Origin of the sequence: Corynebacterium sp. KPL1814 (assembly GCF_000478175.1) — a bacterium.
Classification (GTDB): domain Bacteria; phylum Actinomycetota; class Actinomycetes; order Mycobacteriales; family Mycobacteriaceae; genus Corynebacterium.
Map to the genome: position 1 here is coordinate 655,667 of NZ_KI515774.1, position 115,343 is coordinate 771,009.

105 protein-coding genes, 1 tRNA gene and 1 pseudogene (2 of these 107 running past the window's edge) are annotated in these 115,343 nt (G+C 58.8%); 75 read left to right on the forward strand and 32 right to left on the reverse strand.

What is annotated here, in order from left to right; translation table 11 throughout:
- The 4 genes from HMPREF1257_RS03075 to HMPREF1257_RS12175 form a co-directional block, all read right to left on the reverse strand.
- On the reverse strand, positions 1-259 hold the start of the coding sequence (locus HMPREF1257_RS03075; protein ID WP_023022522.1) for a YbjN domain-containing protein. It extends 263 nt beyond the left edge of the window; the window shows 259 of its 522 coding nt (coding positions 1-259); the start codon lies at positions 257-259; its stop codon lies off the left edge, out of view.
- Positions 252-743 carry a YbjN domain-containing protein gene (locus HMPREF1257_RS03080; protein ID WP_023022520.1) on the reverse strand — a complete coding sequence of 164 codons (492 nt, stop codon included), beginning with the start codon at positions 741-743 and terminating at the stop codon, positions 252-254. The genes HMPREF1257_RS03075 and HMPREF1257_RS03080 overlap by 8 nt, the downstream gene beginning before the upstream one ends.
- Before the next feature lie 693 nt (positions 744-1,436).
- Entirely contained in the window at positions 1,437-1,838 is a 402-nt protein-coding gene (locus HMPREF1257_RS12170) for a hypothetical protein (protein WP_023022516.1), read from the reverse strand.
- Positions 1,835-2,131, reverse strand: a complete 297-nt coding sequence (locus HMPREF1257_RS12175) for a hypothetical protein (RefSeq protein WP_023022514.1) — start codon at positions 2,129-2,131, stop codon at positions 1,835-1,837. The genes HMPREF1257_RS12170 and HMPREF1257_RS12175 overlap by 4 nt, the downstream gene beginning before the upstream one ends.
- 765 nt (positions 2,132-2,896) lie before the next feature.
- On the opposite strand from HMPREF1257_RS12175, the pseudogene HMPREF1257_RS03090 reads away from it, so the two are divergent.
- Positions 2,897-3,223 (forward strand): annotated as a pseudogene (locus HMPREF1257_RS03090) (transposase); the annotation flags it as partial.
- Positions 3,224-3,226: 3 nt separating this feature from the next.
- On the opposite strand, the gene HMPREF1257_RS11770 reads toward HMPREF1257_RS03090, so the two are convergent.
- The 3 genes from HMPREF1257_RS11770 to HMPREF1257_RS03110 all read right to left on the reverse strand — a co-directional run bounded on the left by HMPREF1257_RS11770 (position 3,227) and on the right by HMPREF1257_RS03110 (position 5,623).
- On the reverse strand, positions 3,227-3,613 hold the full coding sequence (locus tag HMPREF1257_RS11770; protein WP_198010482.1) for an IS3 family transposase: 387 nt from the start codon (positions 3,611-3,613) through the stop codon (positions 3,227-3,229).
- 161 nt (positions 3,614-3,774) lie between these two features.
- Positions 3,775-3,975: a transposase gene (locus tag HMPREF1257_RS03100; RefSeq protein WP_023022506.1), complete on the reverse strand. Its 201-nt coding sequence runs from the start codon at positions 3,973-3,975 to the stop codon at positions 3,775-3,777.
- Between the two features lie 434 nt (positions 3,976-4,409).
- Positions 4,410-5,623 (reverse strand): IS3 family transposase gene (locus tag HMPREF1257_RS03110; RefSeq protein WP_232208497.1). Its coding sequence is split into 2 segments (ribosomal slippage): positions 4,410-5,350 and positions 5,350-5,623, totalling 1,215 coding nucleotides; the frame shifts between segments, so codons are not numbered across the junction.
- Positions 5,624-6,051: 428 nt separating this feature from the next.
- Here HMPREF1257_RS03110 and HMPREF1257_RS03120 point away from each other — a divergent pair.
- Positions 6,052-6,549, forward strand: coding sequence for a 3'-5' exonuclease (locus HMPREF1257_RS03120; protein ID WP_023022500.1), 498 nt, complete (start codon positions 6,052-6,054; stop codon positions 6,547-6,549).
- Here HMPREF1257_RS03120 and HMPREF1257_RS03125 read toward each other — a convergent pair.
- Positions 6,505-7,932: a TIGR01777 family oxidoreductase gene (locus HMPREF1257_RS03125; RefSeq protein WP_023022498.1), complete on the reverse strand. Its 1,428-nt coding sequence runs from the start codon at positions 7,930-7,932 to the stop codon at positions 6,505-6,507. The two genes, HMPREF1257_RS03120 and HMPREF1257_RS03125, sit on opposite strands and share 45 nt — an antisense overlap.
- A gap of 145 nt (positions 7,933-8,077) precedes the next feature.
- Between HMPREF1257_RS03125 and pyrR the strand changes: the two genes are divergently transcribed.
- From pyrR to whiA, 25 genes are all read left to right on the forward strand, one after another.
- On the forward strand, positions 8,078-8,686 hold the full coding sequence (gene pyrR / locus HMPREF1257_RS03130; protein ID WP_023022496.1) for a bifunctional pyr operon transcriptional regulator/uracil phosphoribosyltransferase PyrR: 609 nt from the start codon (positions 8,078-8,080) through the stop codon (positions 8,684-8,686).
- Positions 8,683-9,639: an aspartate carbamoyltransferase catalytic subunit gene (locus HMPREF1257_RS03135; RefSeq protein WP_023022494.1), complete on the forward strand. Its 957-nt coding sequence runs from the start codon at positions 8,683-8,685 to the stop codon at positions 9,637-9,639. The genes pyrR and HMPREF1257_RS03135 overlap by 4 nt, the downstream gene beginning before the upstream one ends.
- A 37-nt stretch (positions 9,640-9,676) precedes the next feature.
- On the forward strand, positions 9,677-11,014 hold the full coding sequence (locus HMPREF1257_RS03140; protein ID WP_023022492.1) for a dihydroorotase: 1,338 nt from the start codon (positions 9,677-9,679) through the stop codon (positions 11,012-11,014).
- Between the two features lie 42 nt (positions 11,015-11,056).
- Positions 11,057-12,217, forward strand: a complete 1,161-nt coding sequence (gene carA, locus HMPREF1257_RS03145) for a glutamine-hydrolyzing carbamoyl-phosphate synthase small subunit (protein WP_023022490.1) — start codon at positions 11,057-11,059, stop codon at positions 12,215-12,217.
- A gap of 25 nt (positions 12,218-12,242) precedes the next feature.
- The gene (carB, locus tag HMPREF1257_RS03150; protein ID WP_023022488.1) at positions 12,243-15,584 is read left to right on the forward strand and encodes a carbamoyl-phosphate synthase large subunit; all 3,342 of its coding nucleotides are present in this window, start codon (positions 12,243-12,245) and stop codon (positions 15,582-15,584) included.
- Positions 15,568-16,407, forward strand: coding sequence for an orotidine-5'-phosphate decarboxylase (pyrF, locus tag HMPREF1257_RS03155; RefSeq protein WP_023022486.1), 840 nt, complete (start codon positions 15,568-15,570; stop codon positions 16,405-16,407). The genes carB and pyrF overlap by 17 nt, the downstream gene beginning before the upstream one ends.
- A gap of 259 nt (positions 16,408-16,666) precedes the next feature.
- On the forward strand, positions 16,667-16,990 hold the full coding sequence (mihF, locus tag HMPREF1257_RS03160) for an integration host factor, actinobacterial type (protein WP_023017443.1): 324 nt from the start codon (positions 16,667-16,669) through the stop codon (positions 16,988-16,990).
- Positions 16,991-16,998: 8 nt separating this feature from the next.
- Positions 16,999-17,568, forward strand: coding sequence for a guanylate kinase (gmk, locus tag HMPREF1257_RS03165; protein ID WP_023022483.1), 570 nt, complete (start codon positions 16,999-17,001; stop codon positions 17,566-17,568).
- Between the two features lie 40 nt (positions 17,569-17,608).
- Positions 17,609-17,911: a DNA-directed RNA polymerase subunit omega gene (gene rpoZ, locus HMPREF1257_RS03170; protein WP_005279075.1), complete on the forward strand. Its 303-nt coding sequence runs from the start codon at positions 17,609-17,611 to the stop codon at positions 17,909-17,911.
- Between the two features lie 138 nt (positions 17,912-18,049).
- Positions 18,050-19,303 (forward strand): bifunctional phosphopantothenoylcysteine decarboxylase/phosphopantothenate--cysteine ligase CoaBC, encoded by a 1,254-nt coding sequence (coaBC, locus tag HMPREF1257_RS03175; protein ID WP_034659147.1) that lies wholly within the window; start codon positions 18,050-18,052, stop codon positions 19,301-19,303.
- A 97-nt stretch (positions 19,304-19,400) separates the two neighbouring features.
- Positions 19,401-20,633: a methionine adenosyltransferase gene (gene metK / locus HMPREF1257_RS03180; protein WP_023022480.1), complete on the forward strand. Its 1,233-nt coding sequence runs from the start codon at positions 19,401-19,403 to the stop codon at positions 20,631-20,633.
- An 11-nt stretch (positions 20,634-20,644) separates the two neighbouring features.
- Positions 20,645-22,675, forward strand: coding sequence for a primosomal protein N' (locus HMPREF1257_RS03185; protein WP_023031200.1), 2,031 nt, complete (start codon positions 20,645-20,647; stop codon positions 22,673-22,675).
- 52 nt (positions 22,676-22,727) lie between these two features.
- Positions 22,728-23,243, forward strand: coding sequence for a peptide deformylase (def, locus tag HMPREF1257_RS03190; RefSeq protein ID WP_023022476.1), 516 nt, complete (start codon positions 22,728-22,730; stop codon positions 23,241-23,243).
- A 75-nt stretch (positions 23,244-23,318) separates the two neighbouring features.
- Positions 23,319-24,260 carry a methionyl-tRNA formyltransferase gene (fmt, locus tag HMPREF1257_RS03195; protein ID WP_023022474.1) on the forward strand — a complete coding sequence of 314 codons (942 nt, stop codon included), beginning with the start codon at positions 23,319-23,321 and terminating at the stop codon, positions 24,258-24,260.
- Positions 24,257-25,897: an RsmB/NOP family class I SAM-dependent RNA methyltransferase gene (locus HMPREF1257_RS03200; protein ID WP_023022472.1), complete on the forward strand. Its 1,641-nt coding sequence runs from the start codon at positions 24,257-24,259 to the stop codon at positions 25,895-25,897. The genes fmt and HMPREF1257_RS03200 overlap by 4 nt, the downstream gene beginning before the upstream one ends.
- Before the next feature lie 10 nt (positions 25,898-25,907).
- The gene (gene rpe / locus HMPREF1257_RS03205) at positions 25,908-26,576 is read left to right on the forward strand and encodes a ribulose-phosphate 3-epimerase (RefSeq protein WP_023022470.1); all 669 of its coding nucleotides are present in this window, start codon (positions 25,908-25,910) and stop codon (positions 26,574-26,576) included.
- The gene (gene ribD / locus HMPREF1257_RS03210; protein WP_023022468.1) at positions 26,576-27,610 is read left to right on the forward strand and encodes a bifunctional diaminohydroxyphosphoribosylaminopyrimidine deaminase/5-amino-6-(5-phosphoribosylamino)uracil reductase RibD; all 1,035 of its coding nucleotides are present in this window, start codon (positions 26,576-26,578) and stop codon (positions 27,608-27,610) included. The genes rpe and ribD overlap by 1 nt, the downstream gene beginning before the upstream one ends.
- 38 nt (positions 27,611-27,648) lie before the next feature.
- On the forward strand, positions 27,649-28,263 hold the full coding sequence (locus HMPREF1257_RS03215; protein WP_023022467.1) for a riboflavin synthase: 615 nt from the start codon (positions 27,649-27,651) through the stop codon (positions 28,261-28,263).
- An 11-nt stretch (positions 28,264-28,274) separates the two neighbouring features.
- The gene (locus tag HMPREF1257_RS03220) at positions 28,275-29,552 is read left to right on the forward strand and encodes a bifunctional 3,4-dihydroxy-2-butanone-4-phosphate synthase/GTP cyclohydrolase II (protein WP_023022465.1); all 1,278 of its coding nucleotides are present in this window, start codon (positions 28,275-28,277) and stop codon (positions 29,550-29,552) included.
- The gene (gene ribH, locus HMPREF1257_RS03225) at positions 29,549-30,025 is read left to right on the forward strand and encodes a 6,7-dimethyl-8-ribityllumazine synthase (protein ID WP_023022464.1); all 477 of its coding nucleotides are present in this window, start codon (positions 29,549-29,551) and stop codon (positions 30,023-30,025) included. The genes HMPREF1257_RS03220 and ribH overlap by 4 nt, the downstream gene beginning before the upstream one ends.
- 63 nt (positions 30,026-30,088) lie before the next feature.
- Positions 30,089-30,637, forward strand: a complete 549-nt coding sequence (locus tag HMPREF1257_RS03230) for a PH domain-containing protein (RefSeq protein WP_023022462.1) — start codon at positions 30,089-30,091, stop codon at positions 30,635-30,637.
- Between the two features lie 3 nt (positions 30,638-30,640).
- Positions 30,641-32,710, forward strand: coding sequence for an excinuclease ABC subunit UvrC (uvrC, locus tag HMPREF1257_RS03235; RefSeq protein ID WP_023022460.1), 2,070 nt, complete (start codon positions 30,641-30,643; stop codon positions 32,708-32,710).
- 44 nt (positions 32,711-32,754) lie between these two features.
- Positions 32,755-33,636, forward strand: a complete 882-nt coding sequence (gene rapZ / locus HMPREF1257_RS03240) for an RNase adapter RapZ (RefSeq protein ID WP_198010490.1) — start codon at positions 32,755-32,757, stop codon at positions 33,634-33,636.
- A gap of 23 nt (positions 33,637-33,659) precedes the next feature.
- Positions 33,660-34,637, forward strand: coding sequence for a uridine diphosphate-N-acetylglucosamine-binding protein YvcK (gene yvcK, locus HMPREF1257_RS03245; RefSeq protein WP_023022456.1), 978 nt, complete (start codon positions 33,660-33,662; stop codon positions 34,635-34,637).
- A gap of 143 nt (positions 34,638-34,780) precedes the next feature.
- Entirely contained in the window at positions 34,781-35,770 is a 990-nt protein-coding gene (gene whiA, locus HMPREF1257_RS03250) for a DNA-binding protein WhiA (RefSeq protein WP_023022454.1), read from the forward strand.
- Positions 35,771-35,897: 127 nt separating this feature from the next.
- On the opposite strand, the gene HMPREF1257_RS03255 is transcribed toward whiA, so the two are convergent.
- Positions 35,898-37,544: an L-lactate permease gene (locus HMPREF1257_RS03255; protein WP_023022452.1), complete on the reverse strand. Its 1,647-nt coding sequence runs from the start codon at positions 37,542-37,544 to the stop codon at positions 35,898-35,900.
- A 546-nt stretch (positions 37,545-38,090) separates the two neighbouring features.
- On the opposite strand from HMPREF1257_RS03255, the gene gap reads away from it, so the two are divergent.
- From gap to secG, 4 genes are all read left to right on the forward strand, one after another.
- A complete protein-coding gene (gene gap / locus HMPREF1257_RS03260) occupies positions 38,091-39,098 on the forward strand; it encodes a type I glyceraldehyde-3-phosphate dehydrogenase (protein ID WP_023022450.1) in 1,008 nt (335 codons plus the stop codon).
- A gap of 128 nt (positions 39,099-39,226) precedes the next feature.
- On the forward strand, positions 39,227-40,444 hold the full coding sequence (gene pgk / locus HMPREF1257_RS03265) for a phosphoglycerate kinase (protein WP_023022448.1): 1,218 nt from the start codon (positions 39,227-39,229) through the stop codon (positions 40,442-40,444).
- A 46-nt stretch (positions 40,445-40,490) separates the two neighbouring features.
- On the forward strand, positions 40,491-41,273 hold the full coding sequence (tpiA, locus tag HMPREF1257_RS03270) for a triose-phosphate isomerase (RefSeq protein WP_023022446.1): 783 nt from the start codon (positions 40,491-40,493) through the stop codon (positions 41,271-41,273).
- A 198-nt stretch (positions 41,274-41,471) separates the two neighbouring features.
- Positions 41,472-41,708 (forward strand): preprotein translocase subunit SecG, encoded by a 237-nt coding sequence (gene secG / locus HMPREF1257_RS03275; protein WP_023022444.1) that lies wholly within the window; start codon positions 41,472-41,474, stop codon positions 41,706-41,708.
- A 148-nt stretch (positions 41,709-41,856) separates the two neighbouring features.
- Here secG and pgl read toward each other — a convergent pair whose 3' ends face one another.
- The 5 genes from pgl to tkt all read right to left on the reverse strand — a co-directional run bounded on the left by pgl (position 41,857) and on the right by tkt (position 48,440).
- Positions 41,857-42,618 carry a 6-phosphogluconolactonase gene (pgl, locus tag HMPREF1257_RS03280; protein WP_023022441.1) on the reverse strand — a complete coding sequence of 254 codons (762 nt, stop codon included), beginning with the start codon at positions 42,616-42,618 and terminating at the stop codon, positions 41,857-41,859.
- A gap of 47 nt (positions 42,619-42,665) precedes the next feature.
- On the reverse strand, positions 42,666-43,601 hold the full coding sequence (locus HMPREF1257_RS03285; RefSeq protein ID WP_023022439.1) for a glucose-6-phosphate dehydrogenase assembly protein OpcA: 936 nt from the start codon (positions 43,599-43,601) through the stop codon (positions 42,666-42,668).
- Positions 43,602-43,615: 14 nt separating this feature from the next.
- Positions 43,616-45,148, reverse strand: a complete 1,533-nt coding sequence (gene zwf, locus HMPREF1257_RS03290; protein ID WP_023022437.1) for a glucose-6-phosphate dehydrogenase — start codon at positions 45,146-45,148, stop codon at positions 43,616-43,618.
- 99 nt (positions 45,149-45,247) lie between these two features.
- A complete protein-coding gene (gene tal / locus HMPREF1257_RS03295) occupies positions 45,248-46,336 on the reverse strand; it encodes a transaldolase (RefSeq protein ID WP_023022435.1) in 1,089 nt (362 codons plus the stop codon).
- Positions 46,337-46,367: 31 nt separating this feature from the next.
- On the reverse strand, positions 46,368-48,440 hold the full coding sequence (gene tkt, locus HMPREF1257_RS03300; RefSeq protein ID WP_198010492.1) for a transketolase: 2,073 nt from the start codon (positions 48,438-48,440) through the stop codon (positions 46,368-46,370).
- 364 nt (positions 48,441-48,804) lie between these two features.
- On the opposite strand from tkt, the gene HMPREF1257_RS03305 reads away from it, so the two are divergent.
- Positions 48,805-49,749: a heme o synthase gene (locus HMPREF1257_RS03305; RefSeq protein WP_005279123.1), complete on the forward strand. Its 945-nt coding sequence runs from the start codon at positions 48,805-48,807 to the stop codon at positions 49,747-49,749.
- A gap of 53 nt (positions 49,750-49,802) precedes the next feature.
- On the opposite strand, the gene HMPREF1257_RS03310 is transcribed toward HMPREF1257_RS03305, so the two are convergent.
- The 5 genes from HMPREF1257_RS03310 to mptB form a co-directional block, all read right to left on the reverse strand.
- Positions 49,803-50,771: a quinone oxidoreductase gene (locus HMPREF1257_RS03310; protein ID WP_023022432.1), complete on the reverse strand. Its 969-nt coding sequence runs from the start codon at positions 50,769-50,771 to the stop codon at positions 49,803-49,805.
- A 57-nt stretch (positions 50,772-50,828) separates the two neighbouring features.
- A complete protein-coding gene (locus HMPREF1257_RS03315; RefSeq protein ID WP_023022430.1) occupies positions 50,829-51,857 on the reverse strand; it encodes a heme A synthase in 1,029 nt (342 codons plus the stop codon).
- A gap of 70 nt (positions 51,858-51,927) precedes the next feature.
- Positions 51,928-52,692 carry an ABC transporter permease gene (locus tag HMPREF1257_RS03320; protein WP_023022428.1) on the reverse strand — a complete coding sequence of 255 codons (765 nt, stop codon included), beginning with the start codon at positions 52,690-52,692 and terminating at the stop codon, positions 51,928-51,930.
- An 85-nt stretch (positions 52,693-52,777) separates the two neighbouring features.
- The gene (locus tag HMPREF1257_RS03325) at positions 52,778-53,707 is read right to left on the reverse strand and encodes an ABC transporter ATP-binding protein (RefSeq protein ID WP_023022426.1); all 930 of its coding nucleotides are present in this window, start codon (positions 53,705-53,707) and stop codon (positions 52,778-52,780) included.
- Positions 53,708-53,713: 6 nt separating this feature from the next.
- Entirely contained in the window at positions 53,714-55,438 is a 1,725-nt protein-coding gene (gene mptB, locus HMPREF1257_RS03330; RefSeq protein WP_023022424.1) for a polyprenol phosphomannose-dependent alpha 1,6 mannosyltransferase MptB, read from the reverse strand.
- 215 nt (positions 55,439-55,653) lie between these two features.
- Here mptB and HMPREF1257_RS03335 point away from each other — a divergent pair, with 215 nt between their 5' ends.
- The 7 genes from HMPREF1257_RS03335 to HMPREF1257_RS03365 are packed head-to-tail and all read left to right on the forward strand — an operon-like array spanning position 55,654 to position 61,926.
- Positions 55,654-56,391, forward strand: coding sequence for a metalloregulator ArsR/SmtB family transcription factor (locus tag HMPREF1257_RS03335; RefSeq protein WP_023022422.1), 738 nt, complete (start codon positions 55,654-55,656; stop codon positions 56,389-56,391).
- Complete coding sequence (sufB, locus tag HMPREF1257_RS03340; protein WP_023022420.1) at positions 56,388-57,827, forward strand: Fe-S cluster assembly protein SufB; 1,440 nt, start codon at positions 56,388-56,390, stop codon at positions 57,825-57,827. The genes HMPREF1257_RS03335 and sufB overlap by 4 nt, the downstream gene beginning before the upstream one ends.
- Positions 57,828-57,831: 4 nt before the next feature.
- On the forward strand, positions 57,832-58,986 hold the full coding sequence (sufD, locus tag HMPREF1257_RS03345; RefSeq protein ID WP_023022419.1) for a Fe-S cluster assembly protein SufD: 1,155 nt from the start codon (positions 57,832-57,834) through the stop codon (positions 58,984-58,986).
- Between the two features lie 30 nt (positions 58,987-59,016).
- The gene (sufC, locus tag HMPREF1257_RS03350) at positions 59,017-59,775 is read left to right on the forward strand and encodes a Fe-S cluster assembly ATPase SufC (protein ID WP_005279139.1); all 759 of its coding nucleotides are present in this window, start codon (positions 59,017-59,019) and stop codon (positions 59,773-59,775) included.
- Positions 59,776-59,821: 46 nt separating this feature from the next.
- On the forward strand, positions 59,822-61,066 hold the full coding sequence (locus HMPREF1257_RS03355; protein ID WP_023022417.1) for a cysteine desulfurase: 1,245 nt from the start codon (positions 59,822-59,824) through the stop codon (positions 61,064-61,066).
- Positions 61,066-61,518, forward strand: a complete 453-nt coding sequence (gene sufU / locus HMPREF1257_RS03360) for a Fe-S cluster assembly sulfur transfer protein SufU (protein WP_005279143.1) — start codon at positions 61,066-61,068, stop codon at positions 61,516-61,518. Before HMPREF1257_RS03355 ends, sufU begins: the two co-directional genes overlap by 1 nt.
- Entirely contained in the window at positions 61,519-61,926 is a 408-nt protein-coding gene (locus tag HMPREF1257_RS03365) for a metal-sulfur cluster assembly factor (protein ID WP_005279145.1), read from the forward strand.
- Positions 61,927-62,028: 102 nt separating this feature from the next.
- Here HMPREF1257_RS03365 and HMPREF1257_RS03370 read toward each other — a convergent pair whose 3' ends face one another.
- The gene (locus tag HMPREF1257_RS03370; protein WP_034659221.1) at positions 62,029-63,219 is read right to left on the reverse strand and encodes an IS1249 family transposase; all 1,191 of its coding nucleotides are present in this window, start codon (positions 63,217-63,219) and stop codon (positions 62,029-62,031) included.
- Positions 63,220-63,437: 218 nt separating this feature from the next.
- Between HMPREF1257_RS03370 and HMPREF1257_RS03375 the strand changes: the two genes are divergently transcribed.
- Both HMPREF1257_RS03375 and HMPREF1257_RS03380 read left to right on the forward strand, forming a co-directional pair.
- Positions 63,438-65,069: an ABC-F family ATP-binding cassette domain-containing protein gene (locus HMPREF1257_RS03375; RefSeq protein ID WP_034659222.1), complete on the forward strand. Its 1,632-nt coding sequence runs from the start codon at positions 63,438-63,440 to the stop codon at positions 65,067-65,069.
- A gap of 5 nt (positions 65,070-65,074) precedes the next feature.
- On the forward strand, positions 65,075-66,403 hold the full coding sequence (locus HMPREF1257_RS03380) for a DUF2254 domain-containing protein (protein ID WP_023022411.1): 1,329 nt from the start codon (positions 65,075-65,077) through the stop codon (positions 66,401-66,403).
- 58 nt (positions 66,404-66,461) lie between these two features.
- Here the strand turns inward: HMPREF1257_RS03380 and HMPREF1257_RS03385 are convergent, their stop codons facing one another.
- The gene (locus HMPREF1257_RS03385) at positions 66,462-67,826 is read right to left on the reverse strand and encodes a PFL family protein (RefSeq protein ID WP_023022409.1); all 1,365 of its coding nucleotides are present in this window, start codon (positions 67,824-67,826) and stop codon (positions 66,462-66,464) included.
- A 1-nt stretch (position 67,827) separates the two neighbouring features.
- Entirely contained in the window at positions 67,828-68,097 is a 270-nt protein-coding gene (locus tag HMPREF1257_RS03390) for an ACT domain-containing protein (protein ID WP_023022407.1), read from the reverse strand.
- Positions 68,098-68,213: 116 nt separating this feature from the next.
- Here HMPREF1257_RS03390 and HMPREF1257_RS03395 point away from each other — a divergent pair, with 116 nt between their 5' ends.
- The 5 genes from HMPREF1257_RS03395 to HMPREF1257_RS03415 all read left to right on the forward strand — a co-directional run bounded on the left by HMPREF1257_RS03395 (position 68,214) and on the right by HMPREF1257_RS03415 (position 72,580).
- On the forward strand, positions 68,214-68,882 hold the full coding sequence (locus HMPREF1257_RS03395; RefSeq protein WP_023022405.1) for an NAD(P)H-binding protein: 669 nt from the start codon (positions 68,214-68,216) through the stop codon (positions 68,880-68,882).
- 13 nt (positions 68,883-68,895) lie between these two features.
- Positions 68,896-69,873, forward strand: a complete 978-nt coding sequence (locus HMPREF1257_RS03400; RefSeq protein ID WP_023022403.1) for a nucleoside hydrolase — start codon at positions 68,896-68,898, stop codon at positions 69,871-69,873.
- A gap of 123 nt (positions 69,874-69,996) precedes the next feature.
- Positions 69,997-70,743, forward strand: coding sequence for an ECF transporter S component (locus HMPREF1257_RS03405; protein ID WP_023022400.1), 747 nt, complete (start codon positions 69,997-69,999; stop codon positions 70,741-70,743).
- The gene (locus tag HMPREF1257_RS03410) at positions 70,743-71,435 is read left to right on the forward strand and encodes an energy-coupling factor transporter transmembrane protein EcfT (RefSeq protein WP_023022398.1); all 693 of its coding nucleotides are present in this window, start codon (positions 70,743-70,745) and stop codon (positions 71,433-71,435) included. Before HMPREF1257_RS03405 ends, HMPREF1257_RS03410 begins: the two co-directional genes overlap by 1 nt.
- Positions 71,426-72,580, forward strand: coding sequence for an ATP-binding cassette domain-containing protein (locus HMPREF1257_RS03415; protein WP_023022396.1), 1,155 nt, complete (start codon positions 71,426-71,428; stop codon positions 72,578-72,580). The genes HMPREF1257_RS03410 and HMPREF1257_RS03415 overlap by 10 nt, the downstream gene beginning before the upstream one ends.
- A 69-nt stretch (positions 72,581-72,649) precedes the next feature.
- Here HMPREF1257_RS03415 and HMPREF1257_RS03420 read toward each other — a convergent pair whose 3' ends face one another.
- Positions 72,650-73,225: a TetR/AcrR family transcriptional regulator gene (locus tag HMPREF1257_RS03420; protein ID WP_023022394.1), complete on the reverse strand. Its 576-nt coding sequence runs from the start codon at positions 73,223-73,225 to the stop codon at positions 72,650-72,652.
- Positions 73,226-73,419: 194 nt separating this feature from the next.
- A complete protein-coding gene (can, locus tag HMPREF1257_RS03425) occupies positions 73,420-76,236 on the reverse strand; it encodes an aconitate hydratase (protein WP_023022392.1) in 2,817 nt (938 codons plus the stop codon).
- A gap of 374 nt (positions 76,237-76,610) precedes the next feature.
- On the opposite strand from can, the gene HMPREF1257_RS03430 reads away from it, so the two are divergent.
- The 3 genes from HMPREF1257_RS03430 (at position 76,611) to HMPREF1257_RS03440 (ending at position 81,260) form a co-directional block, all read left to right on the forward strand.
- Positions 76,611-77,084, forward strand: a complete 474-nt coding sequence (locus HMPREF1257_RS03430) for a DUF6676 family protein (protein WP_023022390.1) — start codon at positions 76,611-76,613, stop codon at positions 77,082-77,084.
- A 1,687-nt stretch (positions 77,085-78,771) separates the two neighbouring features.
- Positions 78,772-80,154, forward strand: coding sequence for an NlpC/P60 family protein (locus HMPREF1257_RS03435; RefSeq protein ID WP_023022388.1), 1,383 nt, complete (start codon positions 78,772-78,774; stop codon positions 80,152-80,154).
- Positions 80,155-80,186: 32 nt separating this feature from the next.
- On the forward strand, positions 80,187-81,260 hold the full coding sequence (locus tag HMPREF1257_RS03440) for a ferrochelatase (protein ID WP_023022386.1): 1,074 nt from the start codon (positions 80,187-80,189) through the stop codon (positions 81,258-81,260).
- 22 nt (positions 81,261-81,282) lie between these two features.
- On the opposite strand, the gene HMPREF1257_RS03445 is transcribed toward HMPREF1257_RS03440, so the two are convergent.
- Positions 81,283-82,056 (reverse strand): hypothetical protein, encoded by a 774-nt coding sequence (locus HMPREF1257_RS03445; protein ID WP_023022384.1) that lies wholly within the window; start codon positions 82,054-82,056, stop codon positions 81,283-81,285.
- 33 nt (positions 82,057-82,089) lie between these two features.
- Here HMPREF1257_RS03445 and HMPREF1257_RS03450 point away from each other — a divergent pair, with 33 nt between their 5' ends.
- Positions 82,090-82,929: a DUF3097 domain-containing protein gene (locus tag HMPREF1257_RS03450; RefSeq protein WP_023022382.1), complete on the forward strand. Its 840-nt coding sequence runs from the start codon at positions 82,090-82,092 to the stop codon at positions 82,927-82,929.
- A 26-nt stretch (positions 82,930-82,955) separates the two neighbouring features.
- Here the strand turns inward: HMPREF1257_RS03450 and HMPREF1257_RS03455 are convergent, their stop codons facing one another.
- From HMPREF1257_RS03455 to HMPREF1257_RS03465, 3 genes are all read right to left on the reverse strand, one after another.
- A complete protein-coding gene (locus HMPREF1257_RS03455) occupies positions 82,956-83,528 on the reverse strand; it encodes a hypothetical protein (protein ID WP_023022380.1) in 573 nt (190 codons plus the stop codon).
- Positions 83,529-83,557: 29 nt separating this feature from the next.
- Entirely contained in the window at positions 83,558-84,298 is a 741-nt protein-coding gene (locus HMPREF1257_RS03460; RefSeq protein WP_023022378.1) for a TVP38/TMEM64 family protein, read from the reverse strand.
- Between the two features lie 102 nt (positions 84,299-84,400).
- Positions 84,401-84,486 (reverse strand) — tRNA-Leu (locus HMPREF1257_RS03465).
- 239 nt (positions 84,487-84,725) lie between these two features.
- On the opposite strand from HMPREF1257_RS03465, the gene HMPREF1257_RS03470 reads away from it, so the two are divergent.
- Both HMPREF1257_RS03470 and HMPREF1257_RS03475 read left to right on the forward strand, forming a co-directional pair.
- Positions 84,726-85,265: a YbhB/YbcL family Raf kinase inhibitor-like protein gene (locus HMPREF1257_RS03470; protein ID WP_023022376.1), complete on the forward strand. Its 540-nt coding sequence runs from the start codon at positions 84,726-84,728 to the stop codon at positions 85,263-85,265.
- Complete coding sequence (locus HMPREF1257_RS03475) at positions 85,265-85,657, forward strand: hypothetical protein (protein WP_023022374.1); 393 nt, start codon at positions 85,265-85,267, stop codon at positions 85,655-85,657. Before HMPREF1257_RS03470 ends, HMPREF1257_RS03475 begins: the two co-directional genes overlap by 1 nt.
- A 65-nt stretch (positions 85,658-85,722) precedes the next feature.
- Here the strand turns inward: HMPREF1257_RS03475 and HMPREF1257_RS03480 are convergent, their stop codons facing one another.
- Together HMPREF1257_RS03480 and HMPREF1257_RS03485 are read right to left on the reverse strand one after the other, a co-directional pair.
- Entirely contained in the window at positions 85,723-86,838 is a 1,116-nt protein-coding gene (locus tag HMPREF1257_RS03480; RefSeq protein ID WP_023022372.1) for a quinone-dependent dihydroorotate dehydrogenase, read from the reverse strand.
- Between the two features lie 3 nt (positions 86,839-86,841).
- A complete protein-coding gene (locus HMPREF1257_RS03485) occupies positions 86,842-87,894 on the reverse strand; it encodes a hypothetical protein (RefSeq protein ID WP_023022370.1) in 1,053 nt (350 codons plus the stop codon).
- A 66-nt stretch (positions 87,895-87,960) separates the two neighbouring features.
- On the opposite strand from HMPREF1257_RS03485, the gene HMPREF1257_RS03490 reads away from it, so the two are divergent.
- The 9 genes from HMPREF1257_RS03490 to HMPREF1257_RS03530 all read left to right on the forward strand — a co-directional run bounded on the left by HMPREF1257_RS03490 (position 87,961) and on the right by HMPREF1257_RS03530 (position 97,694).
- Positions 87,961-88,815: an undecaprenyl-diphosphate phosphatase gene (locus HMPREF1257_RS03490; protein ID WP_051138371.1), complete on the forward strand. Its 855-nt coding sequence runs from the start codon at positions 87,961-87,963 to the stop codon at positions 88,813-88,815.
- 33 nt (positions 88,816-88,848) lie between these two features.
- Complete coding sequence (gene mshC / locus HMPREF1257_RS03495) at positions 88,849-90,087, forward strand: cysteine--1-D-myo-inosityl 2-amino-2-deoxy-alpha-D-glucopyranoside ligase (protein ID WP_023022366.1); 1,239 nt, start codon at positions 88,849-88,851, stop codon at positions 90,085-90,087.
- A gap of 24 nt (positions 90,088-90,111) precedes the next feature.
- Positions 90,112-90,495 carry a hypothetical protein gene (locus HMPREF1257_RS03500; protein ID WP_023022364.1) on the forward strand — a complete coding sequence of 128 codons (384 nt, stop codon included), beginning with the start codon at positions 90,112-90,114 and terminating at the stop codon, positions 90,493-90,495.
- Positions 90,496-90,619: 124 nt separating this feature from the next.
- Entirely contained in the window at positions 90,620-91,342 is a 723-nt protein-coding gene (locus HMPREF1257_RS03505) for an HAD family phosphatase (protein ID WP_023022362.1), read from the forward strand.
- A gap of 43 nt (positions 91,343-91,385) precedes the next feature.
- Entirely contained in the window at positions 91,386-91,649 is a 264-nt protein-coding gene (locus HMPREF1257_RS03510; RefSeq protein ID WP_023022360.1) for a phosphoribosyl-ATP diphosphatase, read from the forward strand.
- Positions 91,650-91,692: 43 nt separating this feature from the next.
- On the forward strand, positions 91,693-92,538 hold the full coding sequence (hisG, locus tag HMPREF1257_RS03515) for an ATP phosphoribosyltransferase (protein WP_023022358.1): 846 nt from the start codon (positions 91,693-91,695) through the stop codon (positions 92,536-92,538).
- A gap of 111 nt (positions 92,539-92,649) precedes the next feature.
- Positions 92,650-94,209, forward strand: a complete 1,560-nt coding sequence (gene aspA, locus HMPREF1257_RS03520; RefSeq protein WP_023022356.1) for an aspartate ammonia-lyase — start codon at positions 92,650-92,652, stop codon at positions 94,207-94,209.
- Positions 94,210-94,569: 360 nt separating this feature from the next.
- Positions 94,570-95,877 (forward strand): anaerobic C4-dicarboxylate transporter, encoded by a 1,308-nt coding sequence (locus HMPREF1257_RS03525; protein WP_023022355.1) that lies wholly within the window; start codon positions 94,570-94,572, stop codon positions 95,875-95,877.
- A gap of 149 nt (positions 95,878-96,026) precedes the next feature.
- The gene (locus tag HMPREF1257_RS03530; RefSeq protein WP_023022353.1) at positions 96,027-97,694 is read left to right on the forward strand and encodes a formate--tetrahydrofolate ligase; all 1,668 of its coding nucleotides are present in this window, start codon (positions 96,027-96,029) and stop codon (positions 97,692-97,694) included.
- Positions 97,695-97,700: 6 nt separating this feature from the next.
- Here HMPREF1257_RS03530 and HMPREF1257_RS03535 read toward each other — a convergent pair whose 3' ends face one another.
- Positions 97,701-98,528, reverse strand: a complete 828-nt coding sequence (locus HMPREF1257_RS03535; RefSeq protein ID WP_023022351.1) for a RecB family exonuclease — start codon at positions 98,526-98,528, stop codon at positions 97,701-97,703.
- Positions 98,529-98,574: 46 nt separating this feature from the next.
- Between HMPREF1257_RS03535 and HMPREF1257_RS03540 the strand changes: the two genes are divergently transcribed.
- From HMPREF1257_RS03540 to HMPREF1257_RS03600, 13 genes are all read left to right on the forward strand, one after another.
- A complete protein-coding gene (locus tag HMPREF1257_RS03540) occupies positions 98,575-99,828 on the forward strand; it encodes a M18 family aminopeptidase (RefSeq protein WP_023022348.1) in 1,254 nt (417 codons plus the stop codon).
- A 28-nt stretch (positions 99,829-99,856) separates the two neighbouring features.
- Entirely contained in the window at positions 99,857-100,693 is an 837-nt protein-coding gene (locus HMPREF1257_RS03545) for a tRNA (adenine-N1)-methyltransferase (protein WP_023022346.1), read from the forward strand.
- A gap of 82 nt (positions 100,694-100,775) precedes the next feature.
- A complete protein-coding gene (gene arc, locus HMPREF1257_RS03550) occupies positions 100,776-102,356 on the forward strand; it encodes a proteasome ATPase (protein WP_023022344.1) in 1,581 nt (526 codons plus the stop codon).
- A complete protein-coding gene (gene dop, locus HMPREF1257_RS03555) occupies positions 102,341-103,885 on the forward strand; it encodes a depupylase/deamidase Dop (protein WP_023022342.1) in 1,545 nt (514 codons plus the stop codon). The genes arc and dop overlap by 16 nt, the downstream gene beginning before the upstream one ends.
- A 31-nt stretch (positions 103,886-103,916) precedes the next feature.
- Entirely contained in the window at positions 103,917-104,108 is a 192-nt protein-coding gene (locus HMPREF1257_RS03560) for a ubiquitin-like protein Pup (protein ID WP_005279201.1), read from the forward strand.
- Between the two features lie 38 nt (positions 104,109-104,146).
- A complete protein-coding gene (pafA, locus tag HMPREF1257_RS03565; RefSeq protein ID WP_051138375.1) occupies positions 104,147-105,526 on the forward strand; it encodes a Pup--protein ligase in 1,380 nt (459 codons plus the stop codon).
- A gap of 35 nt (positions 105,527-105,561) precedes the next feature.
- Positions 105,562-106,548 (forward strand): YafY family protein, encoded by a 987-nt coding sequence (locus tag HMPREF1257_RS03570; protein WP_023022336.1) that lies wholly within the window; start codon positions 105,562-105,564, stop codon positions 106,546-106,548.
- Between the two features lie 4 nt (positions 106,549-106,552).
- Positions 106,553-107,506, forward strand: a complete 954-nt coding sequence (locus tag HMPREF1257_RS03575) for a YafY family protein (RefSeq protein WP_023022334.1) — start codon at positions 106,553-106,555, stop codon at positions 107,504-107,506.
- Positions 107,507-107,620: 114 nt separating this feature from the next.
- On the forward strand, positions 107,621-107,890 hold the full coding sequence (tatA, locus tag HMPREF1257_RS03580) for a Sec-independent protein translocase subunit TatA (RefSeq protein WP_023022332.1): 270 nt from the start codon (positions 107,621-107,623) through the stop codon (positions 107,888-107,890).
- Positions 107,891-108,017: 127 nt separating this feature from the next.
- Entirely contained in the window at positions 108,018-109,127 is a 1,110-nt protein-coding gene (gene tatC, locus HMPREF1257_RS03585; protein ID WP_232208515.1) for a twin-arginine translocase subunit TatC, read from the forward strand.
- A gap of 21 nt (positions 109,128-109,148) precedes the next feature.
- Positions 109,149-111,965 (forward strand): RNA helicase, encoded by a 2,817-nt coding sequence (locus HMPREF1257_RS03590; RefSeq protein ID WP_023022327.1) that lies wholly within the window; start codon positions 109,149-109,151, stop codon positions 111,963-111,965.
- 35 nt (positions 111,966-112,000) lie between these two features.
- Complete coding sequence (locus HMPREF1257_RS03595; protein ID WP_023022325.1) at positions 112,001-113,122, forward strand: Xaa-Pro peptidase family protein; 1,122 nt, start codon at positions 112,001-112,003, stop codon at positions 113,120-113,122.
- A complete protein-coding gene (locus HMPREF1257_RS03600) occupies positions 113,123-113,869 on the forward strand; it encodes an SDR family oxidoreductase (RefSeq protein ID WP_023022323.1) in 747 nt (248 codons plus the stop codon).
- On the opposite strand, the gene HMPREF1257_RS03605 is transcribed toward HMPREF1257_RS03600, so the two are convergent.
- Positions 113,866-114,708, reverse strand: coding sequence for a hypothetical protein (locus tag HMPREF1257_RS03605; RefSeq protein WP_023022321.1), 843 nt, complete (start codon positions 114,706-114,708; stop codon positions 113,866-113,868). The genes HMPREF1257_RS03600 and HMPREF1257_RS03605 overlap by 4 nt on opposite strands.
- A gap of 87 nt (positions 114,709-114,795) precedes the next feature.
- Here HMPREF1257_RS03605 and HMPREF1257_RS03610 point away from each other — a divergent pair, with 87 nt between their 5' ends.
- Positions 114,796-115,343 carry the 5' portion of an FxsA family protein gene (locus HMPREF1257_RS03610; RefSeq protein ID WP_023022319.1) on the forward strand. It continues 52 nt past the right edge of the window, so the window shows 548 of its 600 coding nt (coding positions 1-548); the start codon lies at positions 114,796-114,798; its stop codon lies beyond the right edge, outside the window.

Genomic DNA, 115,343 nt, shown 5'->3' on the forward strand with positions numbered 1-115,343 from the left:
TGATCTGGTTGGCGGCGAGGAAGAGCCCGGCATCGGCCTTGGAAAATGAGGCATCGGTTGGCACATCGCAGCGCACGATGACAACGGAATCCAAGACCGCAAACATGGTGGGCAGGCCATTGAGGTTGGCGGTGGCGGCGTCGATTTCGCCTTCCACCTTGGTCAGCTCAATATCGAAGGTGCCCATGGCGGCAACGACGCGGTCCAGATCGACCTCGGGCAAGTTGTTTTCGGTGGATGCGGTGGATGCATTAGTCATGGTTATGCTCCTCCCAGGTGACAAGCTGTGGGTAGTGCTCTTCAACAAAAGCCATGGACTGCAGCATGGAGTCCAAGGTGGACATTACGAAGGCACCGATCTGGTTGCGGGACAGGCCATGGGAAATGTTGATTTCGCGCACGCCGGAGACGGCCAGATTATTTTCGGACGACTCAAAAAAGCGCAGGGTGGGCGCGAAGTGCTGTTGGTTCCACTTGTTGAGAACCATGAGCAGTTGTGGGCCCTCCGAGGCTGGGGCATTACCGCGCCAGACGGAGTCCGCCACGAGGACATCGTCACGCACCTGCAGGGTAATAGCGATATTGGAAAAGCCGGTGCGCAGGATCTTTACCGTTTCGCCTTCGCCGACGGTCTGTTCTTCTACGCGGTACTCGAGCTTTTCGGAGTCAAAAATCTCACCGATGCGCTCGAGGGTGACATCCTCAATGGGCGTATCGGGATACAGGGTTGGTTCTTCAGACACGTAAGTAGTCTCAATCCATGTACTAATCGGGGATAATGGTCAACCCTGCCTAGTTTACCTAACTACACCGGCGCTTTCTGGCAAGTGAGTATTGTGGCAGGTCTTATTCACCGTCCGGGCCACAGGCTGAAGTGCGGCCTGACCCCCGGAAAATGGACACGTCGGGGGTTAGGCCCCACCCGAATGTATGTGCGATCCGCGTATAGCTAGCACCGTCAAGGAACATCGCAAGGATCTGTTTGAAGTTAGCCACAACAATGGCCTCTTTCCAAGTAGAAGTTGATGCGACACCAACGAATCGTGGTGTCGCCAACATCAACTATGAAAGAAAAACCCTTGCAGTACCAGGTACCCGTAACCCTGGTACCAACCATGCGGACTCACGGTACCAACTACCCCAAATCCACACAGATACGCAGTGGGATCGATATGATGGGGGTTAGCGGCCATCGCGGTCATATTCCTTTCGAGGATAGGTTGAAGTTGATTCGAAAGGTACCCGTGATGGTCGCCTTGCTGTGCACCGGCACAAGGCTTACCGCGGGCTACAGATACACCACACTAAAGGACACAACCCATTAGGTCCGATAACCTCAACCAACTTGGACCTTGGTTGGGGTTATTTTATTGTCCCAGACCGACCGTGTACGCGACAATCAGACTGACTATACCTATCCTAGATATTCTTGAGCATTAGCAGGAAACAACTCCATCAAACCTTGCTCTGTGGTTGAACCAGCTGCCGAAGTGATGATCGTGCGTTGCGTGAGGTTCGAGATATACGCATTCAGAATCTTTGCCGAAAGCGATTAAGACTTTGATTCCCTGTTTCCCTGGGCAGTTATTTGTTACTTTTACGTTGTCAGCACTTGGCTGGACGTTAACGCAGGTAGCAACCGGGGACGAAGCGGAAAAGAAACTAATTCCGCCCTTAGTTGTGTCGGGGAGAAAACCGTCTGGGTCGACAGAGAGTGGCACGGTGTCCCCAGGTTGATACTGATTATTTTCAGATGCGTGGGCGGTGACGGGGGACACTGCAGTTAGTAAAGTGCAGCCCATTAAAATGAGACCCTTTTCCACGTCATTGACAATCATCCTTTCTGGATATATTCCATAGAATTTAATTTATTCTTTTCGGGAGTTGAGGTAAGGAACATCTCTACGAAACCAGAGCCCTGAAGTATTTCATCCCACTCGATAGATTCTTCATTTCTACTTAAATCAGGGAATCTTCCCCAAAGGCGAACGACGTTTCTTTCGTGAAGTCTAGGGTTAAAGAGGTCGAAGTGGTACCAGAGCTGATTTTCGGGGGAGCCGCTGTTTCTTCCCGCTTGGATGCCGACTCCGGCTAAAATTGTTTCCTCTGGAAGTATGGTGTCTTGAAACATTTGGGTTGATATATTTTTCAAAAACTTGATTTCATCAGTTGTGATAGAAACAAATTGATTGATGACTATTCTCCTAGCGGTAGAAAGCAGTGATTATTCCGACAGGTCGGCCGTCTCCGCTTGCGGGATCTACTCGTTCTGTGGCAACAACCGTCATAACCCTTCCATTGATTGGGTAAGAGCATGTTTTCTTGCCATTTCCTGCATTTAAGCCGCCTTTGCAGTCGGGGGCGTTATGTAAAACTGTGTCAATCTCTGTAGTGGCTGGAACGAAACCGTCGTGACTGTCTTTGATGTGAGAAAGCCCAAAACCAACACTGCCGAGTTCATCTCCTTATCCTACGCGGAGTGGAAGATCCTCGCCTTTCGGACCAATGATTGTTTGGCTGATGGTCCAGTCAATTGGCTAAGCGGCCACTGCAGTGGGGGAAACAAGTAATCCGATAAATGCCGCCAAAATTGGCGGATAAAAATTTCTTTACTTTCACGGGCAACGTCTTTCAAATGTATTTGGAAGATTTGCGACGGGAGAGAATGAAACCTTTGGTGCTGATGTTGGTGTCAAGTGAGGCATGAATCAAAAAGGAAACCCTGTCTCATTAATTATGATGGTCTAACTCTCCGTTTCCCGCAAGACCTTTTTGTGAATGCATAAATTAATTTATGCATTGCTTCAATCGGGCTGCTACTCCGAAAACACAGTAGAACTTATGCCATAGTCTATGGGACTATCGCGACAGCTTTACTGATCCGATTCGCCAGCTGCTGGTGTTTCACGCCGACCGTGGAACCCAATTCACCAGTGAGAAGCTCTGGGAGGTGTGCCGCAACCTAGGCATTGACCAGTCTGTGGGACGTACCGGAGTGTGTTTCGATAATGCGATGGCCGAGTCATTCTGGTCGACGCTTAAAACCGAGTTCTACGACCGTAAGCGCTGGGCAACCCGTGATGCCGCACGCAAGGCCGTTGCCTACTGGATTGAAGTCGTCTACAACCGTCGGCGCAGGCACTCCGCACTCGGGATGGTCAGCCCCGTCGATTTCGAAAATCACATCACCCAAACCAGAAACGAAGAAAAAATCGCTGCCTAACCGCTAGGTAGCTCCACTACGTGTCCACGATTTGCGGGCAACCCCAGACGCGCATGTGGTCTGCGAGCGCATAACCTGCAAGTTTCCGCGAGTAAGTGCCAATAACGGTGGCCAGGCTTGCGCCTGGTAGTGACACATCGGCGGCGCTTGGTAAAGCCTTTGAAATCCCATGGATTTCATGATGCGTGCGACCTTCTTGTGGTTGATCGGGGTAAACGCCGTGTCCTCGTTCAGGCTTGCGGCGATGCGTTTAGCACCATAAAGACCATGCTCATCATCAAAGATGGTTGCGATCCTCGCACCAATAAGACCATCGGAACACATCTTTAACCTGCGCTGTTCACGGGTTTGGACCCATTTATAAAACGAGGAACGATTCAGCTTCAACACCTGGCACATCCGTGTGAGCCGAGTATTCGGTTCGGTGGTCATAGACAAACTGGAAGCGGATCACCAGTGAGTCTCTTCGGCAAAATATTTAGCGGCCTTGCGCAGGATGTCGCGTTCTTCGCGCAGTTTAGAGAATTCCTTTTCCAACTGGCGGATGCGTCTCACGATTCATTTGCCGTTTGGGCTTTATCCTGCATGGCTTTTATGCGGGCACGTTTGCCGGTGCCGTACTTCTTGACCCATGAATGCAGCGAGGCTCGGTTGATGCCGAGCTCTGCTGATGCTGCGTTCAGTGAGAGGTCCTCATTGTTTTCGTAGAGGGCCACACCGTCGCGTTTGAACTGTTCGGAGTACCTGGACATGGTGGTAGATTACCTTTCTTGCCAGCCCGACTGGGCTGGATATCAGGTGTCCACCAAAAAGGGGTCAGGTCCGTCCTGCAAGCTTGCCGACATGGTCATTGGCATAACTCCGCTCAAGCTCGTGCGCGAAATACTTCGCTTGATGGTTGGAGAGGTGCAGTCCGAAGGAGATACCGGGGTTCTCATGGCGCGTGCTCTCCGGTACAGAATGGTCTGGGCTCTGAATCATAATTTTCCCGATGTAGTGAAACTGCTTGCATGTGTCAGCGTCATTCAACTTTAGCGGGCGGGGCGCGATGGGTGAAACGCTTCCAATAGATTTTGTTTCTATGCGGTGCCGTGTTGAACCCATTCAATTATCTATTCTAACGATCTAGAGTCAGCCTTGTGGGGTTGCCCGCAAATCGTGGACACGTAGTTAAGCTGCTTAGGGGTTAAGCAGCGGCCTTCTTATTACCATTTTGATCAGCGAGCTGGGCTTCGAAATCGACGGGGCTTACCATCCCGATGGACGAGTGGCGACGGCGCCGGTTGTAGACAATCTCAATCCAGCGAGCCACCGCCTTCCGGGCTTCGTTGCGGGTTCGCCATTCCTTCCGATCGTAAAATTCGGTCTTCAATGTCGACCAGAACGACTCGGCCATCGCGTTGTCAAAGCAGACACCAGTACGGCCGACCGATTGTGCAATCCCTAGTTCTTGACAGACCTGCCACAGCTGTTCGCTGGTGAACTGGGTACCACGATCGGCGTGGAAGACCACGCCGTCGGGTACTTCACCACGCAGGGTGTAAGCCATGCGCAGTGCACGTTCAACTAGGTAAGAATCCTGCACACTATCCATGGACCAGCCTAGGACTCGGCGGGAGTGTCCATCGCGGATAACGCATAGGTACAGCCAGCCCTCATTCGTGCGTAGATAGGTAATATCCGACATCCACACTCGATTAAGCTGCCCTTGATCAAATAGGCGTTTCACTAGGTCTGGAAGCGTTGACTTCCGCTTGGATTGAATCGTCGTTACGGGAACAAACGCCCTGGGTGAGATGCCTTCAATACCCATCATCCGCATGCGTTTGGCCACGGTTTTGCGATTCACATAGACCCCACCCTCGGCGAGTTCTGCAGTAATCCGTGGGGCACCGTAGACTTCGTCAGAATCTTCCCAGATGTCATGAATTTTCCTGTCTAACTGGTCGAGGAATCTCTGACGCTGATTTTCACCACGAAGCCGTACTGCTTGAGCCTTTTGCCATTTATAGTAGCCAGAACGAGAAACCTCTAATAACCTGCTCATTCGTTTGATGCTGTAGTTCGCCTTCTCCTGCTGCATTAGCTCAAATTTTTCCGATCGCGTTGCTTCGCAGCGAAGAAGGCGGTGGCTTTTGACAAGAACTCATTATCCATCTTGGCCTCAGCTAACTCACGACGCAGGCGAGCGTTTTCGGCTCGTATATCGGCATCACTGCGGCCATCTACCGAGCCTTGGCGTTCCCGCTCAAGTTTGACCCACCTGCCTAAAATTGTGGCTGATACGCTAATTTCCTTAGCCACATGAGCGATTGGGCGCCCAGACTCAATGACCAGTCTGGCGGCCTCCTGCCGGTACTCCGGGGTGTACTTCTTCCTTGACGAACTCACAATGAACATCCTCTCCTACGGACACAAGATCCGCACTAATCGGGTGTCCACTAAACGAGGGTAACCTCACTTGGGCCAGTCTTGCTACTCGACTTGTGAAGGTGGTTTGCTAGCGAGGAAGGGGGATTAGTACGTTTATTTGGTTGATAGGCGCTATCAGGATTGAGGGGAGGGTAGGGCTTGACCTCGGAAAGTAAACACACCGGGGTCAGGCCCGATCGGGGATGGATCGAATATGTATATAGCTTGAGTGTGGGGTTAGGTTTATAGGTATTTGTCGAAGCTGTCGGGGTAGGCCACGGCCATTTGGGTGATGGTTTGTTTCCAGCCGGAAACTCGGGCTCCTTCCATGAGTCTGCCGGCTGTCGCTGAGACTCGTTTGGACTGCTCTTTGCCGTCTGGGCTATGCCACCGCGATTCTGGAGGGCACAGAGTGGGTGGACTCCGAAGAGGACGTGGATGAACTCACCGGGTATCACTCGGTGCGCCAGGGCCCTGCGCCCATAGTGGTGCAGTCCTCCCCTAAGGCGGAGGAGGCCGCGGTGCTTGCCGCCCACATTAAGGAATGGACGCAGGGGGAGGAGGACGTCTCCATCGGCGTGCTCACCCGCACCAACCAGCGCGGGGAAGAGATTGCCCGACAGTTGGGCGAGCACGACGTTGCCGTTAGCGCCGGCCGCCGTACCTCGCAGGAGCGCCCGGTGGCCGTGATGACGATGCACAACGCTAAGGGGCTAGAATTTACCCACGTCATCCTGCTTGACGTCAACGCCGAGGCCCTCCCGCAGCGCTATCTGTTCAAGGGGCTGGCACCCGCCGAGGCCGACGAAGCGTTGCAGCGGGAGCGCGCACTGCTCTACGTTGCGGCGTCGCGTGCCCGCGACATGCTCCTAGTCAGCGTGGTCGGGGAGGCATCGGAGCTCTTGCCTGCGTAGGGGCGTTTCGGCCGCCAAGAGTATTGCAATGGCCTGGACTTGGAGCAGGCTTTCGCCGCCGAGTTCGTGCGCCAAGGCGCCGTCGATGGTGGGGTAGCGGAAGGTATGGCCTAGATCCTCCAGCACCTGTGGTTTCACGCGCTGGTCGGTCAAGGCGAGTTCTTGCGCGCCTTGCTTGCCCAAAAGCAGGGCGGGGCCGAATTGGGGGATTGGCAGGATGGTGGGGCGGTGCAATTCGGTTCCCAAGGCGGAGACGAAGTCCTTATTGAGCACCGGGTTTGGTGATACCCCATTGACCGGCCCCACAAGCTTCTCATCCACGATGGTGCGGATATAGACATCGGTGAGATCGTCTAAGGCGACCCAGCTGTACCAAAAGTTGCCGTCACCAAAGGCGCCGCCAAGCCCTGTGGAAAACAGTGCGCGCAAGAGCGGCAGCAGGCCGGAATTGCCGGACATCACGATGCCGGTGCGGATATTGACCACGCGTTTTCCGGACTCACGGGCGGGCGCGCAGGCTTTCTCCCAGTCCACTGCGACATCGGCAAGAAATCCTTCGCCGCGCTCGGCGTCCTCAGTTAGCAGCTCAGCGCCGCGCTCGGAACCGTAGAAGCCGATGGCAGAGGCGCACACCATCGCCTGCACGGAATCGGTGGCGGCGACTAGGCGGGCGAGGTTTTCGGTGGGGCCCACGCGGGAGTCGCGGATATCGGACTTGTGGCTGTCATTAAAGCGCCCAAAGATGGGCTCGCCCGCCAGGTGTACGAGCACGTCGACGCCCTCGAGGAGATCGGGCCGCGGGTGGTGCGGGCGCCACTCGCGCTGGCCTGCCTCCGCCGTGCCGCGCACGAGAGGGATCACGGTGTGGCCCAGGGTTTGTAGCTGCGCGGTCAGCGCGCTGCCCACGCTGCCGTGAGAGCCGGTCATGGCGATGGTCAAGGGCTTGTGGCCGAGCTGGCCTTCGCGCAGGCGGTTTTCAAAGGCAATATCCTGGATGAGCTGGTGCTGCCGGTAGGCGAATACCGAGGTGAGGGCCGCGGCGGGAATGCGGGTATCTACCTCGTCCGTAATCAGCGTCCCGTCTGGGTGATCGGCAAAACGGTGCGTATGGCGCCACTTGGCAAATTTGCGGATGGGGGCGTTGACGCACACATCGCTGAAGCTATAGCCGGCCTGGTAGCGCGCAAGGTCGTGCTGTGCCGTCCACTGCAAACCACCGGGCAGGGAAAGCAAGGAGGTGCCAATGCCCAGATCGGTGGCCTGCTGCACGGGCTTCATGAATGCGAACGGTGGGTTTAGGCGTGCCAAGGCCCCTGGCCGGGTATGCCATTGCCAGACGTGTTCGCGGGAGGCTGGGACTACGTGCTGCGCGGAGAAACTCACTGCGTGATGCACCTCTTTCGGCTAAGCCTCACCCACGGGGTGGGTAAGGTGCTAGAGTAATACGTGTCTATCAGCATAGACGTCTACAAGTTCATTGACAGGCATCCTTTAAGGACCGCACCGTGAGGCGGGGAAGGAGGTCACGATGAGTGGAACTGACGTGAACGCGAACGAATTGGAGCTTTTAAGCGCCGATGATGTCTCGCGTACCGTTGCACGCATCGCGCACCAGATTATTGAAAAGACGGCGCTCGATTCCGCGGAGGCCCCGCGGGTCATTTTGTTGGGCATTCCCTCAGGCGGAGTGCCCCTAGCGGAGCGCCTCGCGCAGAAGATACACGAGTTTTCCGGGGTCCCCGTTCCATGGGGCTCGCTCGACATCACGTTGTACAGGGACGATTTGCGCAATTTCCCGCACCGCGCCCTGCAACCGACCTCCATCCCAGACGGCGGCATCGATAATGCCACGGTCATCTTGGTCGATGATGTCCTTTACTCCGGCCGCACCATCCGCGCCGCGCTCGATGCGGTGGGCGATGTTGGCCGGCCTTCGATTATCCAGTTGGCCGTATTGGTCGACCGCGGGCACCGCGAAGTCCCCATCCGCGCCGATTATGTGGGCAAGAACCTGCCCACGGCGCGGGAAGAAGATGTCTCCGTATATATCCAAGACATCGATGGACGTGATGCCGTAGTCCTCACTCGCTCTACGTCCCCGGGCGATGCCGCGCAGATAAGGGGAACGCACTCATGAAACACCTCATCGATAGCGCGGAACTATCCCGCGCAGAGATCATTGGCCTGCTGGATGAGGCCGATCGCTTCCGCGAGGCGCTCGATGGCCGCGAGGTCAAAAAACTGCCTACGCTGCGCGGGCGCACGATTTATACGCTCTTTTATGAAAACTCCACGCGCACGCGCTCGTCCTTTGAAACTGCCGGCAAGTGGATGTCCGCTGACGTTATCAACCTCTCGGCATCGACCTCGTCCGTGAAAAAGGGCGAGTCCCTCAAAGATACGGGCCTGACCCTAGCGGCCATCGGTGCCGATGCCATCATCATGCGCCACCCCTCTTCCGGTGCGCCGCAACAGCTGGCCCAGTGGGTGGACCCGGATGGCAACGGCCCTGCAGTGATCAACGCCGGCGACGGTGCGCACCAGCACCCGACGCAGGCCTTGCTCGATGCCGTCACGATGCGCCAGCGCTTGGGCCTGCGCGGCGATCATGGCTTCGAGGGCCTGAAGGTCAAGATTGTGGGCGATTGCCTGCACTCGCGCGTGGTGCGCTCCAACGTGGATCTCCTGCACACCTTGGGTGCGGAGGTCACCCTCGTGGGGCCTGCGACCTTGATGCCGTGGGGCGTGGATAAGTGGCCGGTGCGCGTGTCCTATGACTTTGATGCAGAGCTTGCGGATGCCGATGTGGTGATGATGTTGCGCGTGCAGCAAGAGCGCATGGACGGCGGCTTCTTCCCGTCCCACCGCGAGTACGCGCAGCTCTTTGGGCTCTCGCAGCAGCGCGCCGCGGCGCTGCACAAGGACGCCATCGTCATGCACCCGGGTCCCATGTTGCGCGGCATGGAGATCAACTACGCCGTGGCCGATATGGATAAAACCACGGTATTGCAGCAGGTCAATAACGGTGTCCACATGCGCATGGCAGTGCTTTTTACGCTGCTGACCAATGGCGATAACGCCGGTATTTAAATCGGGCAGAGCATAAGCCACGTAAAAGGGAGAGAAAATGACCACGTACCCAGCTACCGGCCGGCTGTCCGCACCGGCCGAGAACCCACTACTGATTAAGAATATTCGCCCGTACGGGGAAGGCGAGCCTACCAACGTCCTCGTTCGCGGCGGCGTTATTGACGCCATCGGCCCCGAGGTGCAGGCAGACGGCGCCGAGACCATCGACGGCGGCGGCAACGTGCTGCTGCCAGGCCTGGTTGACATGCACGTTCATCTGCGCGAGCCAGGCCGCGAGGACACCGAGACCATCGAGTCCGGTTCCAAGGCCGCGGCCAAGGGCGGGTTTACCGCGGTGTTTACCATGGCTAATACCACGCCGGTCACGGATCAGCCCATCATCGCCGAATCTGTGTGGGCAAAGTCTCAGGCGCTGGGGCTATGCGATGTCCACCCGGTCGGCTCCATCACCAAGGGCCTAGAAGGCAAATCCTTGACGGAGTTCGGCATGATGGCGCGCAGCGACGCCAAGGTGCGCATGTTCTCTGATGACGGCAAGTGCGTGCAAAACCCACAGCTCATGCGCCGCGCGCTGGAATACGCCAAGGGCATGGACGTGCTACTGGCCCAGCACGCCGAGGATGACCGCATGACCGGTGGGTCTTCTGCCCACGAGGGCGAAAACGCCGCACGGTTGGGCCTGCGCGGCTGGCCGCGCGTTGCGGAGGAATCCATCGTTGCCCGCGACGCCCTGCTCGCCCGCGATTACGGTAACCGCGTACACATCTGCCACGCGTCCACGCAGGGCACGGTGGAGCTCCTGCAGTGGGCGAAAGAGCACGATATTCCGCTTACCGCAGAGGTCACCCCGCACCACCTTCTTATGACCGATGACAAGCTGCGCACCTATGACGGCCTCTTCCGCGTGAACCCGCCGCTGCGCGAACAGCGCGATACGCAGGCGCTGCGCCAGGCGCTTCTCGATGGCACCATTGACTGCGTCGCGACCGACCACGCGCCGCACGGCTCCGAAGACAAGTGCGTGGAATTCGAAAATGCGCGCCCCGGAATGCTGGGGTTGGAGTCCTCGCTGGCGGTCATCGCCAAGCTCTTTGTGGAAACTGGCCTGGCGGACTGGCGCTTTATTGCCCGCGTCATGTCCGAGCGCCCCGCCGAGATCACCCGCTTGCCGGGCCACGGTCGCCCCTTGGAAGTAGGGGAGCCAGCCAACTTAACCATCGTTGACCCGCAACACCACTGGGTATCCGATTCCGCGCAGCTCGCATCCAAGTCCCAGAACAACCCGTATGCGGGCGAGGAATTTGGTGCGCGAGTTACCCACACCATCTTGCGCGGCTCGGTAACGTTCGATCTGAACGCCGCAACCCATGACTAACCTTGCACACAGCACCCAATCAAGGCACAGAAAGGCCACGACGTGACTGATAAAACCCCGGCAATCCTCGTCCTTGCGGATGGGCGTACCTTCCGTGGCTACGGCTTCGGCGCTACCGGCACCACCCTCGGTGAGGCCGTATTTACCACCGCGATGACCGGTTACCAGGAAACGATGACGGATCCGTCCTACCACCGCCAGATCGTCGTTTCCGCAGCCCCGCACATTGGCAATACCGGCTGGAACGATGAGGACAACGAGTCCCACGGCAATAATATCTGGGTCGCAGGCCTGGTTATCCGCGATCTGTCCCGCCGCGTATCCAGCTGGCGCGCAGAGCGCAGCTTGAGCGAAGAAATGCGGGCGCAAGGCGTCATCGGCATTCGCGGCATCGATACCCGGACCCTGGTGCGCCACCTGCGCAATTACGGTTCCATCTCCGCGGGACTCTTCTCCGGTGAGGCCGCCACTCGGCCCGTCGAGGAACTCCTCGAGGAGGTAAAGAGCCAATCCTCCATGGAAGGCGCGGATCTTGCCGCCGAGGTATCCACCGATAAGCCCTATGTTGTTGAGGCCCAAGGAGAAAAGAAGCACACCATCGTCGCCTTTGACATGGGCGTGAAATCCGCAACGCCGCGTTACCTTTCCCAGCGCGGCATCGAGACCATCGTGGTACCGTCTACCACCACCTTTGCAGAAGTCCAGTCCTATAACCCGGATGGCGTCTTCGTCTCCAACGGCCCAGGTGACCCAGCTACCGCCGATGACACCGTTGCCACCATCAAAAAGGTGCTCGCGGCGGACATCCCGTTCTTTGGCATCTGCTTTGGCAACCAGCTGCTCGGGCGCGCGCTGGGCCTAGACACCTACAAGATGAAGTTCGGCCACCGCGGCATCAACGTCCCGGTACGCAACCTGCTCACCGGAAAGATCGATATCACCTCCCAAAACCACGGCTTCGCACTGAAAGCCCCAGATAACTACGACCTGACTGGTAAGGACGCCGAATTCGCCTCGGACTTCGGTCCGGCCCACATCACGCACATCTGCTTGAACGATGACACGGTCGAGGGCGTCGCCCTGCGCAATGGCATGGCCTTTTCGGTGCAGTACCACCCGGAATCCGCCGCCGGCCCGCACGATGCCAACCCGCTCTTTGATCAATTCTTAGAGCTCATGGCCAACCACACCGCGAAAAAGTAGTCACCCAGGAAAAGGAAGAAATATTATGCCAAAGCGCACTGACATTAATCACGTCCTGGTCATCGGCTCCGGGCCCATCGTCATCGGCCAGGCCTGCGAGTTCGACTACTCCGGAACCCAGGCCTGCCGCGTCCTCAAGGACGAGGGCCTGCGCGTGACCCTGGTGAACTCGAACCCGGCCACCATCATGACGGATCCGGAATTCGCCGACCATACCTACGTCGAGCCCATCGAGCCGGAATACATCGAAAAGATCCTGGTCAAGGAATCCGAGGAAGGCCACCCCATCGACGCCGTGCTGGCTACCTTGGGTGGGCAAACCGCGCTCAACGCCGCGGTGCAGCTGGACCGCCAGGGCATTTTGGATAAGTACGGCATTGAACTCATCGGCGCCGATATTGATGCCATCGAGCGCGGTGAGGACCGTCAAAAGTTTAAGGACATCGTGGCCTCGGTAGGCGGGGAATCCGCGCGCTCGGCGGTGTGCCACAACATGGACGAGGTCCACGAGACCGTCGACAAGCTCGGCCTGCCCGTCGTGGTGCGCCCGTCCTTTACCATGGGTGGCTTGGGCTCCGGCTTGGCCTTCGATAACGAGGACCTTGAGCGCATCGCCGGCGGCGGGCTTGCAGCTTCGCCCGAGGCTAATGTGCTCATCGAGGAATCCATCCTTGGCTGGAAAGAATACGAGCTCGAGCTCATGCGCGATGGCGATGACAACGTGGTCGTCGTGGCCTCCATCGAAAATGTCGATGCCTTGGGCGTGCACACCGGTGACTCCGTGACCGTGGCGCCGGCGCTGACGCTGACGGACCGCGAGTTCCAAAAGATGCGCGATTTGGGCATCGACATCATCCGCGAGGTGGGCGTCGATACTGGCGGCTGCAATATCCAGTTCGCCTTGAACCCGGATGATGGCCGCATCATCGTCATCGAGATGAACCCGCGCGTCTCCCGCTCCTCGGCGCTGGCCTCCAAGGCAACGGGTTTCCCCATTGCCAAGCTGGCCGCGAAGTTGGCCATTGGCTACACCTTGGACGAGGTACAAAATGACATCACCGGCGAAACCCAAGCGGCTTTCGAGCCGACCTTGGACTATGTCATTGTCAAGGCGCCCCGCTTTGCCTTCGAGAAATTCCCCGGCGCCGATGACACCTTGACCACCACGATGAAATCGGTGGGCGAGGCCATGGGCATTGGCCGCAACTACATCTCCGGCCTGAATAAGGTCATGCGCTCGCTGGAAAACAAGCCCAACGGTTTCTGGACCAAGCCAGATGAGTATTTCGCGGGCGAGCGCGCCACCGACGTGCAGGCGGTGCTCAAGGACCTCGAGCGCCCCACCGAGGGCCGCATGTACGATATCGAGCTGGCCCTGCGCCTCGGTGCCTCGGTGGATGAGGTCCACGAGGCCTCCGGCGTAGACCCATGGTTCATCGCGGAGCTTGAGGGCCTGGTGGAATTCCGCCAGGAGCTTGTCGATGCCCCCGTGCTCACCGAGCAGCTCCTGCGCGAGGCCAAGGTCTTTGGGCTTTCCGATGCCCAAATTGCCGCCCTGCGCCCCGAGTTCAACGGCGAAGACGGCGTGCGTAGCCTGCGCTGGCGCATGGGCATCCGCCCCGTCTTCAAGACCGTCGATACGTGTGCCGGCGAGTTCGAGGCACAAACGCCGTACCACTACAGCTCTTATGAGCTGGATCCCGATGCCGAAACCGAGGTGCACCCAGCGCCGGAAGGCTCGAAGGGCAAGGTCATCATCTTGGGCTCTGGCCCGAACCGCATTGGCCAGGGCATCGAATTTGATTACTCCTGCGTGCACGCCGCCCTTGAGCTGTCCCGCAAGGGATATGAGACCGTGATGGTCAACTGCAACCCAGAGACGGTATCGACCGACTATGACACCGCAGACCGCCTCTACTTCGAGCCGCTGACCTTCGAAGACGTCATGGAGGTCTACCACGCGGAGGCAGCCTCCGGCGAGGTCGCCGGCGTGCTGGTGCAGTTGGGCGGCCAGACCCCGCTGGGATTGGCAGAGCGCCTTGACGCCGCCGGCGTGCCGGTGGTGGGTACCAGCCCTGCTGCCATCGACTCCGCCGAGGACCGCGGTGAATTCGGTAAGGTTCTAGAAGCCGGTGGGCTTGCCGCACCGCAGTTCGGAACCGCCACCTCCTTCGAGGAGGCCCGGAAGGTCGCATCCTCCATCGGCTACCCAGTTCTGGTTCGTCCGTCCTACGTGTTGGGCGGCAGCGGCATGGAAATTGTCTACGATGAGCAGTCGTTGGAGAACTATATCGAGCGCGCCACCGAGCTTTCCCCAGACCACCCGGTCCTAGTGGACCGCTTCTTGGACTCGGCCATCGAGATCGACGTCGATGCCCTGTGCGATGGCAATGAGGTCTACCTCGGCGGCGTGATGGAGCACATCGAGGAGGCTGGCGTTCACTCCGGTGACTCCTCCTGTGCCCTGCCGCCAATGACGCTGGGCCCAGAGGACATCGAGAATGTGCGCGAGTCCACGCGCCGTTTGGCCGAGGGCATCGGCGTGAAGGGCCTGATGAACGTCCAGTTCGCCTTGAAGGACGACATCCTGTATGTCATCGAGGCCAACCCGCGCGCCTCGCGCACCGTTCCGTTCGTCTCAAAGGCGACCGGCGTACCGTTAGCAAAGGCCGCCGCCCGCATCATGATGGGATCCACCATTGCGGAACTGCGGGAGGAAGGACTTATTCCATCGTCCTACGATGGCGGTTCCTTGCCACTCGATCACCCGATTGCGGTCAAGGAAGCGGTCTTACCCTTCAACCGTTTCCGCCGCCCAGATGGCAGCCTACTCGATTCCTTGCTGTCGCCCGAGATGAAGTCCACCGGTGAGGTTATGGGCTTGGCCACCAACTTCGGTGCGGCCTTTGCCAAGGCGGAAATCTCTGCGTTTGCTCGTCCACCGATTGAGGGCACGGTCTTCGTCTCCGTAGCCAACCGGGATAAGCGCACGCTTATTTTCCCCATCCAGCGCTTGGCCACGATGGGCTACAACATCATCGCTACCGCGGGTACCGCGCAGATGCTGCGCCGCAACGGCATCGAGTGTGAGGTCGCCGTCAAGGTCTCTGAAGCCAAGGACGGCGAAGAGTCCATCGTGGACAAGATCCTTAACGGCGAGGTGGATTGGATCCTCAATACGCCAGCAGGTTCCGCCGGTTCCCGCCACGACGGCTACGATATCCGCGCCGCAGCGGTGCACATGGGACTGCCGCTGGTCACGGTGGTTCAAGGCGTGACGGCGGCGGTGCAGGGCATCGAGGCGCTGCGCCAGGGTGATTTGCAGGTCCGCGCACTTCAGGAGCTTGAGCATGGACCACGCAACTAAAACCTTTGGCCAGCGCCTAGAGGACGCCGGCCGCGAACGAGGTCGCCTGTGTGTAGGCATCGACCCGCACCCGTACCTCTTAGAGCAATGGGGGTTGGATAATTCACCAGAAGGCCTGCGCACCTTCAGCATGCGCTGCGTCGAGGCCTTCGCGGATTCCGCAGCCTTGGTAAAACCGCAGGTGGCTTTCTTCGAGCGCTTCGGAGCCGCAGGCTTTGTGGTCTTGGAAGAAACGCTGGCCGGTTTGCGCGAGGCAGGATGCCTGACGGTGGCGGATGCCAAGCGCGGTGATATCGGCTCCACCATGGAAGGCTATGGCGATGCCTGGCTAGGGGAGACCTCGCCCCTGCGCGCTGATTCGGTGACACTTTCGCCGTACCTCGGTGTTGGGGCGTTGGGCGCGGCTATTGCCACGGCGCAAGAAAACAACCGCGGTGTATTCGTCCTCGCGGCTACCTCTAATCCGGAGGCGCGCGCCATTCAGGCAGTGCCCGCGGGCACTGCGGATTCGATTGCCCAGGCGGTCGTGGACGAGTGCGCCGCCTTCAATGCCTCGGCGAAAGAGGCCGGTGTTGCTGGAAGGGTCGGCGTTGTGGTGGGCGCGACCGTGGATAATCCGCCCCGATTGGACTCGCTTAATGGCCCGGTGCTGCTTCCCGGCGTCGGTGCCCAGGGGGCGGGCCCCGAGCAGGTGCACGCCATTGTGTCTCAGTGCCCGCAGCTGGGCTTTGCGAATGTCTCGCGCGCCGTCCTGCAGCGCGGTCCTCAGGTCGATGACCTGCGCAAAGCGGTGATCGATACCGCAGACCAATTCCGGGATTAGAACACGCGGCGGGGTCGATTAACGGCCGCGCCGTTTACCTGGTATTTTGGTCTAAGCATGTGCGTTGACGTGCTAAAACGAGTGGCCCATTTGGGCTGTTGATCGTCATCGTGTCACTAGCGGTGCTAGGATAATCAGAAGTCGGTGTGCTCGAAGGTTCAGGGTAACTTTCCGCGGTATTTACATCGCGTTTGGCAACCGGAGTCTGGTACCCAGTGCCAGAAGTAATAGAACCAATCTAATGAATCGGAGGAAACTCGTGGCCCTTCCAAAGTTGACTGATGAGCAGCGTAAGGAAGCTCTCGCAAAGGCCGCTGAGGCCCGCAAGGCTCGCGCTGAGCTCAAGGCTGCGCTTAAGCGCGGCGAGACCGACCTAAAGGACGTGCTGGAAAAGGCTGAGACCGATGAGATCATCGGCAAGACCAAGGTTTCTGCACTCCTCGAGGCTCTGCCTAAGGTTGGCAAGGTCAAGGCCAAGGAAATCATGGAAGATCTGGAGATTGCACAGACCCGCCGCCTGCGCGGTCTGGGTGAGCGCCAGCGTCGTGCTCTTCTTGAGCGCTTCGGTTACGACGACGAATAATCACGTCCATGGCTGACGCAACTGCTCGCGGTCGCCTCGTCGTGTTGGCGGGTCCCTCCGCAGTGGGTAAATCCACCGTAGTGTCGCGTCTACGACATGACGTCGAGGGGCTGTATTTCAGCGTGTCTATGACTACGCGCCAGCCCCGCCCCGGGGAAAAAGACGGCGTGGATTATTTCTTCGTCACCCCTGAGGCTTTTCAAGAACGCATTGATGCCGGTGAGATGCTCGAATGGGCAGATATTCACGGCGGATTGCAGCGTTCTGGAACACCTGCCCGTCCCGTAGAAGAGGCTTTGGAAGCAGGGCGCCCGGTTCTCGTCGAGGTTGACCTGGCCGGTGCGCGTAGCGTCCGGAAGGCCCTTCCGGAAGCGGACTTGGTATTCCTGGCCCCTCCTTCCTGGGAGGTGTTGGTAGAGCGCCTGACCGGTCGCGGTACCGAACCACAAGACGTCATCGATCGTAGGTTGCACACTGCGTATGAGGAACTAGCTGCACAGGATGAGTTTGATCACGTTGTGGTCAATGAAAACCTAGATGAGGCAGTCGCCGCCATTAGTGATATCCTGCGAGGATAGATTCTTCCTTTGACCATCTTCAACCAATGTAAAGGTGCATGTGACTAACGTGACCACCCCTTCTAACACTGAATCCGCAAAGTCGGAACCGGTATTTGATGATCCGATTGGTATTACTGACCCGCCAATCGATGAGCTGTTGGACAAGGTTTCTTCCAAGTACGCCTTGGTAATTTTCGCTGCCAAGCGTGCGCGCCAGATCAATAGCTACTACCAAGAGCAAGATGAAGGCGTCTTTGAGTTCGTGGGCCCGCTGGTTAACCCAGAACCCGGCGAGAAGCCACTGTCCATCGCGCTGCGCGAAATCGACGCAGGCCTGTTGGACCACGAGGAAGGCAAGTAAGTAGCGCGCGCTTTCGCGTGCGCACCTTGTGCCTCATTTCAGCCCCGTCCGGCTAATCCCCAATGGTTTCACTTTTGTGGAACTAACGTGGTGGCCGGGCGGGGCTCTTGTCATGCCTGCACGGTACGATTGTGCGATGTGACTGTTTCAAATTCTCCTCGCAATATCGTGCTGGGCGTTGCCGGTGGCATCGCCGCGTATAAAGCCTGCCACCTAGTGCGCAATTTTAAAGAACACGGCGATAACGTCCGCGTCGTTCCTACAGAAAGCGCCTTGAATTTCGTCGGCGCCGCAACATTTGAGGCATTATCCGGAAACCCCGTCTCAACCAGTGTTTTCGAGGCCGTAGAGGACGTGCAACACGTAGCTGTGGGGCAGCAAGCCGATGCCGTGGTCATCGCCCCTGCCACGGCTGACCTCATTGCGCGTTTGGCTGCGGGACGCGCCGATGATCTCTTGACCGCGACAGTGCTGGTGGCAACGTGTCCCATCATTGTGGCGCCTGCCATGCACACCGAGATGTGGAATAACCCAGCGACACAATACAACGTAAAGACCCTGCGCCGGCGCGGAATTACCGTCATGGAGCCGGCACACGGGCGTCTTACCGGTAAGGACACGGGCGCAGGAAGGCTGCCAGACCCAGAACAGATCGCAGCCATCGTACGCACCGAACTCGCTGGCTTTCATATCGACCACAGCTGGTCGGGGCTAAAGGTTGTTATCTCCGCCGGTGGCACGCAAGAGGAATTGGATCCGGTTCGCTATATAGGAAACCGTTCCTCCGGGCGGCAGGGGTTTGCGCTGGCAGAGGTGGCCGCGCACAAGGGTGCGGATGTCACGATTGTGGCCGGCAATACGGCGGAGTTGCCGGTACCGAGCGGCGCTACAATCCGGAATATCGTGTCCGCGCAAGACCTAGAAACCGCGATGCGCGAGGAATCCCGCGATGCCGATATCGTCATCATGGCCGCGGCGGTCGCGGACTACCGGCCTGCGAACGTGGCCGAGTCCAAGATGAAAAAGGGCAAAGCGGATGATGTGCTTGCCGCACTGGAGATGGTGGAAAACCCAGATATTTTGAAGTCTCTCGTGGCAGCCCGCGAGGAGGGTGAGGTGCCGGAGAATTGCGTCATCGTTGGTTTCGCGGCCGAGACGGGAGATGCTGATTCCTCGGCACTGGAGTATGCCCAAGAAAAGTTTGCGCGCAAGGGGTGCGACGTCCTGATGGCCAATGAGGTTGGCCGCGGTGTGACCTTTGGCCAGGAAAATAGCGAGGGGTGGATCCTGCGGCGGAATGAGGAACCGCAGCGCGTAGAGCATGGATCTAAGCAGGTCGTCGCGGCGCAGATTCTCAGCGTCGTGAATGGAATGATTGAACCGGGAAATTAAATATTGCGTTTATAGACCGCTTAGTCTAGGGTGGCGATATGATGGGTAGGGGCAGAATGCCTCGGTATCGAATACGTAATAATCAAAGGAAGTTTTTGTGACTGATAACGCTGCAGTGGAAGCTCGTCTTTTTACAAGCGAGTCCGTTACTGAGGGGCACCCAGATAAGATCTGTGACGCCATTTCGGATGCCATCCTGGATGCGCTTTTAGATAAGGATCCGGAGTCTCGCGTCGCCGTGGAAACGCTGGTTACCACCGGCCAAGTACACGTCGTGGGCGAAGTTCGCACCAATGCCTACGTGGAAATCCCGGCTCTGGTGCGTGAGACCCTGAAGTCCATCGGCTTTACCTCTTCCGATGTGGGCTTCGACGGCAATACCTGTGGCGTTAATATCGCCATCGGCGAGCAGTCGCAGGAAATCGGTGCGGGCGTGGATACCTCCACCGAGGCACGCGATCAGGGTGCTGATTATGACGAAGAAAATGACACCGCCGGCGCCGGCGACCAGGGCCTGATGTTTGGTTACGCGTCGAATGAAACTGCGGAGTACATGCCATTGCCCATCGCCTTGGCACACCGCCTGTCCCGCCGCCTGACTCAGGTGCGCAAAGAGGGCATTGTGGACCACCTGCGCCCGGATGGCAAGACCCAGGTGACCTTCGCGTATACCGAGGACAATGAGCCGTCTCACCTGGATACGGTCGTCATTTCTACCCAGCACGATCCTGAGGTAGATAGCAAGTGGCTAGAAACCCACCTGCGCAGCGAGGTGTTGGAATGGGTTATCAAGGACGCCGGCCTTGATAAGTACTACACCGAGGACACCAACCTCTTGGTCAACCCTTCCGGCTCCTTCATTTTGGGTGGCCCGATGGGCGATGCAGGCCTTACCGGGCGCAAGATCATCGTGGATACCTACGGTGGCATGGCCCGCCACGGCGGCGGTGCTTTCTCCGGCAAGGACCCCAGCAAGGTGGACCGCTCTGCGGCCTACGCCATGCGTTGGGTGGCTAAGAATATCGTCGCCGCAGGCCTGGCAGACCGCGCAGAGGTGCAGGTGGCCTACGCCATCGGTCGCGCCAAGCCGGTCGGCCTATACGTCGAGACGTTCGGCACCGCGAAGCAGAACTTGACCGATGAGCACATCCAAGCTGCCGTCAATAAGGTCTTTGACCTTCGCCCAGCCGCCATCATCCGCGAATTGGATCTGTTGCGTCCTATCTACGCCCAGACCGCCGCCTACGGTCACTTCGGTCGCACCGACGTTGACCTGCCTTGGGAGCAGTTGGACCGCGTGGAGGAATTGCGCGCTGCCGCTGGTCTGTAGAATATGGGCTTATGCCTAAGAAAACACCCGCCGTCCGGAAACCGGTCGCGCGGGTGTTGCCTCTTTTAGGGGTTGCTCACCTTGATCGGGGATTTGATTACCTGGTAGATGAGGCCGAATCTGAAAGCGCCCAAGCCGGGGTGAAGGTACGCATCCGGTTCAATGGGCGCCTGGTGGATGCGATCATCGTCGAGCGCAAGCATGATTCCGACTTCGGTGGCCAGCTGCGCTTTATTGAGCGAGTCATCTCGCCATTCCAGGTCTACCCACCGCAGCTGTCCCGGCTGGTAGAAGCCCTGGCGGATCGCTATGGCGGGATTTGCTCCGATATCATTCGCTCTGCCATTCCGCCGCGCCATGCAAAGGCGGAGGAAGCGGATTTGGATACCCCGTGGGAAGACCTCGGTGCAGCCAGCGAGCCCGATTTATCCGGGTGGTCTGCCTATCAGCATGGGGAAACGTTCGTTGATTCCATCTTGGGCGGGAAATTAGCCCGCGCCGCGTGGCAAATCGCCCCCGGCGATGAATGGGAAGACGCGCTGGCGGCCTTGGCGGCCAAGGTTGCCTTGGGCGGGGGAGGCGTACTTATCGTCGTCCCAGACCAAAAGGTGGTTGATGCCCTGGAAAACGCCCTGCGCGCTGTCGTGGGGCCGAAACAAATCACGGTGCTGACCAATAGTATGGGCCCGCAAGCGCGCTATCGCCGCTACCTTTCGGCCTTGGTGGGCCAGGCGCGAATAGTCATTGGTACGCGCTCGGCGGCTTTTACTCCCGTGGACAACCTCCAGCTAGCCGTTATTTTTGATGACGGTAACGATAACTTGGTGGACAATATCAAGCCCTACGTCCACGCCCGGGAGGTGCTTACTACCCGCTCTGCCTTCGAAAATTGCAGCTTCATTGCGGCCAACCATTCGCGCACGGCAGAAACCCAATTATTGGTGGATTCAGGGTGGGCACACGACCTCATACCGAGCGCCTCAACCATAGAGGCACGCCGGCCCGATATTTTGGCCATTGGTGCCTACGGGCTGTCCATTTCCCGGGATTTGGAGGGCGGTACGACCTCTGTGCAAGCGCCGGCCTTTCAGGCAGCACAGCAGGCCCTCGACCGCGGTGAACCGGTGCTTGTGCAGGTCCCGCGCAAGGGCTACGCGCCTATTTTGGCTTGTGGAAAGTGCCATTCTCCTGCGCGGTGCCGCCACTGTAACGGGCCATTGGGGTTGCCTCCGAGCTCCGAGCGCTCAAGCGAGGAGGCGGTCATGCCTACCTGCCGCTGGTGTGGGCGCATTGCCACCAATCACCGCTGTACCGAGTGCGGCTCGCCGCGGCTGCGCGCCATCGTTTTAGGCTCTGAACGCACCGCGGAGGAATTGGGGCGCGCCTTTCCCAATACATCCGTTGTGGTCTCCGGCGGAAATAAGGTTGTGGGCTCAATTGAAAATGCCCCGGCATTAGTGATTGCCACCCCGGGCGCTGAGCCGCGGGTGAAAGGCGGCGCCTATGGCGCGGCCCTCTTATTGGATGCGGGCACTTTATTAAACCGGCAAGACTTGCGCGCCACCGAGGACTGCCTGGCCAAATGGGCGCAGGCGGCCACCATGGTCAGGCCGCATTTTAAGGGCGGGCGCGTCATCATCGCTGCGGATCCGGAACTTCCCGTGGTTCGCCACTTCATAAGTTGGGACATGGTCGCGGCCGCGGCAGAAGAATTGCGTGCCCGGCGCGAGGTGCGCTTTCCGCCGGCCGTGCACTTCGCCGCCATTGACGGGGCGGACGCCGCTTTGGATTCCTTCGAGCAGTTGGTGGATCTGCCAGAGCACGCCGAGGTTCTAGGCCCGGTTCCGCTCCCGCCAGGGGACAGCCTCCCCGGGGAATACGATGCGGACCGCTTTGGCCCACCGCAACGTCTAGTGGTGCGAGCCCCGCTGGGGCCGCGGTCGCAGCTTGGGCGCGCATTGCGCAAGGCTAATGCGGCGCGCAGCGCCCGGAAGCATGAATTGCCACTACGCATCATGGTCGATCCCATTCACGTGGGTTAGAAGTGCGCATAAACTTAGGCGAATAGGCAGTACATGAGGAAGGGAAGAAGCAGTGGCAGAATTAGACATCAGGCTCTACGGGGATCCCGTACTGAGTACGCGAGCAGAAGAGGTTACTACCTTTGACTCTGGTCTTCGCACTTTGGCACAAAACATGCTGGAGACCATGGATGCCGCAGGTGGGGTAGGGCTGGCGGCGAACCAGGTGGGCATACTCAAGCGCATCTTTGTCTATGACTGTTCGCATACGCAGACCGGGTTGCGCGGGGCTCTGATTAACCCCGTGTGGACGCCTTTGGGAGAAGACATGCAGGCTGGCCCGGAAGGCTGCCTATCCATTCCTGGGATTCGCGCCGATACGCCGCGGCACAATCGGGTATTTGTCTCTGGGCGCGATGTAGAAGGCCGGCCGGTGGGAATGGTGGCCTCCGGCCTTTTGGCGCGGTGCATTCAGCATGAAACCGATCACCTTGATGGGGTGTTATTCCTGCGCCGGCTTGGTGATACCGACCGCAAGGCCGCCATGCGTACTATCCGCGAAGCCGAGTGGTTTAATACCGCGGGCTAGGCGAGCTTCGGCAACGCAGGCGGGGTCGTTGTACCCTAGAATTTTCACCCGAGACCTCGAGGAGACTCATCCAGTATGCGGATTATTTTTGCTGGCACCCCAGAGCCGGCGGTGGTGGCATTGGAGAAATTGCTTGCCTCCAGCCACGAAGTGGTAGCGGTCATTACCCGGCCCGATGCAAAGAAGGGCAGGGGCCGCAGCCTTCACCCGAGCCCGGTGAAGGCGCTGGCGCAAGAACACGGCATCGAGGTGCTAACCCCGGCCACGCTGCGGCCTGGTACGGAAGATGGCGATAACCTGCGCCAGCGCTTGGCCGAGCTGCAGCCAGAGGCCATCCCGGTGGTGGCCTATGGCAATCTCATTAGCAAGGATCTCTTGGATGTCGCGCGCCATGGCTGGGTCAACCTGCACTTTTCCCTTCTTCCCGCCTGGCGGGGTGCGGCACCGGTGCAAGCGGCTATCGCGGCGGGCGATGATATTACCGGCGCGTCCACCTTCCGGATCGAAGAAGGCCTGGATACGGGCCCGGTCTTCGGCACGGTCACAGAAACCATCACCGGGACAGATACTGCGGACGACCTGCTCACCCGCCTGGCGTATTCCGGCGCGGATCTCCTGGTAGCCACCATGGATGGGCTCGAGGCCGGCACGCTGGAGCCGCAGGCCCAAAATGGGGAGGCCACCTATGCGCCGAAGATCTCTACCGCGGCAGCCCGCATTGACTGGGCGCAGCCAGCGTTTGCCATTGACCGGCATATCCGCGCCCACACCCCGGGCCCGGGCGCGTGGACGCTGCTTGACGATGCCCGCCTCAAGGTAGGCCCGGTCCGCCTCACCGAGGGCATCGACAAGCTCCTGCAGCCTGGCGAGGCGCTGATTAGCAAGGACGCGGTGTATATCGGGACCGCGACGCAGCCGGTGCAGCTGGATAGGATTCAGCCACCGGGCAAAAAGATGATGAATGCGGCCGATTGGGCGCGTGGATTAGGAAAGAACGCAGAGGTGAGGTTCCAGTGACTGGTGGATTCCGCTCCCGCAGTAAGTCTGGCGACAAGGCGCCGGAGTCTAAACAGCACGGCAAGAACGGCGCGCCCCAACGCGGCGGTGGGCAGCGAGGCAACGCTCAGCGTGGCAATGCGCAGCGTGGCCAAGCGAACCGCGGCCAAGGCCAGCGTGGATCCGCCCAGCGTGGTCGCGGCATGCAGGACCAGCGCAACCGTGGCAATCGCGATGACCGAGGTAACCGAGGCAATCGGAATGCGGGCGCAAAGAACACAGGCGCGGGGAGTTCACTTGTGCAGGCCGCCATCGACCAGGGCGGGGATCCGGCCCGCGCCGTTGCCTTCGATGTGGTGCGCCGGGTAAGTGAAGAGGATGCGTTTGCCAACCTCGTCTTGCCCAAGGCACTGCGCAAGCAGAAGCTTTCTGGCCGCGATGCCGCATTTGCCACGGAGATTACCTATGGCACCCTGCGCACCTTGGGTGTGCTCGATGCGGTGATCGCGCGGTGTTCTTCGCGCGAGCTTGAGTCAATCTCGCCGGTGGTCATCGATGCCCTGCGCCTGGGTACCTACCAGGTGCTGTATACGCGCGTGGAACCCCACGCGGCGGTAGATACCTCCGTCCGGCTCGTTGTGGCAGGAGGGGAAGAAAAAGCGAAGGGATTCGCCAATGGCATCTTGCGCACCATTACCCGCACACCGCCGAATGAGTGGCTCAAGCGGCTGGCCCCAGAAGGCGAGATTGCAGGCCTGGCCTTTAGGCATGCGCACCCAACGTGGATCGCGGAGTCTTTTGCCCGCGTTGTCGACCCCGAGGAATTGCCCGCTGCCTTAGCGGCGGATTCCGAGCGCCCGAGCGTGCACCTGGTGGCGCGGCCAGGCGAAATTTCCGCCGAGGAATTGGCGCTGATTACCGGAAATGAAGAAGGTACCTATTCGCCCTATGCGGTGTATATGGATTCCGGGGACCCAGGCCAATTGGAACCGGTCCAGCAGGGAATGGCCGCGGTACAAGATGAAGGCTCACAGCTTATCGCCCGCGCGGTCTGCGAGGTGCCCGTCAGCGGTACTGATCAGGGACGTTGGCTCGACCTGTGCGCGGGCCCGGGCGGCAAGGCGGCCCTGATGGGGGCCTTAGCGCGCATCGAATCCGCGCACGTTGATGCGGTGGAGGTATCACCGCACCGCGCGAAACTGATTGAAAAGACCGTGCAGGGGTTGCCGGTGACCGTCCATGTGGCCGATGGCCGCGACCCGCAGGTGGGCTCGGGCTTCGATCGCATCTTAGTGGACGCGCCGTGTTCGGGGCTGGGCGCTTTGCGGCGCCGTCCAGAGGCACGCTGGCGGAAATCTGAAGCCGATATTGCCGAGCTTTCGACATTGCAATTCGAGCTATTGTCCTCTGCTCTCAAGCTCGTGCGGCCGGGCGGGGTCGTGGTGTATTCCACGTGTTCGCCGGACCTGCGCGAAACCCGCACCATCGTGGACCAGGCGGTAGAAAAGCTGGGTGCACAGGAGCTAGATGCGCGGGAATTTATCCCAGATATGGGCAATGTGGGCAAAGAAAAATCTGTCCAAATGTGGCCGCACCGCCACGGCACCGATGCCATGTTCATGGCGGTATTGCGGCGCGGCGATGAGGAAGGGAGCTAGAATTAACGGTATGCCTGCACCACTTATTTCTCCGTCAATTTTGGCTGCTGACTTCGCGCGGTTGGGTGAACAACTAGAGGCCATTTCCAACGCTGATTGGATCCATGTAGACATCATGGACGGCCACTTTGTCCCCAACCTTTCCTTTGGCCCGGATATTACGGCCACGGTGAGAAAGTCCACGGATAAGCCGCTTGACGTGCACCTGATGATTGAGGAGCCGGCGAAATGGGTGGAGAGCTACATCAAGGCCGGTGCCACTTCTGTCATTTTCCACGTGGAGGCGGTAGATGATGAGGTCGCCGCGGTGGACTTGGCCCACAAGATCCGAGACCTGGGTGCGCGTGCGGCCTTTTCCATCAAACCGGATACGCCCATCGAGCCGTGGCTAGACAAGCTACATCACTTCGATGAGGTGCTGGTCATGTCCGTGGAACCAGGTTTTGGCGGCCAGAAATTCATGCCCGCCATGCTGGATAAGGTCCGCGCCCTGCGCGAGAGCATCGACCAGCAGAATCTCGATACCATCATTGAGATCGACGGCGGCATCGATCCGGATACGATTGCCTTGGCAGCCGAGGCCGGATGCGATTCCTTCGTGGCGGGATCGGCCGTATTCAAAAGCGATGATCCAGCGCAGGCGGTGGAAGAACTGCGCGCGCTTGCAACGCGTTCATAATGGCTGGCGCGATGGATGAAACCTGCGTTTCCGAAGCATTGGTTGAGGCCATGCGGGCCGGTGCGGCGGTGCGCGGTACCACGAGCCCGAATCCGCCGGTAGGTGCGGTGATTTTGTCTGCTACCGGCGCCGTTGTGGGCATTGGTGCGACCCAGCCGGTGGGCGGTGCCCACGCGGAAGTCATGGCGCTGCGCGCGGCCGGCGAGAAGGCGCGCGGCGGTACGGCCGTGGTTACCCTGGAGCCGTGCGCACATACGGGCAGGACGGGTCCCTGCGCCACCGCACTTATCGATGCCGGAATTGCCCGCGTGTACTACCTGCATGCCGACCCCACACCACAAGCAGGCGGGGGAGCGCAGGCCTTAGCCGCAGCCGGGGTTGAGGTGGGCCAGCTCACCGCACCAGATGGCGTCGAAGACGCGGTGCTTGCATGGTTGCGCGCTGTGAAGCTACAACGCCCGCATGTCACCCTGAAATTTGCGCAGACCCTAGACGGATTTACCGCTGCCGCCGATGGCACGAGCCAGTGGATCACCGGGCCTAAGGCCCGCGAGTGGGTCCACGCCGATAGGGCGCGGCGCGACGCCATCATCATCGGCACCGGCACCGCGCTTGCCGATAACCCCTCGCTTACCGCACGTAATGGCGATGGGAGCCTGCGGGAGCACCAGCCGCGCCGGGTGGTCATCGGCAAGCGCGAGCTCCAGTTCGCGGGTGAGAAGGTCTCTCACCTGCAGCAACTGGGATTCGAACAATATGACACCATCGAGGGCGCGTTGAAGGAGCTGTATGCCAGCGGCGCGCGGGACGTCTTGGTTGAAGGTGGGGCGGGCCTAGCCCAGAGCTTCATCGAGGCCGGTGTTGTGGACGCGCTTGCTGCGTATATTGCCCCTATTTTGCTAGGCCAGGGGCGCGGGGTTCTGGCGAATGCGGTGGCGCACACGCTTGCCGATGCCCCACGTTTTACCACCGTGCGCACCACCAACCTCGGGCCCGATGTCCTCATCGAATACGAGGCGCGGAACGAGCGTTAAAAGATTAGATACTTTAGAGATAAATACAAGGGGAATCATTGTTTACAGGGCTAGTACAAGAGCTAGGCACGGTGGCCGCACTTGAGCCACAGGCGGATGCGCTGCGGTTGAGCATCCGCGCGCCGCAGACGGTGGGTGACGCGCGCTTAGGGGATTCCATTGCCATCAATGGCGTGTGCCTTACCATCGCGGAATTGGATGGGGATATTTTCTGCGCCGATGTGATGCGAGAATCTTTGGACCGGACGGGACTCGGTCAGCTGGAAGAAGGCGCGCGGGTGAATGTCGAGGCGGCATTACTGCCCACCACGCGGCTGGGTGGACATATTATGCAGGGCCATGTCGATGGCACAGCACGGTTGGTCTCGCGCGAGCATTCGGAGAATTGGGACGTGCTGCGTTTTAGCTTGCCCCGCGAGCTTGCCCAGTACGTCGTGGAAAAGGGCTCTATTGCGGTCAATGGCACGTCTTTGACGGTCAGCGCCGTAGGTGACGACTGGTTTGAGGTCTCCCTTATTCCCACCACCTTGCGGGAGACGACGCACGGCGAATCTCAGCCCGGCGATATCGTAAACCTCGAGGTGGATGTGCTGGCGAAGTATGTAGAAAAGATGCTTCACCCCGAATCCGGAATTGCTCAAGCAAAGGACTAGACTGCTAGGTTATGTTCGCGACTGAAGAGAGCATCCATTTTGATGCCATCGATCACGCCATTGCGGAGATTGCCGCCGGCAAGCCGGTCATCGTCATGGATGATGAAGGACGGGAAAACGAAGGGGATCTGATCTTTGCCGCGGAGCTGGCAACCCCGGAACTGGTCGCGTTTATGGTGCGGTATTCCTCCGGATATGTCTGTGCCTCATTATTGCCGGAAGATTGCCAGCGGCTCGATTTGCCGCCGATGATGGCGCAGAATCAGGACGTGCGCCAGACCGCGTATACGGTCACCGTGGATGCTGCGACGGGTTCTACCGGAATTTCTGCGGCCTCCCGCGCGGAAACCATCCGCCGCTTGGCTGATTCTTCGACTCGCTCCAGTGACTTCACCCGGCCCGGCCACGTGGTCCCCCTGCGCGCGCGACCCGGCGGAGTATTAGAGCGCGATGGGCACACGGAAGCCGCCGTCGATTTGGCGCGCCTTGCAGGCCTTCGTCCCGCCGGCGTGCTGTGTGAAGTCGTATCAGAAGAAGACCCGACGGATATGGCCCGCGGGCCGGAACTGCGCGGCTTTGCCGATAAGCATGGCCTTGCGCTGATCTCTATCGCGCAGCTTATTGAGTGGCGTCGCCACCATGAGGTGCAAACCCAGCGCGCGGTGGAAACCCGCCTGCCCACGGAGTATGGCGAATTCACCGCGATTGGTTACCGCCATGACCTTGACGGCCAAGAACATATTGCCCTAATCGCCGGGGATCCCGCGCAGCTTCGTGGAGCCCGCGATGTCGTGGTGCGCGTGCATTCCGAGTGCCTTACCGGTGACGTCTTTGGCTCGCGCCGGTGCGACTGCGGCCCCCAATTGCAGGAATCCCTGCGCAAGGTGCAAGAAGCCGGCAGCGGGGTAGTCATTTACCTGCGGGGCCACGAAGGCCGCGGGATCGGATTGGTGCACAAGCTCCAGGCGTACCGCCTCCAGGACGAGGGCTGGGATACAGTCGATGCCAATTTGGAACAAGGGCTGCCAGAAGATGCCCGGGAGTATTCTGTGGCCGGCCAGATCCTGAAGGACCTTGGGGTGGAATCGGCACAACTGTTGACCAATAACCCGCACAAGGGGGAAGGGCTCGCCGGATTCGGCATCGAAGTCAGCCAACATACCCCACTTACCATCGCCGCCAACGCCGATAATATTCGTTATCTGCGGACCAAACGCGACCGCATGGGCCACGATCTTCCGCAGGTGGCACAGTGGGACGCGCAGCACGAAGGAGAATTAGGTAAATGAGTAAAGAAGGATTGCCGGCTATCGCCCAGGTAGATGCGCGCGGCCTCCGCGTCGCGGTCGTGACCGCGACTTGGAACGAAGAGGTCTGCGATCAGTTACACCAGCAGGCGGTGGAGACGGGCCGTGCTAATGGGGCAGAGGTCGCAGAATTCCGCGTCGTTGGCTCCCTGGAATTGGGCGTGGTTGTTCAGGCGGCCGCGCGGAAATTCGACGCCGTCGTTGCCTTGGGTTGCGTCATCCGCGGCGGCACTCCGCACTTCGATTATGTCTGCGATTCCGTCACCCAAGCCCTAACGCGCATCTCCTTGGATGAATCGACGCCGGTTGGCAATGGGGTCTTGACGGTCAATGATCAGCAGCAGGCCATCGACCGCGCAGGATTCCCTGACTCGGCGGAAAATAAGGGCGCAGAATCCATGATTGCGGCTTTAGACACCGCGTTGCAATTGCGTAGACTAAACACAGAATATTAATAAAAGGCCAATCGAAATCCTGACCACTTACAGGCAGGCAGGACTTCCAGAGGAGTAAAGCACATGAATGAGGCCGCAGCCTCGAATGAACCCCAACCGCGCCGCACCCTTAGCGATGCGGAGGTATTGGCCTATACCAGCGCGGATCCCTTCGCACGGACCACGTCGAAGCCGTGGGAATACACCGCCAAGTCCCCGTTCTTGCGAAAGATTGCCATCGGTTGGGTCATTCTTGTCATGGCCATCCATATCTTTATGGGTGTCACGCTCGATATTTCCTTTACCGGTGCGCACGTGACCACCATCGATAAATTCGCCTTTCCTGGTGTCGGCGTAGTCATTTCCATCTTGTCGTGGATTGCGCTCAACCGGCCGCGACTGCGAGCCAATGAAGATGGGGTAGAGGTCCGCAATATCATCGGCACGCGCTTTTACCCGTGGCAGGTGATATATGGGCTGTCTTTCCCCGTCGGCCAGCGCATGGCCCGCCTTGAGCTGCCCGAATTTGAGGCCGTCCCCGTGTGGGCATTACAGTCCGGCGATAAAGACACCGTGATCACAAAAGTCCGTGACTTCCGCGATCTGGAAGCCAAATACATGCCGCAGGATTAAGCATTGGCAGATCCAACGACCTATCGCCCCGCCCCGGGAACCATTCCGACGGAGCCGGGCGTATATAAGTTCCGCGATGAGAACCGGCGCGTCATTTACGTAGGCAAGGCCAAAAACCTGCGGGCGCGCCTGTCTAATTATTTCCAAGACATCACGCAACTGCACCCGCGCACGCGGCAAATGGTGTTGACCGCGAGCTCTGTGGAGTGGACGGTGGTTGCCAGCGAAGTTGAAGCGCTGCAGCTGGAATATACCTGGATCAAGCGGTTCGATCCGCACTTTAACGTCATGTACCGCGACGACAAGACGTATCCCATGCTTGCCGTCTCGGTGGGAGAGGTCGTCCCGCGCGCCTTTTTCTACCGCGGTCCTCGGCGCAAGGGAGTGCGGTACTTTGGCCCCTATTCTCATGCTTGGGCAGTGCGGGAAAGCCTCGACCTGCTCACCCGCGTTTTCCCCATGCGCACCTGTTCTAAAGGCGTATATAACCGGCATGAACGGCTGGGACGGCCGTGCCTTTTGGGGTACATCGGCAAGTGCGATGCGCCCTGTATCGGGCGGGTGAGCAAAGAAGAACATCGCGAAACCGTCAATGAGCTGGTCTCATTCATGAATGGCAATACGGCTGGTGTTAGGCGCAAGCTGGTTAAAGACATGGAGGCTGCCGCCGAAAACCTGGAATTTGAGCGTGCGGCGCGGTTGCGCGATGATCTTGGGGCCATCGACAAGATCATGGAGCAGCAAGCAGTTGTCTTTGCTGATGGCACCGATGCCGATCTGATTGCGTTTAATTCCGATGAATTGGAAGCCGCGGTCCAAATTTTTCACGTGCGCGGCGGCAGGATCCGGGGCCAGCGCGGCTGGGTTGTTGAACGCGCCGGCGACCAGGCAACCTCTGAACCCATCGAGGAGGGCCAACCCGATCCGGCCTTGCCCGCCTTGGTACAAAACTTCCTCATCCAGTTTTACTCCGATGCCGTGGAGCGCGAAGAACAAGAAGCTCGTGAAGATGCGGCTTTAGCTGCGGATGTGCCACGACGCGGCGTGGACCAGGAATCGCACATGGAACAGCGCCATGTCCACGTCATACCGCGTGAGATTTTGGTCCAAGCCATGCCGGAAGAATCCGAACAAGTAGTAGCCCTCTTGGAAGAGCTGCGTGGCGCGCGCGTTGATCTGCGCATACCCCAACGGGGCGATAAACGCTCCCTGATGGATACCGTGGAAAAGAATGCGAAGGAGCAGCTGCGCCAGCATAAGCTCAAACGCGTCGGTGACCTTACCGCGCGGTCCGCGGCGCTGCAGGATATCCAGGATGCCTTGGGGATGGACCAAGCACCGTTGCGCATCGAGTGCACCGATATTTCGCATATCCAGGGCACCGATGTCGTCGCCTCCCTGGTGGTTTTTGAAGACGGTATCCCGAAGAAGTCCGATTACCGGCGCTACCGCATCAAGGAGGCAGCCGGCGATGGGCATTCCAATGACGTCGGCTCCATTGCGGAGATCACGCGGCGTCGGTTTAAGCGCCACAACCAAGATAAATTGGCGAACCCGGATGAGGAAAAGGAAGAATCCTCCTTTGCGGAAGAAAAGGTGGCAGAGGAATCTGCCGAGGCGGGACGCCGCTTTGCCTATCCTCCTCAGCTCTTCATCGTGGACGGCGGCGCGCCCCAGGTGGCTGCGGCGCAAGAGGTATTTGATGAGCTGGGCATCGTCGATGTCACCCTCGTGGGGCTGGCCAAGCGCTTGGAGGAAATCTGGGTGCCAGGGGATGATGAACCGGTGATTTTGCCGCGCAATTCCCAGGCTCTGTTTTTGCTGCAGCAAATTCGCGATGAGGCACACCGATTTGCCATCACCTATCACCGGCAACAACGCTCTAAGCGCATGCGATCCTCGGCGCTCGATGCAATTCCGGGGCTTGGCCCGCAACGTCGGACGGATTTGGTCAAGCATTTCGGTTCCGTCAAAAAGCTCAAGGCGGCCACGGTGGATGAGATTTGCGAGGTCAACGGCTTTGGGCCGAAACTGGCGCAGACCGTCTACGATAAGTTGCACGACGCACAGTAAATAAGCAGCTTTCTGGCAGAAGTGCCGAGCGCGAAAACGCTAGACTGGTGTGCATGACGCACTTCGACACTCCGCCCATCTTGATTACCGGCATGTCCGGCGGCGGGTTGAGCTCCGCCGCCAAGGTTTTTGAGGATAAGGGCTACTATGTGGCGCATAATATCCCGCCGCGCGCCATCGTGGACCTGTGGAAATTGTGTAACCAGGAAGAAACGCCCGTTGAAAAGGTAGCGGCGGTAACGGACGTGCGCTCTCGCATGTTTCCGGGCTCCCTCATGGAGACCATCGATGAGCTAACGGCATTGGGCATGAAACCCACCGTGCTCTTCCTTGATGCTCGCGATGATGTGCTCATCCGTCGCTTCGACTCCGTGCGTCGCACCCACCCGCTGCAAGGCGACGATACCTTGAAGGTGGGTATCCAACGCGAACGCCAAGCGGTGGCGGAAATTAGGGATCGCTCCGATATCATCATTGATTCCACGAACCTGTCGATTCATGATTTGCGCCGGGCTATCGAAGCTGCGTTTGGCGAATTTCAAAATACCAATCAGCACGTCACGGTGGAATCGTTCGGTTTTAAGAATGGTTCCCCGCGCGATGCAGATATCGTTGTTGACGTGCGCTTTTTGCCCAATCCCTATTGGATTCCGGAGCTGCGCGGCTGCCGCGGTACAGATGCGCCCGTGGCCGATTATGTCCTGTCGCAGCCTGCCGCGCAGAAATTCGTGGATAATTTTGTCGCCATGTTTTCCACCATGCTGGAGGGATACCGGCACGAGGGAAAGAACTTCATCACCGTGGGCGTCGGCTGTACGGGCGGGCATCACCGCTCGGTGGCGGTCGCGGAGGACATCGCCAAGCGCCTGCGCGCCAATGACACCCTTGACGTCAGCATTTTGCACCGGGATATCGCCCGTAATTAGGGCTGAGGAGCATTAATAACTGTATGAAACACCCTTCTCATATGGTCTGCCTTGGCGGCGGCCATGGCCTTTATCAAACGCTTTTATCCGCACGGCGCAGTAATGCGGCGGATATTTCTGCCATCGTGACGGTTGCCGATGATGGCGGTTCCTCGGGGCGCCTGCGCCGGGAACTGGATATCATTCCGCCCGGTGACCTGCGCATGGCGCTGGCCGCGCTAGCCGATGACAATCGCGTAGGCGAGCTGTGGGGCAAAACCCTTCAGCATCGCTTCGGCGGCAATGGCGCCATGGCTGGCCACGCCGTGGGCAACCTCATGATCGCGGGTTTGACCGGGGTCTTGGGCGATTATCAGGCCGCCTTGGACGCGGTAGCGGAGCTTACCCACTCGCACGGGCGGGTCATCCCCGTGGTTCCGCACCCCTTAGAAATTGAGGCCGATGTCTCAGGGCTTGACGATGACCCCCGGGTCATGCGCCAGGTCCGCGGTCAGGTCGCGGTGGCATCGACGCCGGGGCATGTGCGGCGCGTGCGAATCCTGCCTGAAGCCCCACAAGCCAATCCCGCCGCGCTGGAGGCCATTAGGCAGGCTGACCTTATCACCATCGGTCCAGGATCCTGGTTTAGTTCGGTCTTGCCGCACACGTTGGTGCCAGAAATCGTCCAGGCCATTTCTGAGTCCAATGCTTTGCGCGTGGTCATGCTCAACCTGTCGGCCGAGCCGGGAGAAACCCAAGGCTTTTCCGCGGAGCGCCACGTGCATGTGCTGGCCCGTCACGCCCCGGATTTGCGCATCGACCGCATCGTCGTGGATGCGGCAGCGCTGCCAAATGAGAGCGAACGGGTATATGTGCAGCGCGCCGCGCAAGCCTTGGGCGCACGCGCGGTATTTGCGGATGTCAGTATCCAGGATGACAATGGACAGCGATTGATGAAACACGATCCAGACAAACTTTCTTCTGTCATCGTGGATCTTTATAACGAGTACCGGCGGGCCTAGCTAAGGTCAGGCCAGCCAGTCCTCAGGGCGCGGGACTCGGTAAAATAAGAGAATTCCGTTTCCCACGCAGTAGTTGGTGTGCGTGGGACCGTGCATTGCACATGCGTCATTCGTGACTGTGACAGAGAAATGGGGCGAACTAGGTGACCACACCGTTGACCGAACAGGTCAAAGAAGAACTAGCGGCGGTTGGCGTGACACGTCAGTCCGCGCGCGCTGCGGAGCTTGCATCTATCCTGCGATTTGCGGGAGAAGTAGATGTCTCTGGCGAGAGCATGGCCTATGAGCTTGAGCTCGATAACAAGGCAATTGCGCAGCGCATCATCGTGGCTTTAGACGAGCTTTACGGGATAGAAGCGGAAAGCCACGTTGTCGGCCCTGCGGGGACGGTGAAGAAATCGCGCGTCATCGTGCGCATCACTAAAGGAGCGAGGGAGCTTACCCGGCGCCTAGGCCTGATTACTCGCTCCGGTCATGCCGTGGTGGGTCTTCCGCCGCAGGTCATTTCCGGCACCGTGGCTGATAGCGAGGCGGCGTGGCGCGGTGCCTTCCTTGCGCACGGCAGCCTGACGGAACCAGGGCGCTCTTCGGCATTGGAGGTAACCTGCCCCTGCCAAGAGGCCGCGTTGGCACTCGTGGGCTGCGCACGGCGCCTGGGGATTTCCGCGAAGACTAAAGAGACCCGCGGCGAAGATCGGGTGGTTGTCCGCGACGGCGATGCCATCGGTGCACTGCTTACCCGCATGGGCGCGCAAGTGACCCGCTTGTCTTGGGAAAAGAAGCGGGTAAAGCGTGAGGCGCACGATACTTCGCGCCGGTTGGATAATTTTGATGATGCCAACCTGCGCCGCTCGGCACGGGCCGCCGTGACCGCCGCGGCGCGCGTGGATCGGGCGATGGAAATCCTCGGTGATGACGTTCCTGAGCACCTAGCCGATGCCGGCCGCTTGCGCGTGCAGCATCGCGAGGCCTCGTTGGAGGAGCTTGGCAGGCTCGCGGATCCGCCCATGACTAAGGATGCCGTGGCCGGGCGCATTCGGCGCTTGTTATCCATGGCGGATAAGCGGGCCGAAGAACTGGACATCCCCGATACTAATGAGTCCATCTCAGACGATCTTTTTGGTGACTCTTAGTCGCGGGGCACGATTGGCTCTGGAACTTTGAACCACGAAAGGCGGTAAGGAAAGCATTGAGGTGCTTTCCCTCCCGCCTTGTGTTGTGCCGCGGCTGAGGTGCTTTTAGTTAGCGGTGGCTTGTGCTTTATGGGACCAAGAAGCCCAAGACGTTGGTCATCAAGAAGACGATGACACAGACAACGGCCAAGAACGCGATGGAGTAGCCCACGACGTTTTTCAGGATGACAGATTCCTTGCCTTCCATGGATACGGCGGTTGCCGCAATGGCCAGGGACTGTGGCGAAATCATCTTACCCACAACACCACCGGCGGTATTGGCGGCCAGCATGAGGTCAGGGTTCACACCAATGCGGTCAGCGGCGGCGACCTGCAGGTTGCCAAAGAGCGCATTTGCAGAGGTATCGGAGCCAGTAACCGCGGTACCAATCCAGCCCAGCACCGGAGCGAAGAGCGCGAAGATGGAACCAGCGGAGGAAACGAATTCACCGATGGCGATGGTCTGACCCGAGTAGTTCATCGTGTAGGCCAGAGCGAGGACCAAGACAATGGTCAGGCCGGAGAACTTCATGCGGTTGGCAACTTCACCAAAGGCCTGCACGGGTTGGGCGAAGCTGAGCTTGTAGCGGCCGTTTTCGTTCCAGAAGTGGTAAACGATGGCCACAATAATGCCGGAGAGCAAGAGCAAGGTACCCGGGTTGCCAAAGACATTGAAGCTAAAGCTGGTGTCCATGGCCTCACCATTAGTGCCGATGACGGTGCCATCAAGCAGCGGCCACGCGAACTTCAGCTTCCAGAATCCGAAGATCGCTGGTGCTGCGGTAGCAACGGCAAATACTGCGGTAACGACGGCGTAGGGCAGCAGCGCCATCCAGATGCGGCGGCCGTTCAAGTCGGTCGCGGTTTCTGCGGCGGGCAGCTCCATGCGCTCGCGCAGCTGGGTAACGCCCCGTGGTTTCCACACGCGGAGGAAGATGAAGGCGGCCCCCAAGGACACAATGCAGGCAATAACGTTGGTGAGCTGGTAAGCAAAGAAGGTTGCGGTAAGCCACTGTGCTCCGGCAAAGGAAATACCGATGACCGCGGCGGCGGGCGCAGTTTCCTTCACGCCGCGCATGCCGTCCAGGATGAATGCGATAAGGAACGGGACGATGGCGGCAATGACCAAGACCTGCAGGGCAATAAGGCCGGCAATATCTTGGGTTTGCTCGGCGGTACGTCCGCCGACCTCACCGGCGGTGGTGACTGGAATACCAACTGCGCCGAATGCGACTGGAGCGGTATTCGCAATAAGAACTACCGTGGCTGCGCGCAGAGGCTTGACGCCGAGCGCCATAATCATCGTGGCGGTAATGGCCACGGGGGCACCGAAGCCCGCAAGGGCTTCAAGGAGGCCACCGAAGCAGAACGCGATGAGCATCGATTGGATGCGGATATCGCCATCGCCTAAGAGATCGAATGTCTTACGTAGATCTTCGAAGCGGCCTGAGGCGACCGTGATCTCGTAAAACCAAATTGCCGTAATAATGACCCAGACAATGGGCAGTAGGCCGAAGAGCCCACCGCGGACTGCAGAGGACAATGCCATATCGACGGGCATCGCAAAGGCAACTATGGCTAGGATGATGGAGGTCGCAAGGGCGACGGCTCCTGATGTATGTGCGCGGGCTTTAAAGCCCATCAACATAATGAAGAAAGCGACGAGGGGGAGAATCGCCACGAGCGCGGTGAGCCCAAGACTGTCTCCCACAACAGAGGTGTTTATCTCAAACATTGAGTATCCTCGATTCTAACGGGGGTACTATCGCAGGCGCATTCGGTCTGCGGGGGGATGTAAATTTGTTGCCCACGCGTTTCAGGAGAGAGATTAGCGCCCAGCGAATGCCCGAGTGCTACCTGGAACACAGTGAGTTAGCGTAAGCATATCGCGTCATAAAAACTGTGGTGTGATTTGGGTTAAATTAGTTTATAGAACCGCATCTTTGGCGATCGGTGTGCGAGGAAGTGGGAAAATGCTTCGCGTAGTGATATATCGCACATTAACGGTGTAAAGTCCACAAGAACCAACCTAAACGGGCTTGAACAGCCGGTTCATTCGGAAGAAACAAAAGAACTCGGGAAGATTGTACGCCTATATCGGGAAAGTTTCAGATACTGCACTGCCAGCCGTGAAGGCCTCTGCACGCTGTTTAAAGGCTCTGTAGTATTGCGGTTGTTGGGCAAAGCCTCGGGCACCTTACTCACCCAGAGCAGTAAAGTACTCGAAGGACCCGCGGTAGGCCCATAGAAATAATTACTCGACTCTTTGAGGAGATTTACAGTGACTACCCGCGTAGGCATTAACGGCTTTGGCCGCATTGGTCGTAACTTCTTCCACGCTGTTAACCGGACCGACAATGACCTTGAGGTCGTTGCCGTCAACGACCTGACCGATAACCAGACTCTCTCTAACCTGTTGAAGTACGACTCCGTACTGGGTCGCTTCGACGGCGAGATTACCTACGACGATGACTCCATCACCGTCAATGGCAACCGCATCCGGGTCTTCAACGAGAAGGACCCGAAGAACCTGAAGTGGGGCGAACTGGACGTAGACCTCGTTATCGAGTCCACCGGCCTGTTCACCAACGGTAACGACGCAAAGGCTCACATTGAGGCCGGCGCCAAGAAGGTCATCATTTCCGCCCCTGGTAAGGAAGTTGACGCAACCTTCGTCTACGGTGTTAACTCCGACACCTACGACCCAGCTGAGCACAACGTTATTTCCGCAGCTTCCTGCACCACCAACTGCTTGGCTCCAATGGCCAAGGTCTTGAATGACAAGTTCGGTGTGGAAAAGGGCCTGATGACCACCGTTCACGCTTATACCGGTGACCAGCGCCTGCAGGACGCTCCCCACAAGGACCTGCGCCGCGCCCGCGCCGCAGCCGTCAACCTGGTACCTACCTCCACCGGTGCAGCTAAGGCCGTGTCCTTGGTTCTGCCTGAGCTGGAAGGCAAGCTGGACGGCTACGCTATGCGCGTTCCGGTCATCACCGGTTCCGCAACCGACCTGACCTTCACCGCTTCCCGCGACGTCACCGTTGAGGAAATCAACGCCGCACTCAAGGAGGCAGCTGAGGGTGAGCTGAAGGACACCCTCGCATACACCGAGGATCCTCTGGTTTCCACCGACATCGTAACCTCCCCGCACGGCTGCATCTTCGACGCCGGCATGACCAAGGTCTCCAACGGCAACCTAGTCAAGGTTCTGGGTTGGTACGACAACGAGTGGGGCTACACCTCCCAGCTCGTCCGCATGACCAACCTGGTTGCAGAAAAGCTCTAAAGTTCTGATACAGAGCAGCCCTTAATGCGATACCGGCCACAACGAACGCCCTGACGGCACGACGTTGTGGCCGGTATCATTTTATGTAGCAACCTCAACTGCAGAATCCACTCTAAAAGGAGTAACACATGGCTTTTAAGACGCTAGATAACCTGCTAGAAGAAGGCGTAGAGGACCGCCACATTCTGGTCCGCTCTGACTTCAACGTGCCGCTGGATGATGACGGAAATATCACCGACCCCGGCCGCATTACCGCTTCTCTTCCCACCATTAAGGCGTTGGTCGATGGCGGCGCGAAGGTCATCCTTTCCGCCCACCTCGGCCGACCCAAGGGTGAGGTAAATTCCAAGTACTCCCTGGCCCCGGTTGCAGAAGCGTTGTCTGAGGCTTTGGATCAGTACGTTGCCTTGGCCAACGACGTCACCGGCGAAGACGCCCACGAGCGCGCGAACGGGCTAAACAGCGGCGATGTCATGCTGGTAGAAAATGTCCGCTTTGATCCGCGTGAAACCTCTAAGGATGAGGCAGAGCGCGGCGAATTCGCCGACGAGCTCGTTGCCCTGGCTGCCGATAACGGCGCTTTCGTCTCCGACGGCTTTGGCGTTGTGCACCGCGCGCAGACCTCGGTATATGACGTCGCCAAGCGCCTGCCCGCCTACGCCGGTAAGCTGGTGGAAAAGGAATTGGACGTATTATCCACCGTGGCAAAGGATCCGGCGCACCCATATGTCGTTGTGCTGGGTGGCGCGAAGGTTTCCGACAAGCTTGGCGTTATCGAAGCCCTTGCTGGAAAGGCCGATAAGATCATCATCGGCGGCGGAATGTGCTACACCCTGCTGGCAGCCAAGGGCTACAACGTTCGGGAGTCCTTGCTGCAAGAGGACCAGATTGAAAACTGCAAGAGCCTGCTGGAGCGCTTCGGTGACAAGATCGTCCTGCCCGTTGACCTCACCGCCGCCAGCGAGTTCGCCGCAGATGCTGAGACCAAGGTCGTTGAGCTCGATGGCATTCCTGAAGGCTGGATGTCCTTGGACATCGGACCGAAGTCCGTCGAGAAATTTGCCACCGTACTGGCAGACTCCAAGACCGTATTCTGGAACGGCCCCATGGGTGTATTCGAAATGGAAGCCTTCTCAAAGGGCACGGCTGGGGTAGCGCAGGCGATTATCGATGCCACCTCCTCTAACGGTTCCTTCTCCGTCGTCGGCGGCGGCGACTCCGCAGCCTCCGTACGCACCCTGGGCCTCGATGAGGAAGGCTTCAGCCACATTTCCACCGGAGGCGGCGCATCCCTCGAATACCTCGAGGGCAAGGAGCTGCCGGGCGTTTCCGTGCTCGAAGCATAAACCGCCTAAAACAGTTAACTAAAGGCGTACAAAGAAAGGACTAATTATGGCACGTACACCACTTATTGCTGGTAACTGGAAGATGAACCTCGATCACATTGAGGCCATCGGCTCCGTTCAAAAGTTCGCGTTCTCCCTGCCGGAGGATTACTACGACAAGGTAGATGTAGCCTACATAGTTCCATTTACCGATATCCGCACGATTCAGACGCTCGTTGAGGGCGATAAGCTGAAGATCACCTACGGTGCGCAGGACATCTCCAAGCACGAGTCTGGCGCCTACACCGGTGAGGTATCTGGCCAGATGCTGAACAAACTGGGATGCAGCTGGGCAGTCGTCGGCCACTCCGAGCGCCGCGAATACCACGGCGAAACCGACCAGCTGGTCGCTGAGAAGGCCGCAGCGGCCTTGGAAAATGGCATCAGCCCCATCGTCTGCGTGGGTGAGCCGCTCGACGTGCGCGAGGCCGGTACCCACGTTGACTACGTGGTGAACCAGACCCGCGATTCCCTGCAGGGACTCAGCGCCGAGCAACTAACCAAAACCGTTATCGCCTACGAGCCCGTGTGGGCCATCGGTACCGGCAAGGTTGCCTCCGCTGATGACGCGCAGGAAGTCTGCGCCGCTATCCGCGGCCTGGTCAAGGAACTCGCGGGCGACGAAGTTGCCGACGGCATCCGCATCCTGTACGGCGGTTCCGTAAAGGTTGACTCCGTTGCTGATATCGTCAGCAAGCCGGACGTAGACGGCGGCCTTATCGGTGGTGCTTCCTTGGTAGGAGAGGACTTTGCCAAGCTGGCTGCCAATGCCGCTAATGCCGTTAGTTAACAGGCGTTAACAACCATCACAAGGTGACTGGTATGCCGCGGGTTGGGGTGAGCCCTTCCCGCGGCATGGTGTACAGTAGGCCCTTGTGATTGCTTTGCGTAGGCAAAGCAGGTAAGTACTTCACGCTGGTGGCTAGCGTGTCCTTCGATAGTACGCAGAAGGTGCCACTGGGCGTACGTTGAGAAAAGGAAGAACCTCATGGTCTTAGCACTGGAAATCATTTTGCTAATTTCAGCTATCTTGATGACCATCTTTGTGCTTTTACACAAGGGCAAAGGCGGCGGCCTGTCTAGCCTTTTCGGCGGCGGTGTGCAATCGAACCTGTCCGGTTCGACCGTGGTGGAAAAGAACTTGGACCGCTATACCGTCGTCATGGTGATTATCTGGTTGGCCTGCATCGTTGGCCTAAACCTCATTCAGGCGTACGCGTCCTAAGACGCAAGGGGCGGTACCCCGCTAAGCTTTAGCGAGGACCTGCCCAGACAACAGCGCCGGTACTTCGGACCCGGAACCTTTCGCAGAGAAAGGAAAGGAGTCGAGGTACCGGCGCTTTGTACGTTAAGCAGGAAGGGCGGCGGGGCTTTTAAAGCTCCTGAGCGGCATCGTCTGCCAAGAACAGGATCGTTTCCTTCGTCCCCTGCGCACCGGCGGCTGGGCACTCTTCAGCGTCGACGCCGTCAACGATGTTCTTTGCGGCAGCGGCCTTTTCTTCCCCAGCGACTAAGAGCCAGACGCGCTCGGACCTATTGACCGCCGGCAACGTGAGGGTAATGCGCTCGCTCGGCGGCTTGGGCGAATCGTGTACAGGTACAGCGAGTTCTTCCTGCTCACGGATGGCAGGAGAGTGGGGGAACATGGAGTTAATGTGGCCTTCTGCGCCCATTCCCAAAAGGTGTAGATCGAAGCCCAAAGGTGCGAAGTCTTTCAACTCTGGCTCGTAGGCATTGGCGGCAGCCTCCATGGAGACCGCACCAAGGTCGAATCCGTGGATATTCTGATCGGGGATATCGACGTGATCGAGCAACGCGGAACGCGCTTGACCTTCATTGGAATCTGGGTCACTGACCGGAACATTGCGCTCATCGCCAAAGAAGATATGCACGCGGGACCAATCGATGCGCAAGGCGGGATAGTTCTCACCTTGCTGCTGGGCGGCGAAGTCAAGGCGCGCGAGCTCGTGCAGCAGTCCAATTCCTGCGCCCCCACCTGTTAGTACGATTCTTGCTACGCCGTCACCATGGAGGCCACCATTGCCGGTTTGGATACCGGCGATGGTCTCGATGAATTTGAGTGCGGCTTGGGAAATAAGGTCATCTACATCGCTGACGCGGTGAAGCGTTACCATTCGGTATCAGAATCCTTTGCAAAGAATCGGTATAAACAAGTGCGCTGTTAAAGCTTACTGTAGTCTACTTCTCCCAGAGCACGTAGCGCCTGGGCGTAAGTTTTATCGGCATCGAGGTGTCGCAATTCCTCAGAGAGGATTTCGGTTTGCATGCGCGGGCTCAAACTGACTAGCGAGTCAGGTGTACCCGGTACGCGCACTCGCACAGTGCGCTCATCGACGACATCCACATCCACGTGGGTCGATTCCCGGTTAAAGCGCAGGTGGGTAACCGGGAAATAGCCACTATTAGCTTCCTCGGCCGTGCGCTGTACCGGGACGCTGAGGCGGTCGAGCAACCAACCCGCTGCGAAGTTTGGCGCAGGATGCCCGGCGGGGCCGGCGACCTCTGCCGATATCACCTTCTCATGGGGATGGTGATCGAGCGCCGATGCGACAACCCCGCGCCATAGCGTGATGGAGGCCCAGGACATATCGGAATCGCCGGGGGAATAGCCATCAGAAAGCGCGCGCAGATCCTGCTCGCCCACGGTGCCTTTATGAGCCACATTGGTGATGCGGCGTTGGGCCAATTTGCCCACGGGGCTCTTTGACGGCACCTGGGGGCACACGTTGGGCCACCATGCGACCAGCGGGGTATCCGGCAGCAAGAGCGGGGTGAGCACGGACTCGGCTTGATCCGCGAGCGCACCATGCAATTGCATGACGACGGTCTCAGAGGCACCGGCCTCGCCGCCGACGCGGAGCTGGGCATCGAGCTGGGTATCAGAATTCGGGTCGCCGGGGACCACGACGAGCACGCGGGAGGGGTGTTCATGAGAGGCATCGCGCACAGAGGCAAGGATTTGCTCCAGATCGTCGCCTTCTTGTGCCTCCACGATCAGGGTGAGCACCCGGCCCGTGGTGCGGGTGTAGTGCTCTTGGGCATCGACAAGCTTCTTGGCTATTTCACCGGTGGTGGTATTAGGCAATGGAATAATCATTGACTACGTCCCTTCTACGGGCGACGCCAGGAATGACCCCGGCGGCGCAGCATCTTATCGGCTGTGGTGGGCCCCCATGTACCCGCCTTATAATCTTCGGGCTCACCATGCTTGGACCAGTAATCGATGATCGGATCCAAAATCGACCACGATAGTTCGACTTCTTCATTGGTGGGGAACAGGGATGATTCATCGAGGAGGGCATCCAAGATGAGGCGCTCATAGGCCTCGGGGGATTCCTCGGTGAATGCCTCGGCATAGGCAAAGTCCATGTTCACATCGCGTACCTCCATGGTGGAGCCCGGCACCTTTGAGCCAAAGCGCATGGTCACGCCCTCATCTGGCTGAACACGGATAACCACCGCGTTTTGGCCAAGGGCATCGGTTTCGCCATCGACAAAAGGCTGGTTCGGTGCGGCCTTGAAGACTAGGGCGATCTCGGTGACGCGGCGCCCCAGCCGCTTGCCCGTGCGCAGGTAGAACGGAACGCCTCCCCAGCGCCGCGAATTGACCTCCAACGTACATGCCGCATAGGTCTCAGTAGTGGAGGCGGGATCAAAGCCTTCTTCTTCGCGCAAGCCCTTCACGTACTCCGAGCCCTGCCAGCCGGCGGTGTACTGGCCACGAGCGGTGGTTTTATTCAGCGGATGCACCGGTTGCGTAGCGCGCAGCACCTTGACCTTTTCGGCGCGCAGTGCCTCCGGCTCAAAGGAGGAGGGTTCCTCCATTGCGACGAGGGCGAGCAGCTGCAGAAGGTGGTTTTGAATAACGTCGCGTGCAGCGCCGATTCCGTCGTAATAGCCAGCGCGGCCGCCGAGGCCGATATCCTCAGCCATGGTAATTTGCACGTGGTCGATATAGTGAGCGTTCCACATTGGCTCAAAAATCTGGTTGGCAAACCGCAGGGCCATGATGTTTTGTACGGTTTCTTTGCCCAGGTAGTGATCGATGCGGAAGACGGCCGATTCGGGGAATACTGCGTTGACGATTTCATTGAGTTCGCGCGCGGATTCCTGGTCATGGCCAAAGGGCTTTTCGATGATCACGCGGCGCCAGGAATCCTCCATGGAATTGGCCATGCCCACGCGTTCCAATTGGTGGCAAATATCGGAGAAGAATTCTGGCGGCACTGAAAGGTAGTACGCCCAGTTGCTTCCCGTTCCGCGGGCCTTATCCAGCTCGGCCAACCGCGCAGAAAGCCTGTCGAAGCCCTCATCGTCGAAGGAGCCTTGCACGAACTCGATTCCCTGGGATAAGTGCTCCCACACATCGTGGTTAAAGTCAGTGCGGGCACCGGCTTCTACCGCGTTACGGAAATAATCGCAGAAGTCCGCGTTATCCCAGTCCCTGCGGCCATAGCCGACGAGCGTGAAGCCGGCGGGCAAGAGGCCGCGGCTGGCGAGGTCATAGATGGCTGGCAGGAGTTTTTTGAAAGCTAAATCGCCGGTCACGCCAAAGATGACCATGCCTGCGGGGCCCGCGATGCGTGGCAATCGTTTATCGGCGGCATTACGCAAGGGATTGGCCCAAGCGGCTGAGTCCGTCACGGATTATCCTTCCTGGAGGGAAAAGCTAAGCAGTCTTTCAACTAATGGCGTCATAATGCCCCGCCGGCTTTCCGGCGGGGCTAGGACCACGGTCGTAGTTTACGCGAGTCGCTGATTGAGGGAATCAAGGAGGTCATTCCACGCGGCGACGAACTTATCCACGCCCTCGCGCTCCAGGACTGCAAAGACATCTTCTAGGTCAATGCCCACCGATTCGAGCTGGGAGAAGACCTTCTCGGCTTCTTCGCCGGCAGTGGAGAGGGTATCGCCGTGGAAACCACCCTCCTGCAGGACCGCATCAATGGTCTTTTCCGGCATGGTATTTACCGTGTGCGGGCCAGCCAGCTCGGTCACGTACAGCGTTGCTGGGTAGTCAGGGTTCTTCACGCCGGTAGAAGCCCACAGCGGGCGCTGAATGGGCGCGCCTTCTGGGAGGCCGTTGTTGTCACCGAGCAATTCTTCCTGGAAGAGGGCGTAGGCACGCTGCGCGTTAGCGACACCGGCCTTGCCGCGGAGGGACAAGGCCTCTTCGGAACCGATAGCCTCTAAGCGCTTATCAACTTCCGTATCTAGGCGGGAGACGAAGAACGATGCGACCGAATGGATCTTGGTGATGTCCTTGCCACCCTCGGCCGCGCGCTTGAGCCCAGCCTGGAATGCGGAGATGACCTCGCGGTAGCGAGACACCGAGAAAATCAAGGTGATGTTAACGCTGATTCCATCTGCGAGGGCATCCTCGATAGCGGGGAGGGAGCCTTTGGTCGCCGGAATCTTGATCATCGCATTGGGGCGGTCAACTTGGGCCCACAGTTCGCGGGCCTGCTTGAGGGTTGCCGCTGCATCGTCGGAGATGCGCGGATCCACCTCGATGGATACCCGGCCATCCTGGCCGTCGGTATCGGCGTAAATATCGGCGAAAAGGTCACAGGCGTTTTGCACGTCCGTAATGGCCAAGGAGTAGACGGCCTCATCGACCGAGGCGTTCTTCTCCTTCAATGCAGCCAAGTCCGCGTCATAGGCCGTGCCACTAGTCATGGCAGTGGCGAAGATGGCCGGGTTGGTCGTTACACCCACGATGGACTTGGAGGAAATAATCTCTTTTAAGTTTCCAGACTCCATACGCTGACGCGAAAGATCATCGAGCCACGTCGAGGTACCTAATTGGGCAAGTTCAGAAATGTTATTCATAGTCATTCCTTTAAGCGTCGGTGAGGTGGGCTTAGCTTTGGGCTTCGGCGATGCTCTCGCGTGCGGCATCGGCAACAGCAGCAGAGGTGAAGCCAAACTTTTCGAAGAGCTCGTCGCCGGGAGCGGAGGCGCCGTAGTGCTCTAGTGAGACGTTGCGGCCGAAAGTACCGGTGTACTTGTGCCACGACATGGCGAGGCCAGCTTCGACGGAAACGCGGGCCTTCACGCTGCTGGGCAGGACCGATTCGCGGTACTCTGCGTCCTGCTCGTTGAACCACTCCAGGCACGGTGCCGAAACCACGCGAGCGGCCGTGCCTTCGCTTTCGAGCTGCTGGGCGGCCTCCACGGCGAGCTGTACCTCCGAGCCGGTGGCCAACAAGATGACGTCTGGCTCATCCTTAGAACCTTCGACCAAGGTGTAGGCGCCGCGGCGAACGCCATCGCGTGCCTTTTCCTTGGTGCCTTCCAAGATGGGGAGGTTCTGGCGGCTGAGCGTAAGGCCCTTCGGTGCAGCCTTGTATTCCATCGCTGCGGCCCAGGCCTGTGCGGTTTCATTGGCATCGGCAGGGCGGATAACGGACAGGTTCGGAATGGCGCGCAACGCCGACAGGGTTTCTACCGGCTGGTGGGTAGGGCCGTCCTCGCCCAAGCCAATAGAATCGTGTGTCCACACGTAGTAGGTATCGGTAGACATCAGCGAGCCGAGGCGCACGGCTGGGTACTGATACTCGGAGAAGATCAGGAAGGTACCGCCATACACGCGGGTATTTCCATGGAGGGCAATGCCGTTCATGATGGCGGACATCGCGTGCTCGCGGATGCCAAAGTGCAGGTTGCGGCCATATGGCTGCGCAGACCACTTATTGGTGGTGATGTTTTCAGGACCGAAGGAATCGGCGCCCTTAATCACGGTGTTATTGGAACCCGCCAAGTCGGCCGAGCCGCCCCACATTTCCGGCAAGGCAGCAGCCAAGGCTTGGATGGTCGCCTCAGAGGCTTTACGGGTGGCAATCGCATCACCTGGCTCCCATACAGGCAGCTCGGCGTCGAAGTTCTCCGGCAATTCGCGTGCGGTCACGCGGTCAAAGAGCGCCTTATTCTCGGCGTTTTCCGCTGCCCAAGCGTCGAACTTCTCCTGCCACTGCGCGTGCTTTTCGGCACCGCGCTCACGCAGCTTGCGGGTGTGGGCCAAGACCTCATCATCGATGTGGAAAGTCTTTTCCGGATCGAAGCCGAGCACGTCCTTGGTGGCGGCAACTTCGTCATCGCCAAGCGCGGCGCCGTGGACGCCACCGGTGTTCATCTTGGTGGGGGCCGGGTAACCAATCACCGTCTTAACGCGGATGAAGGAAGGTCGCTCCGTTTCCTGCTGGGCATTGCGCACTGCCTCTTCAATGGCGACGACGTCCTCGCCGGATTCAACGGTCTGGACGTGCCAGCCGTAGGCCTCATAGCGCGCGGCGACGTCCTCGTTGAAGGCGATATTGGTGTCATCCTCGATGGAAATCCGGTTATCATCCCAGAAAACGATCAGGTTGCCCAGCTTCTGGGTGCCAGCCAGGGACGATGCCTCTGCGGTAACGCCTTCCTGCAGATCACCATCGGAGGCAATGGTATAGACGTAATGGTCAAATGGGGATTGATCGGCTGGTGCCTCAGGATCGAAGAGGCCGCGTTCCTTGCGGGCGGCCATGGCCATACCTACCGACGATGCAAGGCCCTGGCCGAGCGGGCCGGTGGTGATCTCCACGCCATCAGTGTGGTGCACCTCAGGGTGTCCAGGGGTAAGCGAGCCCCAGGTGCGCAGCTCCTGGAGATCTTTCATCTCCAAGCCGAAACCGCCCAAGAAGAGCTGAATGTAGAGGGTGAGGGAGGAGTGGCCAACAGACAGCACGAAGCGGTCGCGGCCCGCCCAATTGACGTCATTGGGGTCGTGGTTGATGACGCGCTGGTAGAGCGTGTAGGCGAGGGGAGCAAGCGACATCGCCGTGCCTGGGTGCCCAGAGCCGCAATTTTGGACGGCATCGGCAGCAAGCACGCGCACGGTGTCGACCGCGCGAGTATCGGTCTCTGTCCAGTCGTCCGGATAACGGCGCTCGACCATAGCTTGCAGGTCTGGGGACAAATTATCTTTCGACACGGTATAAGGCCTCGCTTAACTCTAGGCGTTAATTGCTGAACTCCACACAGTCTAGTTACTTTTTTGACGGCGGTGCGGAATTATTGAAAGCTGCGGGTAACCGGTAAGCTGGCATGGCTAAGCGGTGTACGGCATAGCATTAGTTACTCTCTGCATTTCCGCTGCATTGATACGATCCATGTGCAGCGCATTTTAAATGTAAGCCATAGTGTGAATTAATTCTCCGGAACTTTTGTGCCGGGGTGTGCGACCACTACACCGTGGGCATGCCGCACTGTGTAGCGTGTGTGCTGTAGATCAACGTCTGTTCAGATAGTGGAGGAATTCCTTGGAGACCATCAAGGCCTATTTTGCGCTAACGAAGCCGAGGATTATTGAACTCCTCCTCGTGGCCGCAATTCCGGCGATGCTCCAAGCGCAACGGGGCGTTGAGGCGGTTTCTGAGAATATCTGGCTCATCATTTCCACCATTTTCGGCGGATGGATGGGCGCTGCGGCCGCCCATACCTTTAATAACGTGGTCGATTATGAAATTGACCAAAAGATGCAACGCACCCGCGCGCGCCCACTTGTGCGCGCCACGATTTCGAAGCGGAACGCGGCGATCTTTGCTTGGATCATGCTCGTGGTGTCGGTGCTGTGGCTGGGCATCCTGGCAAATTCTTGGTTGGCGGCGTTCTTCGTCATCCTCACGAACTTTTTCTATGTATTCGTCTACACCAAGTTTTTGAAGATGCGCAATGCCCAAAACATCGTGTGGGGCGGTTTAGCGGGGTGCATGCCGGCCATGGTGGGTTGGGCAGTCATCCGCGATAACGCGCCGGCGGGAGAGCCCGACCGCTGGTGGCAGGCAATAGTCCTATTCCTCATTATCTTTTTCTGGACCCCGCCACATACCTGGGCCTTGGCCATGAAATACAAGGAAGATTACCGCAAGGCCGGGGTGCCGATGCTGCCGGTCGTGGCGACGGAACAAGAAGTAACCCGCCAAATCGTGTGGTATTCCGTTGGCACGGTCATCGTCACGCTGCTGATCGTCCCCGCGGCATCGTGGATTTACCTCATTGCCGCCGTAACTTCTGGCGCGGTCTTCTTATGGCTAGCCATCCGCCTGCACCAAGGCGTAAAGAAAGGCGCAAAGGTAAAACCCATGCGCCTGTTTATCTATTCAAATAACTACCTGTCGGTACTCTTTATTGGCCTGTCCATCGATGCCGTCATAGGTTGGGAGCCAATCGGCCGGATGCTTGGTTGGTCCGCCACCCTGTTTTAGAACCCAGTAGCACGCTGCAGCGCGAGCCCGTGTGGCTCGCGCTTTATTCTTCCTTAGTCCTGCTTTACCCGCAGAACAATAGAACCGGTGGTGCTACGCGATTGTAGGTCGCGGTGGGCCTGCTCTGCTTCTTCCAAGGGATAGGAGGCCGATACGTTGAACTTGAGGTCCCCGTCCATCACGGCCTGGACGACAGCTTGCGCACGCATCTGGAATTCGCCCTCTTGCGCCGTCCACGCGCCGAGCGAAGGCCGGGTCAAGAAGATGGAGCCATGCTTATTGAGCAGCTGCGGATCGATGGGCTCAACCGGGCCAGAAGCGGCACCAAAGAGCGCGACGGTGCCGCGCGGGCGAACGGCCTCGAGCGATTCGAAGAAGGTGGCTTGCCCCACGCCGTCATAGACCACATCGACGCCGCGGCCGCCATTAAACCGACGAACCTGCTCGCCCAAACCATCGCTGTAGCGAAAGACATGGTCGGCGCCGCACTTATACGAGATCTCTTCCTTTTCATCGGTGGAGACAACCGTATAGACCGTTGCCCCCAAAGAGGATGCCATTTGGGTCAACAGCTGGCCCACACCGCCCGCACCAGCGGTAATGAGGCAGGTAGCGCCTTCGCCAAGCTCATACACGCCGTGGGAAAGGAAGTGGGCGGTCATGCCCTGTAGCAGCATGGAGGCAGCGATCTCGGTGGGGAAATCATCCGGTACAGCGACAAGGCCGTTCCGGGGGACGCAGACCTGCTCGGCATAGGAACCAAAGGCGTGGTGCCATGCCACTAGGGAGCCTTCCGCAATTTCCCCCTTGGGATCGTGGACAACGCGCCCCGTTCCCTCAAAGCCAGGGATAAAAGGCGTCTGGGCGTTATAGATACCCTCGCGGTAGTAGGTATCGATATAGTTCACGCCCGCCACGGTGACATCAACTAAGACTTCGTCCTCACTAGGCGTGGGCGCAGGAACCTCGGCGTAGCGCAGGACTTCCGGCCCGCCCGTTTCTGTGATCTGGATAGCATGCATAAGGCCATGCTATCCCACAAAGCGCAGTAGCTGCAGAAAAATTGTGCTGTCTAAATCCTAGACGGCGGCGCGTTCCTCATTTAATGATTGCTGGCGAACGGCGTATTTATCGTCGCCGGCGGGAGAGCCCGAGATGAGGTCTGGCGTGCCACCGACGCGGTGGCGCCCGTGTGCCCAGAGCAGAGCGGTAAAGCCGGTGACCACGGCGGACATACCTATGTGGAAGGGGACCGTCCACCGCGGCACGCCCAGGTAGAACTGCAAGACGCCCACGGCCCACTGGATGAGGATGCAGACGATAAGGACCCACCCTGCCTTCTTGGTCTCCTGCGGGGTGCGGTGCTTGTACAGCAGGAAGACGGTAATGGCGGTAAAGATGAGGTAGACGTACATGCACATGGCGTGGGCGATGGCCATGGACTCGGTATCCACATTCAAGCGGCCGTCCATTCCCACGCCGGAGTCGCCGGAGTGGACGCCGGAACCGGTCACCATCGTCCCGGTGATCAGGACGATCGAGAGGGCGATGGTCGCGATGACGGCGAGGATGCGAATCGCTTGCGGGAACCGCGGCTGGGCGGTGCCATCATCGGGTTCTTTGATGCGGGCATACAGCATGCAGGCAAGCCACACCAGCACCATGGAAGGCAGGAAGTGAAGAGCCACGGACCACCAGCGCAGATCCAAGTGCACGGAGATGCCGCCGATGACGGCCTGCAGGACGATGCCGGCCACGTTGAGCCATGCATAGACCCTGAGCTCAGGCCGGCGGCACGCCATATACATGGCGATGACTGCCGCGCCTGCTGCGGCGGAATCGACGAAGGTGAGCAGGCGATTACCAAACTCAATGATCTGGTGGATTGCCGGTGCTGCGCCCTCTACCGGTACCAAGGAACCAGGCTGGCATTGGGGCCAGGTGGGGCAACCCAGGCCGGAACCGGTGACGCGGACGATGGAACCAGATACGGTGATGCCGCCTTGGCAGAAGATCAGGATCAGCGCGATAAGTCGCTGTTGCTCCACGGTAGGGACGGCTTCTTTAAAAAAGCGTTTAGTTCTGGTCCAGTAATTCACAAGCTGCATCTTACTAGGGGGTGTGTAGCGAGCCGAAACCTTTGGCTCTATTTCGCGGGGAACTGGGTATAACTCACATTTAGCCGTCGAAACGGAACCAACGAACGGCCGCATACGACGCCACTGCCAGCCACGCGGTCAAGGAAATGAGTTCGATGCCAGGAAAGGTGGAATTGGAGGCATCGGCAAGCGCGCCCGCTAGCGCCACGGTGGGCACGATGTTGAGCAGGCCATTATCCCCCAAACCCTGGGAGTAAAGAGTCCAGCCGACGATCGCCAGCAGGATGAACCAAATGAGGTTGGCCAGCGCGAGTACGGCCTCAGAGCTAAGGGTGCCGCCAAGCACCAAACCCATGGCGGTAAAGGCGGCGACGCCAAATATGAGCGAGACGATCATGAGCAAAATACCGGGCACACTGATGCGCAGACCCAGGGCAAAGGCCGTGGCACCGAGCACCAGAATCTGGAATACCACCATCGTCAGCACGCCTATGATCTTGCCGCCGATAATCGCCCACGCCGGTACGCCGGAAGCGCCGGTGCGCTTTAAGGCCCCATAGCGGCGGTCAAAGGCCAGGGAAATTGCTTGCCCGGTGAAACCAGCCGACGTCGCCGCTACCGCAAGCACCATGGGAAAGACCTCGTGTAGACCATGGCCTGTGGTTGATTCCAGGTGGGCGGTCCCAATCAGGATGGCGAGTGGGATAACGATGCTGAGCAGTTGTTGTTCGCCGTGGCGCAGCATGAGCTTGGCTTCCATGACGCCTTGGGCAAGGATGATGGCGCCCGCACTCGCCCGCTTGGGTGCTGGGCGGAAGGTGCCGGGGGAAAACGTTGTGCTCATAATCGGGGGCCTATTCCTTGAAAATTCGCTTGTAGTGGGTGCGTGTATTGGTGATTCTAGGATGAAGACAAGGCACGAGGCTTCATCAACTGCGCAAGTGCCTGCCTGTGAGATCAAGGAATACTTCCTCGAGGTTCCGGTGGTGGGATTCCAGGCTTCGCAAAAGCACTCCTTGCCGGGCGAGCTCGGCGGCGAGGGCGGAAATCAGTTCCGGTGAACTGGGCTGGCTCACGCGGTAGTGCAGTGGCCGCGAGGCGGTCGTGGGGATCCCAATTCGCTGCAAGGCGTCCAGATCGACTGCGGAGTTGGCACTAAAACTAAAACCGGCGCCCTCGCCCTGGGCGGTAAGTTCCGCCGGCGTTCCCTGCGCCACGAGCGCGCCGTGATCCATGATGGCGATCTGATCCGCCAGTGATTCAGCCTCATCCATCAGGTGGGTGGTCAGAATAACGGTGGCCCCGTCGCGCTTGAGGGCGCGGATGAGGTCCCACACGGCGAGGCGGGATTGGGCGTCCATGCCTGCGGTGGGTTCATCGAGGAAAACCAGCTCGGGCCTGCCGATGACCGCGAGTGCCAGCGATAGCCGCTGTTGTTGCCCGCCGGACAGCCGCCGGTAGGACGTGCGTGCCACGCCTTGCAAGCCGAGGGTCTCGAGCAACCATTCCGGTGGCAGTGGATTGGCGTTATAGCGAGCGGTCAATTCCAGCATCTCTAGCACGCGGATGCCTGAATAGGACCCGCCGCCTTGTAGCATGATTCCCACTTTTTCGCGCACCTTATCTGGTGCGGTGCTGGGGTCAAGGCCCAAGACCTTAATGGATCCGGCGGTGGGGTGGATAAAGCCTTCAGACATTTCGATGGTGGTGGACTTGCCAGCACCATTGGGCCCGAGCAGGCAAAATATTTCGCCGTGTGCAACGCTCAGGCTGAGCCCATTGACGGCTGCCGTGGGGCCAAATTTCTTTACCACACCGTCCAAGGACAGGGCGGGGTTATCAGCTGGAATTGCATTCACGGGTGCCTAGTTTAAGACACGGATTCCGTTTCGGCGCATTGCAACCCACCACACGCCGGCTACTACGGCGAATGTGCAGGCAGCGGCGATATAAATGGAAAGCACCGTCCCGGCAGGCAAACCCAAGCCGCGCGGTAGGACGAAAAAGCTCATCGCGCCGGTATAGGCAACGACGCTAAACCGGAAGATGTGCCGGTTCGCCCACGCCGCCAACGGCAAAACGGCCCAGAGGATGTACCACGGGTGGACCACTGGGAAGAAGATAACGAGCACGAGGGTAGAGATTCCCAGCCCGCCCACGGGGTGGATATATCCGCGCAGCGTGGCAAAGAGCATGCGGGACATGAAGGCGACGGCGACCAAGACGCCGAAACTGCGCGTGATGGTCAATATGGCATCGGTGTGGTCCCCAAGGCCTAAAAACATGCCGAGGAAACCGGCGCCCACTCCCGTGGCCGTGGATAGGGAAAGCCAGGAGCGAATCGTGGCGGCTCCGCCTTGCCCGGTAATCCACCCGAGGTTAATGCCCGTGATGATACTGATGAGCGCAATGGTGACTACGAGCACCGCGCCCTGCACGGCAATGGCTATAAATAAGGCCCGCCAGCGCGGCACGCGCGCCTGCACGTGCAGGTGGCGGGCATACGCCATGCCGATAAAGCCGAGCCCAATAAAGCCGGTGACCTTGACCATTCCGGCGCAGGATAGGAAAAAGCCAGAGGCTATAAGCGCAACGTAGGCTCCTCTTTTATCCTGCCCCAGCTTATCGATGCCCCTTAATCCAAGCTCCATGCCCAGCAACGACAATCCAAGCATGATGGATTCATTATGGATACCGCCGACGAGGTGAAGGATGGTCAGCGGGTTCAAGATGCCGAGCCATAGTGCGGAGGCAGGGGAGACGCGGCATCGCTGAGCAAGCTGTGTGATGGCCCAGCCGGCCACGATGATGCCCACGATGGAAAGTAGGCGGTGGGCGATGACGCCTAAGACAATGGAATTTCCGGTGATGATGCTGACGATGGCCGCCAGCCCCAAGGCAACGGGCCCATATGGTGACGGTGAATTCGCCCAGATAAACGGAACGGAGCGCGCGAGCTCGTTGCCAGCGCCCAAGAGCTGAACTGGGCCGGCGGAATAGGGATCCATCCCTTGGGCCACGATGGAGCCATTGGCCAAATAAGAATAGATGTCTTGGGTAAATAAGGGTGCGGTAAAGATGAGGGGGATGATCCACCCAGCCCACGTGATCCACAGCTGGCGCGGGGAGACCAGCCGGCGGGAGCGATCGCTGGTGGGCTCGCCGGGTCGCGCCTGGCGCAGCGGGGTGCCCACGAAGGGGGCGAGGAAAATCCAGGCCGTTACTAAAAGCCCCACGCCCACCATGACGAGGGCGGACGAGGTCTGCAGCATACGCGACATGAGCGAGCCAAATGGCACATTGTCATAAGGGTTGCCCACTACAGGCAGCGCGCCTGCTCCCAAAGCGCCAAAGGCAATGAGGAGGGAACCGACGGTTCCGGCCCACCGCAAGATGAAAAAGGTGCGCTTTTGGGAGACCGTGGTGTGCTGCAGTTCCTCTGGCGCTTGGGTGATGAAATCGTAGCGAGTATCCCCGGCTTGCGCGCCGGTGCCTTCGGCGTGCAGCTGCGCGGAACGAGAACCTGCGGTGCCCAAGCGCGGCAATTCTGCCTTAACGCTCTCGAGCACTCCCCGTAGTTTCCCTTTCATGGCTTAAGACCTTACGCGAGGACCGTGGGGTGGGAAATTCACCCCCGCCGCCACGCCCGGTGACTGCAATGGTGGCATTCCGGAATGAATTAAGGAACACTAGTGTTGTCTAATGATGAAAGCGCAGTTATGGCGCTTGCGTAGCGACGGCATTTCCGGCGCGACGGAGCGCGGTGACTGCAGGCAACTGACCTAAGGAAGGGAGGTTTTAGGGCATGGCTAACTCACAGCGCGCGGCAGCGGCGCATGTGGCGGTGAAAGAATCACGGTCCACGGATGGTGATACCCGCCGCCAGGTACTGCTGCTATTGCTTAAGGACGGCCCTGTAACCGCCTCTTACCTGGGTGAGCGCCTTGGTCTTTCGACCGCCGGGATCCGCCGGCATTTAGACATTCTGGTGGAAGAAGAACTAACGGAAGTTGTCGAGCGCCGTCCAGTTTCTCGTTCGCGGATGCATTCCGGAGCGGGTCGTGGGCGACCGGCAAAACACTTCCGCCTGACGGATCGTGGGCGTGCGCAATTTGGCCACGCCTATGATGAATTAGCTTCTGAAGCGTTGACCGCGCTGCGCTCTGCGGGCGGTTCAGAGGCTGTGAAGAACTTCGCTAAGGCTCGTTTTGAGCGCATCATCGCCGATGTGCGTCCCTTCGTGGACGCGGAAGAATCGGTCGAGGAAGTAGCGCGCAAACTGGCTGAAACCCTGGATAAGCACGGGTACGCCGCAACCGTGGACCGTGCGGGCCAGGGCGTGCAAATCTGTCAACACCACTGCCCGGTTGCCCATGTGGCGGCCGAGCACCCTGAACTGTGCGAGGCAGAGCAGGAAGTCTTTTCCGCCCTCTTAGGCAAACACGTACAACCTTTGGCTTCTATCGCAGATGGCCACGGAATTTGTACCACGAATATCCCCTTGACACCTGTCAAAACTAATACTGAAAGGAGCGAGTCATGACCCAGGCACAATCGGCACCTGATAACAAGATGACCGATGATGAGATCATCGATTCTATTGGTGCGTATGAGTACGGCTGGCACGACTCGGACTCGGCCGGCGCTTCTGCCGCCCGTGGCCTGAACGAGGACGTTGTCCGCGATATTTCCGCAAAGAAGGGCGAGCCCGAGTGGATGCTGAACCAGCGTCTCAAGGCCCTGGATATCTTTGATAAGAAGCCCATTCCCACTTGGGGCGCGGATCTCTCCGGCATCGACTTTGACCAGATCAAGTACTACGTCAAGTCCACCGAAGAGCAGGCGCAGACCTGGGACGACCTCCCGGATGATATTAAGGCCACCTACGATAAGCTGGGCATCCCTGAGGCAGAAAAGCAGCGTTTGGTTGCCGGCGTGGCCGCACAGTACGAGTCTGAGGTTGTCTACCACCAGATTCGCGAAGACCTGGAAAGCCAGGGCGTTATCTTCGTCGATACCGATACCGCGCTGCGCGATTACCCAGAGCTTTTTAAGGAACACTTCGGCACCGTTATTCCTGCCGGTGACAATAAGTTCTCCGCGCTTAACTCTGCAGTGTGGTCCGGCGGCTCCTTCATTTACGTTCCGAAGGGCGTGCACGTTGATATCCCGCTGCAGGCCTACTTCCGTATTAATACCGAGAACATGGGCCAGTTCGAGCGCACCCTTATCATCGTGGATGAGGATGCCTACGTTCACTACGTGGAAGGCTGCACCGCGCCCATCTACAAGTCGGACTCCCTGCACTCCGCGGTGGTGGAGATCATCGTGAAGAAGGGCGGCCGCTGCCGCTATACGACGATTCAGAACTGGTCCAGCAACGTCTACAACCTGGTGACCAAGCGCACCAAGGTGGAAGAGGGCGGCACCATGGAATGGGTCGATGGCAATATCGGCTCCAAGGTCACCATGAAGTACCCGGCCGTGTGGATGACCGGTCCGCACGCTAAGGGTGAGGTGCTTTCCGTCGCCTTCGCTGGCGAGGGACAGTTCCAGGACACCGGTGCGAAGATGACGCACATGGCGCCCTACACCTCCTCCAATATCGTCTCCAAGTCCGTTGCCCGCGCCGGCGGTCGCGCTGCCTACCGCGGACTGGTGCAGGTCAACCAAAATGCGCACCACTCCACGTCCAACGTGGAATGTGACGCCTTGCTCGTGGACAATATCTCGCGTTCGGACACATACCCGTATAACGACATCCGCAACGAGTACGTCACGCTGGGCCACGAGGCTACCGTTTCGCAGGTTTCTGAAGAACAGCTGTTCTACCTCATGTCCCGCGGCATTGCGGAAGAAGAAGCAATGGCAATGATCGTGCGTGGCTTCGTTGAGCCGATTGCTAAGGAGCTGCCGATGGAGTACGCCCTCGAGCTCAACCGCCTCATCGAACTGCAAATGGAAGGATCGGTCGGCTAAAGAAATGGTCGCTTCGAACGAATTCAATCCGGATAAGATCACCAAGGGTGACGTCTTTACCTCTACCAACGTGGAGGATTTCCCGGTACCGCACGGCCGCGACGAGGTGTGGCGCTTTGTTTCCCTCCGCAAGCTGCGGGGCCTGCACAACGGGGAATTTGCTCAAGCGGTGGCCCAGGATGTGAAGGTAAGCGAGCACCCCGGCGTTTCTGCGGAGACTGTAAGCCGCGACGATGAGCGTCTTGGCCGCGTGGGCAAGCCTTCTGACCGCGTGGCCGCCCAGGCATGGACCTCCATGCCGGAAGGTCAAGTGGTAACCGTTGACCCCGAGGTGCAGGTGGAAGATCCCATCACCATTACCTATACGGGTAAGGGCGAGGACGTGACCTCCTTCGGTGCCACCTCCATTGAGGTAGGCCACCATGCGGAGGCCACCGTGGTGCTGAAGTACGTTGGCTCTGGCACCCATGCGGATAACGTGGAGTTCATCCTCGGCGATGGCGCGCACCTGACCGTCATCGTGGATGTCGACTGGGAAAACGACGCGGTGCACCTGTCCAACCAGGTAGCTCAGGTAGGACGCGATGCAGTGCTGCGCCATAACTCTGCCATCTTCGGCGGCGAGGTCGTGCGCATCGTCCCACGCGTGAACTTCACCGCTCCTGGCGGCGATGCCGAGTTGCTGGGCGTGTACTTCGCCGATTCTGGTCAGTACTTCGAAAACCGCATGCTCGTGGATCACTCGGTTCCGAATTGTCGCTCCAATGTCCTGTACAAGGGCGCATTGCAGGGTGAGAAGAAGAACGAGGCTCGTACCTGCTGGGTGGGAGACGTGCTTATCCGCTCCAACGCACAGGGCACCGATACCTATGAGACGAATAATAACCTCATCCTCACGGACGGTGCGCGCGCTGACGCCATCCCGAACTTGGAAATCGAAACCGGTGAAATCACCGGCGCCGGCCACGCCGCAACGGTGGGACGCTTTGACGATATCGAGCTGTTCTACCTGATGTCCCGCGGCATTCCGGAGGCAGAGGCTCGTCGCCTCATCATTCGTGGCTTCTTCAATGAGGTCATCCACCGCATTCCGGTGCAATCCCTGTCCGAGGAACTGGAAAACCGCATTTCCGAAGAACTGGAAAAGATCTCCGCTTAACGCACTTACAGAAGGAAACCCACAAAAACTATGTCTACTCTGGAAATTAAGAATCTCCACGCCCAGGTTCTGCCGAATGAAGAAAACGGCGAGCCCAAGGAAATCCTGAAGGGCGTCAACCTCACCATCAACTCCGGCGAGATCCACGCCATCATGGGACCGAACGGCTCCGGCAAGTCCACCTTGTCCTACACCATTGCCGGTCACCCGAAGTACGAGGTCACCGAGGGCGAGGTGCTTCTCGATGGCGAAAATCTCCTCGACATGCCCGTTGACGAGCGCGCTCGCGCCGGCCTGTTTTTGGCCATGCAGTACCCCACCGAGGTCCCTGGCGTGAAGGTATCGCAGTTCATGCGCTCCGCCGTGACTTCCATCCGCGGCGAGGCCCCCAAGCTGCGCGAGTGGAATAAGGAACTTACTGAGGCTCGCGAGAACCTGAAGATTGATAAGTCCTTCATCTCCCGCTCCGTCAACGAGGGCTTTTCCGGTGGCGAGAAGAAGCGCCACGAGGTCATGCAGCTGGACATCTTAAAGCCCAAGTTCGCGGTCATGGATGAGACCGACTCCGGCTTGGACGTTGACGCGCTGCGCATTGTTTCTGATGGCATCAACCGCTACCAGGATGACACCAATGGCGGCATCTTGATGATTACCCACTACAAGCGCATCCTGAACTACGTCCAGCCTGATTTCGTGCACGTATTCGCTAACGGTCAGGTTGTTAAGACCGGCGGGGCCGAGTTGGCAGACCAGCTTGAGTCTGACGGCTACGACCAGTTCCTGCAGTAAAGACCAGCCCAGTGCTGGTTCATCCTCGATGAATCGAAGAAGTTTTATGTCTGGATTTGATGTAAACGCAATTAGGGAGCAGTTCCCAATCCTGCAGCGCACCGTGCGCGGCGATAAGCCGCTGGTGTACCTGGATTCGGGGGCTACCTCCCAGCGCCCGCTGCCGGTATGGAAGGCAGAGGAGGAGTTCGTTCTCCATACCAACGCCCCGGTTCACCGCGGCTCGTACCAGCTGGCTGAGGAGGCGGATAACGCCTATGAGTCGGCCCGGCAGGCCATTGCCGCCTTTGTTGGCGCGGATCGCGATGAGATTGCCTTTGCGAAAAACGCCACCGAGGCGCTTAATGAGGTTGCCTATACGCTTTCTGATGAGCGCGCGGGCGAGCTCTATGTAGGAGAGGGCGATACCGTCGTCATCACGGAGCTCGAGCATCACGCTAACCTCGTGCCGTGGCAAGAGCTCTGTGAGCGCACTGGTGCCACCTTGAAGTGGTACTCGTTGACTGACGATGGCCGCATCGACTTGGATTCGCTTGAGCTCGACGAGTCCGTCAAGGTTGTTGCGTTTACTCATCAGTCCAATGTGACTGGAGCGGTATCCGATGTCGAGGAGATGGTGCGCCGCGCCCGCGCGGTGAATGCCATGGTGGTGCTCGATGCCTGCCAATCCGTCCCGCACATGCCGGTAGATTTCCATGCCTTGGATGTGGATTTCGCCGCATTCTCAGGCCACAAGATGTGTGGCCCCAATGGTGTGGGCGTGCTCTACGGCAAGGACGAGTTGCTGCGCAAGCTTCCTCCATTCCTCACGGGTGGATCCATGATCGAGGTAGTGAAGATGGAAGGCACCACCTTCGCGGAACCGCCAACGCGGTTTGAAGCCGGAACGCAGATGACCAGCCAGGTCGTCGGCCTCGGTGCAGCGGTGAAGTTCCTCGAGGAGGTGGGGATGGATAATATCCATGCCCACGAGCAGAAGCTCACCGCCTATGCCTTGGAGCAGCTTCGTGAGATTCCTGGCCTGCGCATCATCGGCCCAGAAACGGCTGAAAACCGTGGCGCGGCCATCTCCTTTACCGTGGAAGGCGTTCACCCGCACGATTTGGGGCAGGTGCTCGATGACCAGGGCGTATCCATCCGCGTAGGTCACCACTGCGCATGGCCGCTGCACCGCGCCTGCGGTGCACAGTCCACCGCGCGCGCCAGCTTTTACCTATACAACACGGAAGCCGAAGTAGATAAGCTGGTAGAAGCCATTAAGGCCGCCCGCGATTTCTTTGGAGTTGCCTAATGAATCTTGATTCGATGTACCAAGACGTGATCTTGGATCACTATAAAAATCCGCAACACGCGGGGTTGCGCGAGCCGTTCCAGGCAGAGGTCCACCACGTGAACCCCTCATGCGGTGATGAGCTCACGTTGCGCGTCAACCTTTCCGCAGATGGCAAGACCGTTGAGGATGTGTCCTACGACGCCGAAGGCTGCTCCATCTCCCAAGCATCGACGTCCGTCATGGCGGAAGAGATCGTCGGCCTGCCCTTGGAGGAAGCCAATAAAAAGCTTGCCGAGTTTGAAAAGATGGTTACCTCGCGTGGCCAGGACGAAGGCGATGAGGACATCATCGGCGATGGTGTTGCCTTTGCAGGCGTTTCTCAATACCCGGCACGAGTTAAATGCGCGCTGCTAGGGTGGAAGGCTTTTCAGGCCGCCACCGCAGATGCGCTCAATGAAGTGGAGAAGTAAATGACCGATCCCGTAGATCCTTACCAGAACGAGAATTCGTCCTTCAGCGCAGGCGGTGAGCGGCCGGAGCAGACGGAAGAACAGCTGTCGAAGGCCTTTGACATCACCGAGTTCATGCGCGATGTCATCGACCCGGAGCTCGGCATCAACGTTGTTGACTTGGGCTTGGTCTATGACCTGTGGCTGGAAGAAGAAGATGGCAAAGAGCTCGCCATGATTAACATGACGCTTACCTCGCCGGCCTGCCCTTTGACCGATGTCATTGCGGAGCAGGTTGAGGACATCGTTACCGGCAAGAAGCTTGCCGATGGCGTGCGTATCAACTGGGTGTGGATGCCGCCTTGGGGCCCACACATGATTTCCGAAGAAGGCCGCGAGCAGCTCCAAGCTCTGGGCTTCGCGGTTTAATCACCACGGAATAGCGGGAAAGCGGCGGTAGTACTACCGCCGCTTTGGGTTAAGTAGCAAAATGTGTGTCTGGTGGGCGTGTCGTCGGTTGGGCGCCTTTTGTCATTTCATGGGTCCTTTTCTGATTCCTATGGAGTGTGAGTATTCGGTTGGGATAGCGTTGTCGTAGAAGGCTGGTCGGCCTGTTTCCGGGTCGGCTGTGTTGTGGTCTTCTGGGGTAAGGCCTTGGACTTTGGCGAGTTGGTCTTGCCCGAAATTGCACTGCCTGGCGATCTCTAATGGGTCGTCAGGCAGTTGTGTTTGTGAATACAGGTACCATTCCAGCATTTTGCGTTGTCGTTCTCCTGTTCTTCCACGGTGAGCATCAGCGATGCGTTTGAGCGGGGCGTTAACTCCGCCTTCGAGGCTGTTTGTCGTTGCTACCCAACGCTGTGGCATAAGAGCATGTGGTGGTGGCTTAAGGTAGGTAAATAGATGTTGTTTCTGCGAAAGGTTTCGCAGTGATTTATAGGCTTGGCGAACGCGTAAATGGGTCCATTCCCACTTACGGTTGGACCTGCGGCGGTGTGTAGGGGTCAGGGTTTTCTCGGAAAGGAAGTGTTTATAGACCTGGCCGAAGTCATGCAGGTTCTTCGTCCATTCCCGTGCTTGGTCTAGGGTGCTGATTTTGGTTAATTGCAGTGCTAGGCCATAGATGGCTTTGCCGGCATCGGTGCGTGGCCGGCTGGTGGTGTATCGGCGGATTACGCGTTGGGCATGGACTAGGCAGCGCTGGATTGGTGTGTGTGGCCAGCATGTTGCGATGGCTGATTGGGCGCCGAGTCCGCCATCAAGTACGACGCATAACGGTGGCGCTATGTTTTTAAGTAATTGAATATAGGCGTCGGTGGATTCCTTTTTAGCCCAGTGCCAGGCAATGACGTGGTCATGGCTTGCTGCGACAAGCAGGCAGCCTGCCGCGGTGTAGGTGCCGTCGATGAAGATTTGGTCGTAGATTCGGTGAGGGTCCGGGGTATTAGGGATATCGATAAGCCAAAAGGGTTCAAACCGGCGGTTGAGAGTCCACCGGCTTATTCCTTGTTGCTGAGCGAGCTGGTTCAATGACGTTGTAGATACCGCGTAGCGGTAGAAGGCGCGGAAGTCCCGGGACTGGGTATGGTCAGTTCGTTGGCGCGTTAGGGAGCTTCCGCAGTTGGGGTCTTTGCATCGCCATCTGGTTTTCCCTTTGGATGTTGTGCCATTTTTCTTCATCTGCCCTGCACAAATAGGGCATCGTGGTCGGTTAGTAGTCACCGGAAAATTCAACCAGCTCACCACATACCACATGCAGGTGCCATTCCGGTGGATTGAACAAAAAGCAGGGCCGAATAAGCCCCAGAAGCTTATTCAGCTCCTATTTAAACAAGCTAACCAGCGCTTACGCTGAAACCGAGACACACTTCCTGCTACTTAACCCGCCGCTTTTCTGCGTGAATTAGTGCCTTGTGCTTTGGTTGCTAGACTGGCTTGTCGTGATTGTGACCAATGATTTTGAGGTACGCGTAGGCGCCCGCACGCTTCTCGATGCCCCCGGACAGCACCTCCGCGTCCAACCCGGCGACCGCATCGGACTAGTGGGCCGCAATGGTGCGGGAAAGACCACGACCATGCGCATCTTGGCCGGTGAGACCGAGCCTTATGGGGGCGCGGTTTCTCGCTCGGGTCCGATTGGCTACCTTCCGCAGGATTCGCGTGAAGGCAATATCGAGCAAACCGCGCGCGAGCGCGTGCTCTCTGCCCGTGGGCTGGATGATATTAAGCGGCGGATGGCCAAGCAGCAAGAGCTGATGGAAACGGCCACGGATGAGAAGTTCCGTGACAAAGCTATCCGTAAATATTCCCGCCTGGAAGAACAATTCGATTCCTTGGGCGGTTACGAGGCCGACTCCGAGTGCGCTCAAATCTGCGATAACTTGGGGCTGCCGCAGCGCGTTTTAGACCAGCAGCTCAAGACGCTCTCGGGTGGCCAGCGCCGCCGCGTGGAGCTGGCGCAGATCCTTTTTGCCGCCAGCGAGGGCTCGGGTAAGTCCCAAACCACGTTGCTCCTCGATGAGCCGACAAACCACCTGGATGCGGACTCCATTGTCTGGCTCCGCCAGTTCCTGTCCAAGCATGAGGGCGGACTGGTCATGATTTCCCACGACGTGGAGTTGCTCGAGGCGGTCTGTAATAAGGTCTGGTTCCTTGATGCGGTGCGCGGCGAGGCGGACGTCTACAACATGGGCTATAAGAAGTATCTCGACGCACGTGCCACCGATGAGGCGCGGCGGCGCCGCGAGCGCGCGAATGCGGAAAAGAAGGCCTCCGCGCTGCAAAAGCAGGCCGCGAAATTGGGCGCGAAGGCCACCAAGGCCGCAGCGGCTAAGCAGATGCTGAACCGAGCCGAGCGCATGATGAATGACCTCGACGAGGTGCGCGTTGCGGATAAGGTAGCCAATATTAAATTCCCCGAGCCCGCCCCGTGCGGCAAGACGCCCATGAATGCCAAGGGCTTGACCAAGATGTATGGCTCGCTGGAGGTGTTCGCGGGCGTGGACCTGGCCATCGATAAGGGCTCCAGGGTCGTTGTCCTGGGATATAACGGTGCCGGTAAGACCACCTTGCTCAAGCTTTTGGCGGGCGAGGAGCGCACCGACGGCGAAGGGGGCATCGTCAGTGGCCACGGTTTGCGCATTGGTTACTTTGCCCAAGAGCACGACAATATCCACCCGGATAAGAGCGTCTGGGAAAATACCATCGAGGCGTGTCCCGATGCGGACCAGCAAGAGCTGCGCGGGCTGCTGGGTGCGTTTATGTTTTCTGGCGATAAACTGCAGCAGCCTGCTGGAACGCTGTCTGGCGGTGAGAAAACCCGCTTGTCGCTGGCCACTTTGGTCTCCAGCCGCGCGAACGTACTGCTTCTCGATGAGCCGACCAACAACCTCGACCCCATCTCCCGCGAGCAGGTGCTCGACGCGCTCAATACGTACACGGGCGCGGTGGTCTTGGTAACCCACGATCCGGGTGCGGTAAAGGCACTCGACCCTGAGCGCGTGATTATTATGCCGGACGGCGATGAAGATCTGTGGTCCGATGAGTACATGGAAATCGTCGAGCTGGCTTAAGCTACATGAAGACGCTAATCGAGAGGATGCCCGCCTGGCGGGATAAGTTTTGGGTCATTCCCGCTGTAGCGGTAGCAGTGGCCGTCGTGGCGGCCGAAGGCATGCTGGCGATCGACCGCAACTTCGATCTGGCGCTCTCTCGACTCTATGACGGCAGCGCGGAAAGCGCCCAGGGCCTGCTCACCGCCGTGGCCACCGCCACGCTGTCTCTGGCCGGCACCCTGTTTTTCATTACGCTGACCGCGCTTTCCGGCGTGGTGACGGTGATGGGTCCGCGCCTATTGCACGAGTTTTTAAAGGACCGTTCCATCCAGTCCACACTGGGGATCTACCTGGCAACCTTTACCTATTCGCTGCTATCTCTACGTGCCGTGCGTGCTGGTGGTGAAGGCAAGCAAGAACACGTCCCCTCGCTGAACGTCGCAGTCGATATTGCCTTGGCGCTGATATGCGTGGTCTTTTTGATTTATTTCATCGTCCACATCGCGCAGTCTATTAGCATGTCTCACGTGGTGCACGTGGTGGCCCAGGATGTGGAAGAGCACATGCGGCGCCTTATCGAGCGCGGTGAGGAAGAGAAAGTATCAAAGGCCCCGGGTTCGGATTTCTACGAATCCGCCGACGCAACCCGCAGCTCCCAAACGGGCTACCTAAAATTCGTGGACTACAAGTCCATTGCCCAAGCAGCCGCCGAAGAAGATTGTGCGGTTCACCTGGGCGTAGCCCCCGGCGATCTCGTGTTAGAAGGCGAAGTCATTGCCCACGGCGTGCCGCACATGCCGGAAAACATTGAAAAGCACATCGTGGTCACGCAGCACCGCGAGGATGCCTCCGCGCACGACCCGCGGTTCACAGCCCGGCACCTCGCGGAAATCGCCGCCCGTGCTTTAAGCACCGGAGTCAATGACCCCTATACAGTCATCGACATCATTGACCGCTTCACACAAATCTTGGTGGTCATAGGGGACAAGCGCCTGCCGCAGGGGATTATGCATATCGATGGCGAGTTCCGCCTGGATTATCAAACCTTTAGCTACGAGCAGATCATTGAGGCGATGTTCACCCAAATCCGCCGCGATGCGGCCGATAATGCTGAAATCTATCTCAGCCTGCTCAATAACCTGGCAAAGGTGGTGGCACTGCTGCGCACCGTGGAGCGCCGCAACGTCCTAGATGAAGCCGCGGAGGCTATCTACTCCGATGCGGGCCGCCAGGTCGGCGGCGAGGTGGAGCTGCGCCAGCTAGAGGATTCTTTTCAGCACTTCAAAGCGAACCTCGCCCGGTGGGAAGAATCCGAGAAACCGGGCGAGGAGAATGAAGACTCCGAGTCCTAGCGGAGCCTTGGCGCACTTTCCCTGGGCACGCTTGCCCTAGGTGTGGGGTACTCCACACCTAGTTACGGAAACCGTGCACAGGTGCGGGGATAAAGCCGCCGCGGTTAATGAACTGCGAGTTGCCCACCGTATTAACCGGGATGATAGGGGCATAGCCCAAAAGACCACCGAAGCTGACCTCATCGCCCACCTTGGCGCCAGGTACCGGAATGACGCGCACGGCCGTGGTCTTATGATTCATCACGCCGATGGCGGCTTCATCCGCAATCATGCCGGAAATCGTGGCCGCAGAGGTATCACCAGGCAGCGCAATCATGTCAAAGCCGACTGAGCAGATCGCGGTCATGGCTTCCAGCTTGTCCATGGAAATGGAACCGGACTTTACGGCATCGATCATGCCCCTGTCCTCAGAGACGGGGATGAATGAACCGGACAAGCCGCCCACGCGGGAGCATGCCATCATGCCGCCCTTCTTCACGGCATCGTTAAGCAGCGCCAAAGCCGCCGTCGTGCCGTGCGTGCCCACCTGATCCAGGCCCATGTGCTCGAGGATGTGCGCGACGGAATCGCCGAGTTCCGCCGTGGGGGCCAAGGAGAGGTCGATAATGCCGAAGGGAACGCCGAGGCGATCGGAGGCCATATTGCCCACGAGTTGGCCGGCACGGGTGATCTTGAAGGCGGCCTTTTTTACCTCCTCTGCAACCTGATCCAGGGTTGCGCCTTCCAAAGAACCGAGGGCGCGGTCCACCACGCCAGGGCCCGAGACTCCGACGGAAACGACGCAGTCGGGCTCCTCGATGCCGTGGAAAGCACCAGCCATAAACGGATTATCGCCCACGGAATTGGCAAAGACGACGAGCTTGGCGCAGGCGATTGCGGAATTATCTTTGGTGAGCTTTGCGGCTTCCTTGATGACCTCGCCCATCTGCTTCGTCGCATCCATATTGATGCCGGCGCGAGAGCTGGCGATATTGACCGAGGAACACACCACGTCCGTATCAGCCAAGGCTTCTGGGATCGAGGCAATGAGTTTTTGTTCTGCGCTCGTCGCACCCTTTTCCACCAGCGCGGAGTAGCCGCCGACGAAGTTAACGCCTACTTCCTTGGCGGCCTTGTCCAGCGCCCGTGCGGCATCGACGGGGTTGCCGTCCAAGCCTGCGACAACGAGGGAAATGGGGGTGACGGAGATGCGCTTGTTGACGATCGGGATGCCGAGCTCACCTTCGATGCCCTCGCATACCTCAACCAAGCGGCCCGCTTGCTGCGTTACGCGGTCATAGATGGCGTGGCAGGTTGCCTCCATGGTCGAGCGCGTGCATCCCAGCAGGGAAATGCCCATCGTTACGGTGCGGATATCGAGACGATAATTTTCGATCATCTCGATGGTGTCCAAGATATTGGTGGTATTAAAACGCGTGCTCATGTTAAATCTCGTTCATGGCGGTAAAGAGGTCTTCGGACTGAATGCGGATGGATTGCTGCTTTTCCTCCGCCACCGGGCGCATCCGCTCCTTAATGGTCTGGATGGACACGGCATCCGCGTCGAATTCGACGCGGAGGATCATGGTGAAGTAGTCACCCATCAGGGTTTGCGATACGTCAACGACGTTGATGCTGAGATCAGCAAGGGTCGTGGTTACTGCTGCGATGATTCCGGTGCTATCGGCACCTGTAACGGTCATAATGGCATACATAGTCAGTATTCTATCTGGTTCGGTGGGCAATGCTTACACCACGGTAGCGGCATGTAGTGACTTCGCTGCGGAAGTGTCGCTGCAGCATAAAAAATGCGCTGTTACGATGGGGCGCTATGACTGATACTAAGAAAAAGATTTTGTACATTGGCGGACACGGCAAGGTAGGACTGCTGGCGGCTCCAAAATTAGCGGCTGCCGGCCATGAGGTTCACTCGCTTATCCGTAACCCAGAACAGAAGGCCGATATCGAGCAGGCCAACGCTACGCCGGTTATTGCAGATATTACTGAGCAGTCCGTTGATCAGTGGGCGGAGCTTTTCGCAGATTATGACGCGGTTGTGTGGGGTGCCGGAAACGGTGGCCGTGGCGGTGCCGAGCTGACGTGGGCGGTTGACCGCGACGGTGCCTTGGCCGCCATCGAGGCCCTAGAAAAGCTGGGCAAGGATGTCCCGCAATTCGTCATGATTTCTTATGTCGGCTCCCAGGTCGCGACGACGGACCCAGCCGATGAGAAGTGGTACGCCTACGTGGAGTCCAAGAAGGAAGTAGACAACCGCTTGGCAGACAGCTCCATTCCGCACATCATCCTGAAGCCCGCTGGCCTGACGGAAGAGCCTGCGCAGGGGCTGGAATTCGCTGAGGACAAGATGCTACAGGAGGGCCAGACCTCGTCTCGTGACTTGGTGGCAGACGTCATCGTAGAGGTACTGGGCCGCGAAGAGCTTCCAACGTCTCCAGTCGTATTCGTCGACGGCGACAAGCCAGTAAGCTCCATTAAGTAATAGTCAGCCATCTATGAGTCTCTCGCGCCCAACCGTATTGCTCGACTGCGATCCAGGGATTGATGACTGCCTCGCCCTAATGTATTTGGCGGGGCTGCATCACGCAGGCGAGATCGAATTGGTGGGCGTGAGCACGACTGCTGGAAACGTCGAGGTCCAGCAGACTGCCGCCAATGCACGGTGGATTTTAGATCTCTGTGGATTGCCGGAAGTCCCCGTCGCCCCAGGGCGGCCGGCTCCACTCGAGGTCGAGCTGATCACGACACCTGAAACCCACGGGAAGTCCGGCTTGGGCTATCTTTCCGCGCCCGACCACGATTTCGGCGATATTCACTGGCAGGAGTTGTGGTCGACCGCGATTGCCCGCAACCCAGGTCTGTACCTCATCATTACTGGCCCGGTAACTAATTTGGCGGACTTCGAGCGGGCGCATGGCGATGCCGTTGCGCGGTGCGGCTCGATTATCATCATGGGCGGTGCCGTTAATTACCGCGGCAATACGACGCCGACCGCGGAATGGAATTTCTGGGTAGATCCGCACGCAGCAGCTCACCATTTTCGAACCTCAGCGGCACCACCCAGTACTCTCTGCTCGCTCGAGGTTACCGAGCAATTTCTCATCACCCCAGAACGGTTAGCAGAAATTGTGGGGCTGCTCGGCACCCACCCAATGGCTGATAAACTGCCGGAGATACTGCGGTTCTACTTCGAGTTCCATCAAGCGCAAGAAGAAGGCTACCAAGCCCAGATCCATGACCTTCTGACCTGCATCATCGCCCTAAAGAAGGTATCGTTCGAGGCGGTAGAAACGACTATTGACGTGGAAGCGGACTCTGCGCTGATGCGCGGGACCAGCGTCGCAGACCTCCGCAATCACTGGGATCGGCCGGCTAATGCCTCGCTGGTGACCAGCGCAGACATTCCAGCCTCCCACCGCGAATTCGACAGGGCGCTGCGCAGCTTGGGCGCGCGTGTTGCTCAAGGCGAATAAATCTTTTACCCTAATCCGCAGCGCATACGCCACATTTTCCTACGCTGAGGTGACATAGGCTGGGACCAAAAGAGCAGTGTGCCCCCATTCTCCTTTACACATTGATGGATTAGGAATACCTCTATGCCTCAGCTTTCTCTTACCCCTGCTCGCCGGGGGATGGTCATCGCGGGCGCCGCGCTAGTCGTCGCCACGTGGATCTACTTGGTGCTTTTTCGCCCGACCGATTGGGAGTCCGTAGCGGGCTCCGCCGAAGCCTTGATCACCTTGGCCGGCTACCTCATTGGTGCGGCTCTTTTGCTTGCCGGCACCGTGCCGTCCCTCCCGGCTCGTACCATCGCCATTATTCCCATCGCCTTGGTTCTTAATATCGTAGTGGGCCAAATCATCGGATCGAGCGGCATTCCGCTGTATATCGACTCCGTAGGAACCATCTTGGTAGCGGCCCTCGCGGGCCCCATCGCCGGGCTCGCTACCGGTACGTTGTCATCCGTGGTCTGGGGATTGCTCAACCCGATGGCGCTCCCATTCGCTGCCGTTTCCGCTGCGACCGGATTCCTTTCTGGCTGGGCCATTCAAAAGGGCGCGTTCACCAAGATCTGGAAGGTCATCGTCAGCGGCGCGATTATCGGCATCATCTGCGGCATGCTCGCCGCACCCGTAGCCGCCTTCGTCTACGGCGGTACGGCTGGTGTCGGTACCGGCGCGCTCACGTCCCTCTTCCGCGAACTGGGCAACTCTTTGATTGCATCCGTCACCATGCAGTCCCTCATCTCTGACCCACTGGATAAGGTCGTTGTATTCCTCATCGTGTGGGCTGCCGTGAAATCCTTGCCCAAGCGAACCCGGGAATCCTTGCAGCCTCGCTAATGTATCGCCTTCACCCGTCGACGGTCCTCACCATTGCTGCGTGCGGCTGGATACTTATCCTTGGGCTCAATAGCCCACTAGTCTCCGCGCTCGTGGCAAGTGCGATGCTTGCCTATGGCGTGTGGGCCACGAGATCCATCGCGATCGTCTTGGCATCCGGGGCGCTCTGTGTCCCAGTGGTCCTATCGATGTTAGTGATCCACGCCCCCTATGGTGATAACCAACTGATTCCGCTAGTCACAAGCGATGGCCTGCTCATTGCAGCCACACTAGCCCTGCGCTTTTTCGCGTTAATGGTGTGCTTCATCGTGGCGATGTCCGTGCTGCGAATTTCCGATATTGCGAAATGGCTACAAGTCTCGCGCGCGGGGCACAAAATTGCCTACATCGTTGGTGCTTCACTGCAATCTTTGCCTCAAGGCGCGCAGGCATGGCGGACCGTCCGCGATGCTAACCAGCTGGCCGGAATCAAAGTGACGTGGCGCAATACTATTTCTCGGGTGGTCATCCCGGTGATTTCGCGCCTATTGATTCAAGGCACCGAGCGCGGCCACGCCCTAGCCGCCGCGGGCTTTGATGAAGAGGGAACTAGGACCCTTTTGCGGCCGGTACCGGATTCTGCCGTGTCCCGCGTGCTGCGCTGCATCGTTCCCTTAGGAACCATAGGAGTCATGGTCTTTGTATGGATATAGACGATATTCAGCCGAGTAAAGGAACCGTCGTTCAAGTACTTGTTCCTTCGGATGCGATCGCGGAAAACGTAGCGCAAAAGCTAGGAGAAAAATTCTCGACGTCCGCCATCATCGGTACAGACTCGTCCGCCCAGATGAGCTATTTGCGCGATACCTGTATCGAAGAAGTAGTCCTAGGCCTAGAAAACCAAGGTGAGGACCCAGCGCGCATGCAGGTGCGGGGAGAGGAAATGCTCGCGGCTGTGGGCCTGAGCGATTACGCGGAGAAGAACCCCACCCAGCTCTCTGGTGGTCAGACCCGGAGGCTCGCAGCTGCGTGTGTGGCGATTCGCGAACCCGAGGTCCTTATTATTTGCGAGCCGAGCGCGGGTCTTGACCCCACATCGCTGGCGATGATGGTGAAGCTATTGCATTCGCTGCGCAATACCTGCGTTCTTGCTGTGTCATCGATGCATTGGCCCGAATTGGGCGGTCACGTCGTAGGAGAGATCCCGCAACCGGTCCCACTTAGCTTGGAAGCGATTTCGTCCCATGGACCGCGGGAAAATCTCGGCCCGCTTACGGCGCGCCGCGGACAAGAAAAGAAGCGGTGGTGGCAGTCGGCGAAGCCTTCCGGCACTACCTTTAGCGTCGGGCCAGTGACCATTCCCATCCGCAGCGGCAGTGTGACCTGGTTGCGCGGGGCAAACGGCACTGGAAAGACATCGCTTCTGCGCTCCGCCGCCGGCCTTGATGGGGCACAGCGCCCAGCTGAGCCCCGGGGATTGGTCCTCCAATCTCCTTATGACCAGGTAATATATTCCACCTTGGGTGACTTTGTTTCCGATAGCGCGTTACGGGAGCTACTAGAGCTTGATGCGGCTGAGCACCCATTGGATCTGCCCGCTTCCCGGCTCAGGCTGGCCCAAACTGCACATGTGGTGGGGATGGGCCACGCCATCGTGCTCATGGATGAGCCGGATAGCTTGCTTTCGCTAACGGATCGAGCGCTGATGCATCAACTGATTCATAGGACGCTGGAATCAGGAACGGCAATAATCCTTACGTGCCACGATCCAGGGTTCGTCGAAGAGATCGCGCAGTATGTCAGTATCCAAGAAGTGGAACTGTCCAGCACTGACGGCATCCAAGAAGACACCAACTAAGCGTGGCGGCGTTGAGTCGCTGCCTTCGCCTCCTGCTAAGAAATCAGAAAGGCGAAGGCTGGTGCGCGGTTAGCGCTGAGGCGAACTAGAACTCCGGATCGATTGCTCTACCAGATCGAGGACGCGCTCCAGGCTATCCGTATCTCCCAAGGCGAGCCTATTAATAAACCCATCCATGAAGGTTTCCAAATAGCGCACCAGGGTATCTATATCGACGTCGTCTCGCAGGCGGCCTTGCTCTGCGTTGGAGGCGAGGCGGGCGCGGATAGCCTCGTCACGAATGGACTGGTGCTCTTTCCAGCGCGCAGCAAATGATGGGTCCGTGCGCAATAGAGAAGTGATCTCTAGACGCGTGGCAAGCCAATCGTGGCGTTCTGGGTGACGCAACATTTCACGCATGACTTCGACGAGGCCATTATTAGCCACTACTTCCGCCTGGCGCGCGGCATCTTCGCGGGCTAAGGAAAGAAATAGAGATTCCTTGTCCCCAAAGTGGTGAAAAATGGCGCCACGTGATTTCCCGGTGGCTTGTTCTAAGAGGCGAACCGTCGCACCCTCATAGCCATGCTCGGCAAAGCAACGTCGCGCCCCAACGAGAATTTCGTGCCGCCGCCGATTTAACTCAGATTCACTCACGATTGGCATAGTGAGGTCGTCTCCTTTTAGGAATAATTAATACTTCAAGTTAAGTATGTTCTGAAACGAACATAGTACGACAATAAAGAAACGCGGGGCCGCAGAGCCCTCTACGGGAGAGAGCGGTGCGACCCCGCGTCTTCAAGCTCAGCGACGAGCACTAAGCCCAAAAAGCTTAGTACTTTTCCGTCGCATTAAGTGGCTTAGTTCGTCACCATCTGGCGCAGCACGTACTGCAGGATACCGCCGTGGCGGAAGTACTCTGCCTCACCCGGGGTGTCGATACGTACGTTAGCGTCGAACTCGACGGTGTCATCAGAGTCTTGCTTGGTAGCGGTGACGTGAACGGTCTTCGGGATGGAACCGTCGTTGAACTCGGTGATGCCTTCGATGTCGAAGGTCTCCGTACCGTCCAGCCCCAGGGACTCGTGGGACTCGCCGTCAGGGAACTGCAGTGGGATAACGCCCATACCGATGAGGTTCGAGCGGTGGATGCGCTCGAAGGACTCGGTGATGACTGCCTTTACGCCCAGAAGGTTGGTGCCCTTTGCAGCCCAGTCACGGGAAGAACCGGTGCCGTATTCCTTACCAGCAATAACGACCAGTGGGATGCCGGCTTCCTTGTAGTTCTCGCATGCATCGTAGATGTATGCCTGCGGTGCGCCCTCTTGGGTGAAGTCGCGGGTGTAACCACCGGTCTCATCCACCAGCTGGTTGGCCAAGCGGATGTTGGCGAAGGTACCGCGCATCATGACCTCGTGGTTACCGCGGCGGGAACCCAAGGAGTTGTAGTCAGAGCGGGAAACGCCGTTCTCATCCAGGTACTGCGCGGCCGGGGTGCCCGGCTTGATGGCAGAAGCAGGGGAGATGTGGTCGGTGGTGACGGAATCGCCCAGCTTCGCAAGAACGCGAGCGCCCTTGATGTCCTCAACTGGGTCCGGTTCGGTCGGCATGCCCTCGAAGTACGGAGCCTTGCGGATGTAGGTGGAGTCCTCATCCCACTCGAAGGTCTCGCCCTCTGGGACATCCAGGTTGCGCCATGCGTCGTCACCCTTGAAGACGTCGGCGTAGTCAGCCTCGTACATCTCGCGGGAGATAGCGGACTGGATGGTGTCCTCGATCTCCTGCGGGGTAGGCCAGATGTCCTTCAAGAAGACATCGTTGCCGTCTTCGTCCTGACCCAGCGGCTGGTTGTCGAAGTCGAAGTCCATGGTGCCGGCAATAGCGTAGGCGATGACCATGATTGGGGATGCCAAGTAATTCATCTTGACGTCCGGGGAGATACGGCCCTCGAAGTTGCGGTTACCGGACAGAACTGCGGTAGCTGCCAAGTCGTTCTCGTTGATGGCTGCAGAGACTTCCTCTGGCAGTGGGCCGGAGTTACCAATACAGGTGGTGCAACCGAAGCCGGACAGGTAGAAGCCCATGGCCTCGAGGTCCTTCCAGAGGTCTGCGCGCTGGAAGTAGCCATCGACAACCTGGGAACCAGGTGCACAAATGGTCTTAACCCATGGCTTGGAGCGCAGGCCCTTTTCGGCGGCCTTACGTGCAATCAAACCTGCACCCACCATGACGGATGGATTGGAGGTGTTGGTGCAAGAGGTGATGGAGGCAATTGCCACCATGCCGTGGTCAAGGGTGTACTCGCCACCGTTATCAGGTTCAACGGTGATCGGGTTGGAGTGACGTCCCTTAGCGCCAACGGCGGCGGACTCGCCGTGGCCCTCGCGCGACTTGTTCAAGCCACCAGTGACGTCCTCATCGCCAGGCGCGCCGCCCTCAGCGGACATGCGCTTTGCCTCAACGGAGGAGTCATCCACGCATACCTCGTCGGTGGTGTAGTTGGACAGATCCTTACGGAACTGTTCCTTGGCCTCCGAAAGGAGGATGCGGTCCTGCGGGCGCTTCGGGCCGGCGATGGATGGCTCAACGGTGGACAGATCGAGTTCGATGTACTCGGAGTACTCCGGCTCCGGAGTGTCCTCTGCCAGCCACATGCCCTGGGCCTTGGCGTACTGCTCCACGCGGTCGATCTGCTCTTGCGGACGACCGGTGAGCTCGAGGTACTTGGTGGTCTCTTCGTCGATGGGGAAGATGGCCGCGGTGGAACCGAACTCTGGCGACATATTGCCGATGGTGGCGCGGTTAGCCAGCGGGACGGACTTAACGCCGTTGCCGTAGAACTCTACGAACTTCTGGACAACGCCGTGCTCACGCAGCATCTCCGTAATGGTCAAGACGACGTCAGTTGCGGTAACGCCGGTCGGGATTTCGCCGGTGAGCTTGAAGCCCACTACCTTCGGGATGAGCATCGATACCGGCTGGCCAAGCATGGCAGCCTCTGCCTCGATGCCGCCAACACCCCAGCCCAGGATGCCCAGGCCGTTTTCCATGGTGGTGTGGGAGTCGGTACCGATACAGGTATCCGGGTATGCCAAGCCCTCGTTGTCAAAGACAACGCGGGACAGGTACTCAATGTTGACCTGGTGGACAATACCGGTTCCCGGAGGAACAACGCGGAAGTTGGAGAAGTTCTCAGCACCCCAACGCAGGAACTGGTAGCGCTCTTCGTTGCGCTGGTACTCGATTTCAACGTTCTTCTCAAGAGCGTCGGTGGAGCCAAAGGCCTCAACGATGACGGAGTGGTCAATAACCATCTCGGCCGGGTTTAGCGGGTTAACCTGGTCTGGCGTACCGCCAAGAGCGGAAACGGCCTCACGCATGGTTGCGAGGTCGACGACACAGGGAACACCGGTGAAGTCCTGCATGAGGACGCGGGCTGGGGTGAACTGGATTTCAGTATCCGGTTCGGACTTTGGGTCCCAATTGGCGAGGGCCTTGATGTGGTCCTCGTTTACATTCTTGCCGTCCTCATTGCGCAGCAGGTTTTCTGCCAGCACCTTGAGGGAGTACGGCAACTTCTCCATGCCAGGAACCGTGTTGATGTCAAAGTAGTCGTAAGACTTACCGTTGACATCAAGGGTCTTCTTGGCGTCGAAGGAGTTCAAGCTTTCAGTCACAGGGAGCTCCATTCCTTGTTGATAAACAGTCTGTTCTGTTTTGTACTCGCCGCCTACTGGAGTTGCGGGATAAGCAAAAGGTGCGCGACCACATAGTGGTCGAGACGAAGCCATGGGGCCCGCAGTGCCAAAGACGGCAAAGAACGCGATGGTTCACCTATTTATTGTAGAGGTAAAAACCTTCCGTTGCTTCAATTGTAACGGGACAAGCGTTCTGTTTAAAGCTTTTAGTCGCACTCGGCGCGTTTACTGTGTGGGCGGCGGCGGTAACCATTATCTTTAATGAAGAACGACTGAGGAATATGCGCAGTGCATAACCCCCGATTTCGGGTGCACGAGCCTCCGTAACAGGGAAATAGAGGGAAGAGGATTGAATGGTTCCGGGTGATGTGGACGTCCCGCGGCTGGCTCAGCAGCTCAAGCAGGATGGCGTGGCTTATTCCGCACCCTCCCTGGAATCGGATACTCAGCTGAACGCACACGTCGCAGAGCAACTGCGTGAGGGTGACGGGGTTGCCGTGGTCGATGTCTTTGTCTCCAAGGCCGCCGACGCGCGCGACATTGCACAAGAGCTCCATGATGCTACCGATCTGCACACTGTCATCGTGCAGACCCCGCGCCATGTCTCCTCGGTTAGCGAGAACTATAGCCGTGCGGATATTGAATCTTCCCAGGCGCAATTAAAACCGGGACTTAACCAAGTCGATCTTGTGCAGCAGTACTATGCAGGGCTTGAGCAAAGCAGCTTTCCGATGATCGCAGTCGTCGCCGTCGTCGCCATACTCGCCCTACTTTTCGGCGGTTTAAGTTATTGGCGTGCCTCCCTTCACCGCGAACTTCGGGGGTAAGTAGCTGCCATTCAGGAGGGCGCGGGTCCGGGGAGGGTGGACGTATCAAGGCGTCCAAACGTATCCAACTTCTAGCTATGTTTGTTCGAAAAAGTAGAAGAAAAATTCCATTTTTTCAGCGCTCGGCGCGCCCCAGAACCATCCGCCGAATCGAGCTAAATTTTGCGGCCGCATGAGCGTCGTGGCGTACCACACCGAAGGGACTTGCGGTGCCCACCCTGAGGTTTATAGAAAATGATGTTCAGGAATTGGCGTGATTCATCAGCCTCCTTACGGGCGCCCCTCGGGCGACTCCGGGTCGCTGCGGATGAAGAAAACTGTGGTTGCCTAAAAGGTCAGGGGAGCGGGGGAGGGGTCAAAGTAAAGGCTTAGTGGTTGACTTGAGTTGGGGGAGTGGTTCTAGAGCTGTGAAATGGCTCCGAATTGGTTACAGCTCGGGGCGCAAGACCCTCGAAATACGAAAACCAAAGTGATGAACATCACAATAACGGGATGGTAACAAAATTATTGCAGGTTAGGTACGACTGTTGCGTCATGTGGTTTAACTTGACTCCACGTAATTAAGTGGAATGTGTGCGAAAAGGGCGTGTCGTGACGTATGGTTCGAGTGTCGACTCAAGGGACATGAATATCTTCTTGAGTTCATGGGCTTAGCCTTGACGGTCAATTGAAGATTCGCACGGGTATGTGGGGAAGCACGCCTCGCGGGAATCGAGGAATTGGCGGTTCTTGGAAGTCAATGAACCACGGAGCGAACTCTCGAACGGGAGAGTAGAAAATCTTTCACTTGAGCGATGACAATGTTCGAAAAATAAACATCAACCCACCTTCCTTAAAAGTGGTGAGACGAGTTCGCTAGAGCTCCGTTGTGTGGGTATGCGGGTGTTGTTCTTTGTCGAGCCCTTCGATATTGGATTCCCAGAGAAGCGGAATCCAGGCACGAGGTTCGCGAGGAGCGCAGTCGGGTACGTGCAGAATGGGAGAATGAGGGAACCGGAATCACACTAGGGCCAGCATCGTGTGGCCTGTTCATGGTTTGTGGCCGCTTGCCCTCGCACGGAAGAGTACGCGAATAAAGCTGTACATCCACTGCGCCGCGGCGAGTTGCGCCAAGGATCATAGGGCAGTTCTCACTGTGCCAAGCGCAGCGTGCGAAGGGGCTTGGACTCTTTTAGCAACCCAAATTCACCGCAGGCCACAACTGGAGCTCTATGAAGATGCGCCAATCCTAGATTGGAACTGCAATGGGAGAGTAGTAGATGCTCCCTGCAGCGCTAGAGCGCTCACGCTCACAGTAAACCGCGTAGGACACGTGGAGAAAGTGCACCATACATGTCGCTGGTATGGGGAAATAGTAGCGATTGTTGGGCATTGAGTCGTGAGGCTACTGAGCTCAAGCATCAGTGCATAGAGCTTTAATAGACGTGCGCAATCCCTAGGTGAAGTCTTTACTTTTCGGGCTCATGTGCCGCTTACCTCCTGGAGCTAAGGGCTGCCAGGGCGATAACGCATACCCATAAGCCTTTGGGTGTGCGGCTATCGGATTCGGAATATCGCAACGAAGACTCTGAGCTTGCTGCTGTGCGAAAATGCGCAAGCTTCAGTGTCTCGGGCATTCCTATGCCCAAGTGCGGTTCATGGTGTCCCAATCTTTAACAGGAAGGTGGTCCAAACAAGGAGAATTCCAGTGGCCACTATTCGTCTACCGCGCATCCGACATGTTCGCGCAACTATAGCTGCAGTCGCAGGTGCCGCAGCGCTATCGCCCCTTACGTCCATCGCTCCCGCAGGAGCAGATGAGCACCCCGATCCCGCCCAAGCCGGCGCGGTTGAAGAAGTTCCAAGCGCCGGTGCAGATGACTCCATTGCCCGCGCTGTATCAAACGTTGATGCTCAGCAGCGGGACGTAGATCAGCTGCGGCAGCTGCTCGACCAGGCGGAGGAGCAAGCGGCGGCCGCGACAGAGCGCATCGCCCAGCTTTCGGCCGATCCTGAGCTTGCGGACGATGCGGCAGAGCTTGACCAAGCTTATGCCGATAAGCGCGCAGCCGAATCGGCAATGGTAGAGCACCGCCGTAACTTGGCCCAGCGGGAAGCTCAAATGAATGCCACCCGTAACTTCGCCGAGGCGTCTTTTGCTCACCAGCAGCAGGCGGTGGAGGTATCCCAACAAGGCGACCTTCCAAAGGTGCAAAATCAAGATAATAACCTTGATTTTAAGGTAAATGGAGATGCGTTTGCCGATGCTCCCGTCAAGTCGAAAGACTTGAATAAAGACAAGGCTCAAAACTTTACCGACGAAATCGTTCCCGACGAGACTCCGCTACCTGAGGCGACTAATAACGACGTCGGTTCGGACGAGCAGGCGGATCCGGCGCCCCCGAAGGCGGAGTTCGGCACTGCGCTTAACCAGGGGGCAACCCCGTCCTTTAACACGGTGGACTTTGGCACCGGATCCTCGGCATCGGACGTTATGGACGTCGCCGGGGAGCTCGCCGCATCCGTCGACCAAGACGATGTGCGAGCACTGATGGAGGGATCTGCAGACTTGTTGGGGATTGGCAGCCCGAATACGGCGCCATCGGCAAGCACTGATCCTTCCGTCACCGGTCAAGGGTCAGGAGCGCCATCCACCCCTGCTCCGGGCAATAGCAGCCAGATTGAGGCGGTAATTGCTCGCGCAGAATCTGTCATCGGAACCCCATACGTGTGGGGCGGCGGCGACAACAATGGCCCAACTGGCGGCCTCCGGGACGGCGGCGTTGCCGATAGCTTTGGTGATTACGGCCGGAGCGGTTTTGATTGCTCTGGATTGACTAAGTACGCGTTCGCCGCAGCAGGCCTGGACCTTCCGCACTACACCGGTGCGCAGTACCAAATGGGCAACAAGGTTTCGCGCGACAACTTGCAGCGCGGCGACCTCATCTTCTACGGCGCCGGCGGTAGTCAGCATGTTGCGATCTACTTGGGCAATGACCAAATGATTGAAGCCCCGCAGTCTGGCCAGAACGTACAGGTCTCCCCCGTGCGCTGGGCTGGTGCGACCCCGGATGTCGTGCGTCTTCTCTAATTCTTAGCCTTGTGGTTGCTACTATTTAGGGCATGACTGACGCACAGCATCCTGCCCAAAATTTCGACGCCCTGCTCGTTCTTTCTTTCGGTGGCCCGGAAGGAAACGAGGAGGTCGTTCCGTTTTTAGAGAACGTTACGCGGGGCCGCGGAATTCCGCGCGAGCGCTTAGAAGTAGTGGGCGAGCATTATTACCACTTTGACGGGGTAAGCCCGATCAACGGCCTGAACCGGGAGATTATCAGTAACGTCGAAGGTGAGTTGAAAAAACGCGGACATAATCTACCGGTTTATTTTGGCAATCGGAACTGGCACCCCTTTGCCACAGCTACCGCAGAGAAAATGGCGGAAGAGGGGATCCGCACGGTGGCCGTCTTCGCCACCTCCGCTTGGGGAGGCTACTCGGCGTGCCGGCAATACGATGAAGACATCGCTGCAATGCGGCAACACCTTGCAGATAAGGCTCTGCCAGAAATCGAATTCACCAAGATTCGACAATTTTATGATCACCCCAAGTTTATCGCGGAGATGGCCGATGCCGTCGCCGAGGCCTGGCGCCGTATCCCCGCCGAGAAAATGGAGAGCGCGCGCATGCTGTTTACAGCCCACTCGGTGCCGAATGCACACGATAATGTCGGCGGTGCAGACGGGGACAAAAACCTTTACTCCCGGCAAGTAGCCGAAGCCTCCCGTCTGGTGGCCGAGCGCGCCGGAATTTCTGATTACGACTTGGTGTGGCAATCGCGCTCCGGTAACCCGAAGACGCCGTGGCTGGAACCGGATATCGTTGACCACACCACCGAAATCCATGACCGCGACGGGGTAGGCGCCGTAGTGGTGTGCCCCATCGGTTTCATCTCCGATCACATGGAGGTCATCTGGGACTTGGATTCCGAACTGCAAGCCGCAGCCGATGAGATGGGAGTACAGGTCGAGCGCGCCCGCACCGCTGGCCCCTCCCAGCGGTTTGCGGGCATGGTGGTGGATCTGGTGGAAGAACTCGAACAGGGGAAGCCGTGGGAGACCAGCGGGAATGTCACCGTACAAGGGTGCACCACCAACGGCGCGCCCTGCGCTGCAGGCTGCTGCGATATCCGCGCCCACTAAAGGGGCCGCGTGCGAGCCTGCTTCAGCGAGCGAATTCCGCTGCCGAATAAGCCACTCCCGTCATCCGCGCCTGCCGGATATGGCGCCATAGGCGGAGGAGCTGCGGGTCGAGGCTGTGATCGTTGATCCTATCCGTGACGGTTTCGATGATCGCGGCAACGCGGTCCGCGCGAGCAAAGAGTTTCGCAGCCCGGGGCGGGGTGGCCGGTGGCAGGCCGGGTGTGTCATAAAAATCGCTCAGGGTCCCCACCGTGAGCCGGGGATTAGTCAGCGCGGTGGACTGGTAGCCGGTGGCCGTAATGAGATCGGCGGATTCATCCGTTGCCTTAGTCAACAATGCGTCCGCCTCGCCGGGGCTCAGCCATGCCGGTGAAGGTAGCGGCTGATCCTCGCGGATTACCTGCCATGCCGTGTGAGCTCGATGGGGATAGGGGACAAGGACGAGCGAAACTTCCGGATCGTTGGTGCGCACAACGATGGCGCCCGCTGAACTTTGCGCGGCCGCACGGGCAGATTCTGATCCTGCGGGAAGCGCCGGCGCTTCACCCGGGCCAGATAAAATAAGCCGGAGAAGAGGCTCCCCGCCCGCGCCTGGCTGAGAAGTGAGCTCCTTCGTTTCGGCGCGCAGCAAGGCGAGCAAATCGATGAAGGGAGATTCATCCAAGCATTCGGGGCGCCCGCCCAGCTCTGTCAGGGCATCGAGCAGCTCATCTGTTGTCTCATGTCCCCACAACCACGCGGCTAGCCAGATGGCAGAGTTTTGGAGAGGGGACCACACTTCGGCGCGCATATCCATGGCGAGCAAGTGTAGTAGATAGACTATCGGGTCATGAGTTTAGATCCTTATGGCGGAGATATTTTTGCTGGGCACCGACGCAGCAAGCCCACCCAGTACCCAGAGGTGCCGGCAGACCCGGGCATGGTGGTAGAAGTGCGCGGTGATGACTTTGTGGGCGCCGTATTAGGCGTGGATAAGACCGTCTTTGGTGAGGTCGTGCGGCTAGAAGACCGCCACGGCGTCGAGCGAGTATTTAACCTTATTAAAGGCGGGTTCTTAGTAGAAGGTCAGCCGGTGACGCTTACGAGGTACGTGCCCAAGCAAGCACCCCGCAAATCCAACTCGGGATCTAGGCGGGTAGAAAACGTAGAAGCCAAGGTGGCAGCGCCATCGCGCATTTGGGTCGAAGGCGTCCACGATGCCGCCATCGTGGAAAAGGTGTGGGGGCATGACCTGCGCGTAGAAGGCGTGGTCGTGGAATACCTGGAGGGCTTGGACAACCTCGAAGAAAGGCTCGCCGAATTTCAGCCTGGCCCCGGCCGCCGGGTAGGCGTGCTCGCGGATCACCTGGTCAAAGGGTCGAAAGAAACACGAATGACCGAGTCAGTGGGGGAGCACGTTCTAGTCACCGGCCATCCTTTTGTTGATATTTGGGCGGCAGTAAAGCCGCAACGGGTAGGCCTGCAAGCATGGCCGGAGGTGCCGCGGGGCGAAGATTGGAAGACCGGGATTTGTCGCCGCGTGGGTTGGTCCGACCCCTCCGACGGGTGGCGCCACGTGTATAACGCGGTCCATTCTTTCCGGGACCTAGACTCCAGCCTTATCGGTGCGGTCGAACGGCTCGTGGATTTTGTGACCACGCCAGAGCTGCAGAAATCAGACCTTGTCTAGGCTCCAATAAGCGGTGCTTTCCGGGCTTAGGCTAAATTGGCGCGTTCAATGAGGTTGACCGCCAATTGCCATCCGGCCATCTCGGCGCTCCAGCCCGCAGCCTGCAGCCTTTGGGACATCGCCTGTTTGGAAATGCCCAATTCTTCCGCGGCCTCATTTTGATTGAGCCCCGCCCTTACGAGCGAAGTCGCCTCGCGGCCCTCGATGGTGCGCTTATTAAGGACATATCCAATGAGCGCAAAGGCCGCGGCGATATCGCTTGCCTCTGCGGAACGGCCGCGCTTATTGAGCTTGGTATAGACCTGCCCCATGCGCGCGGAATTTTTGAGCGCCGCGGTAGCCACGTGGCGCGCGCTTTCCTCGTCTGCCTGGTTGCCGGGGCTGATGCCGATGCCGATGGCCCAGTCGCCATCGGCAAGCAAGGCCATGACAACCTCACACACTGCGGTGGCGGAATCGACAACGGCGCAAATATCCTCCACACCAAGGACGTGAAACTCGCCGACGCCCTCGAGAGTGGATAGCGCGGCGGCCGAGCGCTGCACGAGCTCAGCGCGGCGCACGGAACGCCCACGGTAGCGGGCATGGACAGCGAGCACGAGGTTCCTCCTTCATCGCGAGCAGTTCGTTACAGTCTACCGCTTAACCTTGACTGGACGGGAGTCGGCAGGCGCGAATCGAGAACAAGCCCGCCTATGCCGGCGAGGGCAAAGACGATAAAGGCAGCGATAATTCCGGGACTGGCCGTGCCAGTAAGGGCATCGCCGAAAAAGACGCCAATGACCGTGGTAGGAATCGAGCCGAACAACGTAGCTACCGTAAAGTGCGAAACGCTGATGGGGGTAAGCGCAGCGACATAGTTGAGAAGGCTGAAGGGCACTCCCGCGACCATGCGCAGGGAAGCGATGGCCAGCCAACCGCGCCGCTCGAGGTGGGCATTGATGGTATAAACCGCAGGATGAGCAAGGTGCGGCCTAATCCAGTCTCCGAGCAGGCTGCGCACAATCAGCAGCGATAATACGGCCGAGATGGTGAGCGCGAATAGCGAGATAGCAAGACCCCGCCAAGGGCCGAAAAGGATGCCAGCTGCAATCGTCCAGATGGTCCGGGGTAGGGGAAATTGCGTAAATATGACATAACCTAGCGTGAAGGCAACCGGAAACCACGCGCCAAGGCGGGCAGCGGCGGCCCGCATCTGGGAGAGATCGGGAATATCGAGCCAGATAAAAAGCGCAACTCCAGCAAGTGCGAGCGCGATGATGAGGCTCCAGCGTCGCGGTGACCACGCGCGGATTGAGCCCCAAGCAGAGTGGATGAGTTGAACGCAGAAGCTACCAAAGCTGCGTATCCAATCCCGGAAAGTGGTCATGCGTTTGTATCGTAGTCGGCTGGGCCGGGCTGATAGAAAAGAGCTGTACTCATAGAAAAATCTCGAGACACCATAGGAACGATGTCTCGAGACTTCACGATGTGCCCGGAGGGGGACTTGAACCCCCACGTCCGTTAATAGGACACTAGCACCTCAAGCTAGCGCGTCTGCCATTCCGCCACCCGGGCAGGGTGTTTGCAACCTCTCGGTTGGGCACCCCGAAACTTTATCGTGTTCCGCTATTGGAATACAAATCGCCAGGTAAATCCTCATAAAACGGACGATCTCAAGGCGGTGAAAATACATCCTTGTAACTTGGGTAGCCGTAGCGCGAAAGCAGGAACGCGGTACGAAACCAGCCGCCTAGTGGAGGGTTAGTGGGGAGGGACATCGACAAGCGCGTGTGATCTGCGGTACAAAGGGGTACATGACTTCTTATGCAGATGACACTCGATTCCCCGGACCTGACCCATACGCCCCGCTGCGCGATCTCCCCAGCTTCGGGCTGTCTTCTACCGACTTGGTAGAAGGCGATGAGATCCCAGAAAAGCACCGCGCGCCGGAAAGCGTGTCCCCGCAGCTGGCATGGTCCGGGCTGCCGGAGGGAACCAAGTCTTTGGCCGTCACCTGCTTTGACCCGGATGCACCGACTGCCTCCGGTTTCTGGCACTGGGCCGCCTTTAATATCCCCACCGATGTCTCCGAGCTGCCCACCAATGCCGGTGCGGCAGAGGACCTTGGCATCGACGGTGTTATCAGCCTGCGCAATGATTCCGGCAACCGTACCCACTTTGGTGCTAATCCGCCGGCCGGCCACGCGCCGCACCGCTACCTCTACGCGGTCCACGCCGTAGACGTAGAAACCCTCGACATTGATCCAGATTCTTCCCCGACCGTCCTCGGCTTCAACCTGCACTTCCACGCGCTGGGCCGGGCAATCCTTTGGGGTTGGTACGAGGCCAAGTAATGGCGAGTTCCGCTCCTAAAAATCCAGTGACCCCACCCGCAGCGCTGCGGGTGGGCGGCGCTTTTTTGGTCGTCGCTTTTGTGCTGGTGCTTTTCGCCCTCATCTCCGTTTTTAGCGATGGATGGGGCGCACCCTTTGTCTGGACCTACAGCAACCTCGCGATCATCATCGCTGCGGTGATGGTGGGTGCATTCAGCACGATGAGCAAGGAGCATGCCGGCAGCCGCGCGCAGATCATCGCCCTGGCAGTGGCGGTGGCGTTGATCATTGCTAGCCGCTTTCTGCCGCAGCACGATTTGCTGATTCAGCAGCAGTATTGGTTGCTCTTTTATGCCGGCATGTCTGCCATCTGCGCCTTGATTTTGCGGCGCAGCGTCATGGCGACCTCTTAAGCGGTCCCTAAAACAAGCAATGCCACGTGTTTCTACACGTGGCATTTTCTTTATCTAATGAGCTGCTAGTTTATTGCCGTCCACGGCAGGTTGGAGCCTACTGCCTCAGAGATATTGCTTAGGCCGTGGGCGCGAATCTGCTTGGCGATTCCCCTGTGAATGTCCCGAATCCAGTCCGGCCCGCCGTAGATGAGCCCGGTATAGCCCTGGAGGAGGCTGGCACCGGCGGCAATCCGCTCCCACGCCTGTTCTGGGGTGGTAATGCCACCGACGGAAATAAGGACAAGCTGCGAGCCCACGCGCGCGTTAAGGCGGCGGAGTACCTCTAAGGAGCGCTCGGCCACCGGTGGGCCGGAAATGCCACCGGCACCAAGGGCTTCTACCTCCGCGCGGGGAGTGTTAAGCCCCTCGCGGGAGATGGTGGTATTGGTGGCGACGATGCCGGTAAGGCCCAGTTCGACTGCGAGATCGGCGACGGCATCGACATCGGCATCCGAAAGGTCCGGCGCGATTTTTACCATGACGGGGACATCGGTGGATTCTTGCACGGCGCGCAGGATGGGGCGCAGCGATTCGACCGCCTGCAGGTCACGCAACCCCGGAGTATTGGGGGAGGAGACATTAACCACCAGGTAGTCCGCCAGACCGCCTAAGACGGACGCGGAGCGGCGGTAATCATCCACGGCGCGTTCGGCCGGGGTGACCTTGGTTTTGCCGATATTAATCCCGATGACGTCGTTGTACCGGCGCTTGCGCAGGTTCTCTGCCACGGCGGCCGCACCCTCATTATTAAAACCCATCCGGTTTAAGATGGCGGCATCTTCTTTGAGGCGGAAGAGGCGGGGAGTCGGGTTTCCCGGCTGCGCCTGTGCCGTGACGGTGCCCAGTTCGGCGTAGCCGAAACCAAGGGGAGACCAGGCATCGGCGGCCGCGGCGTTCTTATCAAAACCGGCCGCAAGGCCGAGCGGGCGCGGGAAGGTGATCCCGCACACGTCTTGTTTCAAGATTGGATTGTTGACCGGCAGGACGCGGCCAAGCACCCGATTGGCGGGACCTGCCACGTGCAGGCCGTGCAGCCCGGAATTGATAATGCCGTGGATGCGCTCGGGGCTGAGGCGAAACATCCCGCGCAGCGCCAGCTGATAGGCGCCTTTGCGCAGCGAATCGAAGGTCGAAACCATGGATTAAGACTCCTTTGCCTTTGTCAGGTGTGGATCCGCCACGAACTGCAGCCCCTGGCCGGATGCGGAGGCAAGCACGATGGTGCCATTGGATAGGGCGGTTATATTTTGGGCATCGGCAAGCGTGGCAATCTCGCCGCGGGATTCGGGAACGCCCTTGTCAATGGAATAGGCGTGCGCGATGTTGTTATCGGTGGTGGTAACCCACGCGAGCTCGCGCGAATCATCCCAGGCCACCGCCCAGGGGGTGCCGTCTACCACGCCGTATTGGTGCAGGCGGATGACGTCATCGGAGGTATAGACCGCGATCCGGTCGCCCTCGGTATCGGAGGCGAGCACGACGCCGTTGTCACCTACCGCGATTTGGCCGACACCCTGGCCAGCGCGCAACCGCCCGCCGGCGCGATCGTTGGGCCAATCGATGTTTTGGATGGTGGAATCCGAACGTTGAATACGCACAATCCCGTCGTCGCCGTCCGCGTTGGGAACGGCGAGCATCTGGTCCGAGCCGGCCTCGACGGAGATTTCGCCGTCCCGCGTGCCATCCTTGTACCGGCCGACCACAGCGGAGTCGTCAGCGGTGACAAAGACCTCGCCGGTCGAAATCTGGGTAGCGGCGGTGACCTGGAAGTCCTCATCCATGTTGATTTCTTCCGGTGATTCCGGCGCAGAAGGATCGATGAGCAGGACCTTATCCGGGCAGGCCAAGACGAATCCAGATTCGGAGGAACTTAAATCGCCGCAGGTAGAATCGATATCGATGCTCTTGGCCTTCTTAGCAGCAAAGTCATCCTGGCTGCCAATGCGCACCTGGTCCGCGGTGCGAACAGCAATCGTATCTTTCACCGCGTCCAGATCCGTGATGTCTTCATCGAAGTCGATGACCGTGCCGGCTGGATCGGTGTCGCTCGGAGAAGCAGCCGGGGTGGCATTGCCCTTTACTGCGGTTTCGGGATCACCGCCTACGCCCACGGTGGAATCGCAGGCGGCCAGCGTAGCAGTGGAGAGTGCTAGCAAGCTGGATAGTACGAGTGTGGAGCGGGATCGTGATTTCACGGATACTTATCCTAACAGCGCGCGTTGCGATTTCCCGAAGCCGTGCGCGGCGGTAGTGTATGGCGGGTGATTTCTGATACCGCGACCGAAGCAGTTTCTTGGGCACAAGTTATCGTTTTATCCATTGTGCAGGGGCTTACGGAGTTTCTCCCGGTAAGCTCCTCTGGGCACCTGCGCATTGTTTCCGAGCTCTTTTGGGGCAACGATGCCGGTGCTTCCTTTACGGCCGTCATCCAGCTCGGCACCGAGCTTGCCGTGCTGGTCTATTTCGCCCCAATGATTTGGCAAATCCTCTCCGGATGGCTCCGCGGGTGGACCAACCCCGCCTCGCGCGGGCAGGACTGGCGCATGGGCTGGATGGTCATCGCCGGTTCCATTCCCATCGGCGTTATTGGGTTGGTTTTTGAAGATGCCATCCGCGGGGCGCTGCGCAACCTGTGGATCACCGCTGCGATGCTGATCCTTTTCTCCTTCGTCTTCATCGCCGCCGAGCGCGTGGGCTCCAAAAAGCGCGGTTTTGAGGAGCTGACGATGAAAGATGCCATCATCATGGGCCTGTGCCAGTGCCTGGCGCTGATCCCTGGCGTTTCGCGTTCGGGCGGCACCATTTCCGGTGGTCTTTTCTTGGGCCTCGACCGCGAGGTGGCCACGCGCTTTAGCTTCCTCCTGGCCATTCCGGCGGTGCTGGCGTCGGGGCTTTTTTCGCTTCCCGATGCCTTCGCGCCCGAAGCCGGCCAAGCCGCGTCCGGCATGCAGCTGCTCGTGGGCACCGGTATCGCTTTTGGCTTGGGCTACGCCTCGATTGCGTGGTTGTTGAACTTCGTGGGCAACCACTCCTTTGCATGGTTCGCGGCCTACCGCATCCCAGTGGGCATCCTCGTGATGATTCTGCTGGCCTTGGGGGTCCTACAGCCCATTTAAATCGCCCCATAAGTTCGCGTTAGGATAGGTGCCATGCATTCTTGGCCAACACCTACTTATAGTCGCATCCCAGGCGATGCGGCGCAGCTCTATCTCTACGACTCCGCGAATCAAACCAAGGCCCCCGTGCAGGTAAAGGGGGATACCGCCACCATGTACGTGTGCGGCATTACCCCGTATGATTCGACCCACTTGGGCCACGCAGCCACCTACCTCACCTTCGACCTGATCTACCGGCAGTTCCTGGACGCTGGCAAGAAGGTCAATTACGCGCAAAATATCACCGACGTCGATGACCCACTCTTTGAGCGCGCGGAGCGCGACGGCGTTGATTGGCGCGAACTCGGCACCTCCCAGATCGACCTTTTCCGCTCCGATATGGAACTTTTATCGGTCATCCCGCCGCAGCACTTCATCGGCGCCATGGAAGCAGTCGATGAGATCGTGGACATGGTGCAAAAACTATTGGATAACGGCGCCGCTTACGTGGTCGATGACCCGGAGTACCCCGATGTGTATGCCTCCATCGATGCCACCGAGGAATTTGGCTACGAATCCAATTACTCGATGGAACAGATGCAGGAATTTTTTGCCGAGCGCGGCGGCGACCCCGACCGCCCGGGCAAGAAGCACCCCATGGATGCCCTGATTTGGCGCGCCCACCGCGAAGGCGAACCGGCGTGGGAGTCTCCCTTCGGTCCCGGACGCCCCGGCTGGCACATCGAGTGCTCTGCTATCGCCACCAATTACTTGGGCAGCACCTTTGATATCCAAGGCGGCGGCAGCGATCTGAAGTTCCCGCACCATGAATTCTCCGCCGCGCATGCAGAGGCCGCCTTGGGCGTAGACCGCATGGCGCAGTTCTACGTCCACACGGGAATGATCGGCCTCGACGGCGTGAAAATGTCCAAGTCCCTGGGCAACCTGGTCTTCGTCCACAAGCTCGTGGAGCAAGGCGAAGATCCCTCCGCCATCCGCCTTGGCGTATTCTCCGGCCACTACCGCGCTGAGCGGGGCTGGTCCGATGAGGTGCTCGACCAAGCCAAGACCCGCCTGGCCATGTGGCGCTCTGCCCTGGAAAGCCCTGGGTCCCTGTCGGCTGCGGAAGGTGCGGTAGCGGGGCTTCGCCAAGCGCTTGCCGATGACCTCGATACCCCCACCGCGCTGCGCGTCATCGACGATTGGGCAGGCAGTAACCGGGGTGAAGACGAGGAAGGTGCTGCGGAGTTAGTGCGTACAGCACTTAATTCGCTGCTCGGCGTGCAGGCCTAGCCAACTTAGGGCAATATCGACAGCATGAGCATTCGCGCAGATTTCCAACCCACCGTTGATGAGTTCATTGCTGATCTTAAGTCCTTCGCCACCGGCGATTACCTCAAGGACGAGGAAAAAGAATTCTGGGAGGCACCGTTTAACGCGGCGGTCCTACCAGAACTCAAAGGCCACCTCGAGCAGATGTTGGATGGGTTGGACGGGCTGCCGGACGATCCTGATGGCGGCCAGCTCGCCGCGGTGCTGAATAAGACCGTGCAAAAACTCGCCACCTTCAATCGCAAGCAACACGATGCGGTGGTGGAGCCGGAGGAAAAGGAAGAAATCGCCGAGCTGATGTACAACGCCTCCGCGGCTACCGGCGCCGATGATGAGGCGCTGTCACAGATCCCAGAGTTGGACTTCTAGGCCCCTTTACGGCGCCAGCCCGCCGTGGATAGATTCCTAAGGTGAAGTTGATTGATCACCGCGCAGCGCGAATATCCCCCTCGTTGAGCCGTAGTTCTATGCCGGAATAGCCGGTGGAGTGTGTATGACCACAGTGAGTGATTCCCAGTCTTTGTCCCGTCCCGCGGCGATTTTCTGGGATATGGATGGCACCTTGACCAACTCGGAGCCCTTGTGGGGTGAGGCGACGTACTATCTTTCGGAAGTGCTGGGCAAGCGCCTGACAGCCAGACAACGCATGGATACGGTGGGGGCTACCTTTCCTACGACGCTGCGCATTTGCGCTGATAATGCGGGAGTTTCCTTGGGCGAAGGCGACGTCGAAGCCTATCGGCACAAGATGTTTGATTATGTGAAGACACTTTTTGCTGGCCGCCTAGAAATCTTTCCCGGGATCCCTGAGCTTTTAACCTCGCTTCGCCAAGACGGCATGCCGATGATGGTCACGACGAACACGGATCGCGACGTCGCGGACGCTGCCATCGCGGTAATAGGCCGCGAACATTTCGTGGACACTATTTGCGGCGATGAAGTTCCCACTGGCAAGCCCGCCCCGGATATGTACTTGGAAGCAGCCCGGCGCCTGCAGCTTGATCCAGCTCAGTGCCTTGTGTTTGAGGATTCCCCGGCAGGTATGCGCGCTGCCGTGGCCGCGGGATGCACCGTTATCGGTTTGCCCGAGGATGAAGGCGTGGAAGTGCCGGAGGGGGTAGTGGAGATTTCCCGGCTGCGCGATTCTCGCCACCTCGCAGGCGCGCGCCATGTAGATGTCTACGAGTGGTTCCGAGCTATCCAGGAAATGAAATAAAACCCTTCGCATTGACTGCTTACCTGTGGAACAATAGGTAGTTGTGAAGGATTTTGAGACACTTTTTGCTGAGCTACTACACAAAGCAGACCAGAAGCCAGAGGGCTCTGGGACCGTCCAGGCGCTGGAAGAAGGCGCCCATCATATTGGCAAAAAGATCATCGAAGAGGCGGGCGAAGTATGGATTGCCGCCGAATACCAGTCCGATGAGGAACTGGCGGAAGAAATGTCGCAGCTTATCTATTGGACGCAGGTCATGATGATCAAGCGCGGCCTGCGGCCTGAAGATATTTATAAATACCTATAACTTGTTGCCCACCTGCGGTGGAGCAGACTTCCTGGAGAACAGCATGATCAAAATTGCAGTACCAAATAAAGGTTCCCTATCAGAAGCGGCTTTAGAAATCCTTGGTGAGGCCGGTTATAAGGGGCGCGGCCACTCCAAAACGCTGAACGTGGTAGATTTGGACAATGGGGTGGAGTTTTTCTTCCTCCGCCCGAAGGATATCGCAATCTATGTCGCCCGCGGTGTGCTTGATCTGGGGATTACGGGGCGCGATTTAGCGCTCGATTCCAACGCCCAATTTAAAGAGGTCCTCTCACTTGGCTTCGGTGACTCAACATTCCGCTACGCCGCACCCCAAGGAGAGGGGTGGGATATCTCTCACCTGGAGGGCAAGCGTGTGGCAACGTCGTACCCGAATTTGGTCCGACAAGACTTGGCGGAGAAGGGGATTTCCGCCGATGTGATCCGCCTCGACGGCGCGGTGGAAATATCCATCCACTTAGGCGTAGCCGATGTTATTGCTGATGTCGTGTCAACTGGTACTACGCTGCGGCAGCAGGGTTTGGCGCCCTTTGGTGAGCCCATTGTGAGCTCGGAAGCTGTTGTCATTAAACGCCACGATGCAGAGGTGACGCCAGAAGAGCAGGTTGTATTGGGCCGCATCCAAGGTATTCTGCACGCCCGCACCTACCTCATGATCGATTACAACATTGCAGAAGAAAATCTAGATAAAGCAGCTGGTGTTACTCCGGGCCTGACTGGCCCAACGGTTTCACCGTTGGCGCGTCAAGACTGGGTGGCGGTGCGTGCGATGGTTCCGCAAAAAGAAGCCAACCAGATTATGGATCGACTTTCCCAACTCGGTGCGGAGGCAATTTTGGCTTCCGATCTCCGCATTGCCCGCTTTTAGGGGGAGTATTAAATTCTTGGTCGTCCCAACTGGGGCGAAACGTGGCTACCATTGGCGCTTGAGATTATTCACTCGGACATCATTCTCGACAGGCAAAGGAGCCGCGCCATCATGGCAAAGTCGTCTAAGAAAGAAGAAAAAGACACTAAGTCTGCCGCAAAGCAAGCGGAGAATAAGCAGGAGGATAAGACCACTCATTCTGCACAGAAAAAGGTAGCTGAGCAGAAGCAGCCAAAGACGTCGAGCAAAAACACTCGTACGGAAACCGATCTGATCGGTGACTTGGAAATTCCCGCTGATGCTTACTTTGGTGTCCACACCGTCCGCGCGATGGATAACTTCCAGATTTCCTACGTGACCATTAACACCATTCCGCACTTCATCCGCGGCATGGTGAAGGTCAAAAAGGCTGCCGCGATGGCCAACCGTCGCTTGCACGTGCTGCCAAAGAAGAAGGCAGAGGCCATCATGTGGGCCTGTGACCAGATCTTGGATGAGGGTCGCTGCATGGACCAGTTCCCGCTCGATGTATTCCAGGGTGGTGCCGGCACCTCGTTGAACATGAACACCAATGAGGTCGTTGCCAACTTGGCCCTTGAGCACTTGGGGGAGGAGAAGGGCTCCTACGACATCATCAACCCCAACGACGATGTCAACATGTCCCAGTCCACCAACGATGCTTACCCAACCGGCTTCCGGTTGGGCCTGTACGCTGCCATCGATGACCTCATCGTGCGCATCGACAGCCTGCGTTCCGCATTCCAGGACAAGGGTAATGAGTTCCAAGACATCCTGAAGATGGGCCGTACCCAGCTGCAGGATGCCGTCCCCATGACCTTGGGCGACGAATTCAAGGGCTTTGCTAATAATCTGAACGAGGAACAGGCCGTTCTGCGCGATGCACAGAGCCGCTTGCTGCAGATCAACCTCGGCGCAACCGCCATCGGTACCGGTGTTAACACTCCAGCCGGCTACCGCCACCAGGTAACCGCCGCATTGTCGGAGGTCACTGGCCTGGAGATGAAGACTGCGAGCGACCTTATCGAGGCTACCTCTGACTGCGGTGCCTACGTATTCTTGCACTCCGCCATCAAGCGCGCTGCCATGAAGCTGTCCAAGATCTGTAACGACCTGCGCCTGCTGTCCTCTGGTCCGCGCGCTGGCCTTGGCGAGATCAACCTGCCAGCCCGCCAGGCAGGTTCCTCCATCATGCCGGGTAAGGTCAACCCAGTCATCCCAGAGGTTGTCAACCAGACCTGCTTCAAGATCTTCGGCAACGACCACGTCGTGACCATGGCTGCAGAGGCAGGCCAGTTGCAGCTCAACGTGATGGAGCCGGTCATCGGTGAGGCGCTGTTCCAGTCCATCCGCATCATGGGCAACGCGGTTGATGCCCTGCGTGAGAAGTGTGTTACCGGCATTACCGCTAACGCCGACGTGTGCCGCCAGTACGTGGAGAACTCCATTGGTATCGTCACCTACTTGAACCCATTCATTGGCCACCACAACGGTGACGAGATTGCCAAGGAATCCCTCAAGACCGGCAAGGGTGTCAAGGAACTCGTCCTGGAGAAGGGCCTTCTGGATGAGGCAACGCTGAACAAGGTTCTGTCGGTAGAAAACCTGATGCACCCAGAGTTTCGCGGTCAGCTTTTCCTCGATGACAACTAAGTAAAGTTCGCGAGCCGGAGTGCTGCATGAGGTGGGCGATGCCCATCCTCATGGTGGTGCCCACCATTCCGCACACACCGTGCTGTTTTTTCCGTGGAAAGCGGAAAAGTACTCCATGGTGTGTGCGGTCTCTTTCGTGAATGCCTGAGCTAACGTCTCCCGTTTCCATAGTGCAGCGGCATGGAAATATACCGAACGGTTTATAACGCGAGGTAGAACACATGTGGGAAGCAACACAAACGGGCAGAATGCGTAAATAAAACAACATATTCAAGGCAAAATAGAAATGTAAGGGTGGTCCACGACCGGCATGCTGATGTGTGTCCACCACGTGTAGTTGAGAACGTGTGGAGTGTATCCATGGTTATTATTCATATTGTCATCGTTCTCGCGGCCATTATCTTAGGTGCGAGAATTGGGTCCATAGGCATCGGCATGGCCGGTGGCCTAGGCGTTCTCCTTTTGGGCGTTGCGGGAGTTCCCGTAACTAGGGAAGACATTCCGTTCGACGTCATCGCCATCATTATGACGGTGATCGCGGCCATCGCCGCGATGCAAAAGGCCGGCGGCATGGACTATTTGGTTCACGTGGCCGAGAAGTTCCTGCGCAAAAACCCCAAGAAGATTACGTTTTACGCACCCATCGTGACCTGGTTGATGACGGTCTTAGCTGGTACCGGGCACACCTCCTTTTCCACGCTGCCGGTCATCGTTGAGGTGGCCAAGGAAGGCAAGGTTCGCCCGTCGCGCCCGCTATCTATCGCGGTCGTCGCCGCGCAGATGGGTATTTGTGCCTCGCCGATTTCTGCTGCAGTTGTCATCCTGGCTGGTCTGCTTGAACCTATGGGGGTGGGGTACCTCCAAGTGCTCGGCGTGTTGATTCCAGCTACCTTTTTGTCCATCTTCCCCGCAGCTTGGCTGGCCAATAAGTTTGGTAAGGAGCTGGAAGATGACCCTGTGTACCAAGAGTGCAAGGCGCAGGGCCTGGTCAAAGAGCCGATTGGTGCTAGCAAATATGAGCCCAAGGAAGGCGCTAAGTCTTCCGTCGTTATCTTCCTTATCGCCATCGTTATCGTCATGGCATGGGCTACCATTTCTTCCGAACAAGTTGGGCTCATCACGGATCCAACGCTGCCGCGCAATGAGGCGATTATGACGGTCATGCTTTCGGCCGCGACGATCATCGTGCTCAAGACCAAGATCCCGGCCGCTGACGTCCTCAATACCCCGGTATTTAAATCGGGCATGTCCGCCTGCATCTGTGTGCTGGGTGTCGCGTGGTTGGGAACCACCCTTATCAACCACTACTTGGACGATATTCAAGCCTTGGCTGGTGACGTCATTGAAGCTTCGCCATGGTTGCTGGCAGTGGTGCTCTTCTTCGCCGCAGCCCTGCTGTACTCGCAGGCTGCTACCACCAAGGCGCTCATGCCCGCCGCGTTGGCGTTGGGAGTAAGCCCGGTTACCGCTGTGGCCGCATTCCCGGCAGTTTCTGCTCTGTTCATCCTGCCTACGTACCCCACGTTGCTGGCAGCAGTCGAAATGGATGATACGGGCACGACCAAGATCGGCAAGGCCGTATTCAACCACCCATTCCTCATCCCTGGCGTGGTCAGCATCGCCGGTTCCGTGCTCCTTGGCTACGCACTCGGCGCGGTAATCATTTAGCGAGTCCTCTAGCTTGCACTCCCAGTGGCGTCTTCTCCGCGGAGAGGGCGCCACTTTTATGTGGAAGCTCCACCATAAGAAATGTTCCGTCTCACACTTCATACCCCCATGCGACTTGGCTTATGCCAGAAATCGGTAGGGTAGGTGCCATGACTACGCAGCCATCCGATGTTGAAATCGCACAAGCCCATAACCTGCAGCCGATTGGGGAGATCGCAGCCAAAGCAGGCATCCCCGAAGATGCAGTAATTCCCTTTGGTTCCACGAAAGCCAAGGTGGATATCACCAAGGTGGACTACGCCAAAGACAAGCGCGGCAAGCTCGTGCTGGTGACAGGAGTCTCCCCAACACCTGCTGGCGAAGGTAAATCCACGGTGCTTATCGGCTTGACCGATGCGCTGGATCAGATCGGGAAGAAGGCTATCGTGGCCCTGCGCGAGCCATCCCAGGGCCCGGTCATGGGCATCAAGGGCGGCGCCGCGGGTGGCGGTTACGCCCAGATTGTGCCGATGGAGGATATCAACCTGCACTTCACCGGTGACTTCCACGCCATTGCCGCGGCAACGAATACGCTGGCTGCCATCATCGACAATCACATTCACCAGGGCAACCAGCTGGGCATCGACCCGCGCCGCGTCACGTGGCAGCGCTGCGTCGACGTGAACGACCGCGCACTGCGCAATGTGGTCACCGGGCTCGGCGGCCCTGCGCACGGCGTGCCGGCAGAAACGGGCTTTACCATTACAGCCGCCTCCGAGATCATGGCCATTTTGTGCTTGGCGACGAGCCTCGATGACCTCAAGCAGCGCCTAGGCGATATCACCGTCGGCTTTACCTATGACCAGCGGCCAGTGACCGCGCGGGAGCTCGATGCGGAAGGCGCGCTGACCGCGCTGATGCGCGATGCTTTGAACCCAAACCTCGTGCAAACTCTCGGCGGGGTTCCCGCACTCGTGCACGGTGGTCCCTTCGCCAATATCGCGCACGGCTGCAACTCCTTGCTGGCGACGCAGACCGCCCTGCAGTTTGGCGATATCGTGCTGTCTGAAGCCGGCTTCGGCGCGGATCTTGGCGGCGAGAAGTTTATGGATATCAAGTCCCGGTTTGGTGACCTGGACGTGGCCGGCGCGGTGGTTGTGGCGACGATCCGCTCGCAGAAGTACAACGGGGGCGTTGCCAAGGACAAGCTCACCGAGGAAAACCTTGAGGCGCTGCAGAAGGGCATCGTCAACCTTGAGCGCCACGTAGAAAACCTGCGCAAGTTTGGGATCAAGCCCGTCGTCGCGCTGAACCTTTTCTGGTCCGATACCGAGGCGGAGCGCCAGTTCATGCGCGATTGGGCTAAGGACTTCGGCGTGGCCCTGGAAGAGGCCAACGTCTGGGCCGAAGGCGGCGCAGGAGCGACGAAGCTGGCCGAGACCCTGTTGGAGAACCTCGAGGGCGGCGCGCAGCAGCTCTACGATCCAGAAGAAGGCATCGAGGCCTCCATCGAGACCATCGCCCGCGAGATCTACCGCGCAGACCGCGTGGAATACGGCTCCAAGGCCGTGAAGGACTTGCAATACATCAAGGACAATGGCTGGGATAAACTGCCCGTAGTCATTTCCAAGACGCAGTATTCCTTCTCCGATGAAGCAACGGCATTGGGTGCACCGGAAGGCCACACGCTGCACGTGCGCGAGCTACTGCCGCGCACCGGTTCCGGGTTCATCGTGGTGCTGACCGGCAACGTGATGACCATGCCGGGCCTGCCCAAGAAGTCGGCGGCCAATAATATCGACGTCGCCGCCGATGGCACGGTATCCGGACTGTTCTAAAAGGTTTTAATCCGCCGCGGAGCCCGGCCACCCCGGGTACTCCGGCGGCGTGCCGCCAAATTCGGGGCAGATCGCCTGATGCGCGCACCAATTACAGAGCTTGGAGCGCTTCGGGCGAAAATCCCCGGCGCGCCCATCGGCCTCAATCTTGGCCCACAGTTGGCCTAGATCGCGCTCGAAGTATTCGAGTTCTTCCTGGGTAGGAGCTAAAAACATCGAGTCCAGCACCTTGAGATACATCAGCCGCAGTTGGTGAGGGATGATGCCCAGCAGGCGCCAGTACACCAGGGCGTAAAAGCGCATCTGGAATTGGGCGCTCTGGGAAAACCGGGGTGCTGGTTTCTTTCCCGTCTTATAATCCACGACGCGCACCTCGCCGGTGGGGGCGCGGTCCACGCGGTCAATAAACCCGCGCACGGGTACGCCATTGGGCAGGACCGTATTGACATACATCTCGGTTTCTTGGCAGTCGAAGCCCTGCGGGTTTTCCATCTGAAAATAGCCCTTGAGCAGCTCGCGGGCGGCGACGAAGAAGTCATACGTCTCTTCTTCGGGCACGAGCTCGAGCAGTTCAGCGTCCTCTTCTGTCATCGCGGCCCAGCTCGGTTTGATCATCTTTACCGCTGCTGGGTAGGTGCGCTCTTCACGCGGGAGCTTATGCGTTTCTTCTAGGACCGCGTGGACCAGGGTTCCCTTAACTTGGGCGATGGTCTTGGGCTCGGGAATCTTGTCGATGGCCCGGAATCGATAGAGCAGCGGGCACTGCTGGTAGTCGGAGGCGCGCGAGGGCGACAGGGCAAGGGGACGGGGGCGGGGAGTTGATGTAGTAGCCATGGTGTATCTAGCCTATCGCTGATCGTTTCGTGGCAAGCTAGAAGGCATGAGTTATACCGATAAGTTCCTTGATTTCTTGGCGGCCTCGCCGTCGTCGTACCACGCCGCGCATGAGGTAGCGCGCCAGCTGCAAGAATTTGGCTTCCAGGTTCAGGATGAGCGCGAGGACTGGTCGGCCGCACCAGGCGGGCACGTCATGGTCCGCGGCGGTGCGGTTGCCGCGTGGTACGTGCCGGAAGGCGCCGATAAGAACTCCGGTTTCCGCATCGTTGGCTCGCATACTGATTCGCCGGGGCTGGCGCTCAAGCCCACGCCCGATTTTTCGGCTGTAGGTTGGCAACAGGTCGCGGTGGAAATCTACGGCGGTGCCTTGCTGCACACGTGGTTTGATCGTGAACTTACCGTCGCCGGCCAGGTGGTGACCACGGATGGGCGCCAGCACCTCGTGAATACGGGTCCAGTCCTGCGCCTTCCTTCGCTAGCCATTCACTTGTACCGCAAGGATGAGTTCAAGCCGGACCGCCAAAAGCACATGCAGCCGGTGCTGACGGTCGGCGATGAAGAGGCGTCGATCCTGCAGGTGGTGGGGGAGCAGGCGGGCATCGCCAAGCAGGATATTGCTTCCTTCAACCTGATTACCGCCGATGCCGCCCGGGGTGCCGTCTTTGGCGCGGGCGAAAAGTTTATCGCGGCTGGCCGCATGGATAACCTATCTTCGGTGCACGCCTCGCTGGAGGCCATGCAAAGCGCTGCGCAGGACTATGACGGCTCCGATATTTTGGTCATGATGGCCTTTGACCACGAGGAAGTGGGCTCGAGTTCCCGCTATGGTGCCGCCGGACCGATCCTGCAGGACGTGCTAACCCGCACCGCCCGCGCGCTGGGGGCTAATGAGGAAGAGCGATTCCAGATGTTCGCTCGCTCCAGCTGCGTGTCTGCCGATGCCGCGCACTCGGTGCACCCCAATTACGCGGATAAGCACGACCCCACCCACCAGCCGATCATTGGGCAGGGCCCAGTGACCAAGATCAACGGCAACCAGCGCTACGCCTCAGATGCACAGACGATTGCTCTGTGGGAGACCGCGTGTGCCAAGGGTGGGGTTCCGGTGCAGCGTTTCGTGGGCAATAACGATGTGCCGTGCGGCTCGACCATCGGCCCGATTACCGCAACGCGGCTGGGTATCGACACCGTCGATGTGGGCGTGCCGATGCTGTCGATGCACTCCGCGCGCGAGATGGTGGGCGAGCAGGACCAAATATGGCTCTCGCGGGCTCTTGAGGCATACTTGAAGGGTTAGTACCCACAACCTCGAGGAGTTTTGCGGCATGGCTTATTCTGGCCCCTTTTCCTATGGCGACCGCGTGCAGCTGACGGACGCCAAGCGGCGCCACTACACGGTCATTTTGAAAGAAGGAGGCCAGTTCCATTCCCATAAAGGCATAATCAACCACGATGACATCATGGGGATGGATGAAGGTTCCGTCATCGAGTCCACCCTGGGCTCGTCCTTCCTGCTCTTCCGCCACCTCATGGTGGATCACGTCTTATCGATGCCGCGCGGTGCCGCCGTCATTTATCCCAAGGACGCCGCACAAATCTTGGTCGAGGGCGATATCTTCATGGGCGCCCGCGTGCTTGAGGCCGGTGCGGGCTCCGGCGCCTTGTCGATGTCCCTCCTGCGCGCCGTGGGCCCCGAAGGCCACGTCTATTCCTATGAAATCCGCGATGATCACCTGGAGTACGCGGTCGATAACGTCGAGGAATACTTTGGCGCTCGCCCCGAGTGGTGGTCGCCGCGCCTAGGCGATCTCGGTGATGTCACCGCTGAGGACCTCGGTGGCCCCGTCGACCGCATCGTCTTGGACATGCTGGAGCCTTGGGAGAACCTGGAGACCGTGCGCGATCTGCTGATCCCTGGCGGCGTGTTCATGACCTATGTGGCAACGGTCCCGCAGCTGATGAAGGTCATGGAGGGCATCCGTGAGCTACAATGCTTTACCGAACCGAAGGCGTGGGAATCCCTCGTGCGCGAATGGAAGGTAGAAGGCTTAGCCACCCGCCCGGAGCACCGCATGAACGCGCACACCGCATTCCTAATTTGGACTAGGCGGCTTGCCGATGGCGTCACCCCACCGCGCCCCCAGCGCCGCGCCCGCAAATAAGGTGCACAGTTTTAAGTACACGGGTGTAATTAAATACTAAAGTGGCCTCGCTCATACCTTGTCGCGCGTTAAAGTGGTGTGCATGGATGAAGCCACGGATAATAAGCGGCAACTCAGCCAGCTTGCTGCGCGCAACCAAAAGCTGGTGGAGCTACTACAGAAATCGCGCGCCGAGCTCGAGCAGTTATTTGCTGAGGTCAATGCGCTTGCAGAGCCAGCCTCTACTTACGGCGTCTTTTTGGCCTACTCGCCGCACCAAAGCGAGGTAGGCACCACCGCGGAGGTCTATACCAACGGCCGCGTCATGCAGCTCAAGGTCTCCCCCAACGTGGAGCCGGGCAGCCTGCAGGTGGGCCAACAGGTTCGGCTGGGCGATGGCTTCGTGGTCGTCGAAGGCTGCGCCCCTACGAGCACCGGCGAACTTGCCACCGTGGTCGAGCGCTTGGACCAGCGCCGCGCCGTCGTGGCTAATTCCGCGGGGGATAACCGCGTCGTCCTGCTCGCACAGGCGCTGCAAGAAAGCGTGCGCGCGGGCGAGGTCGTGCTGCTGGATACCAAGGCTTCCGTGGCCGTGGAAAAGGTGGACCAGGCAGAGGTTTCCCAGCTTTCGCTGGAAGAAGTACCCGATGTGCGCTATGAGGACATCGGTGGCTTGAATGAGCAGATTTCGCAGATCCGCGATTCCGTCGAGCTGCCCTTTATCCACCCCGAGCTCTACCGGCAATATGGGTTGCAACCGCCCAAGGGCGTATTGCTTTATGGCCCACCCGGCTGCGGAAAGACGCTCATTGCTAAGGCCGTGGCGAACTCCCTGTCTACCCAGATGGGGGGAAATGGCTCCAGCTACTTCCTTAATGTCAAGGGCCCAGAGCTGCTGAATAAGTACGTCGGCGAAACCGAACGCCGCATTCGGCTTATCTTTGAGCGCGCCCGCGAGCTCGCCCAGGCCAGCGCGGATCGCCCCGTGGTCATCTTCTTTGACGAGATGGAATCCATTTTCCGCACCCGCGGATCCGGGGTTTCGTCTGATATGGAAACCACCGTCGTTCCCCAGCTGCTGACGGAGCTCGATGGCGTGGAGGGCCTCAGCAATGTGGTCATCATCGGCGCCACCAACAGGGAAGAGCTCATTGACCCCGCCATCATGCGCCCGGGCAGGCTGGATATGAAGGTGCGCATCAATCGCCCCACCAAGCGCGGCGCGCGCGAGATCTTCGCCCGCCACTTCGATCCCTCCATTCCACACGTGGGCGATATTGACGAGCTCATCGGCGATGCCGTAGATGAGCTCTATAGCGATAGGCCTTTTGCCCAGCTGCACTTTAGCAATGGGCAGCGCCAGGTCCTGCACTACCGCGATTTCGTCTCTGGCGCGATGATTGCCAATATCTTGGCCCGGGCTAAGAAGCTAGCCATCAAGGAGGCTTTATCGGACCACGGTGCGCAGCGCGCCGCGGAGGAAGGCGATGGGGGCGTTAAAGGGGGCATCGGCAAGCAGCACCTGCGTGCCGCCATCGCCGCCGAGCAGGCGGAATCGGAATACATGCCCACCTCAACCAACCCCGAGGAATGGAGCAAGATTGTTTCCGCGGATCACGGCGGATCGCGTGTGACCAGTGTGGAACTTTTAAGCGGAAGGAGCTGTACGTGGCCCGCGTGCTAGGAACGGAAACGGAATACGGCATTTCTACGCCGGATTCGCCGGAGGAATCCCCAATCATCACCTCGACCCACGCGGTGGTGGCCTATGCAGCGCTGTACACGGGCGCGCGTTCGCGCTGGGATTTTGCGGAAGAACATCCCTTGCGAGATTCCCGCGGTTTTGACCTCAAGCGCTACGATACGGTTCCCGTGGTAGACCCCAATGCGGTTGGTGTGGCCAATGTTGTCACCCCGAGCGGGGCGCGGTTCTATGTGGACCATGCCCACCCCGAGTACTCGGCGCCGGAATGCACGAATGCTTGGGACGCGACGCTCTATGACGCCGCCGGCGATCACACGCTACTGCAGGCCAGGGATGCCGTCGCTGAGCTGACGGAACAGGGAAAGTCCGTCTTGGCGGACCGGCAGCCGTGCTCGCCGCTGCGGTTGTACAAGAACAACGTTGATGGCAAGGGCGCCAGCTACGGTTCGCATGAAAATTATCAGTACGCCCGCAGCACCGATTTTTCGGTCATGGCCCAGGCGCTGATTCCCTTCTTCGTGGCCCGGCAGGTCGTTATCGGTGCTGGGCGCATGGGCCGCGGGGAGTTTGGGGAGGAACCGGGGTTCCAGATTTCCCAGCGCGCGGACTATATCGAGCAGGAAATTTCCCTGGAAACCACGCTCAACCGCGGCATTATCAATACCCGCGATGAGCCCCATGCCATCCACGATGACTTCGGCCGCCTGCACGTCATTATCGGCGATGCGAATATGTCGCAGACCTCGACGCTGCTGAAATTGGGCATGACCTCGCTGGTGCTCGATGCCATTGAGGCCGGCACGGACTTTAGCGATTTGCGCCTTGCCGATGCCGTCGCGGAGGTGCCCCTGGTAAGCCGCGACCTCGAATTGCGCCACCAGCTCACGCTTGCCGATGGCCGCGAGCTCACCGCCCTCGAGCTGCTCGCCGAATACCGCCGCCGCCTGCAGCCGGAGACTTCCGCCGACCACAAGGTGCTGGCGGCCTGGGACGAGGCGGTAGGGCTGCTTGCCGATGACCCCCTCAAGGCCGCCCACCTCCTAGATTGGGTGGCCAAGTACCGGTTAATCAAGAGCTACCTCGACCGCGGCATCGCCCCAGATGACCCCAAGCTGCGCCTTATCGACCTGCAATATGCCGAAATCGATCCGGCGAAGTCGCTGCACTATGCGCTGGTGCGCAAGGGCCAGATGCGCCAGCTCTTTAGCGCCGAGGACCTGCGACGGGCCGCGGCCGAGCCGCCTACCGACACCCGTGCATATTTCCGCGGGCGCATAACGCAGAAATTCGGCGAAGATATCATCGCCGCCAGTTGGCAAAGTCTCACCCTGCGCTGTGGTAACACAGGCGGGCCATCTCGAAACGGAGTCTGGGCTACCGTGGCCATGGATGATACCCGTGGCCTCACCCGTGCGGACTGCGAAGGCATCATCGAGGGCGCCAGCAGCGTAGAGGAGTTACTTGAAGGGCTTGCTGCCATCGGCATCCAGCCCGAGTATCGTAAGTAATGATCACCTAATATGAGGAAAGGATGACACCGTGTCCACTTCGAATCGCCAGGTCAGTAGCAATAATGGGGGAAATGGCCCCGAGTCAGAGGAAGAATTTACCGCTACCCAGCTCAATATCAACACCTCCGGCACCGATGATCTCTTGGATGAGATCGATGGCCTGCTAGAAAATAACGCGGAAGAATTCGTCCGCTCGTACGTCCAAAAGGGCGGACAGTAGGCGTGGAATCCACCCGTCCCGTTTTTGCTCGGCGGATCATGGGCATCGAAACCGAGTACGGCCTGTCCACGGCGACGCCGAAGAGCCAGCGGGCATTAAGCCCCGATGAGGTTGCGCGCGTGCTCTTCCGGCCGATCGTGGAAAAATACGCCTCGTCCAATATCTTTGCCACCAATGCCAGCCGCCTGTACCTCGACGTCGGCTCGCACCCTGAGGTAGCCACCGCCGAGTGCGATAGCCTCAGCCAGCTCATCGCCCATGAATGCGCCAGTGACCGCGTGATGAACCGCCTGGCCCTGCAGGCGGAAGACGCTTTGGCCGAAGAAGGAAACGAGCGCGCGGTCTACCTTTTTAAGAACAACGTGGATTCCGCCGGGCACTCCTTTGGTTGCCATGAGAATTACCTTATTAGCCGGCACATGGTGCTCAAAGACCTGGGCGTAGCGCTCTTGCCGTTCTTGATTACCCGCCAACTTATCTGCGGGGCGGGAATGGTGCAGCCTGCCAAGGGCGACCAACCCGCGCAATTCCTCTTATCCCAGCGCGCCGATCAGGTATGGGAGGGCGTATCGTCCGCGACCACCCGCTCCCGGCCCATCATCAATACCCGCGATGAGCCGCATGGGGATTCCAAGCGCTTCCGCCGCATGCACATCATCGTTGGCGATTCCAATATGGCAGAACCCACCATCGCATTGAAGGTCGGCTCCACCCTGCTCATGCTGGAGATGCTGGAGGCGGGCTTCGAGCTGCCCGAACTCGAGATCGCAGATCCAATCCACCACATCCGCTCCATCGCGCGCGATGTGACTGGGTCCACGCCGCTGCCGCTTGTTAGCGGGGGAACCATTACCGCCTTGGAGGTCCAGCAGCAGCTTTGCGCGCGGGCCCGCGATTGGCTCGCCCACCGCGAAGACGCCGGCACGCCCACGGCAGAATTGGAGCGTGTGGTTGACCTGTGGGAGCGCATTCTGCGCGCCATCGAGACCGGAGACTTTTCTGGGGTGAACCGCGAGATCGATTGGGTCATCAAGCTCGAGCTGCTCGAGCGCTACCGTTCCCGTTTGGGCGGTGACTGGGCGCATCCGAAACTGACGCAGGTTGATATGACCTATCACGATATCCGGCCGGGGCGAGGCTTATACGACGTCCTGCTGCGCCGCGGAATGGTCGAGCGCTGGATCGACGATGAGTCCATCGAGCGTGCGGTATCCGCCGCGCCGCCGACCACGCGCGCGGCTTTGCGCGGAAAGTTCCTAGCTGCGGCCGAAGAATGCGGCGCGCACGTGACCGTGGATTGGACGCGGCTGAAGGTTAACCGCCCAGAACCGCGCACCGAGGAACTGCTCGATCCCTTCGCGTCCACCGATCCGCGCGTTGAGGCATTGCTAGACTATATGCACGATAATCACGCCTAGGGCGTGCACATTGAGCACTGGGGAGAGTAGACAACGTGGTGGCATCACGATCCACGCCGAGCCGGCAGGATGCGGCGGTAGAAAGGCTCACCAACCTATCCTTTGCGCTGCAAGGAGCGGCGAATTCGGGTGGTTCACCTGACCGCTCCGCGGCCTGGATCCGCAGCCACGTCGCAGGTTATAGCGATAAGTCCGACGAGGCTTTCACCAAGGCACTGGGCCGCGATATCGCCACCTTGCAACGCGCCGGAGTCCCCATCGTGCACACCGGTGGGGAAGACGGTGTCTCGTACCGCCTCGACCAAAGCAATTACCAGCTCCCGCCGGTGGAATTTTCACCGGAAGAAGCGATGGTGCTTGGCATCGCAGGGGGAGTGGGAACCCCTGGTGGATTGAGCGATTTCTCCCTGTCCGGGTGGACCAAGATTGCCGCTTCGGGGGCCTCCCGCAACCTGGAGGGTGCCCCCGTATATACCGCGGTCAATGACATCACCCGGCTCGCCCCCGAAGTCATCACCTTCGTCCTCGCCGCCGTGCGAAATAAAGTGCGCATCACCTTTTCCTACCGCCCCCATCCGGCGGCTGAGACAGTGCGCCGGACCATGGATCCCTGGGGAGTGGTCAACCACCAAAGTCGCATTTATATTGTTGGCTTCGATGTTGACCGCGCAGCCCCGCGCGTCTTCCGGGCCTTAAGGCTTTCCGATATCAAGCGGTCCCACCAGCCGGCTGAGCACATCGAGCCGACGGTGGACATCGACAAGCTCGTCAAAGAGGCGCTACAACGCGGCGAAAAGGTGGATGCGACCCTGTATATTCCAGAGGGTCAAGCCCAAGAGCTAGAAAGCGTGGGCACGCGCACCGCCGATGGCACCGTAGTGCTTACCGGGGTCCAGAAGGATTGGTTGGTGCGCAGCGCAGCGGGCTATGCCCCAGAAGTAAAAGTGCTCGATCCCCCCGAGGTGCGCACTGACATCATTAATCTATTGCGCGCAGCCGCCAACCACAATGGAGCTGAGTAAACCAATGGCCGATGGATCTCATAAACTGCAAGCGCTCGTCCGGTCGCTCAACCTCATCCCGTATTTTCAAAACCATCCGGATAAAACCCCGATGGAGGCGGCCGCGGATTTGGGGATGGACCCAGGAGAGCTAAAAGATGCCGTGGACCGGCTATTTTGCTCTGGGACTGGCCGCAATACCGAAGAGCTCATCGATCTCTCTTTCAGCTACCGCGATGGGGTCACCATCTACAATGACCAAGGCTTGGGGCAAGCATTGCGGCTTACGCCGACTGAGGCGGGCGCGCTCTTACTTACCCTAGAATCCCTCGAGGCTATGCCTGGGCTGCTGGATGCGCGGGCGATTAAGACGGCCGCGGAGAAATTGCGCTCCATTATGGATGAGCGCACGCTGAGTATCTATGACACGTTATCGACGGTGGACCCGCAAGAATCCGATATCCAGGCAACCTTAAACCGCGGGCTCAATGAAAAACGGCGCATCCGGATGCGCTATTGGAGTGCTTCATCTAATAAGGAAACCGAGCGCCTAGTTGATCCGGCTCGGATCTTCATCGTGGATGCCGAGCCTTATCTCGCGGCATGGGAAGAAGAAAAGCAGGGGCATAGGACCTTCCGCATCGACCGCATCAAGCATGCCGAGTTGACCGAGGAAACTGCTCATCCGCGCCTCAAGGAGCTGGATTTCGACGCTGCAGCACCCTTTAATTTAGGTACGGCGGATTCCGTGGAATTAATCATTCATGAAGAATTCACTTGGCTTGCAGAATACTACGATATGCAACTAAGCAAACGCCTAAAAAACGGCACTGTAGCTGCAACGATGCAGGTAGGATCGGTGGATTGGCTGGTTCGTTTCGCCCTCGGGCAGGCCGATAGGTTACGCGTTATAGCCCCTCAATCTATTGTGAATCTCATTGCGGAACGCGGAAATGCCGCGTTGAAGGGCTATACTTAAAATTCAGTTACTGCACGCACATGCGTCTTAAAATTGCCTCGCGAATTCTCCCCGCGAAGGGAGAGAGCGCGGCGGCCATCTGGCGCAGGCAAAGAAGAACCGAAAGAGGATCTTATGACCTTAGGACCATTGGAAATCGGCCTGATTGTTCTCGTCATCATCTTGCTATTTGGCGCGAAGAAACTGCCCGATCTTGCTCGTTCCATGGGCCGCTCGATGCGCATTTTCAAATCTGAGGTCAATGAAATGCAATCGGAGGACACCAAGCGCTCTGAGGCTCAAGCTCAATTGAGCCAGAAGCGCCAGCAGTCCGATGAGGAGTTCTGGAACCGCCCGGATATGCAACCTGGCCACCAGCAGGGAAACACTTCTTCTCAGAATTAGCGCCTTCTGCCTGCTAGAAATGCGAACACGCTTTGCTTATGTACTCGCCAGCCGTGCCGGCGCGCGGCATCCAGATACCGAGTGAGCAGGGTAGTGTTCGCTCTTGTGCGTTGAAAGAGCCAAATTGATGTCCTCACAGTCCCACCCTGTCGGTGAACAAGGATCCCGCGTGCGCCGCAAGCGGCGAGGTTTTTCACGCAAGCCCAAGAATCCAACGGGCGAGATGACCTTAGTGCAGCACCTGCAAGAGCTGCGGCGAAGGATCATTATTTCCTTGTTGGCCTTGGTTATCGGTGCGATCATCGGTTTCATTTGGTACCAGCAGGCGCCCTTCCGGATTCCGCCGCTGGGAGAAATTCTGCGCGAGCCTTATTGCTCATTGCCGGAAGATAAGCGGGCCAATTTCAATAACGATGGCGAATGCCGCTTGCTTGCCACCAGCCCCTTCGAGATGCTCATTTTGCGTCTGAAGGTCGGTGCTTTGGCCGGTACGGTGATTTCGTCCCCTGTCTGGCTCTACCAGGTGTGGGCATTCATTGTCCCAGGCCTGCATAAGAACGAGCGCCGCTATACCTTGAGCTTCGTCGTTGTGGCCGTCTCACTCTTCCTGGCGGGCGCCGTCTTGGCCTACTTCATCTTGTCCGTGGGCTTGGAATTCCTCATTGGTATCGGCGCTGAGTATCAAACCGCAGCATTAACCGGTGAGCGATATTTTTATTATCTTTTGGCGATGTTGCTCATCTTCGGCATCAGCTTCGAGGTTCCACTTTTGGTGGTCTCGCTCAATCTCATTGGTATCTTGGAATACAACCACGTCAAGGACAAGCGCCGCATTATCATCGTCGTGGTTATGATCTTCGCTGCTTTGGTGACGCCAGGCCAAGAACCGTTTAGCATGCTGGTCTTATCCGCCTGCCTCTTGCTGCTTATCGAGATTGCCTTCCAGTTCTGCCGCATTCACGATAAACGCCAGAACCGGCAGCGCCCTGAGTGGATGGATCTTGATGATGAATCCGCGTCCGCGCTTGATGAGGGCCCCACGGGCGTGGGTGGACCCGCGCCTGTCGATGCCCCATCGGGCGTGTATGCCTCCCCAAAGCCCACGGCACCTAGCGCGTCATCGCAGACTGTCCGCGCGGAAAAGCGGGCGGCGGATAGCACTTCGCAGCAGGCTGGGGATCGCAAGGGGCCGCCACGGCCTACCGATGAAGGCGGCTTTTTCGACGATGTGCTTTAAGCACGGGTAGCCTTGTGAGATATGACTGAAACTCACCTGGATACCTTCGCTGCCGGCCTCCCATACCCCTTGGATGAGTTCCAGGTGCAGGGGTGTGAGGCGGTAGAAAGTGGCCAAGGTGTGCTCGTCTGCGCCCCTACCGGCGCAGGTAAAACCGTCGTTGGCGAGTTTGCCGTTTCTTTGGCCTTAAGCCGCGGCACGAAGTGCTTTTATACCACCCCGATTAAGGCGCTGAGCAACCAGAAGTACCACGACCTCGTCGCTGAGCACGGCGAGGATGCCGTTGGTCTGCTTACTGGCGATGTCTCTATCAACTCGGACGCCGAAATCGTGGTGATGACCACTGAGGTGCTGCGCAATATGATCTACGCGGATTCGCCCGCGCTGGATAGGCTTACCCACGTGGTCATGGATGAAATCCACTTCCTTGCAGATGCCTCCCGCGGTGCGGTCTGGGAAGAAGTCATTTTGAACTTGGCGGATCACGTTTCCATCATTGGTCTATCTGCCACCGTGTCCAATTCCGAGGAATTCGGTGAATGGCTCGCTACCGTCCGCGGAGATACCTCTGTCATTGTGACCGAACACCGGCCGGTTCCGCTCGATCAATGGATGATGTTGGGCCGCAAGATTTATCCGCTCTTTGAACCGGAATCCGGCGGCCAGGTCAATTCTGAGTTAGAGCGCCGCATTCAGCGCTTGGAGGCGGGCGATAGCGATGATGCGCGCGCGGACTATAAATCCGGCAAGGGTTTTCGCGCGAGGGCGCGCCACAAGGGCGGCGGGCGCAGCGATTTTCATGGGAAGGCCGGCGGTCGTTCCGGTTCTTCTCGCCCGCAGGATCGCTACCGTCCCTTAGGGCGCCCGGAGGTGCTCAAGGTGCTGCAATCGCAAGATATGCTGCCCGCGATTACCTTTATTTTTTCCCGCGCCGGTTGCGACGGCGCGCTCTATCAGTGCCTGCGCAGCAGGATGGTGCTGACGACGCAAGAAGAAGCAGAAGAAATCAAGGCCATCGTCGATGCCGGCGTCGAGGGCATCCCAGAAGAAGACCTCCAGGTCCTAGACTTTCGGCGGTGGCGCGAAGCGCTCTCGCGTGGTTTTGCTGCCCACCACGCAGGGATGCTGCCGGCATTTCGCCACATCGTCGAAGAACTCTTTGTTCGCGGCTTGGTGCGCGCCGTATTCGCAACAGAGACCCTTGCCTTGGGCATTAATATGCCCGCCCGCACGGTGGTGCTCGAAAAGCTCATTAAGTTTAATGGCGAAGCGCACGTGGACCTCACGCCAGGCCAATACACGCAGCTGACCGGGCGTGCTGGCCGGCGCGGAATCGATACCCTGGGCAACGCGGTCGTGCAGTGGGCGCCTGCTATGGATCCGCGTTTTGTCGCAGGTTTGGCTTCGACGCGCACGTATCCGCTCATTTCTACGTTTGCGCCGGGCTATAACATGGCCATTAACCTGCTGGGCATGCTCGGTTTTGAAGACTCGCTGCGGCTGCTGGAAAAGTCCTTCGCACAGTTCCAAGCCGATGGCTCCGTGGTGGAAGAAACCCGCGAATTAGAACGCGCGGAGCATCGCGTGTGCGAGTTGCGGGAGCAGCTTGACGATGCCGTCGATGCCCTCGCACCACCGGCCAAGGACGGCGAGGATCCCGCCGAGGTGCTCATGGATTATATCCGGTTGCGCCGCGAGCTAACGGCAGAAGAAAAACAATCCAAGGTTGATAAGGAACACCAACGCACCCAGGAAGTAGTCGCGGTGCTAGCCCGCCTGCAATTGGGCGACGTCATCGCGATTGCCGGAAAGAAACGGCCCACCCTTGCCGCGGTGGTCACCCCGGCCAACCAGACTGAGGATCCACGTCCGTGGGTGACCACGGAATCTGGGTGGTCTGGGCGCATCGATGCCACCGGGATTAGCAATCCACCGATTCAGCTGGGCCGTATTAAGATCCCGAAGCCGGTGCGGAAGAATCCGCGGCGCAATACCAAGTACATCCAGGATGTCTTCCGCCGCGAAAAGTTTGATCGTCCGAAGCGGATGAAGTCGAAACCACGCCTGCGACCAAATAAGCGGGTGGGCGAGTTGCGCGATGCCATTCGCGAGCACCCTGCGCACGACTGGCCCGCCACCGACAGGGAGCAACTGGCCGGCGTGGCACAGAAGTTGGCGCGCCGCGAGCGCGACCTCGAAAAGCTGCAGACCAAGGTGAATAAGGCGACCGATACTTTGGGCCGCACCTTTGAACGCATCGTGGATCTGCTCGCGGAGATGGACTATGTCGAGTTCTCTGGTGCCGGCAGCGATCGCACGCCGGTCATCACTGAGGAAGGCGAGCGCCTGGCAAAGATTCATAGCGAATCCGATCTGCTCGTTGCCCAATGCCTGAAGCGAGGCATATGGGATGAGCTGGATCCGGCGGAGTTGGCCGGCGTTGCATCTCTGTGCTGCTTTGAAAATAGGAAGGCCACTGGGGGCCAGCCGGAAGCCGCAACGGATCGCATGGCCGATGCCATGAATGCGACCTGGCGCATCTATACCGAGCTCAGCGCGGATGAGCGGCGCCACCGCCTGCCCCCAACGCGCGAGCCGGAAGCCGGTTTTGCTCTGGCCATTCACCAATGGTCAGCGGGTGCGCCCTTGGGCTATTGCATGGCGGCGGCCAATGAGGCGGGCGCGGAGCTTACCCCCGGTGACTTCGTGCGGTGGTGCCGCCAAGTTGTGGACCTCCTGCAGCAAATCGCCAAGACTGGCTACGATGGCCAGATTCAGCGCAACGCGCGCCGCGCAATCGATGCCATCCAGCGCGGGGTCGTCGCGATCGGGGCTTAAGCTAGCCCGGCCTGCTGGCTAGTAGACTGAGGTGTATGACTACTCAGGCTTTTTCTCCCGAAGTGTATTCGCGCCGGCTCGCGGCCGCGCAAGAAGCGGCCACCCAGCAGGGCATTGACCTTTTGCTGATTGGCACCGGCCCCGATTTCGCCTACCTGACCGGTTCGTGGGTATCGTCCCACGAACGCCTGACGGTGTTAGCCGTTCCCCAAAGCGGCACGCCGTGGATAGTCTCGCCGAATACGGATATCACGGATATTAAATCGGCGCCCGTCGGCAAGCTCGATGTGGAGCTGCGCGGGTGGAATGACGGCGATAATCCCTACGAGCTCGCCCTCAAGGGCGCTGCGCCGATCAAGAAGGTCGCTCTGGGCCAATCCCTGACTGCGGACCACATCCTGCAGTTCCAGGCGCTCGTGCCCGAGACGGATTATGTCCTTGCCACCTACGCGCTCGCGGAGCTGTTTACCCGCAAGGATGAGGCGGAAATCGCAGAGCTGCGCAGGGCCGGCCAGGCCATCGACGCCGTGCACGCCCAGGTTCCTGGGCTCCTGCAGCCCGGCCGCACCGAGGCCGAGGTGGCGCACGAACTGGAAAAGCTCATCCTCGAAGAACATTCCATCATTGACTTTGTCATCGTGGGCTCTGGCCCGAATGGCGCCAATCCGCACCACAGCTTCTCTGACCGGAAGCTGGCTGCGGGCGAGCCCGTCGTCGTGGATCTCGGAGGCACCTTGCCCTCCGGCTACCATTCCGATTGCACCCGCACCTACGTCGTAGGCGGCGATCTTAGCCAGGCACCGCAGGACTTCCAGGACGCTTATGCAGTGCTTTACGATGCCCAAGCGGCCGCCCGCGCCGCCGCCAAGCCCGGCAGCACGGCCGAAGAAATCGACGCTGTTGCGAGGAAAGCTATTGCCGATGCCGGCTGGGGCGATAAATTCGTCCACCGCACCGGCCACGGAATTGGTCTCTCGACCCACGAGGAGCCCTTCATCATGGAGGGAAATGACCTAGCGCTGGAAGAGGGGATGGCCTTTTCCATTGAGCCGGGTATTTACCTAGAAGGCCAGTGGGGCATGCGCCTAGAAGACATCGTGGTACTTACCAAGGATGGATACGAGTCCCTCAACGTCGTTGAACGCGAAGTGCGCTAAGTGGCTGGCGTACTGATCCTAGGCGGGCGCAGCGATATCGGCGGTGAAATCGCCCGTCGCGTGGCCTGCGGCAACGACATCGTCCTCGCCGCGCGCGGGACGCACGGGCTTCAGGAGGTAACCTCTCAGCTAGAGGCCGCAGGTGCACGCAGCGTCCACCAGCTGTCCTTTGATGCGGAGGATTTCTCCCAGCACCGCCAGATCTTTGCCGAGGCCAAGGAACGCGTCGGCGCCATTGAGCTGACTGTGGTCGCCTTCGGCATCCTAGGGGATCAAGATAAGGCGGAAACCGATCCGTCCCACGCAGCACAAATCGCCACTATCGACTACACCGCCCAGGTCTCCGTGCTAACGGTGGCGGCGCAGTCGATGCCGCGCGGCCATATCGTGGCCTTTTCCTCCATCGCTGGCTGGCGGGCCCGCCGCGCCAATTATGTCTACGGTTCCACCAAGGCCGGGCTGGATGCATTTTGCCAGGGCCTTGCGGATAGGTTGCACGACAGTGGGCTTGGGTTGATTACCGCGCGCCCCGGGTTCGTCATTGGGTCCATGACCCAGGGGATGAAACCAGCGCCGCTATCGGTGCGGCCAGGCGATGTCGCCGATGCCGTCGTTGCCTGCATAGACAACGACGACCGCCGCGGTCAGGCGCGCAGCCACACCTTGTGGATCCCGAAGGCCCTGCAAGCCTTGGCCTGGGTCATGCGGTTGGTGCCCCGGCCCGTGTGGCGGCACATGCCGCGTTAGCCGGCCTCGCCCTCCCGCAGCAGGGGCGAATTGATGTCGAAGATGAAACCGCGCGGGGCGAGCACGCGGAGGACGACCTCGGCATCGCCCTCTGCGATGTCGTGAAAGACGAGACCTCCCCACGGGGTGACCGTGATGGCCACCTCGAGCTGGCCGATGAGCTGCGCGAACTGCGCCGGGATGGCGCCTTGGTAGACCCCCGCACCAAGGTTGACCACGCCTTCTGCCTGGTGCTCATCCAACCAACCAATGGGCCCAGGTTCTGCGGCGAGTTCCGCACCAGCCGCCCCGGTGGCCTTCGCCTCAGTGCCTTTTGCTTCGGTACTCCTCGCCTCGGTGCGCAAGGCACCGAGGCGCTGGAGGTGGGTTGCGGCATCGGCAAGCGAGAGGCCCGCGGTCGGGCTGTTAGTGGCGGGGGACTGGGTGATGTTTAAGGTGGCATCGTCAAGCAGCTGCATACTAACCTGCGCGGCAGAGGCCGGCAGATCGTCGGCGTCAGTGGTAATCGCGAGCGACTCCAGGCCCGGCTGTTCGGTATTCAGGTGCGTGGTCAGCTGGCGCGCGGCTTGCTTCGCGGCGGCAGAAAGGGGAGAGGCCAGCACAGGAATGTGGAAGCTCTGCAGCTCTAATTTATCCAGCTCCGCCGCAAGCTGGGCCTTGTCTGTAATTCCCCGCAACTCGATGGCGGAATTAGGGCTAATGTAGACGCTGCCATCGGCCCAGTGCGCCGCGCAATAACCCAAATGGATCCAATCATTAGGGCTGGTAAAACCGCCCACAACGTGCAGGCGCAGGGAAGTGCCGGACTCGGGATGCTGGAAAAATTTGGGGTAATGCATAGCTTGCCAGTGTAGCCGGTGAGAAGCCCTGCGCTGGGATCGAGTGTTGCCAGCATATCGTCAGCTTTGCTCGTTAAACTGGAAGCTATGCCGTTTTTATATCTCGTCCTCTATATGCTGGCGGAAACCCTAGCGTTTTGGGCCGTCGCCGAGTGGATTGGCCTCTTTTGGGCGTTCATTGCTCTGTTCATCACCATGTTCTTTGGAATGTCCATCGCCGGTATTGAGGTGCGCCGGTTGATGGGTAAACAGGTAGAACAGGCGGGTGACGGGACCTACTACGTCCGCGATAACGACATGGGTAAAACCGCCGGGAATGTGGGCCTAACCTTGGCCGGTGGCATGTTGCTGTCCCTGCCTGGGTTTTTGACCAGTTTTATTGGTATCTTGCTCATCTTCGCCCCAACGCGGTCGCTGTTTCGAAAGTTTATGGCCGTATCCATCTACCGCAAGGTGGAGAAGATGGGGGTGCGCATTTACGAGGCATCGCCCATGGCACAGCAGCACGATAGCTATGGCAATTTTGGTTCCTTTGGGCAGGCCTCGGGCCAATCTTTTGGGCAATCGTCTGGTCAGAGCGATTCCCACGAAGTTATCGACGAAGAAGAGCTGCGCAACTGGTCCGAAAACCTGGA

Bases quoted from the DNA above. Each gene is read 5' to 3' on its own strand.
- HMPREF1257_RS12170 (WP_023022516.1), bottom strand. From the start codon at position 1,838: ATGATTGTCAATGACGTGGAAAAGGGTCTCATTTTAATGGGCTGCACT.
- HMPREF1257_RS12175 (WP_023022514.1), bottom strand. From the start codon at position 2,131: ATGTTTCAAGACACCATACTTCCAGAGGAAACAATTTTAGCCGGAGTC.
- HMPREF1257_RS03100 (WP_023022506.1), bottom strand. From the start codon at position 3,975: ATGTCCAGGTACTCCGAACAGTTCAAACGCGACGGTGTGGCCCTCTAC.
- pyrR (WP_023022496.1), top strand. From the start codon at position 8,078: ATGAGTGGAACTGACGTGAACGCGAACGAATTGGAGCTTTTAAGCGCC.
- HMPREF1257_RS03135 (WP_023022494.1), top strand. From the start codon at position 8,683: ATGAAACACCTCATCGATAGCGCGGAACTATCCCGCGCAGAGATCATT.
- HMPREF1257_RS03140 (WP_023022492.1), top strand. From the start codon at position 9,677: ATGACCACGTACCCAGCTACCGGCCGGCTGTCCGCACCGGCCGAGAAC.
- carB (WP_023022488.1), top strand. From the start codon at position 12,243: ATGCCAAAGCGCACTGACATTAATCACGTCCTGGTCATCGGCTCCGGG.
- pyrF (WP_023022486.1), top strand. From the start codon at position 15,568: ATGGACCACGCAACTAAAACCTTTGGCCAGCGCCTAGAGGACGCCGGC.
- gmk (WP_023022483.1), top strand. From the start codon at position 16,999: ATGGCTGACGCAACTGCTCGCGGTCGCCTCGTCGTGTTGGCGGGTCCC.
- HMPREF1257_RS03185 (WP_023031200.1), top strand. From the start codon at position 20,645: ATGCCTAAGAAAACACCCGCCGTCCGGAAACCGGTCGCGCGGGTGTTG.
- fmt (WP_023022474.1), top strand. From the start codon at position 23,319: ATGCGGATTATTTTTGCTGGCACCCCAGAGCCGGCGGTGGTGGCATTG.
- rpe (WP_023022470.1), top strand. From the start codon at position 25,908: ATGCCTGCACCACTTATTTCTCCGTCAATTTTGGCTGCTGACTTCGCG.
- ribD (WP_023022468.1), top strand. From the start codon at position 26,576: ATGGCTGGCGCGATGGATGAAACCTGCGTTTCCGAAGCATTGGTTGAG.
- HMPREF1257_RS03220 (WP_023022465.1), top strand. From the start codon at position 28,275: ATGTTCGCGACTGAAGAGAGCATCCATTTTGATGCCATCGATCACGCC.
- ribH (WP_023022464.1), top strand. From the start codon at position 29,549: ATGAGTAAAGAAGGATTGCCGGCTATCGCCCAGGTAGATGCGCGCGGC.
- HMPREF1257_RS03230 (WP_023022462.1), top strand. From the start codon at position 30,089: ATGAATGAGGCCGCAGCCTCGAATGAACCCCAACCGCGCCGCACCCTT.
- yvcK (WP_023022456.1), top strand. From the start codon at position 33,660: ATGAAACACCCTTCTCATATGGTCTGCCTTGGCGGCGGCCATGGCCTT.
- HMPREF1257_RS03255 (WP_023022452.1), bottom strand. From the start codon at position 37,544: ATGTTTGAGATAAACACCTCTGTTGTGGGAGACAGTCTTGGGCTCACC.
- pgk (WP_023022448.1), top strand. From the start codon at position 39,227: ATGGCTTTTAAGACGCTAGATAACCTGCTAGAAGAAGGCGTAGAGGAC.
- tpiA (WP_023022446.1), top strand. From the start codon at position 40,491: ATGGCACGTACACCACTTATTGCTGGTAACTGGAAGATGAACCTCGAT.
- secG (WP_023022444.1), top strand. From the start codon at position 41,472: ATGGTCTTAGCACTGGAAATCATTTTGCTAATTTCAGCTATCTTGATG.
- pgl (WP_023022441.1), bottom strand. From the start codon at position 42,618: ATGGTAACGCTTCACCGCGTCAGCGATGTAGATGACCTTATTTCCCAA.
- HMPREF1257_RS03285 (WP_023022439.1), bottom strand. From the start codon at position 43,601: ATGATTATTCCATTGCCTAATACCACCACCGGTGAAATAGCCAAGAAG.
- tal (WP_023022435.1), bottom strand. From the start codon at position 46,336: ATGAATAACATTTCTGAACTTGCCCAATTAGGTACCTCGACGTGGCTC.
- tkt (WP_198010492.1), bottom strand. From the start codon at position 48,440: ATGGTCGAGCGCCGTTATCCGGACGACTGGACAGAGACCGATACTCGC.
- HMPREF1257_RS03310 (WP_023022432.1), bottom strand. From the start codon at position 50,771: ATGCATGCTATCCAGATCACAGAAACGGGCGGGCCGGAAGTCCTGCGC.
- HMPREF1257_RS03315 (WP_023022430.1), bottom strand. From the start codon at position 51,857: ATGCAGCTTGTGAATTACTGGACCAGAACTAAACGCTTTTTTAAAGAA.
- HMPREF1257_RS03320 (WP_023022428.1), bottom strand. From the start codon at position 52,692: ATGAGCACAACGTTTTCCCCCGGCACCTTCCGCCCAGCACCCAAGCGG.
- mptB (WP_023022424.1), bottom strand. From the start codon at position 55,438: ATGAAAGGGAAACTACGGGGAGTGCTCGAGAGCGTTAAGGCAGAATTG.
- HMPREF1257_RS03335 (WP_023022422.1), top strand. From the start codon at position 55,654: ATGGCTAACTCACAGCGCGCGGCAGCGGCGCATGTGGCGGTGAAAGAA.
- sufB (WP_023022420.1), top strand. From the start codon at position 56,388: ATGACCCAGGCACAATCGGCACCTGATAACAAGATGACCGATGATGAG.
- sufD (WP_023022419.1), top strand. From the start codon at position 57,832: ATGGTCGCTTCGAACGAATTCAATCCGGATAAGATCACCAAGGGTGAC.
- sufC (WP_005279139.1), top strand. From the start codon at position 59,017: ATGTCTACTCTGGAAATTAAGAATCTCCACGCCCAGGTTCTGCCGAAT.
- HMPREF1257_RS03355 (WP_023022417.1), top strand. From the start codon at position 59,822: ATGTCTGGATTTGATGTAAACGCAATTAGGGAGCAGTTCCCAATCCTG.
- sufU (WP_005279143.1), top strand. From the start codon at position 61,066: ATGAATCTTGATTCGATGTACCAAGACGTGATCTTGGATCACTATAAA.
- HMPREF1257_RS03365 (WP_005279145.1), top strand. From the start codon at position 61,519: ATGACCGATCCCGTAGATCCTTACCAGAACGAGAATTCGTCCTTCAGC.
- HMPREF1257_RS03380 (WP_023022411.1), top strand. From the start codon at position 65,075: ATGAAGACGCTAATCGAGAGGATGCCCGCCTGGCGGGATAAGTTTTGG.
- HMPREF1257_RS03385 (WP_023022409.1), bottom strand. From the start codon at position 67,826: ATGAGCACGCGTTTTAATACCACCAATATCTTGGACACCATCGAGATG.
- HMPREF1257_RS03390 (WP_023022407.1), bottom strand. From the start codon at position 68,097: ATGTATGCCATTATGACCGTTACAGGTGCCGATAGCACCGGAATCATC.
- HMPREF1257_RS03395 (WP_023022405.1), top strand. From the start codon at position 68,214: ATGACTGATACTAAGAAAAAGATTTTGTACATTGGCGGACACGGCAAG.
- HMPREF1257_RS03400 (WP_023022403.1), top strand. From the start codon at position 68,896: ATGAGTCTCTCGCGCCCAACCGTATTGCTCGACTGCGATCCAGGGATT.
- HMPREF1257_RS03405 (WP_023022400.1), top strand. From the start codon at position 69,997: ATGCCTCAGCTTTCTCTTACCCCTGCTCGCCGGGGGATGGTCATCGCG.
- HMPREF1257_RS03410 (WP_023022398.1), top strand. From the start codon at position 70,743: ATGTATCGCCTTCACCCGTCGACGGTCCTCACCATTGCTGCGTGCGGC.
- HMPREF1257_RS03415 (WP_023022396.1), top strand. From the start codon at position 71,426: ATGGATATAGACGATATTCAGCCGAGTAAAGGAACCGTCGTTCAAGTA.
- HMPREF1257_RS03420 (WP_023022394.1), bottom strand. From the start codon at position 73,225: ATGCCAATCGTGAGTGAATCTGAGTTAAATCGGCGGCGGCACGAAATT.
- HMPREF1257_RS03430 (WP_023022390.1), top strand. From the start codon at position 76,611: ATGGTTCCGGGTGATGTGGACGTCCCGCGGCTGGCTCAGCAGCTCAAG.
- HMPREF1257_RS03440 (WP_023022386.1), top strand. From the start codon at position 80,187: ATGACTGACGCACAGCATCCTGCCCAAAATTTCGACGCCCTGCTCGTT.
- HMPREF1257_RS03445 (WP_023022384.1), bottom strand. From the start codon at position 82,056: ATGGATATGCGCGCCGAAGTGTGGTCCCCTCTCCAAAACTCTGCCATC.
- HMPREF1257_RS03450 (WP_023022382.1), top strand. From the start codon at position 82,090: ATGAGTTTAGATCCTTATGGCGGAGATATTTTTGCTGGGCACCGACGC.
- HMPREF1257_RS03460 (WP_023022378.1), bottom strand. From the start codon at position 84,298: ATGACCACTTTCCGGGATTGGATACGCAGCTTTGGTAGCTTCTGCGTT.
- HMPREF1257_RS03470 (WP_023022376.1), top strand. From the start codon at position 84,726: ATGACTTCTTATGCAGATGACACTCGATTCCCCGGACCTGACCCATAC.
- HMPREF1257_RS03475 (WP_023022374.1), top strand. From the start codon at position 85,265: ATGGCGAGTTCCGCTCCTAAAAATCCAGTGACCCCACCCGCAGCGCTG.
- HMPREF1257_RS03480 (WP_023022372.1), bottom strand. From the start codon at position 86,838: ATGGTTTCGACCTTCGATTCGCTGCGCAAAGGCGCCTATCAGCTGGCG.
- mshC (WP_023022366.1), top strand. From the start codon at position 88,849: ATGCATTCTTGGCCAACACCTACTTATAGTCGCATCCCAGGCGATGCG.
- HMPREF1257_RS03500 (WP_023022364.1), top strand. From the start codon at position 90,112: ATGAGCATTCGCGCAGATTTCCAACCCACCGTTGATGAGTTCATTGCT.
- HMPREF1257_RS03505 (WP_023022362.1), top strand. From the start codon at position 90,620: ATGACCACAGTGAGTGATTCCCAGTCTTTGTCCCGTCCCGCGGCGATT.
- hisG (WP_023022358.1), top strand. From the start codon at position 91,693: ATGATCAAAATTGCAGTACCAAATAAAGGTTCCCTATCAGAAGCGGCT.
- aspA (WP_023022356.1), top strand. From the start codon at position 92,650: ATGGCAAAGTCGTCTAAGAAAGAAGAAAAAGACACTAAGTCTGCCGCA.
- HMPREF1257_RS03525 (WP_023022355.1), top strand. From the start codon at position 94,570: ATGGTTATTATTCATATTGTCATCGTTCTCGCGGCCATTATCTTAGGT.
- HMPREF1257_RS03530 (WP_023022353.1), top strand. From the start codon at position 96,027: ATGACTACGCAGCCATCCGATGTTGAAATCGCACAAGCCCATAACCTG.
- HMPREF1257_RS03535 (WP_023022351.1), bottom strand. From the start codon at position 98,528: ATGGCTACTACATCAACTCCCCGCCCCCGTCCCCTTGCCCTGTCGCCC.
- HMPREF1257_RS03540 (WP_023022348.1), top strand. From the start codon at position 98,575: ATGAGTTATACCGATAAGTTCCTTGATTTCTTGGCGGCCTCGCCGTCG.
- HMPREF1257_RS03545 (WP_023022346.1), top strand. From the start codon at position 99,857: ATGGCTTATTCTGGCCCCTTTTCCTATGGCGACCGCGTGCAGCTGACG.
- arc (WP_023022344.1), top strand. From the start codon at position 100,776: ATGGATGAAGCCACGGATAATAAGCGGCAACTCAGCCAGCTTGCTGCG.
- pafA (WP_051138375.1), top strand. From the start codon at position 104,147: ATGGGCATCGAAACCGAGTACGGCCTGTCCACGGCGACGCCGAAGAGC.
- HMPREF1257_RS03575 (WP_023022334.1), top strand. From the start codon at position 106,553: ATGGCCGATGGATCTCATAAACTGCAAGCGCTCGTCCGGTCGCTCAAC.
- tatA (WP_023022332.1), top strand. From the start codon at position 107,621: ATGACCTTAGGACCATTGGAAATCGGCCTGATTGTTCTCGTCATCATC.
- tatC (WP_232208515.1), top strand. From the start codon at position 108,018: ATGTCCTCACAGTCCCACCCTGTCGGTGAACAAGGATCCCGCGTGCGC.
- HMPREF1257_RS03590 (WP_023022327.1), top strand. From the start codon at position 109,149: ATGACTGAAACTCACCTGGATACCTTCGCTGCCGGCCTCCCATACCCC.
- HMPREF1257_RS03595 (WP_023022325.1), top strand. From the start codon at position 112,001: ATGACTACTCAGGCTTTTTCTCCCGAAGTGTATTCGCGCCGGCTCGCG.
- HMPREF1257_RS03605 (WP_023022321.1), bottom strand. From the start codon at position 114,708: ATGCATTACCCCAAATTTTTCCAGCATCCCGAGTCCGGCACTTCCCTG.